109 protein-coding genes and 2 pseudogenes (1 of these 111 only partly in view) are annotated in these 115343 nt (G+C 34.5%); 48 read left to right on the forward strand and 63 right to left on the reverse strand.

The genetic code is table 11. The annotated features are described in order from the left end of the window. The 7 genes from EKL97_RS05980 to EKL97_RS06010 all read left to right on the forward strand — a co-directional run. A protein-coding gene (locus tag EKL97_RS05980) for a RagB/SusD family nutrient uptake outer membrane protein (protein ID WP_126462995.1) crosses the window boundary here: on the forward strand, positions 1-908 show its 3' portion. 547 nt of this gene lie to the left of the window's left edge; the window shows 908 of its 1455 coding nt (coding positions 548-1455); its start codon lies beyond the left edge, outside the window; it ends in the stop codon at positions 906-908. Positions 909-925: 17 nt separating this feature from the next. Beyond that, positions 926-1828 carry a LamG-like jellyroll fold domain-containing protein gene (locus EKL97_RS05985; protein ID WP_126462993.1) on the forward strand — a complete coding sequence of 301 codons (903 nt, stop codon included), beginning with the start codon at positions 926-928 and terminating at the stop codon, positions 1826-1828. A gap of 73 nt (positions 1829-1901) precedes the next feature. Then, positions 1902-3290, forward strand: coding sequence for a glucoamylase family protein (locus tag EKL97_RS05990; protein WP_126462991.1), 1389 nt, complete (start codon positions 1902-1904; stop codon positions 3288-3290). A 3-nt stretch (positions 3291-3293) separates the two neighbouring features. Next, on the forward strand, positions 3294-3554 hold the full coding sequence (locus tag EKL97_RS15815) for a hypothetical protein (RefSeq protein ID WP_233579310.1): 261 nt from the start codon (positions 3294-3296) through the stop codon (positions 3552-3554). Continuing rightward, entirely contained in the window at positions 3544-5844 is a 2301-nt protein-coding gene (bglX, locus tag EKL97_RS06000; RefSeq protein ID WP_126568455.1) for a beta-glucosidase BglX, read from the forward strand. The genes EKL97_RS15815 and bglX overlap by 11 nt, the downstream gene beginning before the upstream one ends. 142 nt (positions 5845-5986) lie before the next feature. Next, positions 5987-8083: a glycoside hydrolase family 97 protein gene (locus EKL97_RS06005; protein WP_126568456.1), complete on the forward strand. Its 2097-nt coding sequence runs from the start codon at positions 5987-5989 to the stop codon at positions 8081-8083. Positions 8084-8223: 140 nt separating this feature from the next. Next, complete coding sequence (locus tag EKL97_RS06010; protein ID WP_126568457.1) at positions 8224-9603, forward strand: M28 family peptidase; 1380 nt, start codon at positions 8224-8226, stop codon at positions 9601-9603. Positions 9604-9631: 28 nt separating this feature from the next. Here the strand turns inward: EKL97_RS06010 and EKL97_RS06015 are convergent, their stop codons facing one another. The 4 genes from EKL97_RS06015 to EKL97_RS06030 form a co-directional block, all read right to left on the reverse strand. Then, positions 9632-10723: a PAS domain-containing sensor histidine kinase gene (locus EKL97_RS06015; protein ID WP_126462983.1), complete on the reverse strand. Its 1092-nt coding sequence runs from the start codon at positions 10721-10723 to the stop codon at positions 9632-9634. An 864-nt stretch (positions 10724-11587) separates the two neighbouring features. After that, positions 11588-12430, reverse strand: a complete 843-nt coding sequence (locus EKL97_RS06020) for a hypothetical protein (RefSeq protein WP_126553591.1) — start codon at positions 12428-12430, stop codon at positions 11588-11590. Between the two features lie 18 nt (positions 12431-12448). Beyond that, entirely contained in the window at positions 12449-13267 is an 819-nt protein-coding gene (gene kdsA / locus EKL97_RS06025; RefSeq protein ID WP_126562439.1) for a 3-deoxy-8-phosphooctulonate synthase, read from the reverse strand. Between the two features lie 196 nt (positions 13268-13463). After that, positions 13464-13916: a 2-dehydro-3-deoxyphosphooctonate aldolase gene (locus EKL97_RS06030; RefSeq protein ID WP_126462977.1), complete on the reverse strand. Its 453-nt coding sequence runs from the start codon at positions 13914-13916 to the stop codon at positions 13464-13466. Positions 13917-14108: 192 nt separating this feature from the next. On the opposite strand from EKL97_RS06030, the gene EKL97_RS06035 reads away from it, so the two are divergent. Together EKL97_RS06035 and EKL97_RS06040 are read left to right on the forward strand one after the other, a co-directional pair. Beyond that, a complete protein-coding gene (locus EKL97_RS06035) occupies positions 14109-14669 on the forward strand; it encodes a YeeE/YedE family protein (protein WP_126463087.1) in 561 nt (186 codons plus the stop codon). Positions 14670-14706: 37 nt separating this feature from the next. Further along, complete coding sequence (locus EKL97_RS06040; protein ID WP_126462976.1) at positions 14707-15123, forward strand: DUF6691 family protein; 417 nt, start codon at positions 14707-14709, stop codon at positions 15121-15123. Positions 15124-15167: 44 nt separating this feature from the next. Here the strand turns inward: EKL97_RS06040 and EKL97_RS06045 are convergent, their stop codons facing one another. The 4 genes from EKL97_RS06045 to prmA all read right to left on the reverse strand — a co-directional run bounded on the left by EKL97_RS06045 (position 15168) and on the right by prmA (position 18362). Next, positions 15168-15839 (reverse strand): lysoplasmalogenase, encoded by a 672-nt coding sequence (locus tag EKL97_RS06045; protein WP_126553597.1) that lies wholly within the window; start codon positions 15837-15839, stop codon positions 15168-15170. A gap of 7 nt (positions 15840-15846) precedes the next feature. Continuing rightward, positions 15847-17118 carry a sterol desaturase family protein gene (locus EKL97_RS06050; protein WP_126553599.1) on the reverse strand — a complete coding sequence of 424 codons (1272 nt, stop codon included), beginning with the start codon at positions 17116-17118 and terminating at the stop codon, positions 15847-15849. Positions 17119-17210: 92 nt separating this feature from the next. Then, positions 17211-17486, reverse strand: a complete 276-nt coding sequence (locus tag EKL97_RS06055; protein WP_126564218.1) for an ATP-dependent Clp protease adaptor ClpS — start codon at positions 17484-17486, stop codon at positions 17211-17213. Between the two features lie 42 nt (positions 17487-17528). Beyond that, positions 17529-18362, reverse strand: a complete 834-nt coding sequence (gene prmA, locus EKL97_RS06060; protein ID WP_126568458.1) for a 50S ribosomal protein L11 methyltransferase — start codon at positions 18360-18362, stop codon at positions 17529-17531. A 95-nt stretch (positions 18363-18457) separates the two neighbouring features. Here prmA and EKL97_RS06065 point away from each other — a divergent pair, with 95 nt between their 5' ends. Continuing rightward, entirely contained in the window at positions 18458-19681 is a 1224-nt protein-coding gene (locus EKL97_RS06065) for a porin (RefSeq protein ID WP_126562428.1), read from the forward strand. Positions 19682-19732: 51 nt separating this feature from the next. Here EKL97_RS06065 and tpiA read toward each other — a convergent pair whose 3' ends face one another. From tpiA to EKL97_RS06090, 5 genes and pseudogenes are all read right to left on the reverse strand, one after another. Continuing rightward, positions 19733-20485, reverse strand: a complete 753-nt coding sequence (tpiA, locus tag EKL97_RS06070) for a triose-phosphate isomerase (RefSeq protein WP_126568459.1) — start codon at positions 20483-20485, stop codon at positions 19733-19735. A gap of 87 nt (positions 20486-20572) precedes the next feature. Next, positions 20573-21067, reverse strand: coding sequence for a TlpA family protein disulfide reductase (locus EKL97_RS06075; protein ID WP_126568460.1), 495 nt, complete (start codon positions 21065-21067; stop codon positions 20573-20575). A gap of 263 nt (positions 21068-21330) precedes the next feature. Continuing rightward, a pseudogene (locus EKL97_RS06080) lies at positions 21331-21953 on the reverse strand (ABC transporter permease); the annotation flags it as partial. Between the two features lie 72 nt (positions 21954-22025). Then, positions 22026-23126, reverse strand: a complete 1101-nt coding sequence (locus EKL97_RS06085; RefSeq protein WP_126553607.1) for a BT_3928 family protein — start codon at positions 23124-23126, stop codon at positions 22026-22028. Positions 23127-23230: 104 nt separating this feature from the next. Next, positions 23231-23776, reverse strand: coding sequence for a DUF1599 domain-containing protein (locus EKL97_RS06090; RefSeq protein ID WP_126568461.1), 546 nt, complete (start codon positions 23774-23776; stop codon positions 23231-23233). 109 nt (positions 23777-23885) lie between these two features. Between EKL97_RS06090 and folP the strand changes: the two genes are divergently transcribed. Further along, positions 23886-24710: a dihydropteroate synthase gene (gene folP, locus EKL97_RS06095; RefSeq protein WP_126553611.1), complete on the forward strand. Its 825-nt coding sequence runs from the start codon at positions 23886-23888 to the stop codon at positions 24708-24710. Positions 24711-25365: 655 nt separating this feature from the next. On the opposite strand, the gene rlmH is transcribed toward folP, so the two are convergent. The 3 genes and pseudogenes from rlmH to EKL97_RS06115 form a co-directional block, all read right to left on the reverse strand. After that, positions 25366-25839 (reverse strand): 23S rRNA (pseudouridine(1915)-N(3))-methyltransferase RlmH, encoded by a 474-nt coding sequence (gene rlmH, locus EKL97_RS06105; RefSeq protein ID WP_126462955.1) that lies wholly within the window; start codon positions 25837-25839, stop codon positions 25366-25368. 211 nt (positions 25840-26050) lie between these two features. After that, positions 26051-26473, reverse strand: a pseudogene (locus EKL97_RS16085) (CIA30 family protein). Positions 26474-26580: 107 nt separating this feature from the next. After that, positions 26581-27015 carry a hypothetical protein gene (locus tag EKL97_RS06115; RefSeq protein WP_126568462.1) on the reverse strand — a complete coding sequence of 145 codons (435 nt, stop codon included), beginning with the start codon at positions 27013-27015 and terminating at the stop codon, positions 26581-26583. A 286-nt stretch (positions 27016-27301) separates the two neighbouring features. On the opposite strand from EKL97_RS06115, the gene nadC reads away from it, so the two are divergent. From nadC to priA, 4 genes are all read left to right on the forward strand, one after another. Next, a complete protein-coding gene (gene nadC / locus EKL97_RS06120; RefSeq protein WP_126568463.1) occupies positions 27302-28159 on the forward strand; it encodes a carboxylating nicotinate-nucleotide diphosphorylase in 858 nt (285 codons plus the stop codon). Beyond that, a complete protein-coding gene (locus tag EKL97_RS06125) occupies positions 28156-29064 on the forward strand; it encodes a YihY/virulence factor BrkB family protein (protein WP_126462949.1) in 909 nt (302 codons plus the stop codon). The genes nadC and EKL97_RS06125 overlap by 4 nt, the downstream gene beginning before the upstream one ends. 101 nt (positions 29065-29165) lie before the next feature. Continuing rightward, positions 29166-29594, forward strand: coding sequence for a DUF2147 domain-containing protein (locus EKL97_RS06130; protein WP_126553617.1), 429 nt, complete (start codon positions 29166-29168; stop codon positions 29592-29594). 77 nt (positions 29595-29671) lie between these two features. Beyond that, positions 29672-32152, forward strand: a complete 2481-nt coding sequence (gene priA, locus EKL97_RS06135; protein ID WP_126562413.1) for a primosomal protein N' — start codon at positions 29672-29674, stop codon at positions 32150-32152. A gap of 10 nt (positions 32153-32162) precedes the next feature. On the opposite strand, the gene EKL97_RS06140 is transcribed toward priA, so the two are convergent. Beyond that, positions 32163-32858, reverse strand: coding sequence for a LytR/AlgR family response regulator transcription factor (locus tag EKL97_RS06140; RefSeq protein WP_126553621.1), 696 nt, complete (start codon positions 32856-32858; stop codon positions 32163-32165). 166 nt (positions 32859-33024) lie between these two features. Between EKL97_RS06140 and rpsF the strand changes: the two genes are divergently transcribed. The 6 genes from rpsF (at position 33025) to ligA (ending at position 40114) form a co-directional block, all read left to right on the forward strand. Further along, on the forward strand, positions 33025-33366 hold the full coding sequence (gene rpsF / locus EKL97_RS06145) for a 30S ribosomal protein S6 (protein ID WP_035671622.1): 342 nt from the start codon (positions 33025-33027) through the stop codon (positions 33364-33366). 5 nt (positions 33367-33371) lie between these two features. Next, on the forward strand, positions 33372-33668 hold the full coding sequence (gene rpsR / locus EKL97_RS06150) for a 30S ribosomal protein S18 (protein WP_007138295.1): 297 nt from the start codon (positions 33372-33374) through the stop codon (positions 33666-33668). 66 nt (positions 33669-33734) lie between these two features. Continuing rightward, on the forward strand, positions 33735-34178 hold the full coding sequence (gene rplI, locus EKL97_RS06155; RefSeq protein WP_126462941.1) for a 50S ribosomal protein L9: 444 nt from the start codon (positions 33735-33737) through the stop codon (positions 34176-34178). A 95-nt stretch (positions 34179-34273) separates the two neighbouring features. Then, the gene (locus EKL97_RS06160) at positions 34274-37438 is read left to right on the forward strand and encodes a carboxypeptidase regulatory-like domain-containing protein (RefSeq protein ID WP_126568464.1); all 3165 of its coding nucleotides are present in this window, start codon (positions 34274-34276) and stop codon (positions 37436-37438) included. Between the two features lie 110 nt (positions 37439-37548). Continuing rightward, complete coding sequence (locus EKL97_RS06165; RefSeq protein WP_126452452.1) at positions 37549-38022, forward strand: DUF6495 family protein; 474 nt, start codon at positions 37549-37551, stop codon at positions 38020-38022. Between the two features lie 73 nt (positions 38023-38095). After that, a complete protein-coding gene (gene ligA / locus EKL97_RS06170; RefSeq protein WP_126568493.1) occupies positions 38096-40114 on the forward strand; it encodes an NAD-dependent DNA ligase LigA in 2019 nt (672 codons plus the stop codon). A gap of 268 nt (positions 40115-40382) precedes the next feature. On the opposite strand, the gene EKL97_RS06175 is transcribed toward ligA, so the two are convergent. Further along, positions 40383-41294: a bifunctional metallophosphatase/5'-nucleotidase gene (locus EKL97_RS06175; RefSeq protein WP_126462937.1), complete on the reverse strand. Its 912-nt coding sequence runs from the start codon at positions 41292-41294 to the stop codon at positions 40383-40385. A gap of 139 nt (positions 41295-41433) precedes the next feature. Next, positions 41434-42243, reverse strand: a complete 810-nt coding sequence (locus tag EKL97_RS06180; protein WP_126553629.1) for a 5'-nucleotidase C-terminal domain-containing protein — start codon at positions 42241-42243, stop codon at positions 41434-41436. Positions 42244-42290: 47 nt separating this feature from the next. On the opposite strand from EKL97_RS06180, the gene EKL97_RS06185 reads away from it, so the two are divergent. The 12 genes from EKL97_RS06185 (at position 42291) to EKL97_RS06240 (ending at position 54274) form a co-directional block, all read left to right on the forward strand. Further along, complete coding sequence (locus EKL97_RS06185) at positions 42291-42809, forward strand: DUF6913 domain-containing protein (protein WP_126568465.1); 519 nt, start codon at positions 42291-42293, stop codon at positions 42807-42809. A gap of 6 nt (positions 42810-42815) precedes the next feature. Beyond that, entirely contained in the window at positions 42816-43697 is an 882-nt protein-coding gene (gene dapA / locus EKL97_RS06190; RefSeq protein WP_126568466.1) for a 4-hydroxy-tetrahydrodipicolinate synthase, read from the forward strand. Positions 43698-43872: 175 nt separating this feature from the next. Then, entirely contained in the window at positions 43873-44673 is an 801-nt protein-coding gene (locus EKL97_RS06195; protein ID WP_126553631.1) for an outer membrane protein assembly factor BamD, read from the forward strand. An 8-nt stretch (positions 44674-44681) separates the two neighbouring features. Continuing rightward, complete coding sequence (locus EKL97_RS06200; RefSeq protein WP_026709525.1) at positions 44682-44999, forward strand: DNA-directed RNA polymerase subunit omega; 318 nt, start codon at positions 44682-44684, stop codon at positions 44997-44999. 8 nt (positions 45000-45007) lie between these two features. Then, a complete protein-coding gene (gene coaBC / locus EKL97_RS06205) occupies positions 45008-46225 on the forward strand; it encodes a bifunctional phosphopantothenoylcysteine decarboxylase/phosphopantothenate--cysteine ligase CoaBC (RefSeq protein WP_126564224.1) in 1218 nt (405 codons plus the stop codon). A 69-nt stretch (positions 46226-46294) separates the two neighbouring features. After that, a complete protein-coding gene (locus EKL97_RS06210) occupies positions 46295-47179 on the forward strand; it encodes a DUF4835 family protein (RefSeq protein ID WP_126562406.1) in 885 nt (294 codons plus the stop codon). A gap of 51 nt (positions 47180-47230) precedes the next feature. Then, entirely contained in the window at positions 47231-48883 is a 1653-nt protein-coding gene (gene recN / locus EKL97_RS06215; RefSeq protein WP_126568467.1) for a DNA repair protein RecN, read from the forward strand. Positions 48884-48992: 109 nt separating this feature from the next. Further along, on the forward strand, positions 48993-50183 hold the full coding sequence (fabV, locus tag EKL97_RS06220; RefSeq protein ID WP_126462923.1) for an enoyl-ACP reductase FabV: 1191 nt from the start codon (positions 48993-48995) through the stop codon (positions 50181-50183). A gap of 128 nt (positions 50184-50311) precedes the next feature. After that, complete coding sequence (locus EKL97_RS06225) at positions 50312-51313, forward strand: glycosyltransferase (protein ID WP_126452432.1); 1002 nt, start codon at positions 50312-50314, stop codon at positions 51311-51313. A gap of 1 nt (position 51314) precedes the next feature. Then, positions 51315-51899 carry a dephospho-CoA kinase gene (gene coaE, locus EKL97_RS06230; RefSeq protein WP_126568468.1) on the forward strand — a complete coding sequence of 195 codons (585 nt, stop codon included), beginning with the start codon at positions 51315-51317 and terminating at the stop codon, positions 51897-51899. Between the two features lie 71 nt (positions 51900-51970). Further along, a complete protein-coding gene (locus EKL97_RS06235; protein ID WP_126462919.1) occupies positions 51971-53554 on the forward strand; it encodes a sensor histidine kinase in 1584 nt (527 codons plus the stop codon). Positions 53555-53557: 3 nt separating this feature from the next. After that, positions 53558-54274, forward strand: a complete 717-nt coding sequence (locus EKL97_RS06240; protein WP_126452426.1) for a response regulator transcription factor — start codon at positions 53558-53560, stop codon at positions 54272-54274. A gap of 48 nt (positions 54275-54322) precedes the next feature. Here EKL97_RS06240 and EKL97_RS06245 read toward each other — a convergent pair whose 3' ends face one another. The 8 genes from EKL97_RS06245 to EKL97_RS06280 all read right to left on the reverse strand — a co-directional run bounded on the left by EKL97_RS06245 (position 54323) and on the right by EKL97_RS06280 (position 62538). Then, a complete protein-coding gene (locus tag EKL97_RS06245; RefSeq protein WP_126462918.1) occupies positions 54323-55063 on the reverse strand; it encodes an acyl-[acyl-carrier-protein] thioesterase in 741 nt (246 codons plus the stop codon). 190 nt (positions 55064-55253) lie between these two features. After that, a complete protein-coding gene (gene miaA, locus EKL97_RS06250; RefSeq protein WP_126462916.1) occupies positions 55254-56171 on the reverse strand; it encodes a tRNA (adenosine(37)-N6)-dimethylallyltransferase MiaA in 918 nt (305 codons plus the stop codon). Positions 56172-56329: 158 nt separating this feature from the next. Beyond that, positions 56330-57160 carry an ion transporter gene (locus EKL97_RS06255; protein ID WP_126553639.1) on the reverse strand — a complete coding sequence of 277 codons (831 nt, stop codon included), beginning with the start codon at positions 57158-57160 and terminating at the stop codon, positions 56330-56332. Between the two features lie 27 nt (positions 57161-57187). Next, entirely contained in the window at positions 57188-58549 is a 1362-nt protein-coding gene (locus tag EKL97_RS06260; RefSeq protein ID WP_126564225.1) for an exonuclease domain-containing protein, read from the reverse strand. A gap of 118 nt (positions 58550-58667) precedes the next feature. Continuing rightward, entirely contained in the window at positions 58668-59321 is a 654-nt protein-coding gene (locus EKL97_RS06265; protein ID WP_126553643.1) for a YggS family pyridoxal phosphate-dependent enzyme, read from the reverse strand. 23 nt (positions 59322-59344) lie between these two features. Continuing rightward, positions 59345-60565, reverse strand: a complete 1221-nt coding sequence (locus EKL97_RS06270) for a DUF1015 domain-containing protein (protein WP_126462905.1) — start codon at positions 60563-60565, stop codon at positions 59345-59347. Positions 60566-60644: 79 nt separating this feature from the next. Continuing rightward, positions 60645-61532 (reverse strand): 3-hydroxyacyl-CoA dehydrogenase family protein, encoded by an 888-nt coding sequence (locus tag EKL97_RS06275; protein ID WP_126568469.1) that lies wholly within the window; start codon positions 61530-61532, stop codon positions 60645-60647. Between the two features lie 40 nt (positions 61533-61572). Next, entirely contained in the window at positions 61573-62538 is a 966-nt protein-coding gene (locus EKL97_RS06280) for a Gfo/Idh/MocA family protein (RefSeq protein ID WP_126462899.1), read from the reverse strand. Between the two features lie 144 nt (positions 62539-62682). On the opposite strand from EKL97_RS06280, the gene EKL97_RS06285 reads away from it, so the two are divergent. Beyond that, the gene (locus EKL97_RS06285; RefSeq protein WP_126462896.1) at positions 62683-63324 is read left to right on the forward strand and encodes a protein-L-isoaspartate(D-aspartate) O-methyltransferase; all 642 of its coding nucleotides are present in this window, start codon (positions 62683-62685) and stop codon (positions 63322-63324) included. A gap of 48 nt (positions 63325-63372) precedes the next feature. On the opposite strand, the gene EKL97_RS06290 is transcribed toward EKL97_RS06285, so the two are convergent. The 3 genes from EKL97_RS06290 to EKL97_RS06300 form a co-directional block, all read right to left on the reverse strand. Continuing rightward, entirely contained in the window at positions 63373-64422 is a 1050-nt protein-coding gene (locus EKL97_RS06290; protein ID WP_126462893.1) for a Fic family protein, read from the reverse strand. An 82-nt stretch (positions 64423-64504) separates the two neighbouring features. Beyond that, positions 64505-64957, reverse strand: a complete 453-nt coding sequence (gene smpB, locus EKL97_RS06295; RefSeq protein WP_091204586.1) for an SsrA-binding protein SmpB — start codon at positions 64955-64957, stop codon at positions 64505-64507. A 40-nt stretch (positions 64958-64997) separates the two neighbouring features. Next, positions 64998-65480: a SixA phosphatase family protein gene (locus EKL97_RS06300; RefSeq protein WP_126568470.1), complete on the reverse strand. Its 483-nt coding sequence runs from the start codon at positions 65478-65480 to the stop codon at positions 64998-65000. Between the two features lie 49 nt (positions 65481-65529). Here EKL97_RS06300 and EKL97_RS06305 point away from each other — a divergent pair, with 49 nt between their 5' ends. Next, a complete protein-coding gene (locus EKL97_RS06305; protein WP_126568471.1) occupies positions 65530-65760 on the forward strand; it encodes a VF530 family DNA-binding protein in 231 nt (76 codons plus the stop codon). A gap of 2 nt (positions 65761-65762) precedes the next feature. Here the strand turns inward: EKL97_RS06305 and EKL97_RS06310 are convergent, their stop codons facing one another. The 3 genes from EKL97_RS06310 to EKL97_RS06320 form a co-directional block, all read right to left on the reverse strand. Continuing rightward, positions 65763-66314 (reverse strand): DUF3575 domain-containing protein, encoded by a 552-nt coding sequence (locus tag EKL97_RS06310; protein ID WP_126462884.1) that lies wholly within the window; start codon positions 66312-66314, stop codon positions 65763-65765. 139 nt (positions 66315-66453) lie between these two features. Continuing rightward, a complete protein-coding gene (locus tag EKL97_RS06315) occupies positions 66454-67005 on the reverse strand; it encodes a GNAT family N-acetyltransferase (protein WP_126568472.1) in 552 nt (183 codons plus the stop codon). A gap of 10 nt (positions 67006-67015) precedes the next feature. Continuing rightward, a complete protein-coding gene (locus tag EKL97_RS06320) occupies positions 67016-67867 on the reverse strand; it encodes an aldose 1-epimerase family protein (protein WP_126553656.1) in 852 nt (283 codons plus the stop codon). A gap of 173 nt (positions 67868-68040) precedes the next feature. On the opposite strand from EKL97_RS06320, the gene EKL97_RS06325 reads away from it, so the two are divergent. Beyond that, on the forward strand, positions 68041-70308 hold the full coding sequence (locus tag EKL97_RS06325) for a M1 family metallopeptidase (protein WP_126568473.1): 2268 nt from the start codon (positions 68041-68043) through the stop codon (positions 70306-70308). A 210-nt stretch (positions 70309-70518) separates the two neighbouring features. Here the strand turns inward: EKL97_RS06325 and EKL97_RS06330 are convergent, their stop codons facing one another. Beyond that, positions 70519-71559: an agmatine/peptidylarginine deiminase gene (locus EKL97_RS06330; RefSeq protein ID WP_126568474.1), complete on the reverse strand. Its 1041-nt coding sequence runs from the start codon at positions 71557-71559 to the stop codon at positions 70519-70521. Between the two features lie 185 nt (positions 71560-71744). Here EKL97_RS06330 and EKL97_RS06335 point away from each other — a divergent pair, with 185 nt between their 5' ends. Next, a complete protein-coding gene (locus tag EKL97_RS06335; protein WP_126568475.1) occupies positions 71745-73271 on the forward strand; it encodes a choice-of-anchor I family protein in 1527 nt (508 codons plus the stop codon). Positions 73272-73345: 74 nt separating this feature from the next. Here EKL97_RS06335 and EKL97_RS06340 read toward each other — a convergent pair whose 3' ends face one another. Further along, positions 73346-74233 carry a carbon-nitrogen hydrolase gene (locus EKL97_RS06340; RefSeq protein WP_126462866.1) on the reverse strand — a complete coding sequence of 296 codons (888 nt, stop codon included), beginning with the start codon at positions 74231-74233 and terminating at the stop codon, positions 73346-73348. A 327-nt stretch (positions 74234-74560) separates the two neighbouring features. Here EKL97_RS06340 and EKL97_RS06345 point away from each other — a divergent pair, with 327 nt between their 5' ends. After that, entirely contained in the window at positions 74561-74842 is a 282-nt protein-coding gene (locus EKL97_RS06345; RefSeq protein WP_126452385.1) for a hypothetical protein, read from the forward strand. 133 nt (positions 74843-74975) lie between these two features. On the opposite strand, the gene EKL97_RS06350 is transcribed toward EKL97_RS06345, so the two are convergent. Then, the gene (locus tag EKL97_RS06350; protein ID WP_126515025.1) at positions 74976-75845 is read right to left on the reverse strand and encodes a DUF808 domain-containing protein; all 870 of its coding nucleotides are present in this window, start codon (positions 75843-75845) and stop codon (positions 74976-74978) included. A gap of 199 nt (positions 75846-76044) precedes the next feature. On the opposite strand from EKL97_RS06350, the gene EKL97_RS06355 reads away from it, so the two are divergent. Next, positions 76045-76512 (forward strand): OsmC family protein, encoded by a 468-nt coding sequence (locus EKL97_RS06355; RefSeq protein WP_126562379.1) that lies wholly within the window; start codon positions 76045-76047, stop codon positions 76510-76512. Positions 76513-76667: 155 nt separating this feature from the next. On the opposite strand, the gene clpB is transcribed toward EKL97_RS06355, so the two are convergent. Continuing rightward, positions 76668-79262: an ATP-dependent chaperone ClpB gene (gene clpB / locus EKL97_RS06360; RefSeq protein WP_126568476.1), complete on the reverse strand. Its 2595-nt coding sequence runs from the start codon at positions 79260-79262 to the stop codon at positions 76668-76670. A 143-nt stretch (positions 79263-79405) separates the two neighbouring features. Here clpB and ytxJ point away from each other — a divergent pair, with 143 nt between their 5' ends. Continuing rightward, positions 79406-79795: a bacillithiol system redox-active protein YtxJ gene (gene ytxJ, locus EKL97_RS06365; RefSeq protein WP_126568477.1), complete on the forward strand. Its 390-nt coding sequence runs from the start codon at positions 79406-79408 to the stop codon at positions 79793-79795. A gap of 104 nt (positions 79796-79899) precedes the next feature. On the opposite strand, the gene argH is transcribed toward ytxJ, so the two are convergent. The 13 genes from argH to fahA form a co-directional block, all read right to left on the reverse strand. Beyond that, positions 79900-81180 (reverse strand): argininosuccinate lyase, encoded by a 1281-nt coding sequence (argH, locus tag EKL97_RS06370; RefSeq protein ID WP_126568478.1) that lies wholly within the window; start codon positions 81178-81180, stop codon positions 79900-79902. A gap of 58 nt (positions 81181-81238) precedes the next feature. Next, entirely contained in the window at positions 81239-82306 is a 1068-nt protein-coding gene (locus EKL97_RS06375; RefSeq protein ID WP_126553672.1) for a M20 family metallo-hydrolase, read from the reverse strand. An 87-nt stretch (positions 82307-82393) separates the two neighbouring features. Beyond that, a complete protein-coding gene (gene argB, locus EKL97_RS06380) occupies positions 82394-83197 on the reverse strand; it encodes an acetylglutamate kinase (RefSeq protein WP_126564236.1) in 804 nt (267 codons plus the stop codon). Between the two features lie 25 nt (positions 83198-83222). Beyond that, positions 83223-84170: an N-acetylornithine carbamoyltransferase gene (locus EKL97_RS06385; RefSeq protein ID WP_126564237.1), complete on the reverse strand. Its 948-nt coding sequence runs from the start codon at positions 84168-84170 to the stop codon at positions 83223-83225. A gap of 95 nt (positions 84171-84265) precedes the next feature. Next, positions 84266-85027, reverse strand: a complete 762-nt coding sequence (gene proB, locus EKL97_RS06390) for a glutamate 5-kinase (protein WP_126568479.1) — start codon at positions 85025-85027, stop codon at positions 84266-84268. 45 nt (positions 85028-85072) lie between these two features. Next, entirely contained in the window at positions 85073-86269 is a 1197-nt protein-coding gene (locus EKL97_RS06395) for a glutamate-5-semialdehyde dehydrogenase (protein WP_126568480.1), read from the reverse strand. An 85-nt stretch (positions 86270-86354) separates the two neighbouring features. Beyond that, entirely contained in the window at positions 86355-87491 is a 1137-nt protein-coding gene (locus EKL97_RS06400; protein WP_126568481.1) for an aspartate aminotransferase family protein, read from the reverse strand. A 128-nt stretch (positions 87492-87619) separates the two neighbouring features. Beyond that, entirely contained in the window at positions 87620-88597 is a 978-nt protein-coding gene (argC, locus tag EKL97_RS06405) for an N-acetyl-gamma-glutamyl-phosphate reductase (protein ID WP_126568482.1), read from the reverse strand. Between the two features lie 223 nt (positions 88598-88820). Next, on the reverse strand, positions 88821-90014 hold the full coding sequence (locus EKL97_RS06410) for an argininosuccinate synthase (RefSeq protein ID WP_126568483.1): 1194 nt from the start codon (positions 90012-90014) through the stop codon (positions 88821-88823). Positions 90015-90145: 131 nt separating this feature from the next. After that, entirely contained in the window at positions 90146-90763 is a 618-nt protein-coding gene (locus EKL97_RS06415; protein ID WP_126462824.1) for a GNAT family N-acetyltransferase, read from the reverse strand. Between the two features lie 471 nt (positions 90764-91234). Then, positions 91235-91423: a hypothetical protein gene (locus EKL97_RS16025; RefSeq protein ID WP_143392182.1), complete on the reverse strand. Its 189-nt coding sequence runs from the start codon at positions 91421-91423 to the stop codon at positions 91235-91237. A gap of 125 nt (positions 91424-91548) precedes the next feature. After that, entirely contained in the window at positions 91549-91848 is a 300-nt protein-coding gene (locus EKL97_RS16030) for a hypothetical protein (protein ID WP_317125232.1), read from the reverse strand. A gap of 219 nt (positions 91849-92067) precedes the next feature. Beyond that, complete coding sequence (fahA, locus tag EKL97_RS06425; RefSeq protein WP_126462821.1) at positions 92068-93351, reverse strand: fumarylacetoacetase; 1284 nt, start codon at positions 93349-93351, stop codon at positions 92068-92070. A 109-nt stretch (positions 93352-93460) separates the two neighbouring features. Between fahA and glyA the strand changes: the two genes are divergently transcribed. The 7 genes from glyA to EKL97_RS06460 all read left to right on the forward strand — a co-directional run bounded on the left by glyA (position 93461) and on the right by EKL97_RS06460 (position 99765). Beyond that, positions 93461-94735: a serine hydroxymethyltransferase gene (gene glyA, locus EKL97_RS06430; protein WP_126553685.1), complete on the forward strand. Its 1275-nt coding sequence runs from the start codon at positions 93461-93463 to the stop codon at positions 94733-94735. Between the two features lie 124 nt (positions 94736-94859). Continuing rightward, positions 94860-95453, forward strand: coding sequence for a tRNA-(ms[2]io[6]A)-hydroxylase (locus EKL97_RS06435; protein WP_126462815.1), 594 nt, complete (start codon positions 94860-94862; stop codon positions 95451-95453). A gap of 196 nt (positions 95454-95649) precedes the next feature. Further along, positions 95650-96210: a helix-turn-helix domain-containing protein gene (locus EKL97_RS06440; RefSeq protein ID WP_126462812.1), complete on the forward strand. Its 561-nt coding sequence runs from the start codon at positions 95650-95652 to the stop codon at positions 96208-96210. Positions 96211-96239: 29 nt separating this feature from the next. Further along, the gene (locus tag EKL97_RS06445) at positions 96240-96692 is read left to right on the forward strand and encodes a response regulator (protein ID WP_233588557.1); all 453 of its coding nucleotides are present in this window, start codon (positions 96240-96242) and stop codon (positions 96690-96692) included. A gap of 10 nt (positions 96693-96702) precedes the next feature. Next, the gene (locus tag EKL97_RS06450) at positions 96703-98499 is read left to right on the forward strand and encodes an ATP-binding protein (protein WP_126462809.1); all 1797 of its coding nucleotides are present in this window, start codon (positions 96703-96705) and stop codon (positions 98497-98499) included. Positions 98500-98519: 20 nt separating this feature from the next. Further along, the gene (locus tag EKL97_RS06455; RefSeq protein ID WP_126562350.1) at positions 98520-99017 is read left to right on the forward strand and encodes a GNAT family N-acetyltransferase; all 498 of its coding nucleotides are present in this window, start codon (positions 98520-98522) and stop codon (positions 99015-99017) included. 319 nt (positions 99018-99336) lie between these two features. Next, positions 99337-99765, forward strand: coding sequence for a DoxX family protein (locus EKL97_RS06460; protein WP_126564243.1), 429 nt, complete (start codon positions 99337-99339; stop codon positions 99763-99765). Positions 99766-99842: 77 nt separating this feature from the next. Here the strand turns inward: EKL97_RS06460 and katG are convergent, their stop codons facing one another. Next, positions 99843-102095, reverse strand: coding sequence for a catalase/peroxidase HPI (katG, locus tag EKL97_RS06465; RefSeq protein ID WP_126568484.1), 2253 nt, complete (start codon positions 102093-102095; stop codon positions 99843-99845). 402 nt (positions 102096-102497) lie between these two features. On the opposite strand from katG, the gene EKL97_RS06470 reads away from it, so the two are divergent. Next, the gene (locus tag EKL97_RS06470) at positions 102498-102944 is read left to right on the forward strand and encodes a tellurite resistance TerB family protein (RefSeq protein ID WP_126568485.1); all 447 of its coding nucleotides are present in this window, start codon (positions 102498-102500) and stop codon (positions 102942-102944) included. Between the two features lie 433 nt (positions 102945-103377). Here the strand turns inward: EKL97_RS06470 and EKL97_RS06475 are convergent, their stop codons facing one another. The 12 genes from EKL97_RS06475 to EKL97_RS06530 all read right to left on the reverse strand — a co-directional run bounded on the left by EKL97_RS06475 (position 103378) and on the right by EKL97_RS06530 (position 114815). Then, complete coding sequence (locus EKL97_RS06475) at positions 103378-104808, reverse strand: OprD family outer membrane porin (RefSeq protein ID WP_126568486.1); 1431 nt, start codon at positions 104806-104808, stop codon at positions 103378-103380. Between the two features lie 136 nt (positions 104809-104944). Further along, positions 104945-106639, reverse strand: coding sequence for a bifunctional metallophosphatase/5'-nucleotidase (locus EKL97_RS06480; RefSeq protein WP_126568487.1), 1695 nt, complete (start codon positions 106637-106639; stop codon positions 104945-104947). 85 nt (positions 106640-106724) lie between these two features. Beyond that, a complete protein-coding gene (locus EKL97_RS06485; RefSeq protein WP_126462786.1) occupies positions 106725-107150 on the reverse strand; it encodes a DsrE family protein in 426 nt (141 codons plus the stop codon). Continuing rightward, the gene (locus EKL97_RS06490) at positions 107147-108238 is read right to left on the reverse strand and encodes a c-type cytochrome (RefSeq protein ID WP_199742819.1); all 1092 of its coding nucleotides are present in this window, start codon (positions 108236-108238) and stop codon (positions 107147-107149) included. The genes EKL97_RS06485 and EKL97_RS06490 overlap by 4 nt, the downstream gene beginning before the upstream one ends. 6 nt (positions 108239-108244) lie before the next feature. After that, positions 108245-108742 carry a DUF6691 family protein gene (locus tag EKL97_RS06495; protein WP_126553697.1) on the reverse strand — a complete coding sequence of 166 codons (498 nt, stop codon included), beginning with the start codon at positions 108740-108742 and terminating at the stop codon, positions 108245-108247. Between the two features lie 10 nt (positions 108743-108752). Continuing rightward, positions 108753-109316 (reverse strand): YeeE/YedE family protein, encoded by a 564-nt coding sequence (locus tag EKL97_RS06500; RefSeq protein WP_126463080.1) that lies wholly within the window; start codon positions 109314-109316, stop codon positions 108753-108755. 101 nt (positions 109317-109417) lie between these two features. Further along, a complete protein-coding gene (locus EKL97_RS06505; RefSeq protein ID WP_126568488.1) occupies positions 109418-109987 on the reverse strand; it encodes a TlpA family protein disulfide reductase in 570 nt (189 codons plus the stop codon). Positions 109988-110063: 76 nt separating this feature from the next. Next, a complete protein-coding gene (locus EKL97_RS06510) occupies positions 110064-111278 on the reverse strand; it encodes an MFS transporter (RefSeq protein WP_126568489.1) in 1215 nt (404 codons plus the stop codon). 67 nt (positions 111279-111345) lie between these two features. After that, positions 111346-111654, reverse strand: a complete 309-nt coding sequence (locus EKL97_RS06515) for a DUF202 domain-containing protein (RefSeq protein ID WP_126462775.1) — start codon at positions 111652-111654, stop codon at positions 111346-111348. Between the two features lie 276 nt (positions 111655-111930). Next, positions 111931-112248 (reverse strand): rhodanese-like domain-containing protein, encoded by a 318-nt coding sequence (locus EKL97_RS06520; RefSeq protein WP_126562570.1) that lies wholly within the window; start codon positions 112246-112248, stop codon positions 111931-111933. A gap of 11 nt (positions 112249-112259) precedes the next feature. After that, positions 112260-113660, reverse strand: a complete 1401-nt coding sequence (locus tag EKL97_RS06525) for an MBL fold metallo-hydrolase (protein WP_126568490.1) — start codon at positions 113658-113660, stop codon at positions 112260-112262. A 357-nt stretch (positions 113661-114017) separates the two neighbouring features. Further along, positions 114018-114815, reverse strand: a complete 798-nt coding sequence (locus EKL97_RS06530) for a sulfite exporter TauE/SafE family protein (RefSeq protein ID WP_126568491.1) — start codon at positions 114813-114815, stop codon at positions 114018-114020. Between the last annotated feature and the right edge of the window lie 528 nt (positions 114816-115343).

The following is a 115343-nucleotide window of genomic DNA, read 5'->3' on the forward strand; positions in this document are numbered from 1 at the left end:
CACGAAAATCTAGAGCAGAAGTGTATGCTTATATTGAAAGTGATTTGAATGATGCTATTGTGGCATTGCCAAACAAATCCGAATATGCGGCTGCTGAAAAAGGAAGAGCTTCAAAAGGAGCTGCTTACGCTTTATTGGCAAAAATAAATTTGTACCAAAAAAACTGGCAGAAAGTAGTGGACAACTGTAATTTGATTACAGGATATGCTATTGTTCCAAATTATGCTTCTATGTTTAGATTAGCTGGAGAAAATGATGCTGAATCTATTTTTGAAATTCAAGGCACAGGTTCAGTTCCTGCCAAAGGAATCTCAGGATATTCCAATACGCAAGGAGCTCGTGGTAATGGTGGATGGGGTTGGGGCTTCAATACACCATCCCAAAGTTTAGTAAATGCTTATGAAACAGGCGATAGTAGAAAAAATGCAACAATCATTTTTAGAGGTACCACTTTATATGATGGTAGAGTTGTACCAGTTACTGTTGAAAATGAAAGATACAACTACAAAGCGTATTCATCTGCTTTCACAGATGGTTGGGAAACCGATGTGAATATTAAATATTTGAGATATGCCGAAGTTATATTAATGAAAGCCGAAGCGCTAAATGAATTGAATCAAACTCTTGCAGCGATTTCTTTGTTGAACCAAATTAGAGCAAGAGCTGGATTAAGCAACACAATTGCTCTATCTCAAAGTGATGTGAGAACTGCAATTTGGAAAGAAAGAAGAGTTGAAATGGCATTTGAACACGATAGATTTTTTGATTTAGTGCGTACGGGACAAGCAGTAACTGCATTTGCTATTCATGGAAAAACATTCGTTGCAGGTAAACATGAATTGTTTCCATTGCCACAAGCTTTTATTATACAATCAGGCGGATTGTCAACACAAAACCCAGGGTATTAATTTTAAAGAACTGTAAAATGAAAAAAAATAAATATATTTTCTTATTTGCTTCTGTTTTGGCTTCACAATTTTTTGTGAGCTGTAACGAGGATAGTATAGATAAAGTCAATACACCAATTGCTTACGAGGCAATTGGTGGATATGAAAATTCAGATAACGTTGCTGCCGCTAATTTAGTTACCAAATTTAGTTTTGAGAACAGTATTACAGATTCAAAAAATGGAATAACAGGCGGGGTAGGGAAAAATGTGACCTATGGAAACGGAATCAAAGGAAAGGCATATCAAGGATCTTCAAATTCTTTTATTGCTTACAGCGCAGTGGCAAGTTCTTTGGTGGATTTAAAAAGTATTACTGTTTCTATGTGGATCAATACAAATCCACACTCCGGAGGAGCACAATCATTATTTATGTTGCCAAAAACAACAGATTTTTGGGGGAACATTTTCTCATTAATAGAAGGTACTGGTCCGGCAACTACTATGTTAATGAAAAATCATCTTCAAAAAGATGTGACACCCAGTATTGCATGGTCTGGGCAGTTTATAGAGCATGGTGGTGCTAATGTTCTAACAAATATGTTTGGAACATGGAAACATGTTGTATGGGCTTACAGTGGAGTTAGTTCTACTTACAGTATGTACATTGATGGACAAAAACTGAATTTACCTGCTTCAATTGCCAAGCGATATGCAAGTGATCCTCTTAGCGGGGGTGTTGGCTATGGTGATCTTGCCAGTTCGAATGTTTCAAAGTTCATTATTGGTGGATTCCAGCAACATTTAGGTGCTCCATGGAACGCTCCAGATGGTTGGATGTTGAATTACACCGGTTTAATGGATGAGTTTAGAATTTATAACGCAGCTCTTTCTGACAATGAAGTTGTCGCTTTATATAAATTAGAAAAAGACAACAGATAAAAGACTATTAACCCCTAGATTTCTAAAACTAGGGGTTTATTTTAAAACTATTAATCCTATTATTTTTATTAAAATGAAGATTTCCCTGAGTTTACTATTTTGTATTAGTTTTTTTATTTCCTGCTCTTCCTCAACTCCGGAGAGTAACGGAGGTACTGGAACTCCATTGCCAACAACTCCTGTTACTCCAACAGTTCCTTTGACGGATATTGAGGTTATGGATCAGGTTCAAAAAGATGCCATCAAGTATTTTTGGGAGTATGCAGAGCCTAATTCTAAACTGGCAAGAGAACGGTATTATACCAATGATCCTGGTTTTGAAGCTAATATTGTCACCACGGGAGGTTCCGGTTTTGGGTTAATGTCAATAATAGTAGGTATTGAACGCGGTTTTGTAAATCGGTCAGAAGCAGTTTCACGTCTTACAACTGCTATGAATTTTCTCGAAAAAGCAGAACGTTTTCACGGTGCTTGGCCCCATTGGATGGATGGTTCAACCGGAAAAGTAATTCCATTTGGAACAAAAGATAATGGAGGTGATTTAGTAGAGACATCTTTCCTTTGTCAAGGATTATTAAGCATCAGAGAATATTTTAAAAATGGTTCTGCCTCAGAAAAAGAATTAGCTGCAAAAGCCGATGCACTTTGGAAAGGAGTAGAATGGGATTGGTATACCAAAGGAGAAAACGCCCTTTACTGGCATTGGTCTCCGCAATACGGTTGGGAAATGAATTTTAAATTAGAAGGATACAACGAATGTTTGATTACCTATGTTTTGGGTGCTGCTTCTCCTACGCATCCTATTTCGGAACAGGCCTATCATCAGGCTTGGGCCAGAAATGGAGGCATTACAAATGGAGGATCACAATATGGAATTCCTGTGATTTTCAATTATAACGGAGCTTCAGGAAATGTAGGGCCTTTGTTCTGGGCGCAATATTCTTATTTAGGATTAGATCCCACTACATTGAAGGATCAATATGCCGATTATTGGGCATTGACCCAAAATCATTCTAAAATCATCAATCAATATTGCATTGCTAATCCACGTCAATGGAAAGGTTATTCAGATAAATGTTGGGGATTAACGGCTAGTTATTCCCGTAACAGTGATGGTTCTACAGGATATTCAGCACACCAGCCTAACAATGATTTAGGGGTAATTACGCCTACGGCTGCCCTGTCTTCGTTTCCTTTTACACCAGTAGAGTCCATGAAGTTTCTTCATTATTTATACGATGAAAAAAGAACAGAATATGTTGGAATAGCAGGGCCTTATGATGCTTTTTCCCCGCATTATAACTGGGTAACGCCAAGATATTTAGCCATTGATCAAGGTACAATTGCACCTATGATTGAAAATCACCGTTCCGGTTTATTATGGAAATTATTTATGAACGCTCCGGAAATTAAACCAGGTTTGACAAAATTGGGCTTTAATTCTACAAAATATAATTTTTAAAGAATGATGAAATGTCTAATTTTAATACTCGCCTTTTTAATGTCATGGAATTCTTTTTCTCAAACTGAGAGGAGGGGGAAAATTAAAACGGAAGTCGTTAAAAATTACGAACTAAATTACGTTTTGCACATTCCAAAGAACTCCAATGTGGAATTAACCATTTTTGATAATGCAAACCACGACAGTTGGTCGCGCGTGTATGACAACCAAGAAATTTATGATTGGATGTTCCAACAAACAAAAAACAGACAAAATGAAAATTAAACTTATTATATTACTTTTTGGAATTTCTCTTTTTGGCTACAGCCAAAAAAAGACAACTAAAAAGAACGTTAAAATTAAACCGAAAATAGAATTCGTTTCAGAGTTACTTTCTAAAATGACTTTGGAAGAAAAAATAGGGCAATTAAATTTACCTACTTCGGGAGATATTACCACGGGTCAGGCTAACAGTTCCAATGTCGCGAAGAATATCGAAGAAGGTAAAGTGGGTGGTTTATTCAACATCAAATCAGTTCAAAAAATATATGAAGTTCAAAAGATCGCGGTCGAAAAAAGCCGATTGAAAATTCCGTTGCTTTTTGGAATGGACGTAATTCACGGGTATGAAACGACCTTTCCTATTCCGCTTGGATTGTCTTGTACATGGGATATGAAACTGATAGAAAGAAGTGCTCAAATTGCGGCACAAGAAGCCAGTGCTGATGGAATCAACTGGACTTTTTCGCCTATGGTTGATATTTCCCGCGATCCTCGCTGGGGAAGAGTTTCCGAAGGTTCGGGTGAAGATCCGTTTTTGGGAAGCCAAATTGCAAAAGCAATGGTCCAAGGGTATCAGGGAGATGATTTGTCCCTTAATAATACCATTTTGGCTTGTGTCAAACATTTTGCTTTATACGGCGCGCCCGAAGCAGGACGTGATTACAATACGGTTGACATGAGTCGAATCAGGATGTACAATGATTATTTTCCACCTTACAAAGCCGCTGTTGATGCGGGTGTAGGTTCTGTAATGGCTTCTTTCAACGAAGTAGACGGGATTCCTGCAACCGGAAACAAATGGTTAATGACTGATGTGTTGCGTAAGCAATGGGGTTTCAAAGGATTTGTAGTAACTGATTTTACAGGAATTCCGGAAATGATAGATCATGGAATGGGGGATTTGCAAACGGTTTCAGCCTTGGCATTAAATGCTGGGATTGAAATGGATATGGTGGGTGAAGGCTTCCTTACGACTCTAAAGAAATCAGTGGAGGAAGGAAAAGTTAGCGTCGAACAAATCGATAACGCCGTGCGTCTTATTTTGAATGCCAAATATGATCTGGGATTGTTTGATGATCCGTATCGTTACACAGATGCTAAAAGAGCAAAAAAGGAAATTTTTACAGCAAGCAACAGAGCCGAAGCCAGAAAAACAGCTGCTCAATCTTTAGTTTTATTAAAGAATCAAAATCAGTTGCTTCCTTTGAAAAAGTATGGGACGATTGCCTTAATCGGACCCTTGGCTGATGCCAAAGAAAATATGGCAGGAACCTGGAGTGTAGCCACAAATCAGGATAAATCCATTTCACTTTTGACAGGAATCAAAGAAGTGGTTGGGAATTCGACCAAAGTGCTTTACGCCAAAGGAAGCAATCTGGATTATGATGCCGCTTTCGAGGAAAAAGCAACTATGTTTGGCAAAACCTTACATCGCGATGACAGAACTACCGAAGAATTATTGGAGGAAGCCTTGAAAATTGCGAATCAATCGGATGTAATTGTTGCCGCACTTGGAGAATCAGCAGAAATGTCCGGAGAAAGCAGTAGCAGAACGAACTTAGAAATTCCACAAGCGCAAAAAGACTTATTACAAGCCTTATTGAAAACGGGAAAACCGGTGGTTTTGGTTTTATTTACTGGCCGTCCATTGGTTTTGGTTCAGGAAAACGAAACCGTTCCTGCTATTTTGAATACTTGGTTTGCCGGTAGTGAAGCAGGCAGTGCAATTGCTGATGTTTTGTTTGGCGATGAAAATCCTTCGGGAAAATTGACTGCTACTTTCCCTAGAAGTGTAGGGCAGGTACCTATTTATTACAACCAAAAAAATACAGGAAGACCTTTAGGGAACAAAGAAGGGAAGTTCGAAAAATTCAGATCGAATTATATCGACGAAAGAAATGAACCTTTATATCCTTTTGGATTTGGATTGAGTTACACCACTTTTGAGTATTCGAATTTGAGGATATCAGCAGATAAAATGAGTTTCATCGAGAAATTAAATGTGACTGTTGATGTCACCAATACCGGAAATTTTGATGGTAAGGAAGTCGTTCAATTATATATAAGAGATTTAGTAGGTTCAGTTACAAGACCGCTAAAAGAATTGAAAGGATTCCAAAAAATAGCAATTAAAAAAGGAGAAAAGCAAACAGTTACTTTCGAAATTTCCCTAGAAGAATTGAAATTTTATAATTCGGATTTGAAGTTTATTGCAGAACCGGGAACTTTTCAAGTTTTTGTAGGAACAGATTCGAACACGGACCGGAAAGTTAGTTTTGAGTTGATTAAATAGATTTGGTTTATTTATTTATGATCGGCCCTTCAGTATTTGTACTGAAGGGTTTTTTTTAAACAAAATAATGGTATTTGTTACATGTGAGACTGTGATACACGACTATTTTATTTACTTTTATCAATTCAAAAAATCATTCAAAATGAAATATTTCTTTTCTCTTTTTCTACTCTTTATGTTCAGTTTTGGACATGCCCAAACCGTTCAGTCTCCATCAGGTACTATAGCTCTAAATTTTAAATTAGCAGGAAATGGTCAACCGGCATATTCTGTAAATTACAAAAATAAAGCAGTTGTTTTAGAAAGTCTTTTAGGCATAAAATTAAAGGAAAAACCGGATCTCGACACTAATTTTGAAATTCTGACTTCAAAAACTTCAAGTTTCAGCGAATCTTGGAAACCCGTTTTAGGAGAACAAACTAGTATTCAAAATCAGTATAATGAGCTTAATGTTTCGCTGATCAACAAGGAAACTAAGGTGAAAATTAACATTATTTTTAGAGTTTTTGATGAAGGTGTAGCTTTCAGATACGATTTTCCAAGACAAGCGGAGTTGAATTATTTTATCATTTCGGATGAGGTTACGCAATTCAATTTGACCGAAAATAATAAAGTATTCTGGATTCCAGGAGATTTTGACAGTAATGAATACGAATACAATGAAACTAAGTTTTCTGAAATTGATAACAGCAAAATCAATATGAATAATGGAATTGGAGTAAAATCTATTCCGGGAAAATATATGGTTCAAACACCTTTGATGATGAAAGCACCATCAGGTTTGTATCTCAATATTTTTGAAGCTGCGGTTGTCAATTATCCGGTCATGCACCTGAATGCTGATGTGACAAATTACAAATTGAAAGCCGAATTAGTTCCTAACGCTATTGGTGACAAAGCGTATTTGCAAACACCCTGTGTGTCACCTTGGAGAACAATCATGATTAGCGATGATGCCAGAGATATTGTGGCTTCTAAAATGATTTTGAACCTCAATGAACCGTCAAAATTAGACGATACGTCTTGGATCAAACCCATGAAATATGTTGGAATTTGGTGGGAAATGCATGTTGGGAAATCAACTTGGGATTATGCCGGTTCTCAAAATGCCACTAATTTTGCAGATGCCCCAAAAGCTTCAGGAAAACATGGCGCTACCACGGAAAACACGAAAAGATACATTGATTTTGCCGCAAAAAATGGTTTCGGTGGGGTACTTGTTGAAGGTTGGAATGTAGGTTGGGAAGATTGGAACGGAAACTGGAAAGAGGAAGTTTTTGATTTTACCACTCCGTATCCGGATTTTGATATTGCTGCAATTTCGGCTTATGCCAAAGCAAAAAATGTACAGATGATCATGCATCATGAAACATCGGGTTCTGTCAGTAATTATGAAAGACACTTGGATCGCGCTTTTGATTTGATGAAAAAACACGAATATCCAGCGGTAAAAACCGGTTATGTGGGTAAAATTATTCCGCGTGGTGAATTTCATGACGGGCAATCTATGGTGAATCATTTCAATTTTGTTGTTAGACGTGCCGCGGATTACAAGATTATGATTAACTCCCACGAATCATCAAGACCCACCGGTTACGGACGAACATATCCTAATTATATCGCTGCCGAAGCGGCTCGCGGGAATGAATTCAATGCTTGGAGCGTAGGAAATCCACCTATGCATGAAACTATTTTGCCGTTTACCAGACAACTGGGCGGACCTATGGATTATACACCGGGCATATTTGAAATTAAAATGAGTTATTATGATAAAAATAAAACGGAGCAGGTACACACGACTTTAGCCAAGCAACTGGCTTTGTATGTAACGATGTATTCTCCGTTGCAAATGGCGGCCGATTTATTAGAAAATTACGAGAAATATCCGGATGCTTTTCAGTTTGTCAAAGACGTTGAAACGGATTGGGATGAAAGTAAGTATTTAGAAGCTGAACCAGGCGATTACGTTACGGTTGCTCGAAAAACAAAAGGAAAGGAAACCTGGTTTTTGGGTGCAATAACAGATGAGAATGCCAGAAAATCAGAAATTAAATTAGATTTCCTGACCAAAGGAATGAAATACAAAGCCATCATTTATGAAGATGCTAAAGATGCCGATTGGAAAAAGAATCCTATCGCTTATAAAATAAGAACGATAACAGTAACCAGCAAATCAAAAATCAAATTGAATTTAGCTCCCGGAGGTGGAACGGCAATCAGTTTTGAACCAATAAAATAAATAGGATATCCTGCAAGAAAATATAACTTGCAGGATTTTTTTTGAATCTAGCATAAAATATTCAGTAAGAATTACGAAATTGCGACGGCAACCATAACCAAAATTATAAAGAAGAATACCCAAAAAAGCCCAAATTTATTATGAAAAAATCAATTGTTTTAGCCGCACTTTTCTTTGGTGGAATTACTGCTTTTGCGCAAGCTAAGGAGGAACAAATGTTAAAAGAAATTTACAAATTATCCTTAACCAATGCCAAATGTTATCCTTGGCTGGACCATTTATCCAATACCATTGGATCCCGATTATCAGGTTCTATAGGAGCTGAAAAAGCAGTTTTGTATACCAAAGCACAATTAGAAACCCTGGGTTTAGATAAAGTCTATCTCCAGGAAGTAATGGTGCCAAAATGGGTTCGTGGCGAAAAAGAAATCGCATATTTACAAGTAGGAAAACAAAAAATTAATTTCCCCATTTGCGCGCTGGGAGGTTCAGTGGCCACTCCAAAAAAAGGAGTACAAGCAACTATAATTGAAGTAAACAGCCTGGAAGAATTAACCGCATTAGGGGAAGCAAAAGTAAAAGGGAAAATCATTTTCTTCAACAGAGCGATGAATCCTGAATTTATCGAAACTTTCAAAGCCTATGGGAGTTGTGTTGACCAAAGATCATCAGGAGCCAGAGAAGCTGGAAAACTCGGTGCTTTAGCTGTAATTGTAAGATCCATGAATTTGCGATTGGATGATTTACCGCATACCGGTGCAACTAATTATGGAGAAATTTCCAAAGAACAACGAATTCCAGCTGCTGCCATTAGTACAAATGGAGCCGAACTGTTGAGCAAAAGTTTAAAACAAAATCCAAATTCGCTATTCTATTTCAAACAATCTTGTGAAACATTTGATGATGTTTTATCCTACAATGTGGTTGGTGAAATAACGGGTTCTGAACATCCTGAAAGGATAATGGTCGTTGGCGGCCACCTTGATTCCTGGGATTTAGGAGACGGATCTCATGATGATGGTGCTGGATGTGTTCAAAGTATGGAGGTATTAAATATCTTCAAAAACATTGGGTATAAACCTAAAAATACGTTGCGTGTGGTATTGTTTATGAACGAAGAAAACGGAGTTCGAGGCGGCAAAGAATATGAAGTACAGTCCAATAAAAATAATGAAAACCATATTTTTGCTTTAGAAAGCGATTCGGGAGGATTTTCCCCAAGAGGATTTTCAATTGATGCTGATGAAGCAAATTTTAACAAAATCAGTAATTGGGCAACGTTATTTGAACCATACCTAATCCACAAATTTGTAAAAGGACATTCCGGTGTTGATATTGGTCCACTGCAATCCAATCATATCGTAAAGGTGGGATTGCAACCGGATTCGCAACGTTATTTTGATTACCATCATGCCGCTAATGACACATTTGATGCTGTCAATAAAAGAGAGTTGGAACTAGGAGCAGCGGCTATGGCTTCCTTACTTTATCTGGTGGATCAGCAAGGGATTGTCAATTAAAAAACCAAAATCTTAGAAGGTGCTACATTCAATATTTGAAAGAAATAGTGAATGTAGCACCCTCATTTATTTTACTCTCAACCGCAATTCGCCCGCCTAAGCTTGTGATGTAGTTGTACACTAAATACAGCCCTATACCGTTGCTGTCGTTGTTGCTGTGAAATTTTTCATACAATCCAAAAATCCTGTTTTTTACTTTGTCTAAATCAAAACCCAGCCCATTATCAGAAAAAATTAATTGATTGATTCCATTTACCTTTTTAGATTGTATAGTAATAATTGGAGGGGCATCCGGTTTTGCATATTTAATCGAATTAGTCAATAAATTTAAAAAAATACTTTTGATGTACGCTTTGTTAAAAGTTACATTTTCAAAAGCTGAAAAGTCGATATTAATTTCTGCTTTTGAATCTTGGACTAAAGAATTTATCGAGATCAAGACTTCGTTGAGTGCTTCATTTAGGTTTATTTTTTCTATTTGAGTGTTGATGTTTTCATTATCAATTAATTCATCAATCGAATCGTTTAAAGTTTGTTTTAAATTTTCACTGGTCAATTTAAGAGTGCTGATCAATTCCAGTGTTTCCGGATCATGAATTTTAGTACTGTCTATCAAACTGAAGACCGAAAGCATATTGTTAATGGGAGACTTTAAATCATGGGATGTTTTATGTGACAAAACCGTAAGCTCCTTATTAATTTGGGTAAGATTGGCAAGAAGTAAATTGCGTTCTTCTTCGATTCTTTTTTTATGGGTAATGTTTTTGGCAATCGCATACACTAATCTTTCGGACTCGACAGGCATCGATGTCCAGGACAGCCATATAATTTCCCCGGTTTTTGTTAAATACCGATTTTCAAAATTCAAAAGAGGCTTGTTTTTATATACTTTTTCTCTGGTTTCAATAGTAATTTTAAGGTCAGATGCATACACAAAACTACTGATGGGTCTAGCATACAATTCCTCTTCTGAAAATCCTAATAATTTTGAAACAGCCGGATTTATTCTTCTAAAATAGCCGTCAAATCCCGCAATACATATAAAATCAGCAGATATATTAAAAAAATTATCAAAGTTATATGCCCCATGTGAATCAGTATTCATCTTTGTTACATTCATTATATTTATTAATCTAAAAAGTTTTTTTTAAAGCATCAGTGTCCAGACTCTTTTTGATTTTTGTTGTCTGATATAAAAAATTATATTATAAGAAAAGTCATATATTTCATAATTTTGCAGTTGATATAATTTCTTCTGATAAAGCGGCATAATAATTTTTTGAAACAATTGGTTGTGGAGTTTCCAGGTCTCGACTTAGCATCATAAGAGAAAATAATTAAAACTTAAAGTGTAAAAAAACAAGCACAATTAACAAATAAAATCCAATTTTTTTTAAAATAGTTTTAAAATTAAAATGGTTAGTGTTTTCCTCTGAATTTAGTGCTGAATTTTTCATTTAATGTAAATTAGGTTATACATGCAAATTTAGAAATAGTAATTCGTCTGGCTATAGGTGTTTTTACGTGATTTTAATTAAGTTTGAAGGGTATTTACCATTCAAGTTTTGGATAGATAAAATTTTTATTATTATGGAAGAAAATAGTACACCACATTTAGCTAATAATATGTTATAATTAACCCGTTGGGTGCAATTAATATTTGATGATAATTTTCGTCAGTTCGAGTGATCCCGCTTTTGGGCGGGATTATATCGAGAACTAGAAAATTAGTATTAAAAACGGTTCTCGATACACGTCACTTCGAGTGCGAAGCGTATTGAGAAGTTTTGTTCCGTTTTACTACACAAAAAACACTCGAACTGACGTTTTGAATAATTGCACCCAACGGCTTATAATTAAAGAAATACGCTAAACAATTTCAATTAAATCAAAACACATCACGATCATTTCAAATAAAATTTTGGTAAACAAAAGAAGGCTGTCATATCCAGACAGCCTCGTTTTTTTATTGTGTGTAAAGTATTTATATTTTGAATATTCCTCCTACAGCAATAATTCTCTGAAAAAAGAAAAAATCTTGTGAAGCACTGTCTTCGGTGCTTTGTGTAGTTCGAATGTCTTGCATGTTAATATACCCTCCTTTGAGTTCTCCCTGGATATAAAAATGTTTAAAAAAAGTAACATTCAATCCTGCTTTCAAAGAAGTTCCATACCCTGAAACATGAAAATCATCATGACGATCTTTTCCTAATAAAGTGGTGTTAGTTTTTGGATATAAGAGACCAAAACCAACTCCTTCGGTTAAATTAACTTGAATTTTATCCGTATTTCTAATTTTGAATAATGACGAGATATCATCATGTCGAGAAAACTCAGTATTCACATAATTTAAACCATCGGTATGTTCATATTTGAGAAATTTTGCTGTCAAAAGAACTTGATTATTGGCTAATAGCTCATCATAAGATCCCGGATTGGGATAATGCCCATTGATCGTTACCGCCTTGTCTTGTAGCATTACATATTTCATGTGATCTACACCTATAGCAACGCTGTAGTGGTCACTTATGAAATACCCCATTCTGAAATTAGTTTGAGGAATAGTCATTTTTGCTGGATTGATATAATCTACATGCCACCCTTTTGGTTTGTCCTGCGCTTGGACATTTTCTAAGGTAAAATTGTAATCTTTACCTCGAAAGGTTATGTCCGACTTGGAGTAAGTATCTCTGTTTCCTCCCCATGAGATGAAAAATTTTCCTTTGTTATGAGTTGTATATTTAGTTTGAATTTCTGTAATTTCCTGTGCAATTATACTATTGGTAAATAAAATAATAAGGGATGCGTAATATAAAAGATATTTCAATATATATGGTGCCTAAATTTAAAATGTGTGTATTGTTTTTCTGATGGCAACTAACTTGGTCATTAAGGATTCAAAATAATCCAAATGCAACATATTAGCACCATCGCTTTTTGCATTGGCAGGATCAAAATGGGTTTCTATAAAGATTCCATCTACGCCTACAGCGATACCAGCTTTGGCTATAGTTTCAATCATATCAGGTCTTCCACCAGTTACACCAGCTGTTTGGTTGGGTTGTTGTAGCGAATGGGTAACGTCAAGAACAGTTGTAGCATATTGTTGCATTGTAGGAATTCCTCTAAAATCAACAATCATGTCCTGGTAGCCAAACATCGTTCCTCTATCGGTAATCATCACTTTTTCATTGTTACAATCCAATACTTTTTGAACCGCATGTTTCATGCTTTCCGGACTCATGAATTGTCCTTTTTTCAAGTTGACTACTTTTCCGGTATTGGCAGCAGCCATTACTAAATCCGTTTGACGCACTAAAAAAGCTGGAATTTGCAATACATCAACATATTGAGAAGCCATATCCGCATCTTCATTTGTATGAATATCCGTAACGGTAGGAACTTTAAATGTTTCCGAAACTTTTCTGAGGATTTTCAATGCTTTCTCGTCACCGATTCCTGAAAAACTGTCAATTCTAGAGCGGTTTGCTTTCTTGAAGGAACCTTTGAAAACGAAAGGAATTTGTAAATTATCAGTAATACCAACTAGTTTTTCGGCAATTCGCATCGCCATTTCTTCTCCCTCAATAGCACAAGGACCAGCAAGTAGAAAGAAATTACCACTGTCTGTATATTTTATTTGTGGAATATGTTGTAAGTTCATAGTATGATTTTTTAAAGGTGCAAAGGTAGTTATGATTTGCGATTTCCAATTTACGTTTTCCAATTAATTTATCGCATTAACTTTTTTTTGGGAGCTTTTTCCTGCTGTACGTTGCAATCTCCCTGAAAAACGGGAGGATTTTCACTGCCATCAGGGCTAAGGATTTGGTTTATAGGGACTTTTGGGATTTTAAAAACTATTTTTTTTTCAATGTAAGTCCCACCGGAACCATCAATATTCCTTTTTCATAGATGTTCAGGTAGAGTAGTAGCGGTTCTTTCTGACCGTTCCATTTTAATTCATAAATGTCCAGAAATCCAGCACCCATGTCACTTCTTTTAGTTGGAAACGGACAGCAACTTTCTTGTTTGGTATACGTTATTTTTTCACCATTAGGCCCAGCTAATGCGTTCAAAAACCGTTCTTGGTTGATCGTTTCGTTTTTAGTGTTATTAAAGAATATATTGATGGGATAATCCTTATCATATCCATATTTTTTGTTTGTACTGTACTGAGTAATCACAAAAGTATAGTCTTGTGAGAGCAATAAATCGGGAGCATTATCGTCCGTGTTTTTCAAAGTAGATTGTGTACTTATACAAGAAGTAGTACCTATTAGCAAAGCAATAAAAAGGATCGATTTTTTCATATTTAAGGTAGATTTATAATGTCAAAATTTAAACGGCACTTTTAATTGCAAGGAAGTACTTCGACACAAATATAAACAGAACTTTAGACCTTATTGCGAGTTCCCTGAATAATTTACAAGTGTCTATTGTGGAATATAACATTTGTCTTAAAATCTCGTAAAATGCTTCTTATCTTTGTACAAAAAAACAATATGGATATTATTTTTAAAACCTGGTCTTGGTCTGTTTCCGGTTTTTTGATCGGCTTGATTATGCTGGCACTTATTTATTTCGGAAAGTCTTTTGGAATGTCTTCTAATTTGCGTTCGCTTTGTTCGATGGCTGGTTTAGGAAAACGAGTTTCTTTTTTTGATTTTGACTGGAAAGCACAACGCTGGAATTTAGTGGTTGTTCTTGGCGCAATGTTAGGTGGTTTTGTTGCCGTTCATTTTATGAGTGATGCTTCAAATGTAACTATTAATCCTAAAACAATTGCACAATTAGCACAACTTGGTATTGAAGCTCCAAACGGAAAATTAATGCCGGATGCGCTTTTTGGAATCTCCATTTTAGAATCCCCAAAGCATATTTTTATACTGCTTATTGGTGGTGTTTTGGTAGGTTTTGGCTCTCGTTATGCAGGAGGTTGTACTTCAGGACATGCCATTTCAGGCTTGAGTAATTTACAAATTCCTTCGTTGAAAGCCGTAATTGGATTTTTCATTGGTGGATTGATAATGGCGCATTTTTTATTGCCATTAATTGTAAAGTAGATAAGCAATCATTGACTCATAATATAAAATAAAAAGAATGAAAAATATACTAAAATATCTATTGGTTGGATTTGTTTTCGGAATTGTTTTGACTAAATCTGAAGCCGTTTCCTGGTATCGCATTTATGAAATGTTTCAATTTCAGTCGTTTCACATGTACGGAATTATTTCGGTGGCTATCTTGACGGGAATTATTGGCATTCAAATCATTAAACGAAACAATATAAAAGACATTAAGGGAGAATCTATAGAAATTCCGGATAAAGAAAAAGGCTCTGCCAGATACTGGATTGGCGGATTGTTTTTTGGATTGGGTTGGGCATTGGTAGGTTCTTGTCCGGGACCAATATTCATCTTGCTTGGGGCTGGTTTTTGGACCATTTTGATAGTGCTTTTCGGGTCTCTTTTAGGGACCTATCTATATGGACTATTGAAAAATAAATTGCCTCATTAATCGAAAAACACTTGACATCAAAATAGCATTCTCTTGTGGGAATGCTATTTTTTTTTGTTTAATTTTAAAATGCCGGAAACAATCAAATATTGCGCAAGTAAATAGGTTGCCATAATCAGAAAGGAGCTGTATTGCAATGGCGCATAGAATTTATCAAAGGCCAAAAGACTATCTGAAGCTACAAAAACAGTAGCGCCAATTAATATATAGCTGTTGGCAGGTTTTTGCCAGTTTAAAAAACCCTTGAGCGCAAATAACAACATAATTGAAATAGTAAGGGCATATAATAGAACAGGAATTTTTAAGTCCCCTAAACTTGGCAATAAAAGCAACATCATTACGATTAAATAAACTACGATTACTGTAACTCCTACCCAGAAAATAATTTTACTATTCTTTAAATAAATTTTCAATTGTTTGTTAAATAGTATGATATACGAAATGTGCGAAAGTAGAAAGGCAATCAGCCCTGCAATAAAATACAACTCTCCTTTGTCAGCAAACATCAAAATAATGTCCCCTATCCACGACAAAGTCAAAGCAGTTATAAGAACTTTTTTAGTACTAAATCTTTCGTGTAAATAAACTGTCAGAATTAAAAACGGCAATAAAAATGGTTTCAAAAACCAAGCTATAGTTTCCCAACCAAAAAGAATTAGCAATAGATAAACAAGACTAAACCCAATAAAACTCTTTACTTTTATGTTGTGTTTCATATTTTTTTTAAGATTGAACGGTAATCATGACATCTTTTTCAAAATTAATACTGACAAAATATACCGTTACAGCCAAGGATAAAAGGAGATAACCACCAATAATATAACTTGCAAAAGGAAAAAGTTGATTCATTCCAAACCAATCGCCAAAATAGAAAATTAGTCCAATTCCAAAAACAAAACGGATACTTTCCCAGAAGATGGAAATTTTGCGGGTATCCATTAATTCCGTGTAACTGTAAACGGTCAGGAAGATGAATGCGCCGTAAATAAATACATTTGGCAACCCTATCACCGCGATAGAATTATACATATAACTGATAAGTAACAACGTTATAATTGCTTGAAATAAGGACCAGTACATTAGTTTTTTAGAATATTGAACGCCGTATTTTTCAAAATCATAAACATTGGTAATTTTGACAACGGGATATTTTTCTTCAAAATTTTCTGGACGCCAGCCTGTTGGTTTAAACCAAATGATAAACTTATCTTTCCAGTTTTCGGCGCGCCAAGCGTCTGTAATCAATAGCCATAAATGCTGAAAATTTATCCGGATCGGATTCCAGGTTCTGGCTGGTCTTGTGATTCCAAAAACAGGTGGAACGCTTTCTAATTCCGCTTGAAAAGTACCAAACAATTTATCCCAAATGATGAATATTTGCGAATGGTTCTTGTCCATGTATTCTGGATTGATGGCATGATGCACCCTATGATGGGATGGTGAAACCAATATCCTTTCCAGAAAACCAATTTTCTTGATGTGCTTAGTATGGTACCAAAATTGAAGGAATAAATGAATTGGTAAGGTTATCGCAATCACTTTGGAGGGAACTCCTAAAAGTGCGGCTGGAATCAATAAAAAGGTAAACAGATTTACAAAACTGGAAACGGGCTGGCGTAGGGCACAGGCCAAATTGAATTCTTCACTGCTATGATGTATAGCATGTTTGTTCCATAAAAAGTTAATTTGATGCGACAAACGATGACTCCAATAGCCATAAAAATCAATAGCTATAAATCCAATAAAATAGGTTAAAAAGGTAGCTTCAAGATTGAATAAAGCTATTTTAGATACGATCCAATCGTAAGAAACCAGTGTGATACTAAGTCCTAAAACATCTTTTAGGGAGTTGACCATTCCAGAGCTCACGCTTGAAACAGCATCCATATTAGGTGCGGTATCTTCCCCTTTGTAATGCCCATAAATTTTTTCGATGCTAATTAATATCAAAAAAATGGGCATTACAAAAACTAAAATTTTACCATATTCTTCCATAAGAACACTTTTTTTATTCAAATATAGAATAAAAGAGAATGTTTTTTAATTATTCACAGTAATTTATTTGTCAAAGGGAATTTTTATTATTCTTAAATTATTTCTGCATTTAATCCTGCTTCTAATAATTGCGTGCATTGTGGTTTTAATTTGTCGTAAGGCCCTGTTTTTACAGTACATTTTCCGTTATAATGTACGATTAATGAACATTGTTCTGCTTGTTCCGGTGTGTGATTGCATACGCGAATTAAGGTGTCAATGACATGATCAAATGTATTTACATCGTCATTGTAAACGATGATTTCGCTGTCCAGTCGGGTGGCTTCTTTGACTAGGACTCTTTCTCTTACTTTTTCTTTAGTACTCATTTTGTAGGTTTTTGTACTTTCGTAATTAATAAAAAAATAATACTAATTTACATATTTTAAAGATACCCAATTGTTTCTTTCAAATTTTTTAACATAAGTTAGTCCTTTTTCGGTACAAGAAGTGTCTATAAATGGAATGTCTTCCTGATAGAAACCGCTTAAAAGTAGCGTTCCATTAGGGTTTAAACTGTCTACATAACTCTGTATATCGTTCAACAAAATATTCCTATTGATGTTGGCTATAATCAAATCGTATTTTTTACCTTCTAATAAAGAGGCTTCCCCTTCATAAACGGTAATGTGTTTGCAGTTATTACGTGCTGCATTTTCTATAGAATTCAAGTAACACCAATTGTCAATATCAATAGCGTCAATTGGTTGCGCTCCTTTCATTTCGGCAAGAATTGCTAATATTGCGGTTCCACATCCCATATCGAGTGTTTTCATCCCGGTTACATTTATTTCTAATAAATGTTGAATCATCATGTGAGTGGTCTCATGGTGCCCTGTTCCAAAACTCATTTTTGGTTCAATTATAATATCAAATTCGGCATCTGTTTTTGGATGGAATGGTGCTCGTACATGACAGTTTCCGTCGACATCAATGGCTTCAAAATTCTTTTCCCATTCCTCATTCCAGTTGACTTGTTCGATTTCTTCAAATGTATAATCAATCGTAAATTCTTCGGATTGTAAAATATGGATATCCGCTAAGATGGTTTCATTCCATAAATCCTTTTGCACAAAAGCTGAAATCCCGGTTTCAGTTTCTGTAAAACTCTCAAAAGCTCTTTCTCCCAATTCCGCGATTAAGATTTCAGACCCCAATTCTTTAGGTTCAATAGTAAAATGGTACGCTATATAAATATTTGACATGCTTGTTTTTTTTGCAAAGGTAACAATCGCATATTAAAGAGTATTTGTAAATCAAATTTTATTTTACATTTGTACCCAAAACACAGTAGTACACCATGAAAAAAATAATTTTATTTTGGATCTTTGTAAGTTGCATTTCCAGCAATGCGCAGGTGAATATCAAGCAAAGCAAACAAGATAATGACTTAAGATTATCGGCGCTTCCGTACTATAGTTTTGGTAAAGGAATTGGAATCACTTCTCCGGATAGTTTATACCAATTGAATATTCGGTTCCGAATGCAAAATAGGGTGACTTATATTGAAAATGAAGATGAAAAAAGGGGATATGACGGACAAATCCGAAGATTACGTTTGCGATTTGACGGATATGTGGGAAATCCAAAATTTTTATATGCAGTTCAATTGTCATTTGCTCCGGGCGATGTTGGTGAAATTAGAGAAGGTGAGAACATAAATATTATCAGAGATGCAGTTGTTTTTTACAGACCTAATAGACACTGGAATATCAGTTTTGGACAAACAAAATTACCAGGAAATCGCCAACGTGTGAATTCTTCAGGCGGATTACAGTTAACGGACCGATCGATTAACAATGCCAGATTTACAATTGACAGGGATTTTGGTTTTCAAGTTCACAATATGAATGAATTTCGGGATAAATTTTCCTATAATTTCAAAACAGCTATTTCAACAGGAGAAGGTCGAAATATCACGGGGAATACAGATGAAGGTGTTGCCTTAACAGGGAAGGTAGAGTTGTTACCGTTTGGGGCATTTTCAAGAGACGGAACCTATTTTGAAGGGGATATTGTAAGAGAAAAAAAGCCGAAATTAATGCTTTCGGGTGCTTTTCAGCAAAATAATCATGCCAAAAGAACCCAAGGTCAATTAGGAAATGATTTATTTGAAGCTCGCACTATGAAATCAGTGATGCTTGATGTTTTGATTAAATACAACGGATGGGCCGCTATGTCAAGTTATATGTCCAGAATTACTCCAAGAAATGCAGTTACAATAAATCCGGATGATATTTCACAATCTAATTTTGCTTACGTTGGTAACGGATTTGATCATCAATTGAGTTATAATTTGTTATCAAATTATGAGATTATCGGACGGTATTCTACTCAAAAAGTGGGCGAGGACATTAAGCTTTTAGCACCAAACACAAAACAGTATACCATTGGTTTGACGAAATATATTTGGGAACACACTTTTAAATTGCAAACGGAATTGACTTTTGATACCCTACATTATTTTGACGGTAATACAAAGAACAACTGGCACCTGCGTTTTCAGGTTGAAATAGGAATATAAAAAAAACGGTAAAATGAATCACCGCTTTTTTATGACGTTTAAAATTGAAATTTAGATAGCCTTTACAATTGCTACAAAATCATCAGCTTTTAGTGCGGCACCCCCAATGAGGCCTCCATCTACATCTGGTTTTGAGAAAATTTCTTTAGCATTATCCGGTTTCACGCTTCCTCCATATAGGATAGATACGTTTTCAGCAATATCGCTTCCAAAAGCTTTACGAACGGTTTCTCTTATAAATTCATGCATTTCCTGTGCTTGCTCCGGAGAAGCTGTTTCTCCTGTTCCTATTGCCCAAACTGGCTCATAGGCTAAAACGATACTGTCCCAGTCTTTAGCCTCAATATGAAATAAACCATCTCGCAATTGGTTTTCAACTACATTAAAATGATTTTTTGATTGGCGGTCTTTTAATTCTTCACCAAAACAAAAAATAACTCTTATGTCATGTTCCAAAGCCGTATTTACTTTATTCGCAATTAAAGCATCTGTTTCCTGAAAAATGGCTCTGCGTTCGGAGTGTCCTAAAATGACAACGTCTACACCTACACTTTTTAACATATCTGCCGAAATTTCACCCGTGAAAGCACCGCTTTCTGCTTGATGAACGTTTTGTGCAGCAACATCTATATTGGTAAATTCTAAATGATCTACAGCAGAAGCCAGGTTTACAAATGTTGGCGCTACAATTATTTGCACAGCAGTATCTGTAGGGATTTTTGCTATTAATTCATTTAATAAATCTTCTGTTTGCTCTGCATTTTTATGCATTTTCCAGTTTCCTGCAACAATCTTCTTTCTCATTTTGTCGTGTTATATTTAGTTTTTGGTTTCGTTTTTTTGAAGTTTTTCAAATGATAAGAACTGCATCTCAAATGGTGTTTGAATGCTTTATTTTAAATTTTCTAAAGTCTCGTTAATCGTGTCAAAATCAGTTTCAATAGCGCGGTATAAAGCAATTTTTCCGGTTTTGTCCACAATGATATATCTTGGAATCCAATCTAGGTCAATGGCTTTTGCAAATACACCTCCCATTTGGTCATTTGCCATGAAATGATCTCCTTTCAATTCGTGTTTTTCAATTCCAACTTTCCATTTATCGGCAGTTTTGTCCATTGAAATAAATAAATAAGCAACATCAGGATTGTTCACTTGTAATTCTTTGATTTTTGGCATTGCTTTGACACAATCCCCACACCAAGAAGCCCAAACTTCAATTACTATGGTTTTGCCTTCGTGTTTTTTTAAAACATCCTGAAAAGCAACCTGACTTCCGTCAGTGGCTAGTAGGGTTTCAGACAAAGCCGTTTTAGAAAATTCAGTTTTTCCCTCTTTTGCGCAAGAAAAGGCTACAATAGATATTAGAAGTAGTAGTATTTGTTTCATTATAGAGTTGTTTTTTAAACAAAGTTAAACAAACAATTGGATTGAGTTGTGCAGAATACCATATTTTGAAAGCAGAATTCAAAAATGCTTAAGCAATATCGTTATAGTTGATGAGATTTAGACAACGTGAAACCTGTTGTTACTTTGGAAATGCTATTTCTTGTCAAAATACAGTGATTATCCCAGTCTTATTTTGGGATCTAAATATGCATATACAAAATCCATTGAATATAACTTCCTTCACCGAAATTATGTACTTCTTATAGGCTTCCGGGCATATTAAACTGCGTTTATTTTTGTAATACAAATCCAAAGAGCCTGGCAAATAGGATTGCACTGAAAAAGGAAGGAATGCTCATCCCTAAAGTACTGATTAAAGCAATTAGGCGATCGATCCAGGTATCTTTGTATAAGGCAGAAATAATACCAAAAACAATTCCAAAAACAATAGCGATACCTATGGCAAATATGGCTAATACGGATGTGCTTGGCAATGTATGTCCAATAATTTGAGAAACTTTTTTTCCGCTTTTTTGAAAACTTTCTCTTAAATAGGGGGTTTTCAAAACCAATTCATTTGTACCAATTCCAAAAAGGGGTACCGCATTGTATTTTCCCTCGCTCAGAAAGTATAATCGGATTGGGTATCACTGTGCAAAGAAATAGGCAACAGGTCATTCAGATAATACAAGTATTGAGTAGCAATAGGTTTATCATAACCATATTTCTTTTTTACAATGGCCAGTTGTTCTGAATTTTCATTTTGATCCAGCATCATGCGTGCAGGATCCCCAGGCAAAACAGTAAACAAAAATAATATCACTGTAAACACTCCAAAAAGAGTAAGCAGTGCAGATCCAATTTTACTAAGAAAACATTTTAACATAAATGCTTTTAATGGGTAAAAATAATTAGCGGTTAAAGTTCTGCAATACCGTAAATCAGAACCGTCCTATTCTTATAATCTTAAGTCTTTGACGTCGTTATGATGAAGTTTTTGTGTGATTGTTCCTTTCTCGAGCAATACAATACTTGGATTGGCTCTTTCAATTGTTTTTAATGTGATGGCATCACAAAAATAAAAGTCAAATGTCAATCCATATTGTTTTTTTGCTGCAGCTATCTCTTCCGGTAAGGAAGATGTCATTCCAATTACCTTGTATCCTTTTGTTTTTGCATCTAAATACAGTTTTTCCATTTTGCCCATTCCCGCTTTATCGGCATTCACTAAATTATAGGCTACAATCAACATCAATTTTGGCTCTCGCAAGAACTGATCTTTATAATCCGAACCGTCTTTTTCCATCGTGAAGTCATGAATAGGAGGAACATATCCTTCTGTGATGACTTTGTCTTTTCGGTCTACAAATACGGCGCCTTCCGGAATCGACATTAGGTCTTTTTCGGTAAATTCTTTGTCTACACCATTCACTTTGTATATAAACACCATTTCTACCACTGATTTATCAGCGCCGTCAGGGATTTGCATTCCTTGTTGAATATTATTTCCTACCTTGAATGGTCTAAAATCTATTAATGGCAAATGGTTTAAAACGATAACGCCCATAAAGGCTGATAAAACGATACTGGCATAAATAATTATGTTTTGAACGGTAGTTCTAAATAAGGGTTGGATTAATTTTTTGTTAAAGAACAACACCAAAATAAAGAACAACAACACAATGTCTTTTGTAAACGATTGCCATGGTGTTAGTTTTAGCGCATCGCCAAAACAGCCACAATCTTTTACTACATTGAAATAAGCGGAATAAAAAGTTAGGAAGGTAAACATTACAATCAAAACCAATAAACTCCAAACCGTGACTTTAGTCTTGTATCCAATGAGTAACATAATCCCCAAAACCACTTCAAGAATCACTAAAAATAGGGCGATTCCCAGTGCAAACGGAACAAAAAAGGGCATGTTGAATACGGGTTCACTGAAATACTCTGCCAATTTATAAGAAAAACCAACAGGGTCATTCAGTTTGATTAATCCGGAGATTATGAATAGGATTCCAACGAAAATTCTAGAAAATTGAGTAATTATATTTTTCATATGAAGATAATATTTATGTTTTAATGGAATATGGTATCGCCATTCTGGATTACAGTTTGTGATTTTGGAATCCCAGTGATTTCATGTTTAGTTATTGCTTTTTATTATTTATTTCCAAAACCCATTAGAATCAAGGCAAAAATCGAATAATTTATCATGTCCTGATAATTAGCATCGATTCCTTCAGAAACTAATGTTCTTCCTTTGTTGTCTTCAATTTGTTTGACACGAAGTAGTTTTTGCAAAATTAAATCTGTTAGTGAACTTACACGCATTTCGCGCCAAGCTTCCCCGTAATCATGATTTTTGTCTTCCATTAATTCCTTGGTTAGTTTGATTTTGGCATCGTATAATTTGGTTGCCTTTTCCACACTTAAATCAGGCTGATCTGCAACGCCTAATTCCAATTGAATCAACGCCATGAGAGCATAATTGATGATCCCAATGAATTCACCCGTTTCATCTTCATCAATTTTGCGGATTTCATTTTCTTGTAAACTTCGGATTCTTTGGGCCTTAATATAGATTTGATCCGTTAATGAAGGCAGTCTCAAAATGCGCCAAGCACATCCGTAATCTTTCATTTTGTTGATATACAGTGCCCGACAAGTCGCAATCACAGCATCATATTCCTTTGAAGTATTCTTCATTATTGGTGTATATTTGTATTCAAATTTTTTCAAAAATAAGAATAATTTTTTTGAATGCAGAATGAAGGGTAAATAATGTTGAAAGTAGTAGTCTTAAAACTAAAAAAGAATGACAATTAATTGTAAAGGAATACTCATTGATCTATCAACTCCCAAAGTAATGGGAATTTTGAATGTGACACCCAACTCTTTTTTTGATGGAGGAAAGTATAAGAATGAAACCGAAATCCTTTCTCATACTGAAAAAATGCTGCTTGATGGCGCAACTTTTATAGATGTAGGTACTTATTCGAGCAAACCAAATGCAGAATTCGTTTCGGAACAAGATGAAATTTCCAGAATTATTCCTGTTATTGATTTGATTCTAAAGCAGTTTCCAGAAACAATAATCTCTATTGATACCTTTAGAAGCGAAGTAGCAAAGGCATCGATTGAAAATGGTGCGTCTATCATCAATGATATTGCAGCCGGAAATCTAGACGACAAAATGCTGGAGATAATTGCAAAATACAATGTTCCGTATATTATGATGCACATGCGAGGCAATCCGCAAACGATGCAAACACTTACGGATTACGATGATATTGTAAAAGAAATGGTGTTCTATTTTTCTGAAAAAGTAGCTATGGCCAGAAGTTTTGGAATCAATGATTTAATTATTGATCCGGGCTTTGGCTTTGCCAAAACAATAGCACAAAATTATGAAGTTTTTCAAAAAATGGACTTGTTTAACATCTTGAAATTACCACTTCTTGTGGGAGTTTCCAGAAAATCCATGATTTATAAAACCCTAGATACTTCAATCGAAAATGCATTAAATGGAACTACAGTTTTAAATACTTTGGCATTGACCAAAGGCGCAAAAATCCTTCGTGTTCACGATGTAAAAGAAGCTGTGGAATGCGTTACATTATTCAATAAAATCAATTTATAACGATGAAATATTTTATGTTGATTGTTCTTTTTACTCTTTTTTCCTGTGGAAATAAAGAAGCGGTTTTATTGCCAAAATCAAATATTTCAATTGTCAAAGTGGTAGAGGATCTTTCGCCAATCTATTTTTTTTTTTAGAACAAAAGGCTTGGATACGCTGGCTGAAGTAAACCGTAAAAACAGTATTATTTAGACCAATTGGATTCTCAATGTAGACAAACGTTAACCGTTACGACTTGCTATTCCGGATATTATGAGGTTGCAACAAAAGAAGCGCTAAGAAAAAGCACACAAGAATGAAAAGACCGAAAATTATTATTCTTATGCTAATACAATCGGAAAAAATTTAGTTTTTATACCTTTTACCAATGTGTTTTATAAATTGGAAAAACCAATTGGAACCATCATATTTTCAATAAGAATAATGAGATTTTAATTGAGAATCAAGTTTTCAAAAAAGAAAAGCTTCAAGATTTAATTAATACTGTTTTACCCAAAGACGTTGCAACTACTTTTTTATTTAGGTTTGATGAAAATTTAAGCTTTGGAAGTTATATACAAAACAAAATTTTTATTGAAAGTTTAAAAGTACAAATGAAAAGTAATCAAGAATTTATTTACTAAACTTTAAAAAAAGAACACTTCAAACGAAATAATTACTGATGATGATACGGTTCGTTTTTCAAGATCGTGAATCCACGATACAATTGTTCGATAAAGAACAACCGAACCATCTGATGCGAAAAAGTCATTAAAGACAACGATATTTTTCCTTGTGCTTTAGCATAAACCGTATCCGAAAACCCATAAGGACCGCCAATAACAAAAACTAAAGTCTTTACTCCGGAATTCATTTTCTTTTGTAATTCTTCTGAGAAGCCAACGCTGGAAAAATTTTTCCCGTTTTCATCCAACAAAATAAGTTGGTCCGTTGGTGTGATTTTTGCTAAAATTAATTCGCCTTCCTTCTCTTTTTGTTGACTTTCCGATAAGTTTTTTACGTTCTTGATATCAGGAATAATATCTAAATCGAATTTAATGTAAAAAGACAAACGCTTGGTGTAATCGTCGATCAAGGATTGTAGCGCTTTGTTATCAGTTTTACCGATAGCAATCAATTTGATGTTCATTTTTGTTAGATTTCAGAGATGCAAAGATAGAAAAATTAGCAGTTTTAAATTACATTCTCTTTAATGGAAATTAATAATCTGATTTTTAAATTTATAAAATTACGAAAGCTAAGATGCTATTTATTTTACCTCAATGCGATCAATTAGCAATTGAAATGACTCTTCTTTCTTATTGCCTATCAGGAAAGCATTTTCCTCTAATTTAGAACCGTCAATGATTAGGCTGATCTAATTTTCGTCCTCTGAAAGCTGGATACAACTGAGTGAATGGAATTTCAATTGTTTGCCAATCAGTGGTAGTTTGAAAAGGGAATACACACGAATGTGGGTCTGTACGATTTATCTTCACTCTAAATTGGTATTGTTTGCCGTCTCCTTTAATGTGGATGCAATATGTTTAGCAGGTTTTAGATACATTGGTTCAAAAACATATTTCACAGCACAAAATCCGCCATTGTTTTCTAATGAAACAGTACCTTCAAAGGTTCCCTTTCCATTTGAGTTCTAAATAAGATGTACTTTTGGATATTCCTCCCATCACAGCATCATTTACAATTTTCCAATTGCTTAGATCGCTATTTAAATTAAAATCAAAAATTAGTACAGGTGTCATTGTTGGTTGGTATTGTAACATCTTTTCGCTGAACAAATTACTATCACGCGGTAGGATTCAAAAACTAAAACGGGCCTAAACTCTTGAGGATCTACGCCAGTTTTTATTTTTGGGGAAGACTCAAATTCCTATTTTGGCAACGGAGCACCCACAGCAATATCACAGCGGTGATTGGTTTGTCCGTGTGGCGGATTCATTCCTTCAGCCGTAGGAGTTCCCTGGTCTTGCGTTGTTGCAGTTGAGACTGTATTAGCCTGAACAGGCGCGTTTTGTTGTGGCGTAGCAGAAGCATTTGTAGCAGCCGGGGAGTTCAAAGGAGCACCAACGGCTATATCACATCGGTGACCAGGTTGACCATGAGCTGGATTTGCGCCAGTGGCAACAGCAGTAGGATCCGTATTTTGTTGTTGCTGAGTGGTAGTTTGCGATTGGTTCTGCATTTGTCTGCCAACTTCAGTAAAAGGAACGATATTTGTTGGGGTAGTATTTTGTGTGTCTACTTCCTTTTTACAAGAAATAAAAAGTAGTGACGATACAAAAAGCAGGCTAAAATAAGATTTCATAAAATAGTGATTTAGTTACTAAATTCAAATATAGGATTTTAAATAGTACTGCCCTAAACAAACAATTGATTTATGGGTTTAAATAGCTAGGGAGCCTAAAATCAATTTGCAAAGCTGTAATTGCGTATGGTAACTGTGTTGTTTTCTACAATTAGATCTTTAATATGTCTAGTTTTTTTTCTTGATAAAATGGATTCATTTGTTTCTTTATCCAAAGAAGCCAACTCTCAAATTTTCAAATCCACAAAATATATGCTACTTTAGCATTCCATAAATTTTCTATAAAATGATTAGCGAAGCACAATTCAATAACGAGTTACAAATACTAATACAAAACGCCATTAGGGAGGATGTGGGCCCTGGAGATTATAGCTCTTTGGCTTGTATTCCGGCATCGGCCACAGGAAAAGCAAAATTATTGGTAAAAGAAGACGGTATTATTGCAGGCGTGGCTTTTGCCAAAATGATTTTTGAGTATGTAGACCCTAATTTACAAATAGAGACTTTTATTAAGGACGGAACTTCAGTAAAAAAGGGAGATGTTATTTTTCATGTTTCGGGAAGTTCACAATCTATTTTAAAATCAGAACGTGTAGTTTTGAATTCAATGCAAAGAATGTCAGCTATAGCAACTAAAACCAAAGAATACGTTCGTTTAGTAGCAGGTCTAAATACAAAAATTCTCGATACCCGCAAAACAACACCGGGATTCAGGGCCTGTGAGAAATGGGCAGTCAAAATTGGTGGCGGTGAAAACCACCGTTATGCTTTGTACGATATGATAATGCTCAAGGACAATCATAATGATTTTGCAGGCGGAATTACCTTGGCCATTGCCAAAACCAAAGCCTACCTCAAGGAAAATAATCTGGATCTTAAAATCATTGTCGAAGCCAGAAATTTAGCTGAAATAAAAGAAATTCTCGAAAGTGAAGGAATATACCGAATTTTGATTGATAATTTTAATTATGAGGATACGATAAAAGCAGTAGCTTTGATTGGGGATAAATGCCGGACTGAATCTTCCGGAAATATAAATGAAAATACCATTCGCAAGTATGCAGAATGTGGAGTAGATTATATTTCGTCAGGTTCCTTGACGCATTCCGTTTACAACATGGATTTGAGTTTAAAAGCAATATGAGTAAAGAGATAGAGGTTAAGCTCGAAAAAATCCCGATAATTCGCAATCTGGTTCATGTGCTAAAAAAGATCAAGCTTCCTTGGCTAGAAGGCTTGTCCTTATACGATTTGTTAGAACTTTACGGACTTGGGATTGTGGAGAGTGCGGTAACCTATCATGCCAGTGCAATTGCATTTAGTTTTTTCATGGCCTTATTTCCTTTTGCGCTGTTCATCTTAAATCTTATTCCTTACATACCTATTGAAGGTTTTCAGAATGATTTTCTTCAATTTGTAAAGGATGGAGTTCCGCCCAATACCTATGATGCTATTTATAAAATCATCAATGATATTCTTAATAACAGCCACTCAGGATTAGTTTCCTATGGGTTTTTGCTCTCCATTTTATTAATGGCAAATGGATTAAATGGAATTCTGGGAGGTTTTGAATCTTCCAGACACGTCCTGATCAAACGAGGGTTTATCCGTCAGTATTTAGTCGCATTAGGAATGTCATTATTGCTGTCTTTACTTTTAATTGTAACGGTTGCAATAATTGTTGTTTTTGAGGTATTTATACAGAAAACTGTATTTAGCGATCAGCTGCAACTAATTATTTTAGGACGCTATGCATTCGTGATTTTGATGATTTTAGCTACTACTTCTATACTTTTTAAGTTTGGAACTAAGTATTATAAAAACAGAGCTTTTATCTCTATTGGCTCTGTATTTACAACAATATTGATTCTGCTGGATTCATACGGTTTTGGAATTTGGGTCACAAAATTTTCACAATACAATGAATTATATGGCTCAATAGGAACATTATTGGTTTTGATGTTTTATATTTGGATCAACTGCATGATATTACTGTTGGGTTTTGAATTGAATGCCACAGTAAATAAACTGAAAGCAAAAAAAATATAATTTTTAAACCAAAATAGTCTCAAAATCAAGGGTTATTTCCTGCTATTCGTTTCTTGCCATGACAGGATTTTCAAGGCTATCAGGGCTCTAAAAAGAAAAAGATGAAAAATACAATTACAATTCTGGTATTATTTATTTCGATGGCCTTTTATGGACAAACGCATAGCGTTATCGGAAAATGGAAAACCATTGATGACGAAACAGGCAAAGCCAAATCAATAGTCGAAATCTACGAACGTTCCGGTAAAATTTACGGAAAAATCGTTGACATATTAGATACCGAAAAGAAAAAAAGTGTATGTACAGCATGTTCCGGTGATGAAAAAAATAAGCCTATTATGGGGCTTGTGATTATCAAAGGCCTTACTAAAGATGGTAAAGAATACAATTCAGGAAAAATTTTGGATCCAACTACGGGGAAGCTCTACAAATGTTCTTTGGTTTTGAATGGTACTGATAAACTGAACGTTCGAGGATATATTGGTGTGGCCTTATTTGGAAGAACACAAACTTGGAACAGAGTAAAATAAGTGTGAAATTAGGAGTTATGGGTTCAAAGTAAAAATTCAACACATCACTCAAATTGATAACTCATAATTGATTATAAATGTATTTTGCAGAAGTAATTTTACCTCTTTCCTTAGCTAAAACATTCACGTATAGCGTTTCCGAAACGGAGTTTTTATACATCAAAAAAGGAATGCGGGTAGCTGTTCCTTTTGGGAAAAGTAAAATTTTTACGGCTTTAGTTATTGAAACTCATCAAAACAAACCAGAGTTGTATGATGCGAAGGAAATCCATCAAATTCTGGATGAAAAGCCCATCGTAACTGAAATCCAGATTGCACATTGGCAGTGGATCGCTTCCTATTATATGTGTGCCATTGGAGATGTGTATCGTGGTGCCATGCCAAGTGCTCTTTTGCTGGAAAGCGAAACCTTGATTTCTCAAAAAACGAATTTATTTGTGGATACCAATCTTCTTTCGGATGATGAGTTCCTAGTTTACGAAGCTTTGCAACAGCAGAATTCGCTAAAAATTCAAGATATTATTGCTATTTTAAACAAGAAAAATATCTTTCCTGTTATTCAAAAACTAGTTGATAAGAACATCTTGGTGCTTCAGGAAGAAATACAGGAAAGCTACAAACCTAAATTAGTTCGCTACGTGCGGCTGCACCCTAAATACGAATCCAATCAAGGCTTAAGCGAATTACTTGAGACGCTGAAAAATGCCAACAAACAAAAGGAAATTGTAATGCACTATTTTCAATTGAGCGCAACGCAAAAGTCCCAAGGCGAGGCCGAAAGGAACGGAGCTAAACCCATTACCGTAAAAAAATTAGTTGAGCAAGCTAATTCTTCTTCGGCAATTGTTAAAGCTTTAATCGAGAAAGAAATATTCGAAGATTATTTTTTGCAGGAAGACAGAGTACATTTCAACGGAAAAATTCGTGATGAAGAATTACAGTTGAGTCAGGCGCAACAAGCTGCTTTCGAAGAAATTAAAGATCGTTTTATTCTAAAAGAAGTCTGTTTATTACACGGAGTAACATCCAGTGGAAAAACGGAAATTTACATCAAACTCATCGAAGAATATTTGGCAACGGGAAAACAAATCCTGTATTTACTGCCTGAAATTGCCTTGACGACTCAATTAGTAGGTCGATTAAGAAGTTATTTTGGAAATAAAGTAGCGGTTTTTCATTCGAAATATAACAATAATGAACGGATTGAGGTGTGGAATCAAGTTTTGCAAAATTCTGAGAAAGCGCAAGTGGTAATTGGAGCGAGGTCCGCTTTGTTTTTGCCTTTTCATAATTTAGGGTTCATAATTGTAGATGAAGAACACGAGCAAACCTTCAAGCAGGCAGATCCGGCTCCGCGGTATCACGCCCGGGATGCGGCTATAGTTTTAGCACATTCGCACAAGGCAAAAGTGCTTTTGGGTTCGGCTACGCCAAGTATAGAAACGTATTTTAATGCCAAATCAGATAAATTTGGTCTGGTCGAAATTTCGGAACGTTTCGGGAATGTCAGGATGCCCAATATTGAATTGGTGGATTTGAAAGACAAATACTTTCGAAAAAAAATGACAGGACATTTTAGTGACGTTTTAATTGAAGAAATTACAAATGCGTTGTCTTTAGGAGAGCAAGTGATTTTGTTTCAAAACCGCAGAGGATATTCTCCTGTAATTGAATGTATCACTTGCGGTCATGTACCTCAATGCCAACAGTGCGACGTAAGTTTGACTTATCACAAGCATAAAAACCAGTTGCGTTGTCATTATTGTGGATACACCATGGCTAAACCTACACATTGTCACGAATGTTCTAGTGTTGATTTGACTACAAAAGGCTTTGGAACCGAACAAATTGAACAAGAATTACTGTCTATTTTTCCAAATTCAAAAATAGGGAGAATGGATCAGGATACGACCCGAGGAAAATTTGGTTTCGAAAAAATCATTGATAGTTTTAAGAACAGAGAAATGGACATATTAGTAGGAACCCAAATGCTGGCCAAAGGGTTGGATTTTGACAACGTGAGTTTAGTAGGAATAATGAATGCGGATAATATGTTATATCATCCTGATTTTAGAGCTTTTGAGAGAAGTTTTCAGATGATGACTCAAGTTGCCGGTAGAGCAGGACGTTCTCAAAAACAAGGGAAAGTGATCATACAAACCTACAATCCCAATCACAATACAATACAACAAGTGACTAAGAACGATTATTTTGGAATGTATAACGAACAATTGTATGACCGACAAATTTATAAATATCCACCGTATTTCAGGCTTATAAAACTAACGCTAAAACAACGTGATTTTGATAAGTTAAAGGAAGGTGCTATGTGGCTGTATCAAGTGATAAGTCAAAACTTAAATATGCCAGTATTGGGTCCGGAAGAACCAGCTATCAGCAGGATTAGAAACGAATACATTCGTATGATTATTATCAAAATACCTCAAAATGTGTCTATTGGGAACACAAAAAAAACGATTCAGAAAATGCTAAATAGTTTTGAGGCTGTTGCTCAGTTCAGAGCTATAAAAGTAACTTCAAATGTAGATTTTTATTGATAAATGGAAATTAAGAAAAGGAAAGGGCTCGTACTAAATCTTCTTTTTTGTGTCGGCTTAAAGGAATTTTTGTCATCCCAATTTCGGCATATTTGCTATTGAAGCGCTCTACTTTATCGATATTAATAATATAGGACTTATGAACTCTGATAAATTTATCTTTTGACAGATCATTTTCAAAAGATTTCATTGTAGAGAGTACTAGATTAGTGTCCTCTTCAGTAACGACTCTGACATAATCTCCAAAGGCTTCAATCCATTTTATTTTAGAAGTGAAAATTTTCAATTTTTTCAAATTACTTTTAATGAAAATATGCTCGCCTTCATTTTCTTTATTTTCTTTTTTAAGTAAATGAAAATCAATAGCTCTTTTTACAGAGGCGTTAAATCGATCAATTGCGATTGGTTTTTGAAGGTAGTCTGTTGCGTCATAATCAAACGCTTTCATGGCGTATTCTGCCTTGGAAGTAATGAAAATAATTTGGGGTTTTACTTTTAAGCCATCTAGAAAATCAAAACCACTGATGACAGGCATTTCTATGTCTAGAAATATTAAGTCTACATTGTGAATAGCCATGCAACTTTTTGCTTCTATAGCGTTAGAAAAATCCCCTATTAGGTGTAAATTTTGATTATTATTAACTAACTTTGCAATAATTATCCTCTGGATAGAACTATCATCAACTACAACACAGTTTAGTTTCATAAAATTTCAGTATTAGATATGGTTAAGTAAATTTACTACTTTTTTATTTAGAAATAAAAATAATATCATCGATTTTTTTAAATTTAGAGCAAAAAAACGAAATAAGGTTTGTGAGATAAGAAATATTGATTACTTTTGCACCCAAATAACAAATAAATATATATTTATGAATCATTATGAAACTGTTTTCATTTTAAATCCCGTTTTATCTGAAGTTCAGGTAAAGGAAACAGTAAGCAAATTTGAAGATTTTCTTACTAGTAGAGGAGCAGAAATGGTGTCGAAAGAAGACTGGGGCCTTAAAAAAATGGCGTACGAAATTCAAAACAAAAAAAGTGGTTTTTACCATTTATTCGAATTCAAAGTAGCAGGAGAAGTCCTTATTGCTTTTGAAACTGAATTTAGACGTGATGAAAGAGTAATGCGTTTCTTGACTGTAAGTCTTGACAAACACGCTATTTCTTGGGCTGAAAGAAGAAGAACTAAATTAAAATCTACAAAAGCTTAATTATCATGGCTACACTACAACAATCGGCTTCAGGAAAAAAAGACGGAGATATCAGATATCTTACGCCTTTAAATATAGAAACAAACAAAACTAAAAAGTATTGTCGTTTCAAAAAATCAGGTATCAAATATATTGATTATAAAGATGCTGATTTCTTATTGAAATTTGTTAATGAGCAAGGAAAAATACTTCCTCGTCGTTTAACAGGAACTTCATTGAAGTACCAAAGAAAAGTGTCTGTTGCTGTAAAAAGAGCACGTCACTTAGCATTAATGCCATATGTGGCTGATTTACTAAAATAATAAAAAATTAACAGTTGTTGGTTTTCTGAAATACGAAACCTAACTTCTATATAAAAGGACAACAACATGGAACTTATTTTAAGACAAGACGTTCAAAATTTAGGATTTAAAGATGATATCGTTTCTGTAAAAAACGGATACGGACGTAATTTTCTAATTCCACAAGGACACGCTCATTTAGCAACATCTTCTGCAAAGAAAGTATTAGCTGAAAACCTAAAACAAAGAGCTCATAAAGAAGCTAAAGTAGTTAATGATGCAAAAACATTGGCTGAAGCATTGAAAGCTATCGAAATTAAAATCTTTGCAAAAGCAGGTGGTGAAAAATTATTCGGTTCAATCACGAATATTGATATCGCTGAAGCTTTAGCTAAAGGTGGACAACAAATTGATAGAAAATTCATCACAAGCGGAATTGTTAAACGTACTGGTAAATATACTGCCAACGTTCGTTTGCACAGAGATGTAATAGTTGAATTGGATTATGAAATTGTTGCTGAAAAAGCATAAATTTGTTAACATATTGTTAATAAATTATTAAAATCACTCTTAGGAGTGATTTTTTTTTTGTTTATTTTTGCACCCAAAATAACACATTTACACAAATGAAAAAAATCATTACTTTATTATTAATTTTATGTAGTTTCAGTGCTGTCATTGGGCAAACTACAACTTCTAGCATCAAAGGGATTGTGCGAGGTTCAGGCAATGAGACGCTTCCTGGAGCGACGGTTCAGGCAATACATATTCCAACAGGTTCTAAGTATTCTGCGTTATCTAATGCGGATGGAAGAATCAGTATGTTGAATATGAGAATTGGTGGTCCTTACAAAATTGTCGTATCCTATGTAGGATATAGAAGTGAAGAATATAATGATGTTTACCTTGATTTAGGTAAAGTATTCAGTTTAGATGTTGTCTTGAAAGATGAAAGTCAGAAATTAGCGGAAGTAAAAGTAGTTGGTTCTAAAAATAGAGTTTTTCAAAGTGGAAGAACTGGTGCAGAAACCACTATCGGTAGAAGAGAATTATCAGCGCTGCCTTCAATTTCTAGATCAGCTGATGATTTTACCCGTTTAGAACCAACAGCAAGTGGAGGTTCTTTTGGAGGTAGAAACGATCAATACAATAGTTACTCGCTTAATGGTGCCATTTTTAACAATCCTTTTGGTTTAGATGCAGCAACTCCGGGTGGACAAACTGGCTCTCAGCCTATTTCATTGGATGCAATCGAACAAATTCAAGTTGCCACTGCTCCTTATGATGTTACATTATCTGGTTTTACTGGAGCTTCTGTAAATGCAGTCACTAAATCAGGGTCAAATGAATTCCATGGTACTGCCTATAGTTTTTATAGAAATCAGGATATGACAGGTAATAAAATTAAAGGAGAAAAAATATTTGTGCCCTCATTAGAGCAAACACAAACCGGTTTTAGTCTTGGTGGTCCAATTGTTAAAAACAAATTGTTTTTCTTTACCAATTTTGAAATTGATAAAAGAAGCGATTCAGGATCAAATTTTGTTGCTAATGATGGAAATGGAACTACTGGAGTGAATGAATCCAGAGTATTAGAAACTGATTTAATGCATGTATCTACTGAGTTAGGAAAGCTAGGTTATAATACGGGAGCTTATCAAGGATTTACACATAATTCTAATTCAAGTAAAGGAATTGTAAAGTTGGATTGGAATATTAATGACAACCATAAACTAGCTGTTATTTATAATTTTTTAGATGCTTCAAAAGATAAGCCTGCACATCCTACCGCTATTATTCGTAGAGGAATTGATGTAAATACGTTACAATTTGAAAATTCAGGGTACCAAATTAACAACCAAATTAGCTCTTTTTTAGTAGAATTAAATTCTAAATTTAGTGAGACGGTTTCTAATAAATTACAAGCAGGTTATACTCATTTTAATGATTTTAGAAATCCTTTTTCTACTCCTGCGCCTGTAATTACAATTACTAAAGATGGTTCGCCTTACATTATAGCAGGTCATGAGCCTTTCTCTATCAATAATAAATTAGATCAAAAAGTAATTCAAATTACTGATAATTTAAATATTGTCAGAGGAAATCATACCTATACAGTAGGCTTCTCATTCGAAAAGTTCATTTTCAAAAATTCATTTAACCTAAAAGGGTATGGTTTTGATGTTTTTGGAAGTACAAATATGGCAGGTTTTGATGCGAATATTGCAAATGGTTATTACAGCACTGCAATAAAAAACGCACAAACAACTTTTGATACAAAAAATGCATTGAAAGACGGTGTTGATGGGGGTTGGAATTTAGCTGAAACGACAGTAGGACAATTAGCTTTTTACGTTCAGGATGAATGGAATATCAGTGATAATTTCAAATTAATCTATGGATTAAGAGCTGATAAACCATTGTATTTCAATACATCTGAATTAGCTCAAAAATTTATTGACACAGATAATTCAGAAGGATATTTGCCAAATATTGATTATTACAACCCAGCTGATGGAAGTGTAAAGAATTTTGATTCAACTAAATTACCTAATAATAATTTACTTTGGTCGCCAAGAGTTGGCTTCAATTGGGATATTAATGGAGATAAAAAACAACAGTTACGCGGAGGTACTGGAATCTTTACCGGTAAGCTTCCTTTTGTATGGATTGGAAATCAAGTAGGTGGTATAGACCCATTTTTCTATCAAGTAGTAGACGAAGATTTTAAATTTCCACAGGTTTGGAGAACGAGTTTAGGATTTGATCACAAATTCGAAAATGATTATATTGTAACCATAGACATGTCTTATAATAAAGATTTAAATGGGGTTCATATACAAAATTGGGGATTAAAAAGACCAACAAGTCAATTGACAGGTGTTGATAATAGAGCAATATACGGTAGTGCGGATTATGGTACTTGGACAGATTATGGTTTTCCGGCGAGAACTAATGGATATGTATTGACGAATACCAATAAAGGAAGTGCATTCAACTCTTCTGTCAAAGTACAAAAGACTTTTGACAATGGATTGTTCGCAAGTTTAGCTTACAACTATTTGAAGTCACAGGATGTTAATTCTATTGAAGCAGAAATTACGGGTGATGCTTTTGCTTTTAATCCGGCTTTGGGGAATGTGAATGATGCGGTTTTATCTGATTCTAAGTATGGCGATACGCACCGTTTTATAGGCGTAGCTTCAAAAAAATGGAAGTACGGTACTAATGACAAATGGGCCACTACTGTATCGACTTTCTTTGAATACGCACAAGGAGGCCGTTTTAATTATACGTATGGTGGAGATATTAACAATGATGGGGCAACTGGAAATGATTTAATTTATATACCAACTTCAGCCGAAATAAGTACTATGCTATTTACAGGAGGAGTTAGTCAAGGTGCCGCATTTGATGCCTTTATCAAGCAGGATAACTATTTGAGTGATAGAAGAGGTCAGTACGCAGCGCGTTATGGTGCGCTGTCTCCATGGAGAGGAAAATGGGATTTTAAAATAATGCAAGATTATAATTTTAAAATTTCTTCAGCTTCTAATAAAACGAATACCATTCAATTTAGTATTGATGTACTGAACTTGGGTAATTTGATTAATTCGGATTGGGGATTGGTTCAAGTACCAACAAGTGTACAGCCAATTGGAGTATCTGTTGATAAAACTACAAAAATACCAACCTATACTTTTAACGGTACTCAAACCAAAACCTTCAACTATGATGCAAGTTTATTATCAAGATGGCAGGCACAGTTTGGAATTAGATATATTTTCTAAAAAAAGATAAAAATATAGATTAAATTTGCCCTCTCGTTTGAGAGGGCTTTTTTTGTTTTATAAATTCAAAAAACAGCTAAAAAACAAAAGTTAAATATTAAAACGCAATAATGAAATACTCAAGATTAACAAAAGAACAATTTGAGGAATTGAATCAGGAATTCAGTACTTTTTTAGCAACGCAGACTATCGATAAAGCCGAGTGGGATAAAATAAAAGCAGAAAAACCGGAAGTTGCCGAACAAGAATTAGATGTGTTTTCTGATTTGGTTTGGGAAGGAGTACTTTCAAAAGCAACCTACTTAGAACATTTTTCTAAAAATCATATTTTCCTTTTTCATTGTTTTGATACTCATGTGCAATCAATTGTCTTGAAATCTTTAGTTCCAGAAACTGATTTCTTGACCAAACAAGGATTGCAATGGCTTAGCGATAATATGTTTACGGATACTATTGAAATGAAAGTGGGTAAAAAAGAGTTTACAGAAGAACGAAATTCTTCAATTTTTGAATTAATACAGCAAGGTTCGTTTTTGAGTGATGGTCTATTGTACCAACAAATAAATACTATTATAGCATCGTAATTGTATTGCTATTTATTTTTAATTGGTTATTTTAGTACACTTTTTCAAAACTAAAATGGCCAATTTATTTTCTATGGATATTCAGAATACAATTCAAAAATTAAGGGAGGAATTAAATCAGCACAACTATAATTATTATGTGTTAGATAATGCAATAATTTCTGATTATGACTTTGATTTGAAATTAAAAAAACTACAAGAACTTGAAGGCCAGTATCCGGAATATTTTGATGAGAATTCACCTTCGCAACGAGTTGGGGGAACAATAACAAAAAACTTCCAAACCGTTCCGCATGAATATAGAATGTATTCTTTGGATAATTCCTATTCCAAAGAAGAATTAATCGATTGGGAAAAACGTGTTCAGAAGGTTTTAGGAGATGTTCCATTAGAATATACCTGTGAATTAAAATATGATGGAGCTTCTATCAGTATTACTTATGAAAACGGAAAATTAAAACGCGCCGTTACTCGTGGCGATGGTTTTCAAGGGGATGATGTGACTAATAATATTAAAACCATAAAATCAATTCCGCTTAAGTTGAAAGGAAATTTCCCTGCTACATTTGACGTTCGCGGTGAAATCATTTTGCCTTTTGCCGGTTTCGAAAAAATGAATCAGGAACTAATAGAAATTGGAGAAACTCCCTATTCAAATCCTCGAAATACGGCTTCAGGAAGTCTAAAATTGCAAGATAGTGCTGAAGTGGCAAAACGACCTTTGGATTGTTTGTTGTATTTTTTAATTGGCAATAATTTGCCTTTTAAATCGCAATTTGAAGGATTAGAAACGGCAAGAAATTGGGGTTTTAAAGCACCCAAAGAAGCAAAACTGGCTCATAATCTAGAAGAAGTTTTTGAATTCATTAATCATTGGGACACTCATAGACATACTCTTCCTTATGAAACGGATGGCGTAGTAGTTAAAATAAATTCTTTTCATTATCAAGAGGAACTGGGTTTTACTGCTAAATCGCCTCGTTGGGCCATCGCTTATAAATTCAAATCAGAACAAGTTTCAACAAAATTAAATTCTATTTCGTATCAGGTAGGACGCACTGGTTCTATAACTCCCGTGGCTAACCTTGAACCCGTTCAATTAGCTGGAACCATTGTAAAAAGGGCTTCTTTACACAATGCAGATCAAATAGAAAAGCTAGATATTCGTGAAGGAGATACTGTTTTTGTAGAAAAAGGAGGAGAGATTATTCCCAAAATTATAGCAGTCGATTTAACAAAACGATCCGATGTCTCGGAGCCTACAAAATACATTAGCCATTGCCCGGAATGCAATACAAAATTAGTGAGAAGTGAAGGTGAAGCCAATCATTATTGTCCAAATTTTTATGGTTGCCCACCGCAGATCATTGGAAGAATTCAGCATTTTATTTCTAGAAAAGCCATGGATATTGAAGGTCTTGGCGGAGAAACGATAGCTTTACTTTTTAATAATGGATTAGTGCATAATTATGCCGATTTGTATGAATTGACGGTAGATCAGATTTTACCATTGGAGCGAATGGCACAAAAATCGGCTGAAAATTTAGTGAATGGTGTTGCTAATTCGAAAAATATTCCTTTCGAACGCGTTTTGTTCGCACTTGGAATTCGCTTTGTAGGAGAAACAGTAGCGAAGAAATTGGCTAAACATTATAAAAACATTGATACCTTGGGTCAGGCGACTTTGATGGATTTGATTTTAGTGGATGAAATTGGAGACCGAATTGCACAAAGCGTAATTGATTTTTTCGAAAATCAAGAAAATAGAAGTATCATTGAGAGAATAAAAAAACATGGTGTACAATTTGAAATTTTTGAAAAAATAAATCCAAATGCCACGGATAAACTTTCAGGAAAGACTTTTGTAGTTTCAGGAGTTTTTGAGAAATTTTCCAGAGACGATTTGAAAAAAGCAATTGAAGATAATGGAGGCAAAATAGGGAATTCTATTTCAGCAAAAACGGATTATGTTGTAGCTGGAGACAATATGGGGCCTGCTAAATTAGATAAAGCCAATAAACTAAATGTCCCAATAATTTCAGAAGATGATTTTATCAATTTAATTCATAGTTCTACTGCAGAGACTGATTAAAAATATATTTTTTTGCCAGAATATTAATTGTCTGTTTTTTGATGTATTGTTTGAAATTCTTGTAAAGGTGTTTTTACATAGTAATGTTCTATGTTATTAAACAATTGGTCTTATTTATAGCACGCTAATCTGTTTTTATAAATTTGGAATTAATGCCCAAAGTTTAAATCCGGACTTAAAAATAAACAATGAATAGAATAACGGTTGGTTTTGTTCAAAAAATAATTGGTATAAAATGGTTTAATTTCATAGAAAAAATCGATTACAGTTACACTATGATCGATTTTCCTTCAAAAGCTTTTGCTTTATTGTTATCCAAATAAAAATCAATTCTTCCCAGATTAATTCCGTAGCAACCTACCTGATTTACTAAAACTTCTTTGCCTACAAGATTTTTTATAACCGTTGGTTTGTCCAGAAAAGTATGGGTATGTCCACCAATAATCAAATCTATATCCTGAGTCAGCTCGGCCAATTTTAAATCAGATATTTTGGCAGGTTCGTCTCTGTATTTATACCCTAAATGAGACAAACAAATTATGATATCACATTGCTGTTCTTTCTTTAAAATCCGAACCATATCTTGAGCCGTTTCAATCGGATCATTGTACACCGTTTCCTTATACATTGCCTTGTCTACTAAGCCAGCAAGCTCTATCCCGAGTCCAAAAACACCTACTTTTATTCCGTTTTTGTTGAATATTTTATAGGGTTTTACAAAACCATCCATCACCGTGTTTTTAAAATCATAATTGGCAGATAGGAACTCAAATTTAGCGTGTGGCATTTGCGCATGCAAACCTTCTACACCATTGTCAAAATCATGATTCCCTATTGCAGAAGCGTCGTACTCCATCATGCTCATCAATTTGAATTCTAATTCACCTCCGTAATAATTAAAATAAGGGGTTCCCTGAAAAATATCGCCTGCATCCAGCAATAATACATTTGGATTTTCTTTCCGAATCGTTTCAATCAAAGCGGCTCTTCGGGCCACACCACCCATATTAGCATTTCTGGGATGATCTGCTGGGAAAGGATCAATATAACTGTGCACATCATTGGTGTGTAAAATTGTTAGTTGTTTGGTTTTAGACCACTCAAAACTGCTCAAGGATACACCTAAACCTAATAAAGCTGATCCAGCAGCTGTTTTCTCAATAAATTCTCTTCTTTTCATTTTATATTTTTTTGGAGCTATTTCCCGCTTTTCGTTGCAATCTTTTTTATCGTTAAAAAACGATAAAAAAGGATTTTCACTTTAATCGGGGCTATGCTTTATGTTTTCAAAATTACTTTGGATTGTTTATTACCCTTTTTTATTCAACCGTAATCCGAACATCATTTATCACAGGAATAGTATCCACTTCTTTAAAATAATCAATCAGTATATTTCGTAGTTTGTACTCTAAATCAAATTTTTGAACTCCTTTTTTAAAGAAATTCATATTGTCACCACCATTTGATAAATAATCATTGGTTCCTACATAATAAATAGTTTCTTGCTGAACAGGGTTTCCTTGAACCAATATATTTTTTGGAAGATTGTTTTTGTCAATAGTAAAGGTTAATCCAGCTAATGGATGCGGTTTTTTTTCAGCAATAAGATAGGAAACGATTTCAAGGATTTGTTCTCCTTTTAGCGCAATAACGACCAGACTGTTTTCAAAAGGCATAATTTCAAAAGCCGTTCGGGCGGTGACATTCCCTTTTGGAAGTATAGAGCGAATCCCTCCGCTATTCAGCAAACAAATGTCGATATTCTTTTTTTCTCTAGCTTGAAACACAACATTACCTCGTTTTAACGTGACATCGGCCATCAGATTACCAATTGTAGTTTGCCATTTTCCAGAACTCTTGTCTAATGTTTCCGGACAATACGCAAGGACACTATCTAAATCTTTATTGATGTGTTCCCGATACGGTTTGATGAAATTTTCAATTTGCAGGGCTTGTTTTCCTATGGGGTCTGTAGTAGAGACTTGATTTTCTTTTTCAGTGACAGGAATTCGTTTTCCTTCAATTTTAGTAACATAGTAATTTTGTTTGCTGCACGAAGCAACAAATAAAAATGTTAAGAATATAACAAAAAGTTTAGAAACGTCGTTATACTTTTTTAGATTTACCATTTTAAATGCAACTTAATTAATTAATTTTGTAATCAAGTAAAAGTACTATGTTTTTAAATTATATAAAGAATTTTTTTGTAAAAAAAACATTAAAAAACAGCTTTCAGAATTTAAAAAGTAATGGATCTGTGGCTGGTGTGCAAACAATTGGTTTAGTCGTTGATACTACTGGTTTTGCTGAGACTGAATTGCTGGTAAAGGAAATTTTATCCTATGGAATTTTGCCTGAAAATATCAAAATTATTGTTTATAACGATAAATTAAAACGAATTAGCGAAAAAAAATATCCTATATTTAGTGCTCGAGATCTCAATTGGAAAGGACAAATTGCATCCACGGAGGTTAATGCTTTTAGCAATGAAAAATTCGATTTATTAATAAGCTATTACGATATAGAAAAAGCAATTTTATTGCAAGTTACCCATAATTCAAAAGCACAATTCAAGGTTGGTTTTTCATCCATAGACCAAAGATTAAATCATTTCATGATTAAAACAGAGGTTAATAGTTACCGTATTTTTTCAAGTGAGTTATTCAAATATTTAAAATTATTAAACAAAATATAAAATAATATGCAATTATTAATAGGAACAGGTGTTGCTCTTGTAACTCCTTTTAAACAAGATTTTTCAATAGATACTGAAGCTTTAAAAAGAATTGTACATTTTTCTATCGATGGAGGAATTGAATATTTGGTAGTATTGGGTACCACTGCAGAAAATGCAACTTTGTCTCCAGAGGAAAAAGAATTGGTCATCCGTACTGTAATCGAAGCTAATAATGGCACTTTGCCCTTAGTGCTTGGAGTAGGAGGTAATAATACCTTAAAAGTTGTTGAAGAGTTAAAAACAAGAGATTTAACTGCGTTTACGGCAATACTTTCCGTTTCTCCGTACTATAACAAACCTACTCAGGAAGGGATTTACCAGCATTTCAAGGCTGTTGCTGAAGCCTCTCCCATTCCAGTGATTTTATATAATGTTCCGGGAAGAACGGCAAGTAATATGTTGCCTTCGACTGTTTTGCGTTTGGCAAATGATTTCGAAAATATCGTAGCCATAAAGGAAGCAGCAGGAGATCTTGTTCAGGCAATGCAATTATTGAAAAACAAACCAAAAGATTTTCTTGTAATTTCTGGTGATGATATGATAGCTTTACCAATGGTTTTAGCAGGTGGAGCAGGTGTGATATCAGTTATTGGTCAAGGTTTCCCTAAAGAATTTTCTGAAATGATTCGATTGGGCTTAAACAGAAAGTCAGATGAAGCGTTCAAAACACAGTATCTTTTATCAGATTGTATTGACATGATTTTTGAGCAGGGAAATCCAGCAGGAATTAAACAAGTCTTTCTATCACTAGGGATTTCTGAAAATACAGTGCGTTTGCCACTGGTAAAAGTAGATGATTCACTAGCAAATAGAATTGATCAGTTTGTAAAAAAAATGAATAAATAAGGATGAAAAAGTAGCATTTTTTTAAACAAAAAATATATTTTGAAGTCGCTAAATTAATAACTAAATTTGCCACCGAAACTTCGGTATGATTTGCTAGGTTGTTTCAGCCAAAGGAATCATGAAAAAAGTAAAAAAATGAAATCAAAGATTCACGAAATCTAAAAAACAATATTAAATGTTGAGTAAAAAAATAATATCTCTATTGCTTCTTGTAGTTTTTTTTAGTTCTTGTAACGAATACCAAAGAGCACTAAAAACCGAAGATGTAGCTGTCAAGTTTGAAATGGCGACTAAATTATACGATACAGGAAAATTTTCTAAAGCAATTCGTATTTTTGAGCAGATTGGCCCAGCATACAGAGGAAAGCCTCAAGCAGAAAAATTGTTTTATATGTTTGCGCAATCCTATTACAAGACAAAGCAATATTATTTAGCAGGATATCAATTTGAAAGCTTTGTTTCAGGATATCCTAAAAGCGAAAAAATACAAGAAGCAGCTTATTTAGGGGCAAAAAGTTACTCGATGCTTTCTCCTTCTTATAGTCTAGATCAAACGGACACGAACAAAGCATTGGATAAATTACAACTGTTTATTGATAGTTATCCAAACTCAGAATATCTGGCTGATGCCAATGCTTCCGTTAAAATGCTTAGCGAGAAAATACAAAAAAAAGTCTTTGAAAATGCTAAAGGATACCATACGATTTCTGATTTTAAATCAGCGATAATTGCTTTAGATAATTTTGTTGCAGATTATCCAGGAACACCACTAAAAGAGGACGCATTGTTTTTTAAATTAGATTCAGCTTACCAACTGGCAATAAATAGTGTTCCTGCAAAAATGGAAGAACGTTTGAATGTTGCAAAAACAGCGCAAGCAAATTTGATAAAATTTAATGCTGAAACGAAATATATAAAAGTAGCGAACCAAATGTTAGCTCAAATAGAAAAAGATTTACAAAAATTTACTAAATAAATAAAGTCATGGATTTAAAAAAGACGAATGCTCCAGTAAATACAATAACATATAATAAAACTGTTATTGAAGAACCTACTGGTAATGTGTATGAAGCAATAACCATTATGGCTAAAAGAGCAAACCAAATCAATTCAGAAATTAAAAAAGAATTGACAGAGAAATTAGAAGAGTTTGCAACATATAATGATAGTCTTGAAGAAGTTTTTGAAAACAAAGAACAAATTGAGGTTTCAAAATTTTACGAAAAACTGCCTAAACCACACGCTTTAGCAGTTCAAGAATGGTTAGATGGTAAAATTTACCACAGAGACTCTAATAAATAATAAATGCTATGTCAGTTTTAAACGGTAAGAAAATTTTACTAGGAATTTCTGGTGGAATTGCAGCCTATAAAACCGCTTCATTAGTACGACTTTTCATAAAAGCAGGTGCACATGTCCAAGTGATAATGACACCTGCTTCTAAGGATTTTGTAACCTCTCTTACATTATCTACGTTATCCAAAAATCCGGTTTATTCTAGTTTTTATAACCAAGACAATGAAGATGAAAAATGGAACAATCATGTTGAATTGGCACTTTGGGCTGATTTGATGATTATTGCGCCAGCTACAGCAAATACATTGTCTAAAATGACAAATGGTATTTGTGATAATCTATTGATTGCAGCCTATTTATCCGCAAAATGTCCCGTGTATTTTGCTCCTGCAATGGATTTAGATATGTACAAACATCCTTCAACTATTGCTAATTTTTCCTCTTTGACACAATTTGGTAATACAATAATTCCTGCCGAAACAGGCGAATTGGCAAGTGGATTGTCCGGAGAAGGTAGAATGGCGGAACCAGAGAATATCGTGGCTTTTATTGAGGCGGATTTAAACAATAAATTACCTCTTAAAGGAAAAAAAATATTAATTACTGCGGGTCCTACTTATGAAGCAATCGATCCCGTGCGTTTTATAGGAAATCATTCTTCGGGTAAAATGGGTTTTGATATAGCAATTAGCGCTGCTAATCTAGGTGCTTCAGTAATTTTAGTAAGTGGACCAACACATTTTACAGTTTCAAATTCCTTGATTGAAGTTATTAATGTAGTCTCTGCCGAAGAGATGTATCTAGCCTGCCACCAGAGGTACGCTGATGTAGATGTCGCCATTGCAGCAGCAGCAGTTGCGGATTATAAGCCCAAGAATGTAGCTAAACAAAAAATTAAAAAGGCAGCTGATAATTTTGTAATTGAACTCGAGAAAACCAAGGATATTTTAGCTTCTTTGGGAACGCTGAAGAAAAATCAGTTTCTGATTGGTTTTGCTTTAGAAACAGAAAATGAAATCGAAAATGCAAAGCTGAAAATTCAGAAAAAAAACTTAGATTTGATCGTTTTGAATTCCCTTCAAGATCAGGGTGCCGGTTTTGGAAAACCAACGAATAAAGTTACTTTTATAGACCAGTTTTTTAATCTTGAACCAATGGAATTAAAATCGAAAGAGGCTGTTGCGGATGATATACTAAATAAAGTAATAGCGCATTTTGAAAAACTAAGGTAGTGCATGACAATCTATAAGTAAATAACGGTTGTGATTTATAGTGATAGATAAAAAAACAGAAATCTACAGATGAATAAAATATTTACTTTTGTGCTGCTTTTTATTTTTGGAGGTGTCCAAGCACAACAATTGAATTGTACTGTAACGGTTGATGCACAGCGATTGAGTGTTACCAATCAACAAGTTTTTAAAACCTTGCAAACCTCGATCAGTGAGTTTGTAAACAAAACAGATTGGACTGGTCAAACAGTGAAGCAAAATGAAAAAATTAATTGCTCAATTTATATTACTGTTTCTGCTAATAATTCCGATCAATTTATAGCCACCATCCAGGTACAATCATCCCGTCCGGTTTTTAATTCATCGTACACTTCACCAGTTTTAAATTATAACGACAAAGATTTTAGTTTTCGGTATACTGAGTTTGAAAATTTAATTTTTAACCCTACCAGTTTTGATTCTAATTTAGTTTCGGTTCTTTCTTTTTACAGTTATGTCATTTTAGGAATGGATGCGGATACTTTTGTGATGGAATCCGGAAATCCTTATTTTGAAACTGCTCAGAATATTTTAAATGTAGCACAGCAAGGAGGATCAAAAGGATGGAGTCAGGCCGATGGAAATCAAAACCGTTATTTTTTGATAAATGATATTTTATCCCCGGCATTCAAACAAGTTCGACAAACGATGTTTGAGTACCATTCCGGATTAGATTTGATGAATCAGGATTTAAAAGAGGCTAAAGAAAAAATAAAAGGATCTTTAATTGATTTAGCTAAGTTAAATGCTTCAAGACCTAATGCGTTTTTAACCCGTGTCTTTTTTGATGCTAAATCAGATGAAATTGTAGCTGTATTTTCAGGTGGTCCTAGTATCACAATTTCAGATTTAGTTGATAATCTAAATAAAATTTCTCCTTTGAATTCTAGCAAATGGGCACTGATACACTATTAATTAGCGGCCAGATTTTAATTTAATCGCCGGTTCCAATAAAAAAACAAATAAATGATAACGTCACTTTCGATAAAAAACTATGCTTTAATAGAAAAATTGACAATCGATTTTTCAAAAGGTTTCTCAACAATCACTGGAGAAACTGGTGCAGGAAAATCAATAATTTTAGGTGCATTGGGGCTGGTTTTAGGAAAAAGAGCCGATTTGACTTCTCTAAAAAACAAAGAAGAAAAGTGTATAATTGAGGCTCATTTTGAAATTTCTAAGTATAATTTACTTCCTTTTTTTGAAACAAATGATTTAGACTATGAAAATGACACTATAATTAGACGCGAAATCCTGCCTTCAGGAAAATCAAGAGCGTTTGTTAATGACAGCCCCGTAAATCTTCAGGAATTGCAGGAATTGAGCTTATTCTTGATTGATATTCATTCGCAACAACAAACTCAAGAACTTTCGGATGAAAATGTACAGTTTGAAATTATAGATGCTATTGCCACAAATAAAAATATAATTCTGGAGTATCAGTCGCTTTTAAAAAAATATAAATCGGATAGATCCAAATTAAATTCGTTACTGAAAAGACAAAGCGAATCTAAGAAAGAGCAGGAATACAATACTTTTTTATTGGAAGAATTGGTAGCAGCGCAATTAAAATCAGGTGAACAAGAATCTCTTGAGGCTGATTTTGAAAAATTAAATAATGTTGAAATTATCAAGGAATCTATTGATAAATCTTTGGCTATAGCCAATGAAGAACAAATGGGTGTGATGCATAATTTGAATGAAATTAAGGTTTCATTACAAAAAATTGCTGTTTTTTCAGCGGATTACCAATCTTTGTTAGAAAGAATTACAAGCGTAACGATTGAATTTGAAGATGTTTTGGAAGAAATGAATCGTTGTTCTGAAAAATTGATCAATGATCCGGAACAATTGGATTTAATTAGTCAAAAGCTTCAGGTGATTTTTACCTTGCAAAAGAAACATCAGGTGTCATCTGTGGATGAACTACTTCAAATTCAGATGAATCTAGAAAATTCAGTATTAGAATTAGGAAATATGGAAGAAGAGATCGCTGCACTGACGCTTTCTCTAAAGCAAAAAACCGTTGAATTAGATGTTTTTTCAACTACAATTCATACGAATAGATTGAATTCGATTCCAGTTTTATCCCAAAAGTTGATTGCGATTTTAGAAACTTTAGGAATGCCTAATGTGCGCTTTAAAATGGATGTAAAATCAACTGAAACCTATTTTCAAAACGGAAAAGATGAGCTTCAGTTTTTATTTTCGGCCAATAAAGGGACGGATTTTGGTTTGTTAAAAAAAGTAGCTTCTGGTGGAGAAATGTCAAGGATTATGCTTGCTGTTAAGGCGATATTGGCACACTATTCAAAATTACCAACATTGATTTTTGATGAAATTGACACTGGTGTTTCCGGAGAAATAGCCATTAGAATGGGGGAAATTATGAAGGAAATGAGTCAGCAAATGCAAATTTTTGCAATTACGCATTTACCCCAAATTGCGGCAAAAGGGAATGCTCATTTCAAAGTGTTTAAATCGACTGTTGGCGAGGATACGCAATCTGAATTGAAATTATTAAGTAGAGAAGAAAGAGTGGTTGAAATCGCGCAAATGTTATCTGGAACAATCGTTTCCGACTCAGCCTTAAATCATGCCAAAGCCTTGTTGAACTAAAGAAATGCCTTATATTTGTCAACTTAAAAAGATAAATAAATAAAGATAAACTTAGTTATGTGTTTAATCTATTACCGATTAAACGTTTAACCAAATAAACAATAGAATTATGATTATAGAACCTAGAATGAGAGGATTTATTTGTACGACATCACACCCAAAAGGATGCGAGCAAAATGTAAAAAATCAAATAGAATACATACAATCAAAAGGCGCAATCAACGGAGCTAAAAATGTATTAGTAATTGGGGCTTCAACCGGTTTTGGTTTGGCTTCCAGAATTACAAGTGCTTTTGGTTCTAATGCAGCAACTATTGGTGTATTTTTTGAAAAAGCTCCTTCTGAAGGAAAAACAGCTTCACCAGGTTGGTACAACTCTGCAGCTTTTGAAAATGAAGCGCATAAAGCAGGTTTGTATGCAAAAAGTATCAATGGAGATGCTTTTTCGAATGAAGTAAAGCAACAAACATTAGATCTTATAAAAGCTGATTTAGGTCAAGTGGACTTAATAATCTACAGTTTAGCTTCTCCCGTTCGTATGCATCCTGTAACAGGAATATTGCATCGTTCTGTTTTGAAACCAATTGGTGGTACTTTTACCAATAAAACAGTTGATTTTCATTCTGGTAAAGTTTCTGAAATTTCAATTGAGCCTTGCACTGGTGATGATATAGAAAACACAGTCGCCGTTATGGGCGGGGAAGATTGGGAGATGTGGATTGATGCTCTAAAAGCTCAAAATCTATTAGCTCCAGGCGCTACAACTGTTGCTTATTCCTATATTGGGCCATCATTGACTGAAGCCGTTTATAGAAAAGGTACAATTGGTCGGGCCAAAGATCATCTTGAATCGACTGCATTTGCAATCACGGACAGTTTAGCAGCTATTGATGGGAAAGCATTTGTTTCTGTAAATAAGGCATTGGTTACACAAGCAAGTTCTGCAATTCCGGTTATTCCATTGTATATTTCTTTATTATATCGAATAATGAAGGAAGAAGGTATACACGAAGGATGTATTGAGCAAATTCAGCGTTTGTATCAAGAACGATTGTTTACCGGTAATGAAGTTCCTGTTGACGAAAAAGGAAGAATTAGGATTGATGATTTAGAGATGCGTCCTGATGTTCAGGAAAAAGTAGCTAAATTGTGGATGGAGGCTGTAACTGAAAATTTATCCGAAATAGGAGATTTAGTAGGATACAGAAAAGATTTTTACAATTTATTTGGTTTTGACGTGGATGGTGTAGATTACAAAGCGGATACAAACGAAGTGGTAAACATTAAAAGTATTTCTTAATTATTGTACCTTAAAATAGTATTTATAAAACCATCAATTAATAGTTGATGGTTTTTTTATGGATAACCATTATATTTGTTAAAATTTTAAAGACCTAAAAACAGACTACTAATACCTCATTTTGATTTATGTTATTTTCCTTAATAATCCCAGTTTACAATCGCCCAGACGAAGTAGATGAACTTTTAGAAAGTTTGTCTCATACAACCTATAAAGAGATATTTGAAATTGTAATCGTAGAAGACGGTTCTGCTTTAGTGTGTCAGGATGTTGCTCAAAAATATGGAGACAGACTTGATATTTCCTATTATTACAAAGAGAATTCAGGACCTGGCGATTCCAGAAATTATGGAATGAAAAAAGCCAGAGGGGATTACTTTATCATTTTTGATTCGGATTGTATTATACCTGAGCAGTACTTGTCTGAAGTTGATACGGCTTTAAAGCAAAATTATGTAGACTGTTTTGGAGGACCGGACAAGGCTTTAGATAGTTTTTCAGACATCCAAAAAGCAATTAATTTTGCAATGACTTCTTTTTTAACCACAGGAGGAATTAGAGGCGGTTCTGAAAAAATCGATAAGTTTCAGCCCCGAAGTTTTAACATGGGGCTGTCTCGCAAAGCTTTTGAAGCATCCAAAGGTTTTGGAAATATTCATCCAGGAGAAGATCCTGATTTGTCAATTCGTTTGTGGAACTTAGGTTTTGAAACCACACTTTTCCCACAAGCATTTGTATATCACAAACGAAGAATCGACTGGGATAAGTTTTCAACTCAGGTAAATAAATTTGGAAAAGCACGACCAATTCTTAACAGTTGGTATCCAAAATACAATAAGCTTACTTTTTTCTTTCCTTCGGTTTTCATCATTGGATTTTTCTTTTCAATTGTATTGTTGTTAATTTTTAATTTTGATTATCTGCTTCAGTTGTATTTTATTTACTTTTTGGTATTGTTCTTGGTCTCTTCTTACCAGAATAAGAGCCTTAAAATAGGTTATTTATCATTAATAGCGGTTTGGAAACAGTTTTATGGTTACGGTTTAGGTTTCATAAAATCCTATTATAAAGTTATTATTTTAAGGCAAAAACCACAAGAGGCTTTTCCAGAATTATTTTTTAAAGTGTAAGATGACAAAAATCATTGGTTTAACCGGAGGCATAGGAAGTGGCAAAACTACCCTTGCAAAATATTTTGAATCATTTGGGATTCCCGTTTATATTGCGGATGCGGAGGCCAGAAAAATGATGGAATCTGCTGTGATTTTAAAAGCCATAAAAAACGAATTTGGGAGTTCTGTTTTTGAAATTAACCTGTTAAATAGAGAAAAATTAGCTAAAATCGTATTTGAGGAACCTGAAAGATTAGAAAAACTCAATGCTATTATTCATCCGGCAGTAAAAAAACATTTTGATCAATGGATTTTACAACAAGAGACGGCGCCGTTTATTATCTATGAAGCGGCTATTTTATTTGAAAGTGGACGTGATAAAGATTGTGATTTTATTATAACGGTTGCAGCACCGTTAGAATTGAGAATTCAAAGGGTAATTGCCAGAGATAAATCAAACCGAGATCTTGTTTTGAAACGAATAAATTCACAATGGACTGATAAACAGAGAATTGACAAAAGTGATTTTGTTATTCATAATGTTTCACTTGAAACAGCAAAGCAGGAGGCAAATGAAATTCTTAAAATATTAAAGATTGTATAAAAACAAGCATAGTTGTTAATGTTTGGTTAATCTATTATTTAATATATTGTTAAAATACTAAATTTGTTTTGATGAATAAACTTTTTTTTAGATTACTTGTTTTATTAATGAGCTTGTCCTTAATAGGGATAATTTTAGTTCAGGTATATTGGTTCAATACCTCGTTTAAAAATAATGATGAGCAATTTAAGTTTCATGTTAAGCAAGTTATTGGTAATGTGGCGAATAATCTTCAAAAACAAGAAGAGTATAATTTTTATGACAAAATAAATCATTACAAGGATAGTACCGGAAAAGTTCCTAAAAAGGACGATATATTAGAGTTTTATTACGTTCAGAAAAATCCAAGAACAAACGAAACTATTATATACTCAAACAGTATAATTTCTGAGAATTACAATATTTCTCCTACGTTCTTTGATAAGAAATTTGATAGTGAAAAATTCAAGAATTTTAGTTCTAAACGCGTTACAGAAGTGTATAACAATAATTCTATTGACAAATTAGGTGGGAATCAAAGTTTGATTCCAGATATTAGAATTGAAAAAGAAGGAAATTTAGATATTTTAGACAATGCTCTTTTTAAAATTTCAGCAAAAGATGTATTGTCAGCAATGCCGCTTGAGGAACGTGTTTCGAGCAGTGTTTTACAAAAATTAATCAAGAAAGAATTAGAAGAACACGGTATTGAAACAAAATTTGAATTTGGTATTTACAGCAATAATTTAGCGACTAAAATCAAATCAAGCGAGTTTAAATATGATAAAGATGCTACCTATTCTATTCCGGTATTTATTGATAATGAAGGAAGCAGTAAGTATGATTTGTTGGTTACATTTCCGCTTAAAAAGAAATTTTTATTGTCGGAACTCGTAAGTATTACCGTACTTTCAATTGTTTTTACTCTAATTATTTTGATTGCGTATTCAAGTGCATTGAATCAATTGATCCGGCAACGTCAAATTTCTGAAATTAAAAATGATTTTATTAATAACATGACGCACGAGTTTAAAACTCCAATAGCCACAATTAATTTAGCATTAGATGCGATACGAAATCCAAAAATAATAGATGATAAGGAGAAGGTTTTACGATACCTTCAGATGATTAAAGACGAGAATAAACGCATGCACGCCCAGGTAGAGAATGTATTAAGAATTTCTAAACTAGAAAAGAAAGAACTGGACATTATCAAAGAGACGCTCAATGTACATGACATTATAAATGATGCTATTGAACATGTAAATCTAATTTTAGAAGATAGAGAAGGAACCATTAGAAGTCACTTTGGCGCTTTAAGAACTACCGTATTACTCAACGATGTTCATTTTACCAATGTGATTGTCAATATTTTAGAAAATGCTATAAAATATTCACCTAATGTGCCAGAAATAGACATTTTTACTGAAAATGTAAAAGATATGGTTATTATCAAAGTTAAAGATAACGGTTTAGGAATGAGTAAAATAGCTCAAAAAAGAATTTTTGAAAAATTTTATAGAGAACATACCGGCGACATTCATAATGTCAAAGGGCATGGATTAGGTTTAGCGTATGTAAAAAGAATTGTAGATGACCACAACGGTCAAGTATATGTAGAAAGTGAAAAGGGAAAAGGGAGTACCTTCATAATAAAATTACCATTAATAAATTAGAATATGGAAAATGTAAATAAGAAAATACTTTTAGTGGAAGATGACCTGAATTTTGGTGCGGTTTTGAAAGATTATTTAATGCTAAATGATTTTGACGTCACTTTAGCCAAAAATGGAATGGAAGGTTTCGAAAAATTTAAAAAAGATACTTATGATTTGTGTATTCTGGATGTAATGATGCCTTACAAAGATGGTTATACTTTAGCAAAAGAAATCAGAGAAAAAAACAACGAAGTTCCAATTATCTTTTTAACTGCAAAATCGATGAAAGAGGATGTGTTGAAAGGCTACAAAGCGGGTGCGGATGATTACTTAAATAAACCTTTTGATTCAGAAGTATTGTTGATGAAAATCAAAGCGATAATTCAAAGAAAATCATCAGATACCAGAGCAGAACAAGTACAATTTGAATTTAATATTGGGAAGTTTTATTTAAATTCAAAACTTCGTTTTTTAACTTTTAATACTGAAGAGCCAATTAAATTATCTCCAAAAGAAAATGATTTGTTGAAGATGTTGATTCTTCATGAAAATGATTTGATGCCAAGAGAATTAGCCTTGACAAAAATATGGAGAGATGATAATTACTTTACATCCAGAAGTATGGATGTTTATATAGCAAAACTGAGGAAATACCTTAAACTGGATGAAGATGTTGAAATTTTGAATATCCACGGAGAAGGATTTAGATTAGTTGTAAAAAATAAAGTAGCAGAATAAGTAGCTATAAGCCTCAAGAAATTGAGGCTTTTTTTATTTTAAAAATATTTATTTCCAGTTTAATTGCAAAGCGAAATTGGTTTTTTCTTCTTTTGTAATACTAAAAATAGTTTCATTTTTAGAAATAGTTTCATGAATAATTACGTTATCCTTTAGAGATAATTCTTTTAGGAAATTCATTTCGAAACTAATAATTTCCTGATTCAGGATTAGTTTTTCATCAACCAGATCCAAACACCATTCCAGATATTTGACATTATTAACATGATTTACAATGTCTAAATCCGATAAGAAAATGGTTTTTTCAAAAACTATTTCTTTCTCCTGATTGAAATTAATTTTAGAAAAACCTTCATGAGTAGCTTTTTTTTCTGGATATACTTCAAAATGCTCGAACGGCAACGCCAATGCTTCCGGCCGTCTTTTTTTAGTATTGAATACAGCCCAGAAAGTCTCTGAGCCCACAATTTTTTCTCCATTTACATGCATTTCCAGCGCCCGTACTGAACGGGAATTCTCTAAGGAATTGATCCAGGTTTTTACCGTTACGACATCTCCGGATTTAGGTAATTTAGTAACTTCAACACGCATTCTGCTCAAAACCCACGCTTGATTAAATTCCTGCATGTCCGTAAAACTGATTCCACCAATTTCTGAATGTGCAGCTGCTGTTAATTGTAATATAGAACACAAATCAGTGTATTTTAAAAACCCGTTTGGAGCACATTGTGTAAAATTGATTTCCCAGTCTTTGCTAAGAATAGATGTGAAGTTAGGTGAAATGGGCATATTTATAGATTGTAATTATTAGTAATGGGTTTAAAAAGGCTTTTTTGTTGTACTTCTTTTGTTTATAGGGATTGTTAAAACAAAACATTTTATAAATAATAATAATGACCGCTAATTATATTCGAAGTATAGGTTTTTTATTAGCGAATTAGTGGTTAAATTTTTTTGATCGTCGTCAATAATGATATTTTTATTTTTTTGAATTGATGTACTTCACAATCGTTTCATACGGAGTTTCAAAATCAAACCATTTGGTGTTTTCATTTTTTTTGAACCAAGTGAGTTGACGTTTTGAGAATCGGCGGGTATTTTTCTTTATTTCTTCAATGGCAAATTCTAATGAAATTTCCCTGTCAAAATAACGGAATAGTTCTCTGTAACCCACTGTTTGCAAGGCGTTCAATTCTTTATTCTGGAATAACGTTTTTGCTTCCGCTAATAAACCCTCGTTCATCATGGCATCTACACGTTGATTAATTCGGTTATAGATACCCTTTCTGTCGGCTTCTAAACCAATTAAAATAGGAGTGAAGTTGCGACTGTTTTGCTTTTGATTTAAAAAAGAAGAATATGGTTTTCCGGCACCAATACATACTTCTACGAAACGCATCATACGTTGTGGATTTTGTAAGGTTTGAGAATTCTCGACAGTCAAAGTTTTGTAATAATTAGGATCTAAAACTTCGAGTTTTTGTTGCAAATACCCAATTCCCAGTTTTTCATAATTCAGTGTTATTGCTGAGCGAACTGTAGGGTCTATTTCTGGAAATTCATCAAAACCTTTTAGGATTGCGTCTACATATAATCCCGAACCACCAACTAGTATAGCATAATCATTGGTCAGAAATAATTCGTCCAGTTTTGCAATGGCTTCTTTCTCGAAATCACCTACGGTATAATTCTCGAATATGGATTTGTTTTGGATGAAATGATGGGTAGCTGTTGCTAGCTCGGCTTGGTTTGGAACTGCGGTTCCGATGGTCATTTCCTTGAAAAACTGTCGGCTGTCACATGACAGGATATCGCATTTAAAATAATTAGCCAAAATGATGCTCAAGGAAGTTTTTCCTATCGCTGTGGGTCCGATAATGGTGATTAGGTATTTCATAGTTTTTAGCCCAGATGGAAACGGAAACCCCGGAGGTATTGCAGTTTTTTTTCTTGGTGTAAAAGAGCGACCGGAGGAAGCTCCTTTTAAGCCTTAGAAAAACAACTGGAATAACGAGGAGTTGCAGTGTACAGCTGGAATTGCTTCAAATTAATAAATTATAATTCGGTGCCACAATGGTAGCAGTATTTTGCATTATATTCATGACCGTCAGTTCCGCAAACGGTGCATGGATTAATTCTTTCGGCTCTTGGTTTTTTACGGTTGCTGTTTGCAAATTCAGCTGAAACGATACCCGTAGGAACGGCTATTATTCCATATCCCATGATCATTACTACTGATGCTATAGCTTGGCCTAATGGTGTGATGGGCGATATGTCACCGTAGCCAACGGTTGTGAGTGTTACAATGGTCCAATAAATGCTGGTGGGAATGCTGGTAAAACCGCTTTCTTTACCCTCTACCACATACATAACGGAGCCTATCAGGATGCTGCTGATCAACATGAAATAGATAAAAATTAATATTTTTCCTCTACTGGCAATTAGCGCTTCTTTTAAGTGAGTGGATTGACTGGAGAATTTTGGATGTTTCAATATTTTGAACAATCGCAGTAATCTCAAAGCCCTTACCACAGTTAAAACGCTTGTTCCAAAATAAAACAAGGACAAATACATAGGTAAAGTGGCAATCAAATCAATGATTCCATAGAAACTGAGAACGTATTTGACAGGTTTTTTTATAGATATAATTCGAAGAATGTATTCTAAGGTAAAGAAAATCGTAATGACCCACTCTAGGATAATGAGTTCTTGGTGGTATTTTGTATCGAAACCTTTTACGGTTTCAAGCATCACAATTACAACACTTAACAAAATTACTCCTAAAAGTACTAGGTCAAACATGCGCCCGGAAGCCGTATTTGTGCCATAAATAATGACATTGGTTTTTTGTCTGAAAGTGTCAAATTTTGACTTTATTCGGTGCATAATTATGGATGGATTGATAGCATACGATTAGAATTTTAACGTTTTCAAGGTTTTATTGCTTCGTATGTGCCCTTGGATAATATTTTTAGTGTCCCGGTTATTTTGCATCGGAATGAGGATGTTTCTCAGTATTTCGATATTGTTGATTTGATAATTTAAATCATAAAAAGCATAGCCTTTGTAAATTCCGTTTTCGATCAAAACGGCAGATCTTTCGCTGATGGTTCTGCCTTTGTCAATCAATATCATATTTTGATTTTCGAAACTATTTTTATCGACAAAAGTAAGAACTCTGATATTGTATTCTTCAGGTGAAACTTTGCTAATACAAGCGCCGTCACATTCTTTTATAGTGTATTGAAAACAGTTGGTTTTAGAAACATACAAACCAGTTAGTTTTTGACATAAATTATAATGAGAAGTAATTCTGAATAATGCGTTTTTACCCTCTTGCAGGGAGGAAAAGGATGTGATTTCTTTTTTGCGTCCATCTGCTTTTTGAAGCTTTAGGTTGAGATACCCATTTTTATCTTTTTCAGCATAGAGTGCCAGTTGAAAAATACTTTTTCGCTGTGCTCTGTTATATATGGGTTTATTGATTTTTATTTCCTCGCTTTCTTTTAATAATGCGATCAATTCACTTCCGGTTTCATCATAGGTTACGGAAAACACTTCTGCTTGAATTTTCTTGCATTTTGTAGAAGTTCCTGTAAAATGCTGATTGATTCGTTTTTTTATGTTTCGGCTTTTGCCAATGTAAATTAGATTTCCTTTCTCATTATGAATGTAATAGACACCTGTTTTTGCTGGTAATCCGGACACAATATCCAGTAATTTTGGAGCGATTCCTTTTTCGATTTCCAGCTTTATAAAATCTTTTACAATTTCTTTCTCTAAATCTTTTTCTAAAAGAATTTTGAATAATTTGACTGTTGCTAAAGCATCACCACTGGCTCTGTGGCGGTCTGCCATTGGGATTCCAAGCGCACGAACGAGTTTTCCTAGGCTATGGGACGGTTGTTCCGGCAATAATTTTTTTGATAATTCAACCGTACAAAGTGTTCTGGCTTCAAAATCGTATCCTAATCGTCTGAATTCGGTTCGTAAGATTCTGTAATCAAAAGAAGCATTATGAGCCACGATAATACAATCGTTTGTCATTTCGATGATGCGTTTTGCTACTTCAAAAAACTTGGGAGCAGATTGCAACATGGCATTATTAATACCGGTAAGTTTAACTACAAAAGGTTGAATTGGGATTTCCGGATTTACCAAACTAATGAACTGATCCACGACCTCATGTCCATCAAATTTATAGATAGCGATTTCAGTGATTCCCTCTTCGTTGAATTGTCCTCCAGTGGTTTCTATGTCTAGTATTGCGTACAAAATAAGTATTCAGTGTTCAGTTTTTAGTATTCAGTTTTGAAGTAGAGATTTTTAAATCTGAAATGCTTCGCCAGTTCGCTACCGCTCGGGTCAATATTCGTTAATCTCAAATCAAAAGTCAATTTCTTCCTCCAAAGATACTACTTCCAATGCGAACCATCGTACTTCCGCATTCAATTGCAAGTTGATAATCACCGGACATTCCCATAGAAAGAATGGTAAATTGTGAATTTTGAATTTTGAATTGATCAAAAATAGATTTCAGATGGGTGAATTCTTTCTTGATTTGATCTTTCTTGTCTGTAAAAGTTGCCATTCCCATTAATCCAACGATTCTAATGTTTTTCAATTCCTGGAATTCGTTTGAGGATAGGAGTGAAGCAAGTTCTTCTTGGTCAAGACCAAATTTAGTTTCTTCTTCGGCAATATGCATTTGTAATAAACAATCAATAATTCTATTGCTTTTTAGTGCTTGTTTGTTGATTTCCTGTAGCAATTTCAAACTATCCACACCGTGAATCAAGCTCACAAATGGCGCCATAAATTTGACTTTATTGGTCTGAACATGGCCTATCATGTGCCATTGAATATCTTTGGGCATTTGTTCCCATTTCTCCGCCATTTCCTGGATTTTATTTTCTCCAAAAATGCGTTGACCGGCCTCATACCCTTCCATTAAATCCGAAACAGGTTTGGTCTTTGAAACCGCAACTAAGGTTATATGTTCCGGTAAAGTGGATTTTATTTGGAGTAAATTATTTTTTATTGGCATTTTAATGTTTAAATTTTAATGTGTTAAAGTTCATACACGACTAATCCGCTTCTAAACTTTGGTTCAATATACGTACTTTTTGGAGGCATTATTAAATTGGCATCGGCCAAGGCTTTTATTTCTCCAATATTGGATGGAAATAATATGAAACCGATTTCAAATTCTCCTTGATCAATTTTGTTTTTTACTTCCAATACGGATTGTTTTCCTGAAAGGTATTCTATTCGCTCATCATTGCGTAAATCTTCGATGGCAAGAATAGGCAATAACACTTTTTTGTATAAAATTTGTGTGTCTAAACTATCCAAAGCCGTTAAGAAAACTTCATTTTCTTTTCGTAAAATTAAGCTATAAAATTCATTGTCCAGATACATTCCGAATTGATGCTTTTGAGAAGGCTGAAAAGGCTGCTGAAATTTGTTTGTAACAATGAAATTCTTTTCTAATTCCTTTATCAAATTTTCTTTCGAGAAACCGTTTAAATCTTTTACCAAGCGATTGAATTCATATATTTTGACATTGTTTTCAGAAATTAAATAGCTCAGAATATGATTTTTGGCTGCGTTGTCTGGATCATCATTTTCCTCGGATAATAATTTTAAGGCTTCGGTACGGTGATGGCCATCTGCAATATAAAGACTATCTGTTTTTTCAAAAATGTTCTGAAGCCAATTGATTTCTAACGCATCTTCAATTTTCCATAAGTAGTGAATTTCTTTTTTGGTGGTTGAAAACTCAAAATCGGCTAATTTTTGGGTACAATTAAAAATCCAGTTTTCAATCGTTTTATTATCCGGATAGGTCATCAAAACCGGTTCCGTATTGAACTCAGAATATTTCATGTAGTCTTTTAATAATCGGACTCTGAAAGCGATAATATCTTCGTGTTTTTTGATGATATTGTTGCAATAATCAGCTACACTAGTACCTACGATAATTCCGGTAAAAGAGTGCTTTTTAGTTACAATTTTATGAATATAAATCGCGGGTTTTTTGTCTTTTACTAAAATTATTTCATTTTTGAAATCCTCATATTTTTGATGTACTTGGCGGTATCTTTTTTCAAAAGAAACAGTTTCCTGATTGGTGTAAGCAGGTTTTAGTATGTGCAAAAAAGACAACGGATTGAAATCCAATTGCGCCGCTAATTCCGCATTTACATATTCTTCATACGAACGGCAAGTAACAAGGCAAACCTTATCACGAGTGGGACGAACAGCTTTGAAAGGGACAATTTTAGCCATAATAATATAAAAAGTGAAAAGTGAAAATCTGAGAATTTAAAGGTATTAACTTTAGGCCCTCAATTTTTAAACATTACAATTATATAAATTGTTTAGAAATCTTCTCGGCTTTTTTGCTTCCAGAATAATCGTAAAAACCTTCCCCTGATTTCACACCCATTTTTCCGGCACGAACCATATTTACCAATAACGGACAAGGTGCATATTTTGGGTTTTTAAAACCGTCGTACATCACGTTCAAAATGGCTAAACATACATCAAGACCAATAAAATCTGCTAGTTGCAAAGGTCCCATCGGGTGTCCCATTCCAAGTTTCATCACCGTGTCAATTTCATAAACACCAGCCACTTTGTTGTATAAAGTTTCGACCGCTTCGTTAATCATGGGTATCAAGATTCTATTGGCAACAAAACCAGGATAATCGTTGACTTCAACAGGCGTTTTTCCTAACTTCTCGGAAAGATTCATGATGATTTTTGTCACTTCATCAGAAGTATTATAACCACGAATAATTTCCACCAGTTTCATTATTGGCACCGGATTCATAAAGTGCATCCCGATAACGCGTTCCGGATGTGCCACAACGGCTCCAATTTGAGTAATTGAAATAGAAGAAGTATTAGTTGCCAAAATTGTATTATGAGAACAAGCTTCGTTCAATTGCTTGAAGATATTCAGTTTTAATGCTACATTTTCAGTGGCCGCTTCAATCACTAAATCAACCCCTACAACGCCATCTTTGATATCCGTATAGGTGATTATGTTAGTAATCGTCTTTGCCTTGTCTTCTTGGGTGATACTTCCTTTTGCAATCATTCGGTCTAAATTAGCGGCGATAGTGGCCATTCCTTTATCCAATGATTGTTCTGAAACATCTATTAATTTTACGGTAAAACCACTTTGTGCAAAGGTGTGAGCAATTCCATTCCCCATTGTTCCTGCTCCAATTACGGCTATTGTTTTCATTCTTATTTTGGATTAAAATAGTTTAATATTTATGTAAAAATTATTTTTTAAAACAATCAATAATTTGATACGCAACACGAAGCGCTTCAGAGGCTTGTTCCAATGTCACAATTGGTGTTGAATCAGTATTTATGGCATCTGCAAATGATTCCAGTTCATCCAGAATAGCATTGTTTTGTTCTACATCTGGATTGGAAAAGTAGATTTGTTTTTTTACACCTTCCGCATTTTGTAAAATCATATCAAAATCGCCTGGAACTTCCGGAGCATCTTTCATTTTTACAACCTCACATTTCTTTTCTAAGAAATCTACGGAGATGTAAGCGTCTTTCTGGAAAAAACGAGATTTACGCATGTTTTTCATCGAAATTCGGCTCGCTGTTAAATTAGCAACACAACCGTTTTCAAACTCTATTCTTGCATTGGCAATATCCGGTGTATCACTGATAACTGAAACACCGCTAGCACTAATATTTTTTACTTTTGATTGTACAACACTCAAAATGGCATCAATATCATGAATCATCAAATCTAAGACTACAGGAACATCAGTTCCGCGAGGATTGAATTCAGCCAGACGATGCGATTCAATAAACATAGGGTTTTCGATCATGTTTTTGGTAGCGATGAATGCTGGATTGAAACGTTCCACATGCCCCACCTGACCTTTAACATTATATTCTTTTGATAAAGCGATAATTTCTTCGGCCTCTTCGACCGTATTTGAAATAGGTTTTTCAATAAAAACATGCTTACCGGATTTGATGGCTACTTTGGCACATTTGTAGTGAGAAAGAGTTGGGGTAACAATATCGATTACATCAACGGCATGAATAAGGGTGGCAATTGTGCTAAAATGTTTGTATCCAAATTCTTTAGAAACCTTTTCGGCGTTCTCTTGATTTGGATCATAAAATCCCACTAATTCATATTTTTTAGATTGTTGTAATAAACGCAAATGTATTTTTCCTAGATGGCCAGCACCTAATACTCCAATTTTCAGCATAATGATGTAATTTTTACAAAAATAACAATAAAATGATTAATCTATTATTGATACCGGACAATTCTTCAGTTAATTTAAAATTTAAAATCCAACATTTGAATTCAGAAATTGTTTTCTATTTTTACCAAAATAAAACAATAAACTTTGAAAGACACAGGCAAACATCAAGGACTTCGGAATCAATTAGTAAGCGTTTTAGAGCAAAAAGGAATTACTGACAAAAGTGTTTTGGAGGCGATAAAAAAGATTCCAAGACATTTATTTTTAAATTCCAGTTTTGAAGATTATGCCTATCAAGACAAAGCATTTCCTATTGCTGCAGGCCAAACGATATCGCAACCGTACACTGTTGCTTTTCAATCCCAATTATTAGAAGTCAAAAAAGAACACAAAATTTTAGAAATAGGAACAGGTTCAGGGTATCAAACAGCTGTTCTATGTCTTTTAGGTGCCAAAGTATTTAGTGTAGAAAGACAGAAAGAATTGTTTAAGCAAACCTCAATTTTATTTCCAAAACTGAATATTAGGCCCAAATATCTCTCTTTTGGAGATGGATACAAAGGATTACCAAATTACGCTCCTTTTGATAGTATTATAGTAACTGCAGGCGCTCCGTTTATTCCGCAACCGTTGATGGCGCAACTCAAAATAGGAGGAAGGCTAGTTATTCCACTAGGTACAGAGGTGCAGATTATGACCTTATTAATCAGAAAAAATGAAACTCAATTTGAGAAACATGAGTTTGGAGAGTTTCGATTTGTTCCTTTATTAGAAGATAAAAATTAAAATCCCATCCCCAACCCTTCCCAAGGGGAAGGGAGCAGAAGATGAATTTTATTGACCAATAATGGTTAAATACCGCTCTAAACTTTCTTTTTCTATTTGAGCAATGAATAACAAAAAATCTTCTTTGTTGTTTTTAGTTTGTGCAGTTTCCAGTGTTTGATAATAGCGCATTCTACTTTCATAATCCCCTTTTATATTGGCAATTATGTAACCATGCTGCAATAAAACCAAGTTCATGACTAAGCGCGAAGTCCTGCCATTTCCATCAATAAAGGGATGAATAGTAACCAAGCGTTCATGCATTTCGGCAGCTAAAATTATCGGATGTAAGGTTGATTTATTAGTTTCATACCAAATAAAAAAATCTTCCATTGCTTTGGCGACTAAAAAAGGTTGTGGAGGCACGTAACTGCTTCCTTGAATCATCACCTGGACTTTTCTATAGCTACCTGCATCTTCGGGTTGAATTCCTCTCAAAATAAGATTGTGGATAGAAAGAACTTCTCGTTCCTTTATAGCAGTATTTTTTTGCATTAAATCTTTGATATAAGCAATGGCTTCCTGATGATTAATGACTTCCAGATGTTCCCGCATACTTTTTCCAGAAATCGTCAAACCTTCATTGATAACTAAATCCGTTTCGCGTAAAGTCATTGTGTTTCCCTCGATGCGATTACTTTCAAACGTATATTCTAGCTCTAATGCTTGTGCAATCCGATAGCTGTCAAATTGGCGAAACCCATCCAGTTGTATCTTCAAAGTATCTATTTCATCTAAAATTTTCTGAAGAGTTACCGATAATTTTTTCTTTATTGGTTTGCTTTGATATCTAATTTCTTGCTCTGCAACCAATAATGCTTTTAGAGCAAATTCATCCTGACCAATTTCATAAAGAATTTTTTCTTTAAGCCAAGCGACCATGATTGTTTCTAAATCTATTTCTAGTAAAGATGCTAATTTTACGACTTGGTCTCTTGTAGGTTTTCTAGTTCCACTTTCAAACTTACTGATTAAGGCTTGATCAATTGCTAAAAGTTGTGCGACTTCTCTAGTTTTGAGTCCTTTTTGTTCTCTTGCGTTTTTGAGTAGTGTTTTCATTTAAAAAAATGCTTTAAATTGTCTTGACAAATTTAGTCATTTTTTATAAATAAAATAATAATTAATACATTACTTTCTTAATTTAAAATGATTTTTTGATTCGGTCTAGATCCCGTTTCGTATCTTGTTCTTTGAGAGATTCACGTTTGTCATAGGTTTTCTTTCCTTTGCAAAGACCAATTTGGAGTTTGGCCAGTCCTTTTTCATTAGTAAACAATTTCAAAGGAACTATTGTCAATCCTTTTGCTTGAACACTTTTCAGCAAACCTTTTAATTCCTTTTTTTTTAAAAGTAATTTGCGCTCGCTTCTTGCCTTGTGGTTGAACTGATTACCAAAAGTATATTCTTCAATATAGGTGTTTATCGCAAAAAGTTCGTTATTGCTAAATTCACAAAAACTTTCTGTGATGTTTGCTTTTCCTAATCTAATGGATTTGATTTCCGTTCCAGCCAAAACAATTCCTGCATTGAAGGTTTCGATTATTTCATAGTCAAATCGGGCTCTCTTATTGAATATATTTATTGTTTTTAACATAGCGTGCAAAGGTAACAAAAATTAAAGGTTTAGCAATTATTTAGTCCAATTTCAGCAATTGGAATGTGATTGCTTCATCAACCATAGTTACGATATAAAGATTACCAAAAGTTTTATCTTGAATGTCAGTAAATGAGTTTTGATTTATCATTTGATTGACAAATTTTGGTATTGTGTTACTATGTCCCACAATTAAAATTTTTTTTTCTATCGTTTCTTTTTTGAAAACTTCAATAGGTATATTTTTAGGATCATACAGCTTAACCTTCATCTTCTTTGTTGTCGCGGTTGGACTTGCAGTTTGTAAAGTTCTTTTGTAATCCGTTGAATAGATTTCATCAAAACTAATTTCTGAGAATATTGTATTCCATTTTTCAGCTCTTTTCAACCCTTTTTCAGATAAATCTGGATTTTGAGAATTATCTACTTTCTCGGCATGACGAATAAAGTAATAGGTGGTGGTGCTTTGTCCAAAACTGATATTTAAAAATAACAGTGTAAACAGTGCGAGAAATTTTTTCATTTGAATCAATTTTAAAAAAAAGCATTTGGGATTTTAATATCTTTGCAAAATGGAATACTTAAAATCGAAAGATCCGCTTCACGGAATTACACTCCAAAAAATAGTAGAGCAGCTAGTGGATCATTACGGATTTGATACTTTGGGGGAACTCATTAAAGTAAAATGCTTTACAGATAAACCAAGTGTAAAATCCAGTTTGACTTTTTTACGAAAAACAGATTGGGCACGAAAACAAGTGGAAGATTTGTATATAAAATCAGAAGCTAAATTGCCCAAATAAATCTAGTTTAATTTATAGGAAACCATAAAACCGCCTCTGTAGGGCAACCACTCGCCACTTTTATTGTACCCTTTCGCCGATTCATATCGTTCTCCCGTAGCTAAGTCATATCCTTTATAAAAACCTTGATGCGAACCACCGCCTAAGAAACAATCTAACATAAATTTATCATTTATTTTTATTTGATATCCAATTGTTGCACCTATAAAATATCCAACGCCTTTTTCATACAAAGTAGTATTTATATAATTCCATTTTTGGAAATTAAATATACTTGCCCCAATATGTGCTCCTGCATAAAAACCATTGTATTTTTCTTTGAAATGATAACGATATTCAGGTGTGAAAGTATAAAACTCTCTAGGTTTACCATTTATTGATTTCCATAAAGAGGCTGTAATATCAAATTGAAAAGTAGATTTTTTTCCAATGCTGGTTTCAATACCTACATTAGGAATGGTCAATAAAGTAGTCATAGCATTTGCTTTTATATACGTTTGACTTTGGGATACAATACAGAAGAGAAAAAAAGAAACAATAAATAATTTTTTCATAAAAAGTGTTTTCTATTATTTAGACCAATAGCTTATTGGAGAAAATCAAAGACAAATGTAAAATATTTATCTGTAAGGTTTTTATGTTTTTAATTTATATTAGTCACGCAACTAAATTTTAAATAAAAAGGACATAAAATTAGTATTTGTTCAAAAGAGAATAAATTAGAGTATCAAAAAAACGACCATCAAAAAATTCATTTTCTTTTAAATGTCCTTCTCTGACAAACCCATTTTTTTCTAAAACTTTTGCAGATGCATCGTTATCAGGATCAATCATCGCTTCAATGGAATGCAATTTCATGATTTGAAAACCATAATTAACAGCTTCTTTCACTGCTTCAGATACAATTCCTTTTCCATGATATTCAGGTAATAACATATAGCCAATTTCGGCACGATAATGTTCGGGTTTTATTCTGTAATGACCAATAACTCCAATAAGTTTTGGGTTGTCTTTCAACGTAATAGCCCAATTGATACCTTCATTAGCTTCAATTTTTGTATCGATCATTGCAATGTGTTCCAAGGCATCTTCGTTCGTTTTTACTAAAGGTCTTGGAATATATTTCATAGTTTCTGGATTGGATCGCAATGCGAAAATCTCTTTAATGTCATTCGTGTTTACTCTTCTCAAAAGCAAGCGTTCGGTTTCTAAATCAGGAAATGGACTAAAATTTATAGCTAACATATCTTAGTAATTAAAGGATTTCGATACTGTATTTTGATTGGAACGTTTCCTTGGTTTCTAGAATTTGAATGCCTTCTTTTTCAAATAGATTTTCGGAACTTTCATTGGTATCCGAATAACCAAACCAAGGTTCAATACAAATAAATGCCGCATTTATTTTGGTCCAAATTCCTAAGCTTGGAAAATCATCAAAATGTATTTTTAGAATTGGATTTTTATTTTCTAAAATAGTCAACGAATTGGATTTTAATGTTTTGAAAATCAAAGCATCGTTTTCAAACAACTCATACGTCAGCGGAATATATTTATTAAGAACGTCTAATTTCTTCGTTTTATTTGAAATTAAATCATCCTCCAAAAGATAATATTTCAATGGTTCTTCTTTTTCAAAAGCAATAGCATAACTCTCGAATTGATTTGGCAAAGCAAAAGCAGGATGTGCGCCAATAGCAAACGGCATTGCAGTTTTTCCGTTGTTGATTACTTTATATGCAATCGATAAATTATGCCCGTGTAATGTGTAAATGATTTGCAATTCAAAGTCAAACGGATATGCTTTTAAAGTTTCTTCAGAAGAGTGTAGGGAGAAAACAGCACTGTTTTCTGTTGCATTGATCAATTCAAACTCCATATCTCTGGCAAAGCCGTGTCGCGATAAATGATATTCCATTGCATTATAGTGAAAGGAATTATTTTTTAAAGTCCCAACAATTGGGAATAAAACAGGAGCGTGCTTGCCCCAAAATACCGGATTTCCTTCCCAGATGTATTCTCTATCGTGGTTTGTTTTTAAAGAAATTAATTCAGCTCCAAAATGTTTAATTTCTGCAGTGAGATTCGAGTTTTTAATTAGAGTTGTCAAAATTATTTTTTCGGGTTACTTTAAAAATGGTTTTCTGGCGTAAATATATTTTATAATTTTTAATTCTGATACGCTTTAAACATGATTTTATTGATTTATAATGGAATCAATTCGATCTCAATAGTTCAAAATCCTCTTTTTTTTCATTAATTTGTGATATAAACAATTAGAAAATGAAAAAAATTCGTCGCGGAGTCATGCTGCATTTGGCTTTATTATTGGGATTTACATCTATTTGGGCACAGCAAACCCCAGCAAATGCATCCGGTAATGCAGTTTCTAACTACGATTATCATGATGCTTTTGCTCCGTTTTTTTATTCCAAAAACGGAACAAGTACACGATCTGCTAGTGGTCAGCCTGGAGCTGAATATTGGCAAAATAGCGCTGATTATAAATTAACGGCAAAACTGGATGAAAAAAGTAACGAAATTTCGGGTACAGGAATCATCACCTATACGAACAACAGTCCGGATAAAATGGCTTTTGTTTGGATGAATGTAGACCAGAATTTATTCAAAGCGGATTCCCGTGGAAATGCAGTTGTTCCAATTACAGGAAGTAGAAATGGGGCTCAAGGCCAAATTTTTGATGGCGGACATAAAATAAAATCAGTCAAAGTAATTACTACTGTAAAAGGAAAATCAACTGAAGCAGAAGTTAAGTACATTATTACGGATACTAGAATGCAGGTATTTCTCCCGCAAGTATTAAATGCTAAAGGCGGTTCTGTTAAAATAAAAATCGACTTTTCGTTTATAGCTCCTTTTGAAGGATCAGACAGAATGGGGATTTTGGAAACTAAAAACGGAAAAATTTTCACCATAGCACAGTGGTATCCACGTATGTGTGTCTATGATGATGTACGAGGCTGGAATACGAATCCGTATCTTGGAGCGTCGGAATTTTATTTAGAATATGGTGATTTTGATGTCAGTATTACAGCACCATCCAATCATATTGTGGTGGCTTCCGGCGAATTACTGAATCCTACCACAGTCTATTCTGCCGAAGAGCAAAAGCGTTTAGCGCAAGCAAAACAAAGTGATAAAACAGTTTTTATCCGTACTGCTGCCGAAGTTGAAAATTCATCAAAAATGATTACTGCAACTACTAAAACGTGGAATTACAAAATCACAAATGCCCGTGATTTCTCTTGGTCCTCTTCAGCAGCATTTATTTTAGACGCAGCAAAAATCAATTTACCTAGCGGTAAAAAATCATTGGCAATTTCCGTTTATCCGATAGAAAGTGCCGGAGATGCCGCATGGGGACGTTCCACAGAATATACAAAGGCTACTATAGAAAATTATTCAAAAAGATGGTTAGAATATCCGTATCCAGCGGCTACAAATGTTGCCGGAAATGAAGGCGGAATGGAATATCCAGGAATTGTTTTTTGTAGCTGGGAGTCAAAAGGAGCAGATTTATGGGGTGTTACAGATCATGAATTTGGTCATATTTGGTTTCCTATGATTGTAGGATCCAATGAAAGACTGTTTGCCTGGATGGATGAGGGTTTCAATACTTTTATTAATTCATTGAGTTCAGTAGATTTTAATAATGGGGAATATAAAGAGCCGCGTGCGGATATGCATCAAAGGGCGGAAGTGTACACGAGTCCAAATCTGGAAACCATAATGAGTTCTCCGGATAACATGAAAGAGTCTAATATAGGTCTTTTGGCGTATTCGAAACCAAGTTCAGGATTAGTGATTTTAAGAGAGCAAGTTCTTGGGCCGGAACGATTTGATCTGGCTTTGAAAACTTATATTGAGCGTTGGGCATACAAACATCCGCAACCGGACGATTTCTTTCGAACAATAGAAAATGTTGCTGGAGAAGATTTGAGTTGGTTCTGGCGTGGTTGGTTTCAATACAATTGGCGTTTAGACCAAGGGATTAATTCAATCAAATACGTGAAAAACGACCCAAAACAAGGAGTTGTAATTTCGATTGAAAACTTCGAAAAAATGGCTATGCCGGTAAGTTTAGACGTAAAAACGAAAAGCGAAAAAATAACGCATGTTCAATTGCCGGTAGAAGTTTGGCAAAAAAATAAAGCGTGGTCTTTTAAACACAATTCGACGGAAGAAATCGAAAGTATCACACTAGATCCGGATCATGTTTTACCGGACAGCAACACAGCAAATAACACCTGGACAGCAGACAAAGGATTGATTGAAAAAGATGTGATTCTGGATGGGTATTTAGGAACTTTTTCTACATCAATGGCGCCTATAAAAATTGTTTTTTCAGAGAAAAATGGGTTATTAAATGTTTTGATTACCAATTATCCAAGCTTTTCCGTGGAGCCAACTGGAAAAAATACGTTTGCATCGAAACTTGCGGGACTTAAATTTGAATTTAATGACAGTCTAATGGGATTTGATATGTTGATTCCTGATGGGCAAAAAATACCGTTTACAAGAGATAAGTAAGTCGAAAGTTTAAAAGTCGTAAAGTCAAAAGAATTAACTTTAAGTAAAATAGCTTTAAATCAGATTGTTACATAATTTTATCCTGATTTTAAAATACGACATTATACCATGGTTATTACATAAATAGTCATAAAATATTAAAAAAAGAAAAGACTTGTAGGAATTAAATTCACAAGTCTTTTTTATGTGTTATATTTTTTTGTTCTAAATTTACTCAGGAATTTGCTGGCTTAGGCAATGCAATGTTCCAAAACCCCAAATAAAATCAGTAGCACTGATCCCAATGATTTCTCGATCAGGAAAACATTCTGCAAGGATGTTCAATGCTTTTCGGTCGTTACTGTCGTTAAAAGTAGGTACCAAAACACAATTGTTCAAAATTAGAAAATTGGCATAACTGGCAGGCAATCGCAAGCCATCAAATTCCAGCCGTTTTGGCATTGGTAGAGTCACAATTATAGGTGATTTTCCATTTTCTAGTTTGGCATTTTGCAAGCGTTTTAAATTGTCTTGCAACGGTTTGTAATTATTATCCGTTGGATCTGTTTCTACAATAGTCACAATAGTATCTTCATTCACAAATCGGCATAAATCATCAATATGTCCGTGCGTATCATCACCTTCAATTCCATTGCCTAACCAAATTACATTGGTTATCCCAAGATATTCCTTGAAGACGGCTTCGTAATCGGCTTTAGTGAAATTGGGATTCCGAACCTGAATATCCGGATGCATCAAGCATTCTTCTGAAGTCAATAAAGTTCCTCTTCCGTTAGTATCAATCGCACCGCCTTCTAAAATTACCGGTTTTCCTTTGTATAAAACTTGAGTAATAGGAATATTCAGAAATTCTCCTACTTTGGCAGGAACAAATTTATCTAATTGAATGTTTTTATATTTTGCCCAACCATTAAAATTAAAGTTCAAAGCTTCTCTTTCGGCTCCGTTTTTGACAATTATCGGACCTGAATCACGCATCCAACTTCTGTTGGTTTTATGAATGATGTAGGAAACATTTGTTAGCACAACATGAGCTGTTTCCAGCATCGTATTGACTTTCTCTTTTTGGTTTTCATCAGCAACTACTAAAAAGACTTGCTCAAAAGAAGCTGCTTTTTTAATGAATTCTACAAAAGCCCATTGAACAGTCTCGTATTTCCCCGGCCAGTCTTTACCGTTATGCGGAAAACAAAGTAAAATGCCTTGTTGCTTTTCCCATTCAGCTGGAAATCTTCTATTATTTGTAGTCATACAGCATATCTAATTTTAAAGTCTGCAAATATAAACATTCAGTAGGATTTTAAAATAGTTTGCAACCATTCATTTCCAATATTTCATAAATTTATAAGAATAGTTTTGGTAATGATTATATAATATTTAGTTAATTCTTGTTGGTCTTCAGCTAGTTATTTTTGATAAAAATTAAAAATACACTTATGAAGAAATATGGTATTACACTATTAGCGGCAATTATGATATTGTCAAGTTGCGAAAAGGACTCTGATAAAGAGGGATCTCCTGAGTTGGTTATGAATGAAAACGCTGCCACTTTCAAAGAAATTGGTTCAATTGTGATTGGTGGTGCCGGAGCTGCTGAAATAAGTTCGTATGATGAGGTTTCTAAAAAGTTATTTACCGTAAACAACAGTAATACGAATAGAATTGATGTTATCGACTTATCTAATCCATCAAGTCCGGTTTTTGTAGCAAGTATCGATTTAACGCCGTTTAATGGAACTTCAAATAGCGTTGCAACTTTTAATGGTAAATTAGCAGTTGCATTAGAAGCAAAACCAAATAAGCAAGATGCAGGAAAGGTGGTCGTTTTTGATACGGCTAAGTACAGTGTCATCAAAGAAATTACGGTTGGTGCTTTACCGGATATGATTACTTTCTCTCCTGACGGAAATTATATCATGACTGCCAATGAAGGTGAGCCAAATGATACGTATTCTATAGATCCCGACGGTTCTGTTTCGATTATCGCAGTCAATAATAATTATGCAGTGACGACTTTAAATTTCGGAAGTTTTAGCAATCAATTGAGTACATTGAAAACCAAAGGATTCAGAATTGCAAGTCCAACTAATAATTTTGCCTCAGATATTGAACCGGAATACATCACGATTTCTGCTGATTCAAAAACGGCTTGGGTGACTTTACAGGAAAATAACGGAGTAGCTAAAATTGATTTGGCAACCAAAACGATCACTACTATTTTTCCTTTAGGTTTTAAAGACTACAATCTTGCCGAAAATGCTATTGACATTAGTGATAAAGATGGAGGTGTTTTGGCTAATACATGGAAAGTTAAAGGAATGTTTCAACCCGACGCAATTAGTAATTTTGAAATAAATAATATTCCTTATTTTGTTACTGCAAATGAAGGAGATGCTAGAGAATATAGTGCTTTTGTTGATGTAAAAAGAATTAGCAGCTCTTCGGTTGTTCTGGATCCATTAGCGTTTCCTAATGCGGCGGCTTTAAAAGCTGAGGCAAGTATGGGAAGATTGAATATCAATACCAAAATGGGTGATACGGACGGCGATGGTGATTTTGATGAATTAGTTTCTTTTGGAGCCCGTTCGTTCTCTATTAGGAATGGAAACACAGGAGAAATGGTTTATGATAGTAAAAATGAATTAGACAAGAAAGCGCAAGAGTTTGGTGTCTATGATGACAATCGAAGTGATGATAAATCAGTAGAACCAGAATCAGTTGTTGTTGCTAAAATGGGACAAAAAACTATTCTTTTCGTTGGATTGGAAAGAGCAGATGCTCTTATGGTGTATGATGTCACTATTCCAGCAACTCCAAAATTTTTACAGATTTTAAAAACAGGTGATGCACCAGAAGGGTTACTTTTTATTCCAGCTTCGAAAAGTCCAACCAAAAGAAGTTTAGTAGTGGTGAGCAGTGAAGGTGACGGTACCGTTAAAATATTTCAACCAGATTTAAATTAAAAGTAGAAGTTTTAAATAAAATCCCTGCTTAGAATAATTTCTTAGCAGGGATTTTTTAATTATATAATGACGATTTAGTCGATGGCTCTTTTTGTAATATCACCAAAAGCATCAATTCTTCTGTCTCTGAAAAATGGCCAGTTCTGACGCACATTTTCCTGTAAGTCTAAATCTACTTCAGCAATCAGGATTTCTTCTTTGTCGTGTGAGGCTTGCGCCAAAATTTCGCCTTGTGGTCCCGCAATAAATGAAGATCCCCAAAACTGAATTCCCGCCGTATCAGGCAAGTATTGCTCTAAACCAATTCGGTTTGCTGCGGCAACATAAACGCCATTCGCAACCGCATGTCCTTTCATTACACTCATCCAGGCGCCATGTTGGTTTTCACCGTATTGTTCTTTTTCTTGTGGATGCCATCCAATTGCGGTTGGGTAAAACAATACTTCAGCACCTTGTAGAGCCGTCAAACGAGCTGCTTCCGGATACCATTGATCCCAACAAATCAGCGTTCCAACCTTTCCTTTTTTAGTTGGAATCGTTTTAAAGCCCAAATCACCAGGGGTGAAATAGAATTTTTCATAAAAATGAGGATCGTCCGGAATGTGCATTTTGCGGTATAATCCTGCTTCGGAACCATCAGTATCAATAATGTAGGCGCTATTGTGGTATATTCCTGCCATTCTTTTTTCGAAGAAAGGAACAATAATTACTACTCCTAATTCTTTTGCCAAAGCACTAAAAGCGATAAAAGAAGTACTATACAAAGGTTCTGCTAAAGCAAAGTTATCTACATCTTCACTTTGACAAAAATAATGACTGCTGTATAATTCCGGCAACGAAATAACTTCGGCACCTTGATTTGCTGCATCACGAACCCAACTTAAACATTTTTTTAGATTGTTTTCGGCAATATCATTAAGGTTTAATTGGATGACTGCTATTTTGTATTTCTTGTTTGGCATGACTAAAATTTTAGACTGCAAAAATAGTGAATTTTATAAAGAGTAGAAAATAGAGATAATGTGTTTTTTTTAGGATTTTAATTAGTCGTTGTTCATATTTATTGGTTTTTTTAGATTTACACTTACTTTTAAAGAATTTGTACATGGATATAGAGAACATTTACTTTAAACATCCGGATTTTGAGCCATAGAAAAAATTAATATAAAATTGGCACTAACAAAACAAGGAGGTTTTATTTTTGTAGGTAGTATTACAGCGAATAAAAGGGGTCAAGTTTTTACTTTACCAAAATACTGTAATTTAGTATTTATTAAATTTTTACAATTATGAAAGAAGAATTCAAAATCATCGATAAAGAAGACATAACTCTTCTTAAATTTCCACAAACAGACGTCCTTAACGATGTTGACGAAATAAAAACTAGAATAAGTGAGATCAACAGGGCTTTAGCATTGGGTAATTTAGAACATTCAAAAATTAAAATTTACTTTGAGGATAACGAATCAAAAAAAATAGTTGATACAACGGTTTGGGGTGTTACAGACAAAAATGTGATATTAAAGCAAGGTGTGATGATTCCAATTCACAGAATATATAAGTTGTTTTAGTATATTGGTATTCTTTAATTCTTTGGTGCAGTTCTTTAGATCACTTTCTGTGCAAGCAAGTGTTCTGCTCTTGCCGTTACAAATTTATAGTAGTCAGTTTTTGTTGATATTCATGAGTGAGACTAAAGTGTCTTTACTTTTTGCCAATTATCTTTTTAAACAGGGTTACAATTCCCAAGACAATAGCACCAAATACAAGGCCGATTATAAATTCAGTTATTATGGACGGTATTTGTGGTAGTATGTCGTGCAGGAACGGAATTTCATGTACAAATATGCCGCCAGCCACTAATAATAAAGCGATTGTACCTATTACGGATAAACTTTTGATGACTTTTGGCAAGGCTTGTACCAGAATATTTCCTAACGTTTTTGAAAAACTTTTCTCTTTGGAACTCAGTTGCATCAGTTTTAAACCTGCTTCATCCATTCGGACAATTAGGGCCACAATGCCGTAAACACCAACGGTTGCTATGATTGCAATGATGGAAACTACCATTATTTGTGATGAAATGGGTTTACCAATTACAGTTCCCAATGCAATAATTACGATTTCTACTGATAAAATAAAATCGGTTACTATAGCTGATTTGATTTTTTCTTTTTCGAAAGCTAAAATTTGTTCCTCGGTCAACAGTTCCATTAAAATTTCGTGTTTTGCATGTTCGTGCGGGAAGAAGTATTCGTATATTTTTTCGGCGCCTTCGTAAGCTAAATAAAGTCCGCCAAGTACTAAAATTATGATAACAGCTACCGGTAAAAATGCACTCAGTAGAAAGGCGATGGGTAAAATGATTACTTTATTTAGGAAAGAACCTTTTGTAATTGCCCATAATACGGGGAGTTCTCTTGACGAAATAAATCCGGAAGCTTTCTCGGCATTTACGGCTAAATCATCACCTAAAATACCAGCCGTTTTTTTGGCTGCAATTTTACTCATTACTGCAACATCATCCATGATTGCTGCGATATCATCTAATAGTGCGAAAAAACCTGATGCCATTTTGATTGTTTTTTACAGCGCGGATTTTGGTATTGTTGTACCCAAATCTAATCTACGCATATTGATTGTTTAGTGATGCGAAGCTACTACTTTTTGATTTACTCTATTTATAAAACGGGTAAATTTTTAGTTAATATTCACCCAAAATCTTTCTGTAGTAGCGATACTGTTTTTAATTACATTTGAAATAAAAATAAGTATGGAATTCAAACATGTATTTAAAGCTAAATTAGATTGGCTTTTTTCCAAGAAGGAAGCGGCGACGTATACTAAAAGTCATACCATAACTATTGATGGTAAGGCTGTTTTAAATGTTTCGGCTGCTAAAGCTTTCAAAGGAGATCCTGCTTTGTACAATCCTGAAGACCTGTTATTGAGTAGCGTGGTATCCTGTCACATGATGTCTTACTTGTATGTTTGTAAACAAAATGGTATCGACGTGATAACCTATACGGACGAGGCAGAGGCAACTCTGGAAATTTCGGACGACGGTAGCGGGCGCTTTATTGTGATTAAACTGAATCCAAAAGTTCGGATTACTAACAAAGAAAAAGTAGAAGAGGCACTTAGCTTGCATAAAAAAGCAAACAAACTCTGTTTTATAGCCAATTCGTGTAATTTTCCAATTGTACACTTTCCAACTTGTGAAGTTGCAGGTATAAATTAAAGTTGGAATGTCGTTTTTACTTTTTTGTGGATTTTAATTATAAAATGGCAAGCAAATCAGCTGGTTTACTTCAAAAAAACTGTAAAGTATAAAAAAACACTAGCCTTTCGACCAGTGTTTTCATAAGTTTAAATGTTTCTAGAAACTTGAGAAACTCACTCACTTTGATTTCTAAAAACCAGTTTTCCATCAAAAGCATCTATCAACACAATGCTGTCGGTTGTTATTTTTCCGGATAGAATTTCTTTGGATAATTCATTGAGCACGTCTCTTTGAATCACTCTTTTCACGGGTCTGGCTCCAAATTGTGGATCGTATCCTTTCTCTGATAAGTAGGCAATAGCTTCCGGAGTCGCGTCCATCGTGATGCCTTGTTGTGCCAACATTTTGCTTACGCTTTTTAGTTGTAAACCTACAATTTGAGCTATATTTTTAGTAGTCAATGGCGTGAACATTACGATTTCATCAATACGATTGATAAATTCAGGACGCACCGTTTGTTTTAGCAACCCTAGAACTTCTATCTTGGCCAATTCGGTTGCCGCTTCCACACTTCCTTTTAGATTTTCGAATTTCTCCTGAATAATCTGGCTTCCCATGTTTGAAGTCATGATGATAATCGTGTTTTTAAAATCGGCTAAACGCCCTTTGTTATCTGTCAAACGTCCTTCATCCAAGACTTGTAGCAAGATATTAAACGTGTCCGGATGGGCTTTTTCAATCTCATCCAATAAAATTACAGAATACGGTTTTCTACGTACGGCTTCGGTCAATTGTCCGCCTTCATCATAACCTACATATCCCGGAGGCGCACCCACCAAACGACTTACGCTGTGGCGTTCTTGATATTCACTCATGTCAATACGGGTCATCGCATTTTCATCGTCGAACAGGTATTCGGCCAAGGCTTTCGCCAATTCGGTTTTGCCAACTCCCGTAGTTCCAAGGAAAAGAAAGGTTCCCACCGGTTTTTTCATATCCTGCAATCCCGCGCGGCTTCTGCGCACGGCATCACTTACGGCTTCAATGGCTTCTTCCTGTCCTACCACTCTGTGATGCAATTCATCTTCCAGTTTCAGTAGTTTTTCTCGTTCGCCCTGAAGCATTTTCATTACTGGAATTCCGGTCCATTTAGCCACTACTTCGGCAATGTCTTCGCGGGTAACTTCTTCTTTTATCAACGAAGTTCCGGATTGGTTTTCTTGTAATTCCTTGAGTAAAATGGCTAAACGTTCTTGTGTTTCCTTGATTTTACCATACCGAATTTCAGCTACTTTTCCATAATCGCCTTCACGTTCTGCACGTTCAGCTTCGTATTTAAAGTCTTCAATCTCCGTTTTTACGGCTTGAATATTATCGACAACGTCTTTCTCTGATTTCCATTTGGCGTAGATTTCGTTGCGATCTTCTTTGAGATTGGCCAAATCCATTCCCAAAATTTTAAGTTTGCTTTCGTCTTTTTCTCGTTTAATGGCTTCAATTTCAATTTCCAATTGCATGATTTTTCGATCCAAAACATCCAGTTCTTCGGGTTTCGAATTGATTTCCATACGTAGTTTTGAAGCGGCTTCATCCATTAAATCAATAGCTTTATCTGGAAGAAAACGGTTGGTAATATACCGTTGCGATAGTTCGACAGCGGCAATAATAGCATCGTCTTTGATTTGGACTTTATGATGCGTTTCGTATTTTTCTTTAATTCCGCGCAAAATAGAAATAGCACTTTCGGTATCCGGTTCTTCGACCACAATTTTTTGGAAACGTCTTTCGAGTGCTTTGTCTTTTTCAAAATATTTTTGATATTCGTCCAATGTTGTGGCTCCAATGGCGCGAAGTTCTCCACGAGCCAAAGCCGGTTTCAGAATATTAGCCGCATCCATAGCGCCTTCGCCACCACCAGCTCCCACAAGGGTATGGATTTCGTTAATGAATAAAACTATATCGCCTTCGGCAGAAGTCACTTCTTTCACCACGGATTTTAATCGTTCTTCAAATTCTCCTTTGTATTTGGCGCCAGCAATCAAAGCTCCCATATCAAGCGAATAAACGATTTTATCTTTCAAATTATCTGGAACATCTCCATCTACAATTCGGTGTGCCAATCCTTCAGCAATGGCGGTTTTTCCCACTCCTGGTTCTCCCACAAGCATTGGGTTGTTTTTAGTTCTTCGGGTTAGAATTTGTAATACCCTGCGTATTTCCTCGTCACGACCAATTACTGGATCGAGTTTCCCTGCTCGAGCTAATTCGTTAAGATTTTTGGCATATTTATTTAAGGAATTATAGGTTTCTTCAGCAGATGCCGAAGTTACCCGTTCTCCTTTTCGCAATTCATCGATAGCAGCTTTTAGCCCTTTTTCGGTAACGCCTTGATCTTTTAATATTTGGGATACTTTATTTTTAGAATCAAAAATTGCTAAAATTAAATGCTCCACAGAAACGAATTCATCATTCATTTTTTTTGCAATAATTTCAGCTTCGTTCAACGTGGTGTTTGCAGTTCTGGAAAGCATAATTTCGCCACCAGAAACTTTTGGAAAACTCTGGATTGTACTGTTTAATATTTGAAGAAACAAGGGCACATTTACATTCAGTTTTTTTAAAATAAAAGGTGCCACATTTTCGTCGACTTCAAAAATAGCTTTAAAAATATGTTCATTTTCTATTTGTTGTTGCCCATAGCTTTGTGCCAATTGTTGAGAAAGCTGAATGGCTTCCTGGGATTTGATTGTAAATTTATTTATGTTCATGATGGTACATTGTTTTGTATCTTTTACTTAACTTTACGAACTATATTCAATATATATTCCAATACAATAATACAGACAAATTGACGGAAAATTTATGATTGGTATCATACTTTAAAGTCAAAATGTCTTAAAAAAAGACAATTATGAGTTTTTTCAAAAATATTTTTAGTAGTTCAGACGACAAGGATTTTAAAGAAAACAAAATCAACTGGAATGAATTAACTGATTTGGTACAACTGGATGAAATTATCGCTATTTCAAATGAAAAACCGGTAGCCATTTTCAAACACAGTACTCGATGCAGTATAAGTAGAATGGCGCTAAAACAGTTTGAAAATGAGTTCAATAGTTCAGATAAAGTTACACCTTATTTTTTAGATTTAATAGCGCATCGCGATATTTCTAATGAAATTGCGAATCGTTTTGGAGTTCATCATCAATCACCACAATTGATTTTAATTAAAGACGGAAAAGCCATTTATAATGTTTCGCACAGTGATATTGATGCGGAGGAGTTAGGAAGAAAAGTATAGTAAATAGGATTGTTTTAAATAGTTTACCGCAAATTCGCTAATTAATCACTGTATTAAATTAGCGAATTTGCGGTTTTATTTTTTAGACAAACCGGTAAAAATAATTAGTAGGAATCGTCCATTTTTTTCTTAATTTGATCTAAACACAAATTATTAATGCTTCCTTCGTGAGTGTGCTTGGTTTCTTTTGGAGATTGGAAAGTACCATTTTCTAATTGCTCAGCAACGGCTTTATACGCATCTCTAAAAGGCATTCCTGCAACAACCATTTCGTTTAAGGAATCTACCGTAAACAAATAATCGTATTTTTTATCGTCTAAAATGTGTTCTTTTACCTTAATGTCTTTAATCGCAAAAATAGCGATATCTAAACATGCTTTTAGGTTTTGAATTGCTGGAAATAAACCTTCTTTCAACAATTGTAAATCTCTGTGATAACCACTAGGAAGGTTGTTGGTAATTAAAGTAATTTCGTATGGCAATGCTTGAATCTTGTTGCATTTTCCACGAATCAATTCAAAAACATCCGGATTTTTCTTATGCGGCATGATACTCGAGCCTGTTGTAAGATGGGCAGGCAAAGTGATGAAATCAAAATTCTGACTCATATACAAACAAACATCCATAGAAAATTTTGCCAAAGTTGCAGCAACACTACTCATGGCAAAAGCAATCGTTTTTTCTGATTTTCCACGGCTCATTTGTGCCGCTACAGAATTGAATTTTAAGGTTTCAAACCCTAATTCTTTAGTCGTAAATGTTCTATCGATAGGAAACGAACTTCCGTAACCTGCGGCCGAACCTAATGGATTTTGGTCTACAATTTTCAAAGCGGCATTCAGCATCGTTACATCATCAATTAAGGTTTCGGCATAGGCAGAAAACCACATTCCAAAAGAAGAAGGCATCGCAATTTGAAGGTGAGTATATCCTGGCAATAAAATATTTTGATGTTTTTCGGCCGACTCCATTAGCAAATCAAAAAGACTTTTTACTTGTTGCTTTAGTTCTTTAACCACGTCTTTTAGATACAAATTAACGTCTACCAAAACTTGGTCGTTACGAGAACGAGCAGTATGAATTTTTTTCCCCGCATCGCCTAATTTTACCGTTAATAGATACTCGATTTTAGAATGTACGTCCTCGAAACTGTCTTCGATTTCGAATTTACCGTTTTCAACGTCTCTTATAATTTCTTCCAAAGCCAAAACCAGAGAAACGGTTTCGGAGTCTGTTAGAAGACCAATTTGTCCAAGCATTTTTGCATGTGCTATAGAACCTAAAGCATCGTATTTTGCCAGCACTAAATCCAGTTCTCTGTCGTTACCAACGGTGAAATGTTCTATTTGTTTATCTGTTGGTATTCCTTTTTCCCAAAGTTTCATGATTTTTATTTTTTTTTCGTAGGGACAAGTCGCGACTTGTCCCTTCAGATTATAATTATTATTTAAAAAAATCAGTTAGTATTTTGATATACAATTGAATTCCTTCTTCTATTTCGTTTATAAATATAAATTCGTCTGCCGAGTGTGACCGCAGGGTTTCACCAGGTCCTAATTTCAAGGATTGACAACTCAAAACCGATTGATCCGAAAGGGTAGGCGATCCATACGTGGTTCTTCCCAATGTTATTCCTGCTTGTACTAATTCGTGTGCAACAGGAATTGATGACGCATTTAAATGCATCGAACGTGGATTGACTTCGGCAGTCAAATGTTTTTTTACAATATCTAATATTTCTTGATTATTATAACGATCATTCACTCTGATATCGACAACCAAATGACATTCGGCGGGAACTACGTTGTGTTGTTTACCTGCAGTGACTTGTGTTACGGTCATTTTTACAGGACCTAAAACCTCCGATATTTTTTCGAATTGATAGCTGTTAAACCATTCGATAACGGGTATCGCATTGTAAATAGGATTGTCAGGATTGTTGTGTGCAGCGTGACTTGCAGTACCTTTTACGATGACATCGAGTACCAATAATCCTTTTTCGGCTACGGCCAATTGCATCAATGTAGGTTCTCCCACAATCGCACATTCAAGTTTCGGTAAATGTTTCAATACGCTGTTTAATCCATTTTTCCCGCTGCTTTCTTCTTCGGCTGAAGCTACCATCACAATATTGTAAGGCAGATTCTCATTCGAATAAAAATGTACAAAAGTGGCTAAAAGTGAAACCAGACAACCTCCCGCATCATTGCTTCCCAGTCCAAATAATTTGCCGTCTTTTACGATAGCTTCAAATGGATCATTAGTATAACCTTGGTTTGGTTTTACAGTATCGTGGTGCGAATTGAGTAATAGCGTAGGTTTGGTGGTATCAAAATGTTTATTGAAAGCCCAAATATTGTTATTCTCTCTTTCGAAAGGAATACTATTTTGTGTAAACCAATTTTCGATTAAAAGTGCAGTTTGGTCTTCTTCACTTGAAAATGAAGGCGTTTCAATCAGTGCTTTTAATAGCGAAATGGCTTCTTGTGTAAGGATTTCTATATTTTTCATACTTATTTTAGCCACGGATTCACAGATTTTTTTTTAATTGAAATAAAAAATTTTGTGCAAATCTGTGAAATTTGTGTTCAACTTTTTTTATAATTTGATGCGTGTGCAAATTGCCTTTGAATCTTTCAACATTCGGTGATGACCAATTTTTATTTTTTGAACTCCCTTGGATAAACTGTTGAAACAGTTGTCTAATTTAGGGATCATGCCAGAATGTATGGCGCCTTCGACTTTTAATTTAGAATATAATTCTTGATTTATGTTCTCAATTACGGAAGAATCATCTTCGGCATCATGTAAAACGCCGGGTTTTTCGAAGCAATAATTCAAAGTTACATCAAAAAATTCTGATAAAGCAATTGCCAATTCGCTAGCAATGGTATCGGCATTCGTGTTTAATAATTGTCCTTTTCCATCGTGTGTTATTGCGCAAAATACAGGAACTATTCCAGTTGAAAGTAATGTTTCTAACAATTCCGTATTCACTTTTTTTACATCGCCCACAAAACCATAATTGATTGTAGGATGGTTTCTTTTATCCGATAGAATTAAATTTCCATCAGCACCAGAGAACCCCATCGCATTAGTTGATTTTGATTGTAATTGGGTAACAATATTTTTGTTGATTTGACCTGCATAAATCATCACAACTACATCAAGCATAGCGGCATCGGTGATGCGTCTTCCATCAATCATTTGTGGAATTAAACCAATACTTTCAGCCATTTTGGTAGCTGATTTTCCACCACCATGAACGAGTATTTTGTAGCCTTCAATCTTAGAAAAATCGGATAAAAATTGTGACAATTCCGTTGGGTTATCAATGATGTTTCCACCAATTTTTATGATTGAAAGGGATTTTAGGTTCTGGGTTTTGGGTTTTGGACTCATTTTTAATATTTTAAAAATCTTTTCTCTATTTTCCACTTTCTAAAATCTTCTGCAACACTAATTGCGCGGCATAGGTTCTATTATTGGCTTGTTCGATAACAATTGAATTTTCACTGTCAATCACTTCATCCGTTACAATTACGTTACGTCTTACTGGCAAACAGTGCATGAATTTAGCATTATTGGTCAGCTTCATTTTATCGGCAGTTACGGTCCAGTTTGGGTCGGAATTTGTAATCTGACCATACTCGTTATAATTGCTCCAGTTTTTGGCATAGATAAAATCGGCGTTTTCGAAAGCTTTGTCTTGGTCGTATTCAATCTTGGAGTCTTTCGTGATTTCAGGATTCAATTCGTAGCCTTCAGGATGCGTAATTACAAAATCAGCCTCTTGTAATTGCATCATTTCCACAAAGGAATTGGGTACCGCTTGAGGTAAAGCTTTAGGATGTGGTGCCCAAGTCAAAACTACTTTTGGACGGTGTTCCGTTTTGTGTTCAGCCATTGTAATTGCATCGGCTAGTGATTGTAATGGATGTCCTGTAGCACTTTCCATATTGACAACCGGTACCGTGGCGTATTTTAAGAAACCCATAAGAACGGTTTCGGCATTGTCTTTTTCTTTGTCTACCAATCCGGCAAAAGCCCTGATGGCAATAATATCGCAATATTGAGAAACTACTGCAGCCGCTTCTTTAATATGTTCCGAAGCACCGGAGTTCATGATGGCTCCATCTTCAAATTCTAATGTCCAACCTTCGCTGGTGAAATTCATTACCATGACGTTCATTCCCAAATTTAAAGCTGCTTTTTGTGTACTCAAACGTGTTCTTAAACTGGAATTAAAAAACAACATTCCTAAGGTTTTGTTCTTACCAAGTTTTTTATTTTTAAGTGGTTTTTTTTTGATTTTTAAGGCTTGTTTCACCCATTCGTCGAGCGAATCTATGTTTTGTATGGATATGTAGTTCATTATCTTAATTTGTTTAATCGGTTATTTACTTCGTCAGTTCGCTTTGCTCGTGTGTTTAATAAATTAACCGAATTAACGATTAACCGCATCAACATTTATACAATTTTAGTAAATGGTATTTCGTTTTTTAAAGCTTTCAAAATAAAATTGTCTTCCAAGCCATTTACAATCCAGGTTTCGATAGTAGCGGCTTTGGCGATTGCCGATGCTTCAATTTTAGACTGCATTCCGCCAGTTCCATGTGAGGATTTTGAATCGCCGATTTCTTTTTCCAATACTTTTAAATCAGTTACCAAAGAAATGGTTTCAGGAACGGCATCATGGATGGATGCTTTGGTATAAATCCCATTCGTATTGGTGGCGATAATCAGAAGGTCAACATTTAATAAAACGGCTGTCAGCGCAGCTAATTTATCATTATCACCAAACTGGATCTCATCCGTTGCTACGGTATCATTTTCATTGATAATTGGGATATAATTATTTTTGACTAACACATTGATGGTGTTTACGATATTTACTTTAGATTGTTCTTTTTCAAAATCAGAATAAGAAAGTAAACATTGCGAAATCAGCAATCCTAAATCACGGAAATTTTCATGATAAATCCGCATTAAATGTGGCTGACCAATCGAAGCTAGTGCTTGTTTTACAAAAACATCTTTGTCGTGGTTGTCCAGTTTTACAAATTGTTTGGCCGCAGCAATCGCGCCCGAACTCACAATGATAAACTCGTACTCGTTTTGTAAAGCCGCTATTTGCATTCCAATATCTTCAATCTTTCCTCTCGAAATGTGATTGGTTTCTTTGGTTAATGTATTGCTTCCTAACTTTAATAAAATTCTTTTTTTGGCCATTTTTATTTTTTGTTTAGACAAGTCGCAACTTGTCTCTACTAATTTTTACCTGATTTGTCCATTTCCGTAAATATACCACTTATTAGTAACTAGATGTTGCAAGCCGATTGGCCCACGTTGGTGTAATTTGTCCGTGCTTATCGCCAATTCGCCACCTAAACCAAACTGTCCTCCATCCGTGAATCGGGTAGAGGCGTTTTGATATACGGCTGCAGTATCTACATTTTCCATGAATTTCTGGGCAATTGCATCATTTTTTGTGATTATAGAAGCCGAATGACCTCCACAATATTTATTTATTTTGTCAATTGCTTCCTGATCCGAATTGGTTGTTCCAATAACAATTTTATAATCCAAAAACTCTTCGTACCAAATTAAATCCGATTCAATCTGAGGAACAGCTGTTGCTCTGGAAATGCTTTCATCTCCCAAAATCGTAACGTTTCTTTGTTGTAATTCGGTAGTTATTTTTTTTGCAAAAGCTTCCCAGTTTTCAAGATTAGTATCAATTAAAACTTTATCTAAAGCATTGCAAACGGATATGTTAGAGGTTTTTCCGTTAATAATAATGTCTAGCGCTTTTTTTAAATCGGCTTCTTTATTTACATACACAAAATTATTACCTCGACCACTAATTATTACGGGACAAGTAGCGTGTTTTTTTACAAAAGCGATTAAGTTCTCGCCACCACGAGGAACGATTAAGTCCACTTTTTGTGTGGGTTTTTCTAAAAACGTTTGTGTTTCTTCCCGATTGTAATTCAAGTATTCCACCCATTCCTTTGATACATTGTTTGTTATTAAAGCCTGATGCCATAATTCCACAATTTTCAAGTTGGATTGCAAAGATTCTTTTCCGCCTTTCAATAGAATTTTATTTCCGGATTTAAAAGCGATTCCGCCAGCTTCAACAGTAACATCGGGTCTGGATTCATAAATAATCATTATGGTTCCAAAAGCCGCTGTTTTATTGATTATTTTCATTCCGTTTTGATGGTCGAAATTAAAACGCTCTACGCCAATAGGATCTTCTTGACTGGCCAATTGTTGCATGGATAAAATCATACCGTCAATTTTGGCGTCATCAACCAATAAACGTTTTTCCATGGCTAAATCATCGCCAGAATAATGCTGCAAATCCTGTTGATTTACAATTTTAAGATTGGCTCTTTCTTGTTCAAGAAGTTTAGCCATATGGCTTAAAACGGCATTTCGTTTTTCTATTGCTAATACGTGGTTCATTAGTTTTTGGTTTACTATTTTAAAAAAATATAAACATATAAGGCACAAAAGTTTAAGAGGTTAGATGACTTATATGTTTAAAAAATCATTTCAATTCTGCCAATGTTTCTTGTAAAGCTACAATAAAAGTATCAATTGCTTCTTTCTTGATTGTCAATGGAGGAAGGATTCTTAATAAGTTTTTATTGTTCGCATTTCCGGTAAAAATATGCTTGTCCATAATCATTTTTTTACGAAGTGCACTTACGTCAAAATCAAATTCTACTCCTAGCATTAATCCCCTTCCTTTTACTTGGATAACTTCAGGAACTTGTTTGATAGCTTCTAAAAAATAGGCGTAAACGTCATTTACGTTATCCATTAATTTTTGGTTTTCAATCACATCCAAAACAGCAATTCCAGCGGCACAAGCCAAATGGTTTCCACCGAAAGTAGTTCCCAATAATCCATAACTCGCTGTGAATTTTGGAAAAATCAAGATTCCGCCAATAGGAAATCCGTTACCCATTCCTTTGGCCAGACAAATAATATCTGCTTTGATATCATGATGTTGGTGTGCAAAAAACTTTCCGCTTCTTCCGTATCCTGATTGCACTTCGTCCAAAATTAAAACAGCATCATAAGCTGCACATGTTTTTTCTAAAGCTTGGAAAAATTCGGTTGTGCCTTGGTCTAAACCGCCAACTCCTTGAATTCCTTCAATTATAACAGAAGAAACATCTCCTTTTTTTAGTTCGTTTTCTACCAACTCAATGTTATTCAGTGGCAAAAAAGTAACGATTTGTTGTGCATTGATTGGAGCAATAATTTTTTTGTTATCTGTTACCGCAACTGCCGCCGAAGTTCTTCCGTGAAAGGAATTATCAAAAGCAATCACACGAGATTTATTGTTGTGAAAAGAGGCTAATTTCAAGGCGTTTTCATTGGCTTCAGCTCCAGAACTGCACAAGAATAAAGTGTAGTCTTCCAATCCTGAAAGTTTCCCTAATTTCTCTGCTAATTCTATTTGCAATGGATTCTGAATCGCATTGGAATAAAAACCAATATTATTCAATTGATTTTTTAATTTGGAAACATAATCCGGTTGGGTGTGTCCAATGGAAATTACACCATGACCGCCATATAAATCTAAATATTCCACACCTTTTTCATCTGTAATAGTACAATCTAGTGCTTTAACAGGTGTGATATTGTATAATGGGTAAACGTCAAATAAGTTCATAATAATCCTCCCCCTAACCCCCTCCGAAGGAGGGGGAATAAAAACTTGCAACGGGGGGTGTTGTTTTTATATTTATACTATTTTTTGCATTTCGTCTCCCTCCCCTTCGGGGAGGGTTGGGGAGGGGATTAAAATCCGCTTGGTTTCAAATGTAATCCTGTGGTTTCATCCAGTCCAAACAGTAGATTCATGTTTTGAATGGCTTGTCCTGAGGCTCCTTTTGTTAAGTTATCAATTATTGATGTTATCAATAACCGGTTTCCTTTTTTCATCAAACTAATAATACATTTATTCGTTTGAACTACTTGTTTCATATTGATTCCAGTGGTGGTAACCGTTACAAAAGGTTGGTATTTGTAAAAAGCCTCATATTTAGCCACTACATCTTCCAGGTTTTCTTCGATTGTTGTGTATAATGTTGCGAAAATTCCTCTGGCAAAATCACCTCTGTTGGGAACAAAAATCAATTCACTGGTATAATCCGCCTGCAATTGATTGACACTTTGGTTTATTTCGCCTAAATGTTGGTGCTCAAAAGCTTTATAATGCGACATATTATTTGATCTCCAACTGAAATGTGTTGTTTCCGAAGGGGAAACTCCAGCTCCCGTGCTTCCGGTTGTGGCATTGATATGAACATCAGTCGTAAGCATTTCATTTTTGGCCAATGGCAATAATGCTAATTGAATTGCTGTCGCAAAACAACCTGGATTAGCGATAAATTGGGCATTTTTTATATTCGCTTTGTTTAATTCGGGCAAACCGTAAACGAAAGTTTTTCCGTTAAATTCTTTGTCTTTTGTTAATCTGAAATCATTTCCTAAATCGATGATTTTGGTATGACTCGCAAATTGGTTTTGTTCTAAAAACGATTTTGATTTACCATGACCTAAACACAAGAAAACTACATTCACATTTGGATTTACAGTATCGGTAAAGTTCATTTCGATATCACCCATCAAATCGTGATGCGCGACATGAAGTGGTTTTCCGGCGTTTGTCGTGCTGTAAACAAAATCAAGTGTAGCATTGGGATGAAACATCAATATTCTGATGAGTTCACCCGCAGTATAACCTGAACCGCCAATTATTCCAATATTAATCATAATCTTATTTTTTAAACGTACTAGAATTAATCCTTATTGGAGTAATTCGATTTGTATTATTTTTTAACCACATAGATACATAGATTTTATTAATTTTATAAAGCTTTTCACTTATTGGAGTAAAATATAGCTTTGTGTAACCAAAAATTGGTCTATATAAGTTCTTTTTTCTATGTTTCTATGTGGTTAAATTTTATATTTATTGATTAATTCAGAATTTCAATTAATCATGGGTCAGTTTATTTACAGATGAAAATATGTTTTGGGCATTCCCCAGAATTTTGATAAATCCTTTGGCATCGTCAGATGTCCAAGCGTTGTTCATTTCACCGTATTGACCAAACGTAGTATTCATTAAATCATTTTCAGATTCAATTCCGTCCAATGTAAAGTGATATGGTTTTAGAGAAACGATAACCGTTCCATTTACAGTCGTTTGAGTGTCTTCTAGGAAAGCCTCGATGTTTCTCATTACAGGGTCCAAGAATTGTCCTTCATGAAACAACATTCCGTACCAGTTTCCCAGTTGTTCTTTCCAGTATTGTTGCCATTTACCTAGCGTATGTTTCTCTAACAAATGGTGTGCTTTGATGATGATTAAAGGTGCAGCGGCTTCAAAACCAACTCTTCCTTTAATTCCAATAATGGTGTCGCCTACGTGCGTGTCTCTACCTATAGCGTAAGCGTTTGCTAGTTTTTCTAAGGTAACGATGTTTTTTGTTGGGGTATCCAATGTTCCGTTGATGCCTACTAATTGTCCTTTTTCAAATTGTAGTGTCACTTTCTCTTCTCCCGTTTTTTGCAATTGCGAAGGGTACGCTTCACTTGGTAAAGTTTGATTTGAGGTCAATGTTTCTTTACCACCAACGCTTGTTCCCCACAATCCTTTATTAATGGAATATTGTGCTTTTTCCCAAGAATAATGAACTCCATTTTGAGCTAAATAATCAACTTCTTCTTGTCTTGATAATTTCAAATCCCTGATAGGTGTAATGATTTCAATTTCGGGAGCAATGGTTTGGAAAATTAAATCAAAACGAATTTGGTCATTTCCTGCACCAGTACTTCCGTGAGCAATCGCTTCAGCACCAACAGATTTTGCATATTTTATCGCTTCTATAGCTTGAAAAACACGCTCTGCACTTACTGATAATGGGTACGTATTGTTTTTTAATACATTTCCATAAATCAAATATTTAATGGCTTTGTCATAATATTTATCTACAATGGTAAGATTTGCATGTTGCGCACTTCCTAATTCGTAGGCTCTTTCTTCAATAGCGGCTAGTTCATCATCATCAAATCCGCCTGTATTTATAAGAACGGTATGAACTTCATATCCTTTTTCGTTTTTTAAATATTTTAGGCAATATGAGGTATCTAATCCTCCGCTATAAGCTAATACAACTTTTTTCATAATTATTGTTTTTTCTTCCCCCAACCCCTCCGAAGGAGGGGGAGCCGAAACTGGCAAAGGGGAATTTTTTGTTATGATTATTTTATTTTTCTCTTTGGCTCCCTCCCCTTCGGGGAGGGCTGGGGAGGGGGTTATTTTTTTAAGAAAAGCGCTTCTTTAATTGATTTTAATCGGTTTGATATTTTGACATTAAAGGGGTGCTTAGGCGGATCTTTAGGCTTTTCTTTTGGGTCATAAAGCATTCCGGTGCATAAACACATTTTGTTGTCTTTACTTTTTAGAATTTCATAATTGGTACAGGTTTGACATCCTTTCCAAAAACTTTGATCGCTCGTCAATTCTGAAAAAGGAACAGGTTTATACCCCAAATCGGAATTGATTTTCATTACCGCTAAACCAGTGGTGATTCCAAAAACTTTAGCCTCTGGATATTTTTTTAACGAATAGTCAAAAACAAATGATTTAATTTTTTTTGCTAAGCCTAGATTTCTGTAATCCGGATGTACAATCAACCCGGAATGTGCTACAAATTTTCCGTGTTGCCAACTTTCGATATAGCAAAAACCGGCAAATTTCCCGTTGTCTAATGCGATAATGGCGTCTTTGTTTTCCATTTTTTTCTGGATGTATTCAGGAGTTCTTTTAGCAATTCCCGTACCTCTCAATAGTGCGGATAATTCTATGGTTTCGCATATTTCCTGTGAATATTTATAATGTTCTTCCTGAGTTGTTATGATAGAAATGTTCATGTCAAAAGCTGGATTTTTGAGTTATAAAATGATTTAGGGGTCTTTTTTGAAATGCATTTTTTCTAAAATCTATTGTTTTTTCAAAACGGGTCAGGGCAGTACAATAAAATGAATTAAAGTGCACTAATGATGCCTTAGTTTTAATTTGTGGATAGATTGATCCAGTGAAAAATAGCGGTAATTTCAAAACAAAAAAATAAAATGAATAAAGATACGAAACAGCTTTTGGGTACTATATCGATAGCATCCGTACTTCGGGAGAAGTAGAAGGTCTGTTTTTCCGTGACAAAGAAGTTATATGTACACTTATTGTATTCATTGATACAAAAGTACACATATTTTTATAACACAACGCTACTTTTGTCTTTTGTAACAAAGTTTTAATAGATTGTTGTTTTTTTTAATCCAAGAAAAACGCATTTACAGGCATAAGTATCAAGGCGTTTATCGAATAGTAAAGTCTTTAAAACATCAGTTTCTAAACTTGTTTTGGTTGATAATTTCTTTAATTTTAGATTTTAAATCTTCTCCAGTGTCATAAACCATTTGTTCGCTACTAGGAAAAGGAATTGGACTTCTGTCAAAATAAGAATAATTATCATCAGTGGCGAGTCGGTCTCCTTTGTAAGTGGCATTTATAGTTTTGAGGTTATCCACCATAACAACTTTCCTTTTTCGTCTAAAACTTCTTTCCCATTAGTATCAATCAGTTTTTTGACACTGTCTTTGATGATGCGTTCTTTTACAAATTATCTTTCTTTAATTTGCTCTGGCGAAATATAAATTTATCTAAAATGGATTGCCATTCCATAATCATACCCAATTCCTTTTTGTTTGTTGCTGAGGTAAACAGTCCATTTATCGTTTAATCCCAATGTGCAGAAGTCCAACAAATCATTTTGAAGACGAACCGGAATAATCATGTTCGTTTCGTTTTTAGTGAAAACCGAAACATAATCAGAACCTTTAAATTCAGCCTCATCCAGCAAATAAACATATTCCTGCTTGCTTTTTTTGTCTTTATTGATATTCAAATTCGAAATCGCATTATCAATTGTCTGATCGTAATTTCCGGAGCTTAACAAGTTTTGGGTTTGCTTTACGCCACATGAGGAGAGTAGTACAAAAAAGGAGAATAAAAAGGTGATTTTTTCCCTGTGGTTTAGTATTAAATAATGGTGTTGTTCCGGCAGTTTATTTTAAGTGGATTTTTTTTTGTTTTTAGTTTAATGCTTAAAAAAAGCCATAAAAAAACCCAACAAAAAGAGTACAATTGTTAGGTTTTTGAAGGAGTATTTTATTTTTTATTTGCGAACAAAAGGAGGGAGCAGTTTGCTGGAAACTTCACCAAAGCCAATGCGTACTTGTCCGTTTAGACAATATCCTTTCATAATAACAGTATCATTATCATTGATGAATTTACGTTCAGTTCCATCCTTTAGTTTTATAGGATTTTTCCCGCCCCATGATAATTCTAACATGGAACCGTAACTGTCCGGTGTAGGGCCTGAGATGGTGCCAGAGCCCATCATATCGCCAGAATTTACACGGCAGCCATTAGAGGTATGGTGTGCTAATTGCTGGCTCATGGTCCAATACATATATTTGAAATTCGAACGTGAAATCACAGTTGCTTCTGATTTTTCAGGTTGTATGGCTACTTCTAAATTAATGTCAAAAGAATGTTTTCCTTTTTGTTGCAAATAGGGAAGTGGCGTCGGTTCTTGTTTGGGTCCTCTTGTTCTAAAGGGTTCCAAAGCATCCATAGTAACAATCCAGGGTGAAATAGAAGTGGCAAAGTTTTTTGCTAAGAAGGGGCCTAGCGGCACGTATTCCCATTTTTGAATATCGCGAGCACTCCAGTCATTCAATAAAACCATTCCGAAAATATAATCTTCGGCTTCGGATACTGCAATATTTTCTCCCATGATATTGACATCCGTAGTGATAAAAGCGGTTTCCAGTTCAAAATCAACAGAACGGGAAGGCCCAAAAACAGGTGTGGTTTCACCATTAGGTAAGGTTTGTCCCATAGGTCTGTGTACAGGAATTCCGGAAGGAATAATGGTAGAACTTCGTCCATGATATCCTACAGGAATGTGAAGCCAGTTGGGCAATAATGCGTTTTCAGGATCGCGAAACATTTTCCCTACATTTGTAGCGTGTTCCTTGCTTGAATAAAAATCCGTATAATCGCCAATTAATACGGGTAACTGCATTTCTATATCTTCCATTTCAAAGATGATTATATCTCTGTCTTTGGTATTATCTTGTAATTTCAGATTTTTTTCGTCAAAAATTTCAGCAATTCGGTTTCGAACCAAACGCCAGGTTTTTTGGCCGTCTGAAATAAAATCATTTAAAGTGTCCTGCATGAACATATCATCGGTCAGTTCTATACCTTCAAAATAATTTAATTGTTGTAAAGCACCCAAATCGATTGCGAAATCTCCAATTCTAGTTCCAACTGTTACGATGTTTTCTTTGGTTAAAAAAACACCAAAAGGAATATTTTGAATGGGAAAATCACTATTGAATGGTACTTCTAGCCAGGACTTTCTATTGGTATCGTTAGCTGTTATCGGCATATTTTGTTAATTATTTTGTTAAAAAATTACTCATCAAATATATTATAATCTAACTATTAACCAAACGTTTTTTTGTATTTTTGCATCAAAATTAACGAAAATCAAAGAAATGCAACGCGACGAACAAATTTTCGACCTTATTCTGGAAGAACAAGAAAGACAAATTCACGGATTAGAACTTATCGCTTCGGAAAACTTCGTAAGTGATGAAGTAATGGAAGCAGCTGGTTCTGTTTTAACTAACAAATATGCTGAAGGGTATCCTGGCAAAAGATACTACGGCGGTTGTGAAGTAGTTGATGTTGTGGAACAAATTGCCATTGATCGAGCTAAAGAATTATTTGGTGCTGCATATGCAAATGTACAGCCACATTCTGGTTCTCAAGCCAATACAGCGGTTTACCACGCTTGTATCAAACCAGGAGATAAAATTTTAGGTTTTGACTTGTCTCATGGTGGGCACTTAACGCATGGTTCTCCTGTAAATTTCTCGGGACGTTTGTATACTCCGTCTTTTTATGGTGTTGACAAAGAAACTGGACGGTTAAATTACGATAAAATTCAAGAAATAGCCACTAAAGAGCAACCAAAACTAATCATCGCAGGCGCTTCGGCTTATTCTCGTGATATGGATTTTGAGCGATTCAGAGTAATTGCTGATAGTGTTGGCGCTATTTTATTAGCAGATATTTCTCACCCTGCCGGGCTTATCGCCAAAGGCTTGATGAATGATCCATTGCCCCATTGCCATATTGTAACTACTACAACTCACAAAACATTGCGTGGCCCTCGTGGAGGATTAATTTTGATGGGTAAAGATTTCGAAAATCCATTTGGTTTAACCACTCCAAAAGGAGAAATCAGAATGATGTCTTCCTTATTAGACTTGGCCGTTTTCCCAGGAAATCAAGGTGGTCCGTTAATGCATATTATTGCTGCAAAAGCAGTCGCGTTTGGCGAAGCTTTGAAAGATGAATTTTTTACCTATGCGTTACAATTGCAAAAAAACGCAAATGCAATGGCAGATGCTTTTGTAAAAAGAGGGTACGAAATCATTTCTGGCGGCACGGACAATCACATGATGCTAATTGATTTAAGAAATAAAAATATTTCTGGAAAAGATGCTGAAAATGCATTGGTAAAAGCAGAAATTACTGTGAATAAAAACATGGTACCTTTTGATGATAAATCACCATTTGTAACCTCAGGTATTCGTGTAGGAACTCCAGCTATTACCACTCGTGGTCTGGTTGAGGAAGATATGGAAACCATTGTGGCATTAATAGACCGGGTATTAATGAACCATACGGATGAAGATATTATCGAAGAAGTAGCCAATAAAGTAAACGAAATGATGAGCGAAAGAGCTATCTTCGTATACTAAAAAATACGTCTTAAAGGTTTTAAAGTCGAAAGTCGAAAGTCTTTGATTAGAATTTAATATTCTGTCTTAGTTTTTGGCTTTCGACTTTATGACTTTATGACTTTCTAACTTTAAGACTAAAAAAATGTCCGTACTACGATTAAAATTACCAACAGATCCCAGATGGGTCAATATTGTAGAAAAAAATATCGAGGAAATTCTCACAGATCACGCTTGGTGCGAACAGAAAGCAGCTACAAATGCGATTACAATAATTACCAATAACTCGGAGCATCAGGATCTAGTGAAGGATTTATTGGCTTTGGCCAAAGAAGAACTTGATCATTTTGAGCAAGTACATGATATTATCATTAAACGCGGCCTAAAGTTGGGACGCGAGCGTAAGGATGATTATGTCAATGAACTGTATCTGTACATGAAAAAAAACGCTACCGGAAACAGGATTTCTGCTTTAGTGGAACGGTTATTGTTTTCAGCTATGATAGAGGCCAGAAGCTGTGAGCGTTTCAAGGTGCTTTCAGAGAATATCAACGATGAAGAATTAGCTATTTTTTATAGGAATTTAATGGAAAGCGAAGCAGGACATTATACCACTTTTATAACCTATGCACGTAAATATGGGGTAGGAATCGATGTTGAAAAACGATGGAGAGAATGGCTGGAATTTGAGGAGAATGTTATAACAAATTATGGAAATAAAGAAACAATTCATGGATAAAATCTATTTTCTGTGTTTGTGTTTTTATTTTAAATAAATTTATATTCGCGTAATTATACTAGTAATCAGTAATTTGTGTTTTATTTCTTTTTAAAGAATGCTGTTTTAATTCTAAACTATTTTTTTTTGCTGTAAATTTATATTTTTTGATTTATATTTATGTTTTTAAATTTAATTCTAACAATTATCTATTGCTATGAAGCTCAATTTTAATTATGATGGAAACATAGCTTGCAGGGCTATATTGCAAGAGCAATTAGAAAAATTAGAGATTAATTATCAACTTTTAGACTTAGGGCAAATTGAAATTGTGGATGCTATTTCAGAAGAGAGTTTGAACGCACTTCAGGATGTTTTAAAAAAATATGGGATTCAAATTATCAATAATCCAAAAGCACAATTAATCCAAAAAATTAAAGATGCTATTATAGAAATAGTGTACGATAAAGATAAATTTCCGGACGTAACGATATCTCAATATTTAGCAGACAAACTGAACTTCAGATATGGGTATATCACTAATGTTTTTTCAGAATATACCCATACCTCTATTGAGAATTTCATTATTATTCAAAAGATTGAAAGAGCAAAAAAATTAATAATTGAAGAGAAACTGACTTTAACGGAGATTTCGTATGAGTTAAACTATAGCAGTGTAGCCTATTTGTCTACGCAATTTAAAAAAGTAACCGGATTAACTCCTTCCTTGTTTAAAAGAATTGTAGGTAAAAGAAGGAAATTATCAAACAAAGAATAAATAAAATTTAAAAAATAATTCCCTATTTTATGATTGCACACCAAGATTCAATGCATATTCTTCTGGCTGATGATGACGAAGATGATCGCACTTTTTTTAGTGAAGCTTTGCAAGAACTCAAAATGAACAATGATTTAACGCTGTTTAAAGATGGTAAAGATCTGATGGATTATTTAGAAAATCCATTAAGTAAGTTGCCTCATGTTTTATTCTTGGATTTGAATATGCCCGGAAAAACAGGACTGGATTGTTTGAATGAGATTAGAGCCAATAGTCGATTTAAAGAGATTTCAATTGCAATATATTCTACTTCTTCCTCAGAGAAAGATATTGAAGATACTTTTGTCAAAGGAGCCAATATTTATATTAAAAAACCAAATGACTTTATAATGTTGAAAAAAGTAATCAAGGAAGTTGTACACATGAATTGGCAATTTCATTCTTCAGGACTAAACATAGAAACTTTTTTCTTTAGCATATAAAAAAGAATAAATGAAAATTTTAGGACTATATAAAAATTCTCAAGTCTTTAAAATAGCTTTGGCCATTGCAATTGTTGTGGTTTGTTATATTGCTTCAATGTTTTATTCTCAAATGGAAAAACTGGATTCAACAGTTGAATTAATTGCAAATTCAAATGAAACCCAAATCGAATTAGAGAAACTTTTGTCGATTATCAGTATTTACGAAACGAGTTTGCGGAGTTATATCATAACAAAAGAAGATAGCTATATTGAAAATCGGTTTTTGAGCAGAGGAAAAATAGAGGAAAGCATCAAAAAGTTAAAAGAGTTGACCGCTAATAACGCTTTGAGAAATAAAGATATTGAACAGCTCGAAAAAATCATCGATTACCGCTTTAAGTTATTCAGACAAACCTACATTATTGCTAAAAGTAAAAATTCCGGCCCGATTGATTTAAATGCAAAGTTACTCGAAAGTAGTAAAGTCACTGAAGAAATGAAATCCTTTGTGACCGAAATTATATTTTCGGAAAGTAGAAAAACAAAATTTCAAAATGACAACCATCAATTTGAATTGCAGGACTCCTTAATTACGGCTTTTTTATTAGTCATCCTCTCGCTTTTGATTTTATTGCTTTCCTTTCAAAAAATGAATGTTGATATTGACGAACTCAAAAAAGCAAATGACGCATTAAATTTACTAAACGAATCCTACAACGCTGCAGAAAAAACAGCAGGTTTTGGACATTGGATGGTTAATATAGAAACAAAAAAGTATACTTTTTCAGATAATTTATTCCGTTTAATGGGAGTTGAGCCTAAAGCTTTCGAACCTAATATTGAAAATTCGATTCCATACATACATCCCGATGATTTAGAATATGTAACGAAAGTACACCTGGATTCTTTGATAAATCACCAGTCGACTTCCATGATATTTCGGTTTTTAACACCAAACGGCGATATCAAATATATTATGGGTGTTGGAAGTTTTACTACTAATGGAAAAGGAGATTTAATAAAAATTGGGGTAAATTATGATATCACTAATCAATATAAAAAAACACTTGAATTAGAAGAAAGTAACAAAGAACTAAAATATATTAATACAGAACTGGAAGCTTTTAATGACATTGTAAGCCATGATTTGCAAGAACCGCTTCGTAAGATTCAAATGTTCATTTCCAGACTGGAAGAAAAAGAATTGGACTTGATTTCACGACAAGGGAAGGAATATTTTTCTAAAGTACGAGTGGCAGCTAACAGAATGCAAACGTTATTAATTGATTTAGTCAATTATTCCAGAACTATAAAAGGCGATAAAGTTTTTGTAACAACGGATTTGAATGTAGTTTTGGGCGAAATACTCCAGGATTTATCATCAAATATTGAAGAGAAAAAAGCCGAAATTCAAATAGGTAAATTACCAACCATTACTGCAATACCTTTTCAAATTAAACAGCTCTTTATTAATTTGATTTCCAATTCACTTAAATACAGCAAGGAAGATACAGCTCCTGAAATAAGTATCACTTCTAAAAACATTACGGATAAAGAAGTCCGGGAGTATAAAATAAGCAATAAAGACGAGTATTATAAGATTGTTGTTACTGATAACGGAATAGGTTTTAAACAGGAATATGCCGAAAAAATATTTCTTTTGTTCAAGCGTTTGGAAACTGATTCTAAATATTCAGGAACCGGGTTGGGATTGGCTATTTGCAGTAGAATTGTAGACAACCACAATGGTTTTATACAAGTAAAAGGGAAGCCAAATGTAGGGGCTAAATTTTATATTTTTATTCCAAAAGGGGATGTGATTTAATTAAATTACAAAAAAACAGAATGATATCAATATCAGAAGCTACTACGAAAGATTTAAAAACCATTCAGGAGATTGCCTATAAAACTTGGCCTCAAACTTATGGAGCCATATTGTCAAAAGAACAAATTGACTATATGCTTGAACTCTTTTATTCAGAACACGCATTACTTGAAAATTTGATCCAAAAAGGACATCGTTTTCTTTTGGTACATCAGGATGAATTTTGCCTTGGTTTTGCCTCTTATTCACATAATTATTTAGCGCAAAACCTAACGCGGCTGCACAAGATTTATTTGCTTCCAGAAGCACAAGGAAAAGGAGCAGGGAAGCTATTGATTGATACAATTGAAAATTTGGCTAGAGAAAATAATTCGGTTGCGGTCTCTTTGAACGTAAATAAATTCAACAACGCATTGTCTTTTTATAAAAAAATAGGGTTTGAAATTGTTTCCGAAGAGGATATTGAACTAAAGCACGGGTATAAAATGGAAGACTACAGAATGGAAAAAAAGCTATAATCACCAAAAATTGCTTATTGAACAACAGCAGGAGAAGTTAGGAAGAGTGCGTATACTTCCGGAGTTATAAAAGTAGATGACAGTACACCACCATAAAAAATGGACTTGAGCGGAGTCCCAAAAGAGCAGCATCAGCCGACCATTTTTTGACGGTTATTTTACCCGAAATGAAAAAAAGTATTCAAAGTAAGGACACCTTGATCTTTAATAAAGAATTTGAGAATATAACAATCAACTGTAACCGATGTCATGCAATGGAAAACGCACCTTTTTTTACGATCAAGACACCCACAGACAGAATCACCAATAAGAAAATAATATGTTAGAAAAAATCATTAATACAGACAATTCAAAAACCACAATAATCATTCGTTTCATAGTAGGAGCAGTGTTTTTATCGGAAGGTATTCAAAAGTTTTTGTTTCCAGCAATTCGCGGAGCTGGGAGATTTGAAAAAATAGGTTTGCCTTCACCTGATTTATTAGGAAGTTTTGTTGGTGCATTTGAAATTATTTGTGGCGTCTTACTTTTAATTGGGTTGTGTTCGCGCTTAGCAAGTATTCCTTTACTTATAGTTATGCTAGTAGCATTTGCAACAACAAAATCAGATGTTTATTTAGAAAACGGATTTTGGGAACTGCTTCATGGTAGCAGAACTGATTGGGCAATGCTTTTAGGTAGTTTTTATTTACTAATAAAAGGGAGTGGATTTTGGTCTTTGGATAAAGCTTTGATGAAGAATGAATGAACTTGTAAATCCAATTACAAATAAAAAAAGATGGTCTGTTGCCAGACCACCTTTTTAAACAAATTATAAAATCTAAATTAAAGTAAGTCAAAACGGTCTAGGTTCATCACCTTAGTCCATGCTGCTACAAAGTCCTTTACAAATTTTTCTTGACCGTTTTTATACCCGTAAACTTCAGCTATGGCTCTTAGTTCCGTATTAGAACCAAAAATAAGATCTACACGAGTTCCTATCCACTTCAATCCGCCTGTTGTACGATCACTTCCTACGAATGCGTCATCTGACTCAGAAACTGCTTTCCAGGTGGTACTTAAATCAAGTAGGTTTACAAAGAAATCGTTTGTAAGGGTTTCTGGATGTTTCGTGAAAACACCATTTTGAGACTGATCGAAGTTTGAATTCAATGCACGCATACCGCCTACAAGAACAGTCATTTCTGGAGCTGTTAAGGTCAATAATTGCGCTTTGTCAATCAGCATTTCTTCTGCTGATATCGTATATTTTGTTTTAACATAGTTACGGAAACCATCTGCTTGAGGCTCAAGAACGTCAAATGATTCTATATCTGTTTGTTCTTGTGATGCATCTGTACGTCCAGGTGTAAATGGTACTGAGATAGTTTGACCTGCTATTGATGTCGCTTTCTCTATCGCTGCACTACCACCTAAAACAATTAAATCAGCAATTGAAACTTGTTTACTATCAGATTGAGCACTATTGAACTCTTTTTTGATATTCTCAAGTTTGTTAAGCACTTTTTCCAGTTGTGCTGGGTTGTTCACTTTCCAGTCTTTTTGTGGAGCAAGACGAATGCGACCCCCATTAGCTCCCCCACGTTTGTCAGAACCACGGAAAGTAGAGGCAGATGCCCACGCAGTTGAAACTAATTCTGAAACAGACAATCCTGAAGCAAGAATAATAGTTTTAAGGTTAACTATATCTTGATCATTAACCAATGGATGTGTAACCGCAGGAATTGGATCTTGCCAAATTAGTTCTTCAGCAGGAACTTCTGGTCCCAGATAACGTACTTTTGGTCCCATATCTCTGTGAGTAAGCTTGAACCATGCTCTGGCAAATACATCATTAAATTCTGCCGGATTTTCTAGAAAGCGTCTTGATATTTTTTCATAAGCAGGATCAAAACGTAATGAAAGATCTGTAGTCAGCATAAACGGTTGATGACTTTTGGAAGGATCATGAGCATCTGGCACCGTGCCAGCGCCTGCATCCCCTTTTGGTTTCCACTGATGGGCACCAGCTGGACTTTTGGTCAATTCCCATTCGTATCCAAAGAGATTTTCAAAATAGTTATTACTCCATTTTGCAGGTGTTGTTGTCCATGCTCCTTCAAGACCGCTGGTTATTGTATCCCCTGCATTTCCGGTACCGAAGCTGTTTTTCCAGCCTTTACTTTGCTCCTCAATAGGGGCTGAAGCCGGTTCTCGTCCTACATATTTATTTGGATCTGCAGCACCGTGGGTTTTACCTAATGTATGTCCACCGGCACTTAACGCTACGGTTTCTTCATCATTCATTGCCATACGAGCAAACGTTTCACGAATATCATGAGCGGCCAATACTGGATCTGGATTTCCATTAGGCCCTTCTGGATTTACATAGATTAATCCCATTTGAACTGCGGCTAGCGGTTGTTCTAATTCGCGTTCTTCATTGTAACGATTGTCACCTAACCATTCCCGTTCTGAACCCCAATAAATATCTTCATTTGGTTCCCAAACATCCTCACGACCTCCAGCAAAACCGAAAGTTTTAAATCCTGCGGATTCAAATGCACAGTTACCACTTAAAATTAATAAATCAGCCCAAGAAATTTTTCTGCCATATTTTTGTTTGATGGGCCATAGTAACAAACGAGCCTTGTCTAGATTCGCATTATCAGGCCAACTGTTTAGTGGTGCAAATCGTTGTGTACCAGCTCCAGAACCACCGCGTCCATCAGCAATACGATAAGTTCCTGCACTATGCCATGCCATTCTAATAAAGAATCCTCCGTAAAAACCATAATCTGCCGGCCACCAATCTTGTGAAGTATTCAATAAATCCATAATATCTTGCTTTAAGGCAGCATAATCTAAAGACTTGAACTCTTCCGCATAATTGAACGAATCCCCCATTGGGTTTGACAGTTCAGAGTGTTGGCGTAAAATGTTTAATTTTAACTGATTTGGCCACCAGTCCCGATTTGAGGAAGCTGAACCAGCACCATGCTTTGCAGGAGTACCAGCACTCGCACCATGATTAAATGGACATTTGTTTTCTCCGTTGACATCGTAAGATGAGGAGCTCGGGTTTGTGTTATTTTCCATAGTATGATTTGTTTTTTATTTTCTTTAAAGCAAAGTTACATACAAATTACTTTTCCTAAATTAATTTTTAATAGATAAAAACTATAGTGGTTGTCATTAATTCTGAATTTATCAATTTATTAAGAATAATCAATTAAAAAGTCATCTGCATTTGTGTATTGGTATTCTTTTGGTTTTAAGTGCACTAGTTTACTAGAATTGGGCTCCACTTTTTTTTAGTTCTGATTTATGTTTAAATAAAGGAAATGGAATAGCAAAGGTGGTTATGGAATATCTCAGCATTGACATAATACTTCTTATACTGATAAATTTAGTGCGAACTAAAAAATAAATGATAATTTAATCCCAAACTAAGTCATCCTTGGTGCTGTTAGCTGTAACTTTAATCCAAAAAACAAAAAAATGAGTTTATTTGACGATAAAAAAAGTAAGGATCAAAATCCGATAGTATCAGCTCATGAAGCTTGGGTTGGAATTTTATATTCTTGCATTTCTGCGGACAATCAAATTACTGATTCGGAAACAGCAGCATTATCAAGAGTATTGCATTCTAAAGAACAATTTATAGGAATCGATATTGCGCCTCTTTATGCAAAATCCTATACTTTAAGAATTGAAATGGGGCAATTAAAATATCTTTCTGCCTGTTGTGAATGGATCCAGAAAGAAGATAAAGAAACCGTTTTTGCACTTGCATTAGAAGTACTACTTGCGGATGGAAAATTGGAGAAGGAAGAAAAAAACATAATTGAAGTATTGTCTAATCGACTCCAAATAAAGGCAGCAATGACCAGTAAAATAATTGAAGTGATATTCTTGAAAAATAAAGGAAATAACAAAGTGATATAAACAGGCCAATGTAAACCGTGTCATAATATAAAAGAGGTTTGATCTACACTGATTTTGTAAGACTAACAATTAGAAGAGTATTTTGAATTGCAATACTCTTTTTTGGTTTGATGCGTTATTTATGTTGAATTTATTATGTACTTTAGAATACTGTAATTACGGAACCAAAAACAACAAGAATTATTCGCGACTGTTGTTTTAAAAAAAACTATTGACCATCAAAAAGAAAATCAAAATAGCAAAGGAAAGTATTCACAAAAAACTTCATAGGGAACCCATAATCACGCATCCCAGACTGAAGTTTATCCCTAATGTTGTACTCAATTTGATCAGTTGTCTTGTTACATTAATCATAGTGGGAACTTTACTGTATTTAGTGCTGCACTATCTGATCATGAAATTTTATTATTTGGATTAAAAAAAAAGCCATATTTTAAAAATTGAAATTGAGTATAAAACTAATAGTACTCATATTTGTTTTATTTAAAATATAATTTTTGTTAGCATAGGTTTCACCCGCATTGAACTTGTGTACATACAATAATTGCGCATCAAACCCTTTTAACATCCCCTGAAATTGGTAGCGAACATCAGCATTGGTCTGCACATAAGAAGGCAATTCGTATTTATTTAAGGAAACGTTTTTTACGTCTGGCAAATCAAAATAACCTATAGCCAAATGCGATTTGAATGTTTTTTTAGGATTCGTATATTGTATTTTGGTCATTACCGCATGCACATCTCCAAAACCTTCATTCCGTTCTCTGGCCATAAAGGTGTAAAACGGGTCTCGTCCCCATTCTCGTGGCATTAAATACCTTCCTTTAGCAGTTATTCGATTGTAATTTAAAGTAATTTCTATTTTTTTATTCTGCCAGCCTAATCTTCCACCAAAAGTTTGTGAATTGCCATTTTTTTCAAAATAGGTTTTGCGTGGATTTTTATTTCCGCCGAAATTCAAGGCATTTTGGTAAATCGTCTGAAAACCAAAAAGCAGTTTCGAGTTTGGATTTAAATTGTATTTGTAGTCCATTTGCAATAGCGCCGAATTGAATATATTCTCAGCATATTGGTTCCATATAAGTGTTTTTAAATTCTTTATCGATTCATTTTGTATGCCTACAATATAAATTCCGTTACTGTCTAAATTCCCTGCATAATCGGATTTTGTTCCATCGGGATTCACGCCAGTTGGGTAAATCCCTATGGATTCTGCAATTCTGAAATATTTCATGGTACTTCGTGGCGAAATTCCGTATAGGTACCCTACATTTATTTTAGTTTTTTTGAGTTCATTAAAATCGATCCATATTCCATCGACTTCAGTAGGCCGCATTCTGCCGTCCTGCAGATTTATGAACGACGTATTCAGTAGTTGTTTTCCAAGGGTTACATTAGAATTTTTGTAGTTGTATTTTAAAAATAATTCTTCTAACCGGCTTAAATTGTCTTTACTTGATACGTTTTGAAAATCAAAAAGCGCTACTTCATATCTATTGGATAAATTTGTTACCGGATCTTTTTTAGAAAAATCAGAAGAACCGATATCATAAATGTAATAGCCACTGACCCCAAATTGAAAATTATGAAATTTAGCCGTTTCAAACTTTACACCGCCACCAACAGCATTGGCATAATAATCAGATAAGCCACTTTCATTGTTGGTACTCATAAAAAAATAGCGAAAATGGCCGATGAAGTTTCCGTTTTTGAAAGCATTTAAAATCGAGGTGGAATCAATTTTTTTATTATTTTTCTCTTTCCAAACGGCTGGCTTATTCGAAACTTCCTGATATTGTGCCGAGGAATGGAAACTAATTAAAAGTAAAAAAGTTGAGATTAATATAGCGAAAAAAGATTTCATTTGTAAGTCTTTAATTTTTTTACAAAAATAATCGGAGTCCTATAAATGGGAGGTAACTTTTATCACATTGGCCCAAAAAATAAAGCCGAATGTTTAAACATTCAACTTTATGACTTTTGACTTTACGACTTAATTATTATCTGAAAGTATAATCAACACCGGTAACTTGAGTTAAGAGTGTTTCAGGAGCATCAAGAATTATTGCGTTTTTTTGCGGTGTAGGTGTAACAGGAGAATTTTGTTTTAAATAATCTCTCATCACCGAATGCAAGGTTTCATTAGTGTTTTTAGCATCCATGACGCCTTTCATCCTGCAAAGCATGTCCACAGGATCTCCGTCACGCTCACAGGCCATGATTGAATACAATTTATCAGGATCTAATGGCGTATTTTTCATCGTAATACTTTGAACTCTTTTGTCCATTTCGGCAAAAGCATTAAAGCGGACTTCCATTCCTTTGAACTTAACTACCCATCCACCAAAGCGTTTAGAAGCGTCATCAGCAAAAACATTGTTTAATTCTTTTTCCAGCCAGTTTTTCAATTGCTTTCCGGTAACTTTGGCTGTTCTTACTGTGCTGTCAACTGGTAACATATCAAAGATAAATCCGTTTGTAATAGGAATGTTTCCGGTTTGATCCGGTGTTGTTTTTGGTGGACAAAAGCGAAATCCATTCGAAAGATTAATATCAATATCTGGAAATTTCCAGTGTAAGGCATTCAGGATCATTGTGTCAATTGGATTTTCTACTACAAAATAGCGGTACAAAGGAATCGTGCTGTATCCAATAATGGTATTGATTTGTTCCTGATAAACGAATTCTTTTTCTATTAATAATTTTTCTATTGTTGCATCCGGTTTTATTTTTGGAGAGTCAACTTCCAGTAGTTCATAGTTGTCCTCAATGACTTTTCCGTTGAGAATGGTTAAATCTAATTTTCCAATAAACGAACCAAAAGCTCCCGGTTCAACCACTTTTGAATACTTACAAACAATTGGTTTGCGCACTCTTTCATGTGTGTCGCCACCCAAAATGTAGTTTACACCCTCACATTCCGGTCGGTTTGCCAATGCTATTTGCTGCGATAAACCTAAATGTGCAATTATAAGTACATAGCTACATTGTTCCTGATTTCTAAGGACATCCACATAATGCGCCAGATTTTCTTCAGGATCAGTATAGATAATACCTTTGCTGTAATTGGGACTTTGTCTTAGCGGTACTAATGGATCGGTATATCCTAAAAAACCAATTTTTGCTCCGGCAACATGCCAAATAGTATACGGTTGAAAAATAAGTTCCCCACGTTTTCCATTGACCAGGTCATGATACATATTGGTACAAATTTTTGGTGCATCAAGGGAACCTAATAACGTTTGCATCTTTCTTTTTCCATAAATCACCTCCCAATTTCCGGGAAGATATAAGTCGTAATTCAATGCATTTAAAATGGGAACAAAAGCTTCACCGGTAGTTTCTACGCTTAATTCGCTACCTTGAAACATGTCGCCGGTGTCAATGGTATACGTATTTGGGTTTTTCTTTTTGAGTTGTTTCAGTAAAGTTGCCATGTAGGCATAACCGCCCGTTTTTCTAAAAACAGCTTTCCCATTTTCCCAAAATAACTCATCATGCGGATGAATCTGACAATGCACATCAGTGGTTTGAAGAATAGTAATTGTTTGCGGTTTAGTACCATCGATTGCTATATTCAAGTTTTTTTCTGTGGGCTCAGTTGTATTTGCAATAACGGAAATAGGTGAAATAATCACTGCGCCTAGACTTAAAGTTCCTACTGATTTCAGGAAATTTCTTCGGTTATTGCTCATCTTTTTTAGGTTTTTAGGTTTGTTTTTTAACAGATTTTGATACGGTAGTTCATTTTATTTTGCTAAAAATAATCGGTACTGGTATTTAAAATCCTCCCTTTATATAGCTCCAGCCTTGCTCTTGTTTTTCTACAATTTCAGCAATTCCAACCGGCACATATTCTACTTCGGAGATTAATTGGTCTTTGGTTACTTTCTGACTTTTCATGGTGTTTTCGCATACTAAAAAACGAACTCCTTTTGCCCGTAGCGCTTTTATGGATTCTAATTGTTTTGATTTTGCAGTCATTACAAATGGTAAACCCATACTGTGAATTACTACTTCGTATTTGGCATTTGGCCAATATGTCGTTAGATTTTTTAGTTGGTTTACAATTGCTTTTTGTTGCAAAGTATCAGTAGCATTGGTAAACTGAAAAACGATTTTGTGGTTTTGCGCTTTTTTTTGTGCCAATGTGCCAATGGAAATCATGATAAATACCAGGATAAATGAAAGCGTTAGGTTTTTCATAATGGAGTTTTAAGATTGTTTTTTTTGTTTTTCGTTTTTTCGGCTTTTATTGGTTTGAAAGGTCCAAATTTATGTTGGGTTTCCGTAAATGAATCTGAAAATGGACCAAAAGGATGATCCACCGGTTTTTTGGAAATATTGGGCCAGTCTTGACTTAAATCTTTCGACGGTCTTTCCAGATTTTCTACATAAGCAGCAATATCCCAAGATTCTTCATCGGATAATTGTGGGCTTTCATAAGATGCACCCAATGGCATATTGTATTTTATATAGCCGGCAAACCGACTGATTCTAAACAATCCTGCGCCGCTATTATATGAATTTTTGCCCCAAAGTGGCGGATAGGTGTATTCCTTTTTATCTTCGGCCAAAATTCCCTGACCATTCATTTGATGGCAACTGGCACATTTTTTATTATACAATGCGCTTCCTTTTAGGGGATCGGCAGCACGATTTAAATATTCCAGATCATAAATTCCCGAGGCATTCGATTCTTTCCCTTTAGGTACATTACTGCCAATATATTCAATGTACGCGATCATGGCTTTCATTTCTTTTTCATCTCTTTCCAGAGGCTGACCATTCAAACTTCTCTCGATGCAATCGTTGACTCTTTTATAAAGATCTTCAACTTGCCCGCTTCGGGCTCTCATTTTTGGATACATCGAATATACGGAACCATAATTGTTTCCCCAAGGCTTTGTACCGGCATCCAGATGGCAATTGTTGCAATTCATTCCATTAGTAATTGGTTTGACACTGCCATTTGGACCCAAATATTTTGCCGTATGCGCAATTAGATCTTTGCCATATTCTACTTCCTGTTTTAAAGTTGAATCTTTAATCAGAGCGATGTCAGCCGGTTTCCAGAATTTTGCCGTTTCATTTTGCAAAATCACTTTTTTCTTTGCATCGATATAAAGAGAATCGAGATTTGAATCATTATTTTGAAACGAAGCGGTAATTGTGGTATTGAAAAACAAACCGACGAAGAAAACCATTACCAGGAAGATAATGGTTATAAACAGATAGATTAGCCTTTTTACGAGCGATTTAAATGGAATGATATTTTGTTTTTCTGGATTCATAGGGTATTAATGAGGCAGTTTGTCTCTAAAATAACCATATACCCAAGTTCCCACTATTGCAAAAAACAGAGTAACAATCATCACTGTGGCACCCGTTCCAATTTGTGCAAATAATGGTCCAGGACAAGCTCCTGTTACTGCCCAACCCAATCCAAAGATAAGGCCACCATAAATTTGGCCCTTGTTGAAAGTTTTGTCATGAAATTCAATTTTTTCGCCATAAATGGTTTTAATATTGAATTTTTTTATCATGAAAACGGAAATTATCCCCACCACTACAGCACTTCCTATGATGCCATACATGTGAAAAGATTGGAAACGAAACATTTCCTGGATGCGATACCAGCTGATTACCTCGGATTTTATAAATACAATACCAAACAAAACACCTATGATTAAGTATTTCAAATTGTGATACCATTTGTGTTCTAATTGGCTCTCGTTGATACAAACCGTATCTAAAGAACGCGTTTCGAAATCTGTATTTTGATCTTTAATGTTCATAATTTGTAATTTAGAGTGAAAGAATAAATGGTAAAATAACATTTGCCATAATCAATCCGCCAATGAAGAAACAACATGTTGCTATAAGCGATGGCATTTGTAAATTAGACAAACCAGAAATAGAATGACCGCTGGTGCAACCTCCCGCATAGCGAGAACCAAAACCAATAAAAAAGCCACCAATAACCATCATAAAAAAGCCTTTGAGTGTAAATAAACTTTCCCACGAGAACAATTGTTCCGGTAACATTCCATAAATTTCAGTTATACCGTAGCCTGCCAATTCGGTTTTTAGATTTCCATCAATAGTAATTGGATTTGGATTTGACAAAAAGCTGTACGCGATCACACCACCTAATATAATACCGAAAACGAAAAACATATTCCAAATTTCTTTTTTCCAGTCATATTTGAAAAACGTAATATTTGCCGGTAAGCACATGGCGCAAGTGTGGCGTAGAGAGGCGCTAATACCAAATGATTTGTTTCCAATGATTAACAAAGCCGGAACCGTAAGTCCAACTAATGGACCTGCAATGTACCAAGGCCAAGGTTCTTTGATTAATTCTAAAATTTCCATATTTATTTTTTTATTACAACAAAGGTTATATTTATAAATGAGTAGTTGTGTTACTTTTGTCACACAAGAAAAAAAAGTAAAAAATGACAATAATTTTATTTTTTTAATAACTCGTCTAGCATTTCTCGGAACGAATCACTATTCCAATTTGCTGTTCCAATTTTGGCTACGATTACATTTCCTGATTGATTAATAATATAGGTTGCCGGAATTGTCGCTGATTCCATTTCTAATGGAGGATTGGTTACCGATTGATACACAGGAAGCGTCAGATTTTCTTTAATCATAAAAGCATTTGCTTTTTCGAAGGAATCCGTTGTCACAAACAAAAAGACTATTTTGTCTTGATAATCAACATATAATTTTTGAATGCTTGGCATTTCGGCAATACAAGGTGGACACCAGGTGGCCCAGAAATTAATGAATACTATTTTACCTTTGTATGCGTCCAATGACACCGTCTTTCCGGTGGCGTCTTTTAATTGCCATTGATAAGTTGACAGTTCTTTTTGATCCATAACGGCAATTGTTTTAGGCGAAAAAGCAATTAATCGATTCAGTTGTACTTTTACAAAAGTGCCCAACGGACTGAACAGAAGCAGTGCTATTAATACGATAAAAACAATATTTTGAACAGTCGATTTTTTTGATTTTTTTGGCTCCATTTTTTTAAATTATTATTATTATTATTATTATTCTCTAAAAAGAAACGATTTTAGATTAAAATTAGCGGGTTGTTTTTTATAAAGAGTCTTTCGGCATTCGGATTTCAATAATTAGTGATGATACAATGGTGATGACACCGATTAGAACAATGGCATAATTTACACCAAATAAATCAGCTGTTATTCCTGAAATAATCGCGCCTATCGCATATCCTAAATCCCTCCAAAGTCTGAATGTGCCAATGCTTTCTGCTCTTTGATGTGGAGTTGTAGCTTGTGCGATGGCAGATAAAAAGGTGGGGTAGACTAACGCCGTTCCTAAACCCAAAAATGCTGAAATTGCGGCCAACTGATAGAATGCTGCAGCAAAAGGAATAAAAAGTATCGCTATTCCCTGAAGTAACATTCCCCAAAACAACATCTTTTTTTTCGAATAAACATCTGACATTTTTCCGGTTACCAATTGTCCAAAACCCCAAACGGTAGGATAAATAGCGGTTATAATTCCAATATTCTGTGAATCATAATTCAAAGAAAGCAACACAATAGGTAAAAGTCCCCAAATCATACCGTCATTCAGGTTATTGACTAATCCTGCTTGTGTTATGGCGCTTAATGTTTTGTTTTTGAAAGTGGTTTCGAGAAAAATATTATCTAATTTTTCAGTTCTATTCGTTGTGTTTTCTTGGTGAGCAAATACTCGGGTATCTTTCACAAAAAACAAAGTCAATAAAAAACCAATTATCGAAATCCCAATTCCCAAGTAAAAAGGGTAGGGCGTAATGCCATATTTTTGTGCAATGTAGCCTGACAGAAAAGCAACTAATCCAACGGCAAAATAACCGGCAAACTCGTTGAGTCCCATCGCAAGTCCACGATCTTTTTCCCCAACCAAATCAATTTTCATCACCACTGTACTGCTCCAGGTAAGTCCTTGACTAATTCCCAATAAAATATTGGCAAAAATCACCCAGTTCCAAGATTCTGCATAAATTAAAATAAAAGGAATTGGAATGGCTAGAATCCAACCGAATAAAAGCAAATTTTTTCTTCCGAAACGGTTCGCCAGTTTGCCCGTAAAATAATTGGTAATGGCTTTTGTAATTCCAAAGGCAATGATGAAAGAGAGAATAGCCGTTTTTGAAGCAATGCCAAATTCAATCTCAGCAAATTTTGGAATAATGGTTCGTTCCATGCCTATCATCCCGCCGACAAAGGCATTGACAATAACCAAAATAGTAAATTGTTTCCAATTTTCTTTCAGTCCAAGTTTGGTTGTATTTGTTTTCAATTGATGTAATTTATGAATTTAAAATCTTCGTTTGAAAAAGAAGTTAGGAATAAAAAAGTGTAAGTTCTTATAATTTGTAATATTCTAATTGGTAGTCACCTATGTGTTTTTTATTTTCTAGGATGGATTTTTTATGCTTGAAATAGTTGATTGTCCCAAAAACAAAAATGATAAATGAAGTGATAAAAAGTGCGATTTCAATCAGTAAACTATTTTCAATTTTGAGCAGATTTCTCAAACTTAAACCTGCAATCAAAAAATACATTGACGTTCTCAAAAAGGCAAGAAAAGTAGATTGGTTGGCCAATACAGTCCGTTGCAATGCTAATTTTTCTCTTAAAATTAAGTCTTTGTTTGCTGCTTTTTTTGTTTCCATATTATTTTATAATTAAGTGCAAAAAGTAGTTTAGTTGTATTTGTTTCGTAGAAGAGTAAAAATGAAAATTTTTTCTAAAAGCACTATCAAATTTACTTCTTTATTTAAATGAATTTGAAAAATCAAATGTTTTTTCAGTATTTATAAGTAGAATAAAATCAAAGTGTTTTTATTGTCCTCTAATTTTCATTGCTGAATAAATAAATAAATATGCAGTTTAAAACAACTACTTTTCTTGTTTTAAACTGCATACACGATTTTTAAAACAACAGCTGTTTATTTGCTTATCGCTTCGTTTACATCTTGCCAAGTACCACCATTGGTCACGTTTTTGAAACCATTTTGTTCCAAAATCATTTTGGCTTGACCGCTGCGATTACCGCTACGGCAGAAAACAATAATATGCTCTCTTTCTTTGAATTCTTCTAATTGGCTCGCCACTTGATCCAAAGGAATATTGGTTGAACCTTTTACGTGACCTTCTGCGAATTCTGACGGTGTGCGAACATCTACTAAGAAAGCACCTTCGTTTATTAATTTTTCCATTTGTGTGGTGTCTTTTTTTGAAAACAGATTTTTAAAAATTCCGAACATAGTTGAGGTTTTTAGTATTCAATAGGATTATTTTGGCTCATCCACTCATTCATTCCAGGAGAATAGTTGAGCACATTTTTATACCCATTTCGCGCTAATAATGAATAGGCAATTGCTGCCCTGTCACCACCTTGGCAATGGATTAATACTTTTTTATCCTTACTTATTTTGTCCAGATTATTTACTAAAGTACCTACAAATACATTATCAGCTTCTTTGATATGACCTGCATTGTATTCTGCAACACCACGAAGGTCAACAACTTGAACATCTTTTTCTTGTTGTAAGGCTTTAAATTCTTCTATTGTAATTTGATTTACTTTCTCCAAAGAACCGCCATTTTCTTCCCATATTTTCGTAGAAGGAATGTACCCGTGGATGTTGTCTAATCCAATTCGCATTAGTTTTCTGGTCAAATCATCTAATTGTGATTCATCGGCAAGCAACATAAAAGGTTCTTCATACGTAAGAAACCATCCTGCCCAAGTGGCAAATGAATTATTCCCTTGAATGTTGATGCTTCCCGGAATAAATCCTGTAGAAAATTCCGTTTTATCTCTTGCATCAATCAATTTGATTCCTTTTTCTAAAGCTGCTGTTAACTCGCTATAATCCAGTTGTTTTGATTTTGGAACAGTTGTAAGAAGCGGACGATCTACTTTATTTAGTTTTTTCATCATCGCGAAATATTTTGGCGGTTCCGGTTGGTCTTCCAATAAATATTTTACAAATCCAGTTTCATCATTTTTATGCTGAAAAGCCCAGTTTCTTATTTTTTCATATCCTACAGTGGTGCTTGGAACGGCTCCTAGTGCTTTTCCACAAGCAGAACCTGCTCCATGACCTGGCCATACTTGAATATAATCAGGTAATGCATCAAATTTAGTAATGGATTGATACATTTGTTTAGCGCCAATGTCCTGTGTTCCTTTCATTCCTGCTGCTTTTTCAAGCAAATCAGGTCTTCCTACATCTCCCACAAATACAAAGTCACCGGTGAACAACATGACAGGCTCATCGCTGGCAGGCGTATCGGTTAGCAGAAAACTGATGCTTTCCGGAGTATGTCCTGGTGTATGAACTACTTCTATTTTTAAGTTTCCTACTTTCAGAACATCACCATCTTTAATGTCAACATGAGGGAATTCATATTTCCAATCGGATCCGCCTTCCGCTGAAAGGTACATTTCTGCTCCCGTCAAAGCTGCTAATTCTCTGGAACCAGCTAGGAAATCAGCATGAATGTGTGTTTCTAAAATATGAGTAATTTTCATATTGTTCTGCTTGGCAATTTCAAGGTAGGTGTCAACATCTCTTTTAGGATCGATAACTGCGGCTACACCTGCTTTTTGACAGCCAATAAAATAACTTGCCTGAGCAAGACTCTTGTCGTAAATGTGTTGAAAATACATATCGTTTATTTTTAAGTTTATTATTCATTTGAAACCAAAATTACAGATTACATTTATTAAAAATGGTGACATATGTTACACAAGTATTTTATAACTGTAATTGTAGTATTTTATTAATATGAATGTCGTGGCGCGTAGATACAATTTTTGCCGCTTCTCTTGTACAATTTGATTTTGGTTGATTAAATTTTTTTAATAAGCAATTGTGGAGTAACAAAAAGTACTGAATTACCTCGACCTTTGATTATTAATATTTGATATTGATTAGCCATTTGTTTTTGGATTTGTTTTAGTAATAAGAAGATAAATTTATTTAAATTGCTTCTGTATCAACGTGACTTTTGTTATACAATAATTTTATTTTAGAAATAACTCCTTAGTAATAATATAAATCCCCATCACTAAAACAAACCAGCCAAAAGCGGGTTTCAGTTTGTTGCCATTAATTTTTTTGGATAATGCTGTACCAATAAAAATTCCAACAATTGCAAATGCTGAAATGGTAAATAAGAATTGCCAATCAATAACGTTTTCTCCACCTTCTCCGAAAAAACCGATTAAAGATTTTGCAGCAATGATTACTAATGAAGTCCCAACCGCTTCTTTCATAGGAAGTTTACTCAAAATAACCAAAGCCGGTATAATTAAAAAACCACCGCCAGCTCCTACAAGTCCGGTAATTATTCCTATAAGTGTTCCTTCTATAAGTATAAGTGGATAATTGAATTTTTGTTCGTGTGGTTCTTCAGAAGCGAGTTTTTTGTCTTTTTTAATCATGCTATAAGAAGCAATAATCATTATAACAGCGAAAAACAGCATTAAAAAAAGGTCTTTAGTCAAGATAAAATTTCCCACAGAAAACAGCTCTTTAGGAATTGCAGGAACTATCATTGCTCTTGTTGTAAAAACGGAGATAATTGATGGGATACCAAAAACAATAGCTGTTTTTATGCTAACCAAACCTTTTTTGAAATAGCCAACACTTCCTACCGCACTTGTCAAGCCAACAATAAATAATGAATATGCAGTTGCAATCACGGGTTCAACTGTAAATAAATAGACTAAAACAGGTACGGTAAGAATGCTGCCTCCACCGCCAATGAGCCCTAATGCAACTCCAATGAGTATTGACGAAAAATAACCAATATATTCCATAATTGTAAAATTTATGATTGCAAAGATTGTCTGTTAAATTTTTGCATTCAGTAACATTTATCACATATAAAAAAAATTTTTCTAAAATTCAAATTCCTTTAGGGTAATTATAATGACAATTTCTTATGGATTGTTTACAGTTCCGGAACGGGAGAGTATCAACAGGCTACAGACGAAATAAAAGCATAGCTGTCTTTATTCTTGAGCAATTTTTTTCTTGTTTTCTATGTAGGTAGCGCTCTGAATGATTCAAATAGGAGAAAATAAAAACAGTTTAGCAAATGGTATTATTTATAAAGTAAATAAAAGAGATAAATTTGATCTTAAGGGTTCTACCACATCTGAAATCAAGAATCATTAATCAAAAATCCGAACTTCCAATTGGTTCTATCTAGCACCAATACCAAATCGGATTTAGTTGGTAATAAATTGAATATCAAAGAAGAAACTATTTTCATGGGAAAAAAAATTCCTTCAGGAATCATTGCACTCTTCTATAAGAGCTATTTTTAGTAGCAATTGTCGCAA

Origin of the sequence: Flavobacterium sp. LS1P28, assembly GCF_003970335.1 — a bacterium.
Lineage (GTDB): Bacteria > Bacteroidota > Bacteroidia > Flavobacteriales > Flavobacteriaceae > Flavobacterium.

Excerpts from the sequence above, each read along its gene's own strand:
- EKL97_RS06455 (WP_126562350.1), top strand. The coding sequence starts at position 98,520 with ATGATATCAATATCAGAAGCTACTACGAAAGATTTAAAAACCATTCAG.
- EKL97_RS06125 (WP_126462949.1), top strand. The coding sequence starts at position 28,156 with ATGAGTAAAGAGATAGAGGTTAAGCTCGAAAAAATCCCGATAATTCGC.
- EKL97_RS06160 (WP_126568464.1), top strand. The coding sequence starts at position 34,274 with ATGAAAAAAATCATTACTTTATTATTAATTTTATGTAGTTTCAGTGCT.
- EKL97_RS06240 (WP_126452426.1), top strand. The coding sequence starts at position 53,558 with ATGGAAAATGTAAATAAGAAAATACTTTTAGTGGAAGATGACCTGAAT.
- EKL97_RS06065 (WP_126562428.1), top strand. The coding sequence starts at position 18,458 with ATGAAAAAAATAATTTTATTTTGGATCTTTGTAAGTTGCATTTCCAGC.
- fahA (WP_126462821.1), bottom strand. The coding sequence starts at position 93,351 with ATGCCGATAACAGCTAACGATACCAATAGAAAGTCCTGGCTAGAAGTA.
- EKL97_RS06290 (WP_126462893.1), bottom strand. The coding sequence starts at position 64,422 with ATGAAAACACTACTCAAAAACGCAAGAGAACAAAAAGGACTCAAAACT.
- folP (WP_126553611.1), top strand. The coding sequence starts at position 23,886 with ATGACAATTAATTGTAAAGGAATACTCATTGATCTATCAACTCCCAAA.
- rlmH (WP_126462955.1), bottom strand. The coding sequence starts at position 25,839 with ATGAACATCAAATTGATTGCTATCGGTAAAACTGATAACAAAGCGCTA.
- EKL97_RS06140 (WP_126553621.1), bottom strand. The coding sequence starts at position 32,858 with ATGAAACTAAACTGTGTTGTAGTTGATGATAGTTCTATCCAGAGGATA.
- fabV (WP_126462923.1), top strand. The coding sequence starts at position 48,993 with ATGATTATAGAACCTAGAATGAGAGGATTTATTTGTACGACATCACAC.
- bglX (WP_126568455.1), top strand. The coding sequence starts at position 3,544 with ATGAAAATTAAACTTATTATATTACTTTTTGGAATTTCTCTTTTTGGC.
- EKL97_RS06485 (WP_126462786.1), bottom strand. The coding sequence starts at position 107,150 with ATGAAAAACCTAACGCTTTCATTTATCCTGGTATTTATCATGATTTCC.
- kdsA (WP_126562439.1), bottom strand. The coding sequence starts at position 13,267 with ATGAACTTACAACATATTCCACAAATAAAATATACAGACAGTGGTAAT.
- EKL97_RS06460 (WP_126564243.1), top strand. The coding sequence starts at position 99,337 with ATGTTAGAAAAAATCATTAATACAGACAATTCAAAAACCACAATAATC.
- EKL97_RS06175 (WP_126462937.1), bottom strand. The coding sequence starts at position 41,294 with ATGAAAAGAAGAGAATTTATTGAGAAAACAGCTGCTGGATCAGCTTTA.
- glyA (WP_126553685.1), top strand. The coding sequence starts at position 93,461 with ATGCAACGCGACGAACAAATTTTCGACCTTATTCTGGAAGAACAAGAA.
- EKL97_RS06450 (WP_126462809.1), top strand. The coding sequence starts at position 96,703 with ATGAAAATTTTAGGACTATATAAAAATTCTCAAGTCTTTAAAATAGCT.
- EKL97_RS06050 (WP_126553599.1), bottom strand. The coding sequence starts at position 17,118 with ATGGAAGAATATGGTAAAATTTTAGTTTTTGTAATGCCCATTTTTTTG.
- EKL97_RS06085 (WP_126553607.1), bottom strand. The coding sequence starts at position 23,126 with ATGAAAAATATAATTACTCAATTTTCTAGAATTTTCGTTGGAATCCTA.
- EKL97_RS06395 (WP_126568480.1), bottom strand. The coding sequence starts at position 86,269 with ATGAACCACGTATTAGCAATAGAAAAACGAAATGCCGTTTTAAGCCAT.
- EKL97_RS06490 (WP_199742819.1), bottom strand. The coding sequence starts at position 108,238 with ATGAATCCAGAAAAACAAAATATCATTCCATTTAAATCGCTCGTAAAA.
- EKL97_RS06040 (WP_126462976.1), top strand. The coding sequence starts at position 14,707 with ATGAAAAATATACTAAAATATCTATTGGTTGGATTTGTTTTCGGAATT.
- priA (WP_126562413.1), top strand. The coding sequence starts at position 29,672 with ATGTATTTTGCAGAAGTAATTTTACCTCTTTCCTTAGCTAAAACATTC.
- coaBC (WP_126564224.1), top strand. The coding sequence starts at position 45,008 with ATGTCAGTTTTAAACGGTAAGAAAATTTTACTAGGAATTTCTGGTGGA.
- EKL97_RS06265 (WP_126553643.1), bottom strand. The coding sequence starts at position 59,321 with ATGCCAATAAAAAATAATTTACTCCAAATAAAATCCACTTTACCGGAA.
- EKL97_RS06310 (WP_126462884.1), bottom strand. The coding sequence starts at position 66,314 with ATGAAAAAATTATTTATTGTTTCTTTTTTTCTCTTCTGTATTGTATCC.
- EKL97_RS06305 (WP_126568471.1), top strand. The coding sequence starts at position 65,530 with ATGGAATACTTAAAATCGAAAGATCCGCTTCACGGAATTACACTCCAA.
- EKL97_RS06515 (WP_126462775.1), bottom strand. The coding sequence starts at position 111,654 with ATGGAAACAAAAAAAGCAGCAAACAAAGACTTAATTTTAAGAGAAAAA.
- katG (WP_126568484.1), bottom strand. The coding sequence starts at position 102,095 with ATGGAAAATAACACAAACCCGAGCTCCTCATCTTACGATGTCAACGGA.
- EKL97_RS06275 (WP_126568469.1), bottom strand. The coding sequence starts at position 61,532 with ATGAAAACAATAGCCGTAATTGGAGCAGGAACAATGGGGAATGGAATT.
- EKL97_RS06015 (WP_126462983.1), bottom strand. The coding sequence starts at position 10,723 with ATGAATGTAACAAAGATGAATACTGATTCACATGGGGCATATAACTTT.
- nadC (WP_126568463.1), top strand. The coding sequence starts at position 27,302 with ATGATTAGCGAAGCACAATTCAATAACGAGTTACAAATACTAATACAA.
- EKL97_RS05985 (WP_126462993.1), top strand. The coding sequence starts at position 926 with ATGAAAAAAAATAAATATATTTTCTTATTTGCTTCTGTTTTGGCTTCA.
- EKL97_RS06505 (WP_126568488.1), bottom strand. The coding sequence starts at position 109,987 with ATGGAGCCAAAAAAATCAAAAAAATCGACTGTTCAAAATATTGTTTTT.
- EKL97_RS06330 (WP_126568474.1), bottom strand. The coding sequence starts at position 71,559 with ATGACTACAAATAATAGAAGATTTCCAGCTGAATGGGAAAAGCAACAA.
- EKL97_RS06030 (WP_126462977.1), bottom strand. The coding sequence starts at position 13,916 with ATGAAAAAATCGATCCTTTTTATTGCTTTGCTAATAGGTACTACTTCT.
- smpB (WP_091204586.1), bottom strand. The coding sequence starts at position 64,957 with ATGTTAAAAACAATAAATATATTCAATAAGAGAGCCCGATTTGACTAT.
- EKL97_RS06530 (WP_126568491.1), bottom strand. The coding sequence starts at position 114,815 with ATGGAATATATTGGTTATTTTTCGTCAATACTCATTGGAGTTGCATTA.
- EKL97_RS06315 (WP_126568472.1), bottom strand. The coding sequence starts at position 67,005 with ATGTTAGCTATAAATTTTAGTCCATTTCCTGATTTAGAAACCGAACGC.
- ligA (WP_126568493.1), top strand. The coding sequence starts at position 38,096 with ATGGATATTCAGAATACAATTCAAAAATTAAGGGAGGAATTAAATCAG.
- EKL97_RS06350 (WP_126515025.1), bottom strand. The coding sequence starts at position 75,845 with ATGGCATCAGGTTTTTTCGCACTATTAGATGATATCGCAGCAATCATG.
- EKL97_RS06045 (WP_126553597.1), bottom strand. The coding sequence starts at position 15,839 with ATGAAACACAACATAAAAGTAAAGAGTTTTATTGGGTTTAGTCTTGTT.
- coaE (WP_126568468.1), top strand. The coding sequence starts at position 51,315 with ATGACAAAAATCATTGGTTTAACCGGAGGCATAGGAAGTGGCAAAACT.
- EKL97_RS16025 (WP_143392182.1), bottom strand. The coding sequence starts at position 91,423 with ATGGTGGATAACCTCAAAACTATAAATGCCACTTACAAAGGAGACCGA.
- EKL97_RS06415 (WP_126462824.1), bottom strand. The coding sequence starts at position 90,763 with ATGAACATTTCTATCATAACAACTCAGGAAGAACATTATAAATATTCA.
- EKL97_RS06090 (WP_126568461.1), bottom strand. The coding sequence starts at position 23,776 with ATGAAGAATACTTCAAAGGAATATGATGCTGTGATTGCGACTTGTCGG.
- EKL97_RS06470 (WP_126568485.1), top strand. The coding sequence starts at position 102,498 with ATGAGTTTATTTGACGATAAAAAAAGTAAGGATCAAAATCCGATAGTA.
- ytxJ (WP_126568477.1), top strand. The coding sequence starts at position 79,406 with ATGAGTTTTTTCAAAAATATTTTTAGTAGTTCAGACGACAAGGATTTT.
- EKL97_RS06400 (WP_126568481.1), bottom strand. The coding sequence starts at position 87,491 with ATGAACTTATTTGACGTTTACCCATTATACAATATCACACCTGTTAAA.
- argH (WP_126568478.1), bottom strand. The coding sequence starts at position 81,180 with ATGAAACTTTGGGAAAAAGGAATACCAACAGATAAACAAATAGAACAT.
- dapA (WP_126568466.1), top strand. The coding sequence starts at position 42,816 with ATGCAATTATTAATAGGAACAGGTGTTGCTCTTGTAACTCCTTTTAAA.
- EKL97_RS06115 (WP_126568462.1), bottom strand. The coding sequence starts at position 27,015 with ATGAAATCTTATTTTAGCCTGCTTTTTGTATCGTCACTACTTTTTATT.
- argB (WP_126564236.1), bottom strand. The coding sequence starts at position 83,197 with ATGAGTCCAAAACCCAAAACCCAGAACCTAAAATCCCTTTCAATCATA.
- EKL97_RS06525 (WP_126568490.1), bottom strand. The coding sequence starts at position 113,660 with ATGTATTTTCAACACATTTACGACAAGAGTCTTGCTCAGGCAAGTTAT.
- EKL97_RS06355 (WP_126562379.1), top strand. The coding sequence starts at position 76,045 with ATGGAATTCAAACATGTATTTAAAGCTAAATTAGATTGGCTTTTTTCC.
- EKL97_RS15815 (WP_233579310.1), top strand. The coding sequence starts at position 3,294 with ATGATGAAATGTCTAATTTTAATACTCGCCTTTTTAATGTCATGGAAT.
- EKL97_RS06440 (WP_126462812.1), top strand. The coding sequence starts at position 95,650 with ATGAAGCTCAATTTTAATTATGATGGAAACATAGCTTGCAGGGCTATA.
- EKL97_RS06480 (WP_126568487.1), bottom strand. The coding sequence starts at position 106,639 with ATGAGCAATAACCGAAGAAATTTCCTGAAATCAGTAGGAACTTTAAGT.
- EKL97_RS06200 (WP_026709525.1), top strand. The coding sequence starts at position 44,682 with ATGGATTTAAAAAAGACGAATGCTCCAGTAAATACAATAACATATAAT.
- EKL97_RS06195 (WP_126553631.1), top strand. The coding sequence starts at position 43,873 with ATGTTGAGTAAAAAAATAATATCTCTATTGCTTCTTGTAGTTTTTTTT.
- EKL97_RS06445 (WP_233588557.1), top strand. The coding sequence starts at position 96,240 with ATGATTGCACACCAAGATTCAATGCATATTCTTCTGGCTGATGATGAC.
- EKL97_RS06130 (WP_126553617.1), top strand. The coding sequence starts at position 29,166 with ATGAAAAATACAATTACAATTCTGGTATTATTTATTTCGATGGCCTTT.
- EKL97_RS06325 (WP_126568473.1), top strand. The coding sequence starts at position 68,041 with ATGAAAAAAATTCGTCGCGGAGTCATGCTGCATTTGGCTTTATTATTG.
- EKL97_RS06225 (WP_126452432.1), top strand. The coding sequence starts at position 50,312 with ATGTTATTTTCCTTAATAATCCCAGTTTACAATCGCCCAGACGAAGTA.
- EKL97_RS06300 (WP_126568470.1), bottom strand. The coding sequence starts at position 65,480 with ATGAAAAAATTTCTCGCACTGTTTACACTGTTATTTTTAAATATCAGT.
- prmA (WP_126568458.1), bottom strand. The coding sequence starts at position 18,362 with ATGTCAAATATTTATATAGCGTACCATTTTACTATTGAACCTAAAGAA.
- EKL97_RS06375 (WP_126553672.1), bottom strand. The coding sequence starts at position 82,306 with ATGAAAAATATAGAAATCCTTACACAAGAAGCCATTTCGCTATTAAAA.
- clpB (WP_126568476.1), bottom strand. The coding sequence starts at position 79,262 with ATGAACATAAATAAATTTACAATCAAATCCCAGGAAGCCATTCAGCTT.
- EKL97_RS05990 (WP_126462991.1), top strand. The coding sequence starts at position 1,902 with ATGAAGATTTCCCTGAGTTTACTATTTTGTATTAGTTTTTTTATTTCC.
- EKL97_RS06435 (WP_126462815.1), top strand. The coding sequence starts at position 94,860 with ATGTCCGTACTACGATTAAAATTACCAACAGATCCCAGATGGGTCAAT.
- EKL97_RS06185 (WP_126568465.1), top strand. The coding sequence starts at position 42,291 with ATGTTTTTAAATTATATAAAGAATTTTTTTGTAAAAAAAACATTAAAA.
- EKL97_RS06345 (WP_126452385.1), top strand. The coding sequence starts at position 74,561 with ATGAAAGAAGAATTCAAAATCATCGATAAAGAAGACATAACTCTTCTT.
- miaA (WP_126462916.1), bottom strand. The coding sequence starts at position 56,171 with ATGAAATACCTAATCACCATTATCGGACCCACAGCGATAGGAAAAACT.
- tpiA (WP_126568459.1), bottom strand. The coding sequence starts at position 20,485 with ATGAGAAAGAAGATTGTTGCAGGAAACTGGAAAATGCATAAAAATGCA.
- EKL97_RS06075 (WP_126568460.1), bottom strand. The coding sequence starts at position 21,067 with ATGAAACAAATACTACTACTTCTAATATCTATTGTAGCCTTTTCTTGC.
- EKL97_RS06280 (WP_126462899.1), bottom strand. The coding sequence starts at position 62,538 with ATGCTGAAAATTGGAGTATTAGGTGCTGGCCATCTAGGAAAAATACAT.
- rplI (WP_126462941.1), top strand. The coding sequence starts at position 33,735 with ATGGAACTTATTTTAAGACAAGACGTTCAAAATTTAGGATTTAAAGAT.
- EKL97_RS06165 (WP_126452452.1), top strand. The coding sequence starts at position 37,549 with ATGAAATACTCAAGATTAACAAAAGAACAATTTGAGGAATTGAATCAG.
- EKL97_RS06035 (WP_126463087.1), top strand. The coding sequence starts at position 14,109 with ATGGATATTATTTTTAAAACCTGGTCTTGGTCTGTTTCCGGTTTTTTG.
- EKL97_RS06210 (WP_126562406.1), top strand. The coding sequence starts at position 46,295 with ATGAATAAAATATTTACTTTTGTGCTGCTTTTTATTTTTGGAGGTGTC.
- EKL97_RS06245 (WP_126462918.1), bottom strand. The coding sequence starts at position 55,063 with ATGCCCATTTCACCTAACTTCACATCTATTCTTAGCAAAGACTGGGAA.
- EKL97_RS06010 (WP_126568457.1), top strand. The coding sequence starts at position 8,224 with ATGAAAAAATCAATTGTTTTAGCCGCACTTTTCTTTGGTGGAATTACT.
- EKL97_RS06005 (WP_126568456.1), top strand. The coding sequence starts at position 5,987 with ATGAAATATTTCTTTTCTCTTTTTCTACTCTTTATGTTCAGTTTTGGA.
- argC (WP_126568482.1), bottom strand. The coding sequence starts at position 88,597 with ATGATTAATATTGGAATAATTGGCGGTTCAGGTTATACTGCGGGTGAA.
- EKL97_RS06335 (WP_126568475.1), top strand. The coding sequence starts at position 71,745 with ATGAAGAAATATGGTATTACACTATTAGCGGCAATTATGATATTGTCA.
- EKL97_RS06520 (WP_126562570.1), bottom strand. The coding sequence starts at position 112,248 with ATGTTCGGAATTTTTAAAAATCTGTTTTCAAAAAAAGACACCACACAA.
- EKL97_RS06255 (WP_126553639.1), bottom strand. The coding sequence starts at position 57,160 with ATGCACCGAATAAAGTCAAAATTTGACACTTTCAGACAAAAAACCAAT.
- proB (WP_126568479.1), bottom strand. The coding sequence starts at position 85,027 with ATGGCCAAAAAAAGAATTTTATTAAAGTTAGGAAGCAATACATTAACC.
- EKL97_RS06180 (WP_126553629.1), bottom strand. The coding sequence starts at position 42,243 with ATGGTAAATCTAAAAAAGTATAACGACGTTTCTAAACTTTTTGTTATA.
- EKL97_RS06475 (WP_126568486.1), bottom strand. The coding sequence starts at position 104,808 with ATGAAATCTTTTTTCGCTATATTAATCTCAACTTTTTTACTTTTAATT.
- EKL97_RS06385 (WP_126564237.1), bottom strand. The coding sequence starts at position 84,170 with ATGAACTACATATCCATACAAAACATAGATTCGCTCGACGAATGGGTG.
- EKL97_RS06495 (WP_126553697.1), bottom strand. The coding sequence starts at position 108,742 with ATGAACATTAAAGATCAAAATACAGATTTCGAAACGCGTTCTTTAGAT.
- EKL97_RS06055 (WP_126564218.1), bottom strand. The coding sequence starts at position 17,486 with ATGAGTACTAAAGAAAAAGTAAGAGAAAGAGTCCTAGTCAAAGAAGCC.
- EKL97_RS06410 (WP_126568483.1), bottom strand. The coding sequence starts at position 90,014 with ATGAAAAAAGTTGTATTAGCTTATAGCGGAGGATTAGATACCTCATAT.
- EKL97_RS06270 (WP_126462905.1), bottom strand. The coding sequence starts at position 60,565 with ATGGCTAAAATTGTCCCTTTCAAAGCTGTTCGTCCCACTCGTGATAAG.
- EKL97_RS06340 (WP_126462866.1), bottom strand. The coding sequence starts at position 74,233 with ATGCCAAACAAGAAATACAAAATAGCAGTCATCCAATTAAACCTTAAT.
- EKL97_RS06235 (WP_126462919.1), top strand. The coding sequence starts at position 51,971 with ATGAATAAACTTTTTTTTAGATTACTTGTTTTATTAATGAGCTTGTCC.
- recN (WP_126568467.1), top strand. The coding sequence starts at position 47,231 with ATGATAACGTCACTTTCGATAAAAAACTATGCTTTAATAGAAAAATTG.
- rpsF (WP_035671622.1), top strand. The coding sequence starts at position 33,025 with ATGAATCATTATGAAACTGTTTTCATTTTAAATCCCGTTTTATCTGAA.
- rpsR (WP_007138295.1), top strand. The coding sequence starts at position 33,372 with ATGGCTACACTACAACAATCGGCTTCAGGAAAAAAAGACGGAGATATC.